The sequence below is a fragment of the Vibrio sp. D404a genome, assembly GCF_030248535.1.
Lineage (GTDB): Bacteria > Pseudomonadota > Gammaproteobacteria > Enterobacterales > Vibrionaceae > Vibrio.
On sequence record NZ_JAHGAJ010000019.1, the window covers coordinates 115344 to 230686 of the forward strand.

The following is a 115343-nucleotide window of genomic DNA, read 5'->3' on the forward strand; positions in this document are numbered from 1 at the left end:
ATCAGCTGGATATTAACAATCAAACATCGTTGGCGTATTCACTGTGGGGCGAATATAACGAAGACAGTGCTCTAGACGCACCGGGCAGTTACACAACATTAGATTTTGATGCCACAGTTAACTCTGCGCGTTCCGATAGCCATAAAGTGACATTTGGCGGTGGCATACGATACATGCATTTGGACTTTTCAAGCAGCCAGTTAAGCGATGTTGATTGGTATGAGCCTGATTATTACCGACGTGCCTACGACATCGAAACCGCCAACGATTACATCATCAATACATTTGCACAGTCGACCAAGTGGTGGGGAGAGCAAGTGTCTTTGACATTGGGTGCAAAAGTGGAACATTTCACCCAAAACAACTCAACCGAATTATCGCCTCAATTACGTCTGCTCTATAAACCTGTTCAAGCACATACACTATGGGGTGGCGTCAGTCGGGCCGTTGTAGCACCATCTTATATGGACTCCAACTCAGCGTACTTTTTTAATAGTTATGCTGGCGACCAATACTACCTCGATATTTACAAGCCCAACCCAGACCTAAAAAATGAAGACGTGGTGACCGCTGAAATTGGCTATCGCTATTCTGGATTCAATGGATTTGAAGTGGATGCGACACTTTATGCGAGTGAGCACAATAATATTAAGTCTCATAGCTATGACGATAGTGACATTCCAGCGCCTCATATTTACGTTGGTAGGCTATCAGATGATTACAGTGCCCAAACCTATGGCTTAGAACTGGGGGCGACGATTCAGATGAATGAGTCACTGACTGGTTACCTAAGTTACGCCTATGCCTCTTTAGAAGGTGAACGAATTGGCGATGATCCGACATCAAGTGAATTAACCGCAAGTTATTACGATATTGATAACGAACACATCGCTACAGCACAACTATTGTGGGATGTAAGCAATGAAATTCAATTTGATGTTTTGGCGAAATACATCAATGTAAATTACCCAGACTATTGGCAAGCCGATAATGGCACCAAATATCCTTGGGCATCTTATGACCACTCTTTGGCTTTCGATGCTCGTTTAGCATGGCAAATGTCGCAGCGTTACCCATTAGTGGAATTGATAGCGGAAAATATAGGCAAACACCATGGATATAGAGCAGAAATGACCAGTAAAAAAGTCGTGAATCAGCAATCTGTGTTTGTGAGGTTATCTCATGAATTCTAGCTATATTGGATCACGACTGCTGTTAATTATGGCTATTTTTAGTATTGGGAGCGTGAACCAAGCAAACGCTAATAGTTATAAGTCACATGAGATTAAAGCTGTTTATATTTACAGAATCGCCAATTTCATTCGATGGGATAATGAAAAGAACTTCAACTCGCTGAAATTCTGTATTCAAGATAATCGTAAAATAGAAAATGCTCTTCAAGTTATAGCGAAGAAACATTCTATTCGAACCTTACCCGTTAAGGTTTCAAGCATTATTGACGAAACCTGTCATGTCGCTTTCGTTAATGGTGTCTCAAACGTTACTAAGTTGAGCAGTCATGTCGTGACCATCAGTGATCACGAGGGTTTTACCGAAAGCGGTGGCGTCATTCAACTAGAGCACATCAATAACAAGATCAAACCGAAGATAAGTCTGAAGAATTCGGCATCTCGCTCATACACAATTGGTTCAAATCTACTGAGAATTTCGACTTTGGAGGGTAAATAATGCGTCGCTCCATAGGAAATTTATCTATACGAAACAAACTGTTTTTGCCAATCGTCCTGTTTATCAGCATGACTTTCATTACCATTCAGTCAATAAATTACACTGTCACGTTTGAGCGCGAGAAAGCGAACCTGATTCAACGTGTAAAAGTGCTGGCTCAAGGTGTGGCTTATAACTTACAGGCTGCTATTGTGTTCGAAGACAAAATGGCGGCAGAGGAGATACTCTCAGCGTTTAGTGCCGATCAGGATATTGTGAGAGTTAAGTTATACAGTGTTGAAGATGAGTTTTTTGCTGGCTATACAACTCAAACGCAAGAGATTCCTCTACTGACCCAAAAAGAAAAAGAGGAGGTTCTCGACCACCAGTTTTCGATCTCTAAAGATTATATTTTCCTTCTTGTGCCCGTTGAGCTTGACGGTAGTGTGATGGCTAATTTGCGCGTAACCATTTCTAAGTCAGGCTTTAAAAAGATCTCGGAAAGTATCATTGAAACGTCTGGTGTCTATTTATTACTTTTACTCGTTCTTGGCGGTATTCTCTATAAAGTCACACAACGGTTCATCATCGAGCCGCTTTTCCAATTGAATGAAGCGATGCAGACGTTTGTCGAAAGCGGAAAGAATCGGGTTTCATTGTCCAATAACTATCAAGATGAAATTGGTGATTTGGTCCGTGGCTTTAACACCATGCAGACTCGTTTGTCCCAGCGAGAGCAGCAGATTAATTTTACTCTAGATAAACTACAGCAAGAGAAGGCGTTTGCGAACGAGGTGGTTGAAACCGTCCAACATGCACTGCTAGTGGTTAACCGTAAGGGCCTGATTGTTCAGTGTAATGCCGCAACGCAGGACATTTTTCGTTGTACAGCTGCTTACCTTGATCAAATGACGATCCAACAACTACTGGGCTCAAATGCCGTTAATTTGATTAACTCAGTCTTGCAATCAAATGTCGATGTCACTGACGAGCTGATCGAAACGACCTCATTATTTCAAGAAAAACAGTGGTTACAGATCAGTGCGCGTTCATTGTCCCAAAGTGATCACGTTTTGTTTGCCATTCAGGATGTGACAGAGATTCAGCTAGCAATGAACCGACAACGCTTGGCAGCAGGAGTATTTGAACACAGTCAAGATGGTTTGATTGTGCTCGACTCTGAACAGTACATCACCATGGTGAATCCAGCGGTTACACGAATGCTCGGTTATCACGCAGATTTACTGGTGGGCAAAACGCCGATACAGGTATTCGAATGGCAGCAGTTCACATCATTGATGCCAACCATTCAAAACTCGTTAAACCATTTTGGCCAATGGCAAGGTGAAGTTTGGGAAAAAAGCTCTTCTGGGGAGTTAGTGCCTATGTTTGTTAAGGTTAACCGCATTGGCTCCAGTCAGGAAGATAATAGCTTTGATATGGTACTGACGCTATCTGACTTATCGAATGTGAAAGAGATGGAACGGTTAGAACACCTTGCTCATCATGACGCGTTAACAGGGTTAGCGAATCGAACCCAATTATACAAATATCTCGATGGTGCAGTTGCAAATAGTCGATACTCCGGCAGTGGCTTCTCCATTATGTACCTTGATCTCGACGGCTTTAAAAAGGTCAACGATACTTATGGCCACGATGCGGGGGACGAGATTCTTAAACAGGTCTCAAACAAACTGCTATCACAAGTTAGAGCAGGGGATTTGGTTGCGAGGTTGTCTGGTGATGAGTTTGTGTTAGTCGTTAAGCAAACAGACCGAGATAAATTATCTAAATTGGCTCAAAGAATACTGGCATTAATCAAAGAGCCTGTAATCTATAAACAGCGACAACTCAAAGTCGGGGCGAGTATTGGTATCACTGTTTCTAATGAATTTGAGAACGATTTGGACTCATTGCTAAAAGTAGCGGATGAAGCAATGTATCAGGCAAAGCGAGAAGGCAAAGGATGCCATGTTTTCGCCTGACTTTTGCCTACACCTTATGAATAACTTGTTGTAACATAAGGCCAATACTATATACATATAAAAACAGGGCTTAAAATGAACGTTTTAGTAACCGGCGGTATGGGCTACATCGGCAGTCATACCAGTATCCAGATGATCAAAGCAGGGATGACTCCATTCATCTTTGACAACTTGTATAACAGTAAGCCAAGCGTTCTTGAACGTATCGAAAAAGTTTCTGGTGTTAAGCCAGTTTTTGTTGAGGGTGACATTCGTGACAAAGAGCTGCTAACTGAGACACTAAAGCAAAACAACATTGAGGCAGTTATCCACTTTGCTGGCCTTAAAGCTGTTGGTGAGTCAGTAGAGAAGCCACTTGAGTACTATGATAACAACGTAAACGGTACTTTGGTTCTTGTAGACGCGATGCGCGAAGCCAATGTGAAAACCCTAGTATTCAGTTCATCAGCAACAGTTTACGGTGATCCAGCGAGCGTGCCAATTACTGAAGACTTCCCAACCAGTGCCACTAACCCTTACGGCCGCAGTAAGCTGATGGTTGAAGAGTGCCTAACAGATTTCCAAAAAGCGAATCCAGATTGGAGTATCACGCTACTTCGTTACTTCAACCCTGTGGGCTCACACCCAAGCGGTGAGCTGGGTGAAGATCCTCAAGGTATTCCAAATAACTTAATGCCTTTCGTCTCTCAAGTTGCAGTAGGGCGTCGTGAGTTCCTATCTGTGTTTGGTAGTGACTACCCAACCAAAGATGGTACCGGCGTTCGTGACTACATCCACGTGATGGATTTATCTGACGGTCATATTGCTGCTTTGGAAAAGGTTGGTAAGAAAGATGGCCTTCATATCTATAACTTGGGTACAGGCAACGGCTCTAGTGTCTTAGAAATGGTTAAAGCATTTGAAGAAGCAAGCGGTAAGGAAGTCCCTTATAAGCTAGTAGAACGTCGTCCGGGTGACATTGCCGAGTGTTGGGCTGACCCAGCGAAAGCAGAGACAGAGCTAGAGTGGAAGGCGACACGCACTCTGTCTGAAATGACCGCTGATACATGGCGTTGGCAGTCGAACAATCCTAACGGTTTTCCTGGTTAATTTAATAAAATCAGGTCGATTTATTTACCAAAAAGGTGCCTTAGGGCGCCTTTTTTGATCTGAATCGGAATAAAAGTAAATTTGTGGTTAAAAAGTATCTTTACGCATTCATTGTGTTACTATACGCGCAAAATATATGTTTAATGTTAATTTTGTTTGGAGTTAATCATGGAATTAGGCCTAATCATTACTTTCATCGTAGCCGCAGCTGTTATGGTTAAGAAAGAAATGGCAGAAAAGTAGTTTCACTTACCCCTTTTTATTACAATTTTAAGTGAAATAAAGAAAAGCCAGCAGATATGCTGGCTTTTTTGTACTTTAGGCTTTGTAAAGCGAATTAGAATTCGTACTTAGCGGTAACAGACCAGTTGCGACCTGGCTGGGTGTAGTCTTTATCTTCTTGAGAGAAACCACGAACATCGTTCCATTCGTAGTACTCTTCATCTGTTACATTGAAGATACCCGCACGTAGTGTCAGATCTTTCATTGGCATATAGTAAGCCGTTAAATCAACTACTGTTGCTGCTGCATTTTCAAGAATTGGAGCTGACAAACCTGAGCTATCAATGTCACTCGATTTCTTCTTAGCCGTGTAATTCACGTCAATAGATGTACCCCAAGGAGAGTTTGGTGCATCGTAATTTAGACTTACCACAGCATTCCACGGGTTAATTGTATTTAGAGGGTTGCCTTTGCCATCTTTACCTTCAGTGTAAGCTGCAGCAACACGGCTACTAACACCTTGTACAGGCATAAAGCCGTTCCACGACATTGTATTAGAAGCTTCGATACCTTTGATCTCTGCTTCATCAATGTTAATACTTTGGTAAACAGTCGGATCCATCGGGCTACCCGAACCGCTAACTGGTTGACTGTCGATAAAGTTATTGTAATCACTGTAGAAGATCGCGATTTCAGAAGATGATAAATCAGTGTTATGACGCCAGCCAAGTTCGTAAGAAATACTGTCTTCAGCTTCCAAGTCTGGATTTGGTGCATTTACATAGCCATGTGCAGGGTTACCAAACGAGTAATACAACTCTTGGAAATCAGGGGCACGGAAGCCTTGGCTGATTTGCGCAAAGATCTTGTTTTCATCATTTAGCGTATATGTAGTACCTAGACGGCCAGTAACTGCAGAATCCGAGTACTTAGTGTAGTCACTCGCTGGATTACTACTTGGGTTTTGACTTGTATCTCCTGGATTCGTTTCAAAGCCATCAAAACGGACGCCCGGAGTAATTAACCAGTTACCAATTGTCATTTCATCTTGGACAAAGAAGCCATATTTCTTCTCAGATGCGGCTGGGATATAGAAGATAGTCTGGTCAGCGCTAATAGAGTTATATTCTTTGTTTACGTTTTCGATGTCTTTATCTGAATAGGCTGCACCATAGATTAAGTAGTGTTCTACATTGCCAGTAGTAAAGAATTTGTCTAGTTGAACATCAAACTGGTAACCCTCATCAGAATAGATGTAGTCTTTCTTCTGTACGTTACCAGCAGGTGGTAAGAATATACTTCCGCCATTTGATGTGCGGTGCGTTACACCATTCTCTTCTTTGGCTAACCAGTCAGCTTGCCAAGTAATCGTATCCGCAAAAGATAGGTTAGAGTTCCAAATGTGCTTAATACCAACTTGCTGCTGACTTGTTGAATCTTCACCGTAGTAGTTTGTGTAGCTTGCACTCTCTAAATCTGTATCACCTGAGTTTTCAATAAAGTTACCAGAGAACTCTAAGCGGTGGTCTTCGTTAAGCTGGTACTGTAGCTTAACTAACAGGTTATTATTTTGAATATCTTGCTCGTCAGGTGAACCAAAGTTATCGACTTGCTCACCATCTCGACGTGTGTAAGCAACAAGTGTTTCTAAATCACCAATTCGGTTTGCTAAAGCTACTGACTCACTGAACGTGTTGTCTGCCGATGAGAAATTAAATTTCGCGTGACCACCAAAATCACGACCTTTCAGGAAGTCACTTGGATCTTTGGTTTCAAAAGCTGCAATGCCACCGATTGCGTCAGAACCGTAAAGAGATGAGGCTGCACCTTTTACGATTTCAACTGATTTCAGCATATCAGTATCGACGTCAACTCTTGATGAATTGATGAAGTTATATTGCTGAGTACCACTTGGTGTAAATTGGTTAGTCTGCGATACACCATCTACGATAACTTTTACACGGTTGCCTTCCATACCACGAATATTGATGCCTTGGATACCTTGGCGAGAGTTCGTAGTTACTGTAACTCCTGGTGTGTAGCGGAATAAATCTTCAACGCTATTTACCATCTTAGATTCGATATCTTTATCGCTGATCACAGCAACAGAAGCGGCTACATCTTCTAATTGTTGATTAGTACGAGTTGAAGAAACAACGACCTCATCAAAAAGAGAATATTCTTCAGCGTGAAGAGCAGGGGAAACAGCTAATATAATGGAAGCTGACAATAGTGATTTTTTATACATTTTTTTGAAACCTTAAAATCCATAGTAGGTTGCTTGGGCGCATGCCATTCTATTGGATCTAAATGAGAATTACTATTGTTATCATTGTTATTTGTTGAGTGTTTTGATGTTTACATCTGCGTACATGTTGACTAAAATTCTTTTTAATCAGTTATTTAAGTGCATTATTGAATGTTAAATAAGTTCAATTAAAGTGCAATTGATGTGATTTAAATCACAAAAAAACATGAAGGAGTAGCTTGTGCAGAGCCCAATAACCTTAGAAGCTTTACACATTTTGGATGCTATCAGTCGCCGTGGTAGTTTTGCTGCTGCCGCTAATGAACTCGATAGAGCACCATCGTCTTTGAGTTATCAGATTCAAAAACTTGAGCAAGATCTAGACATTATGATCTTCGACCGCTCAGGGCACCGAGCTAACTTCACGGAGGCGGGGCAGTTAATATTAGAACAAGGGCGCGTGATATTAGGTGCGACAGAAAGACTCGTGAACGAGGCGAGCATCTTGGCAAATGGCTGGGAACTCGACCTAACGATCGCCTTTGACGGTATTCTGCCCGTGGCCAATTTCTTTCCGCTCGTGGATGAATTGGGGAAGATAAGTAAGACCCGAGTAAAGCTTCAAGAGGAAATTCTAGCTGGTTGCTGGGAGTCATTAATCGACGATCGAGCTGATCTGTTGGTCTGCCCAAAAATGGAAGCAATACCCAATGATATGAAAAGCGAGGTCATTGGTAAGCTTGAAATGATGTGGGTGGCATCAAGTGACCATTATGTCCATAAACGTGTTGGTGAATTCGACCAAAAGGCACGTGAAAGTTACAGGGTAATTGCTATTGCGGATACGGCTCGCGATAAACCTGCTATAAGTATCAATATCTTAGAGAAACAACCTCGTATGACGGTAACCAATTTTGCCGCTAAGGTAGAGGCTCTCACTTCAGGCTTAGGTATCGGTACCTTACCGACGGTTGTGGCACAGCCTTTGATTGAAAGTGGTGTGATTAAGCAGATTGAAGGTTCTGAAAAAGCGAGTATCGACATTGTCATCGCATGGCGACGCAATAAAATGGGAGATGCCAAGTCTTGGTGCATTCAACATTTGAAAAAGACTTGGCCCATTAAGTAACAGACGGTAACGAAAACATTTACGGCTGTAGTGGCAACACCATATCAGCCGTCCCATCTTCAAAGCTTATATCTAGCTTGAAACCCATTTTTTGAGCAAGCATCAACATACCGCGGTTGGTCGGCATCGTCATACCCGACATTTGCTTAGTCTGTTTAGATTGACAGTACTCTATGATTTTTTTCATTAGTACCTTACCCAAACCAACACCTTTAAGATCAGAGCGTATCAGTATCGCGAACTCAGCATCTGTATTTTCAGGATTAATCAAAGCTCTTGATACACCGATGATCGATGGTAGGCCTTGCTCTTCCTTAATCACCACAAAAGCAATTTCTCGGTCGAAATCAATCTGTGTCAGATTCGCTAACGCTTCATGATTAAACTCGCCGACATCACTGAAAAATCGCTTGTAAAGGTCTTCTTTGGACACTCGGCTGATAAAATCAGCATGTATTGGCTCGTCCTCAGGAAGAATCGGTCGTAATAGGGCGGTCGACCCATCTTTTAAGGTAATCGTTTCTTCTAACTCTACTGGATAAGGGCGGATCGCCAACCTTTCCTGTGCGTTACCTTGATAGCGTTCTAGGGTGATATCAGCATCAAGAATGGTAAATTTGTCACCGTTAGCTAATACTGGATGAATATCCAGTTCTTTTATTTCTGGACAATCAACGACCATTTGAGAAATGCGAACCAAAAGCTCAGACAGACCTTCGATATCAATTGGGTTAGGTAACTTTTGCAAGCGTATCTTTTCACTCTTAATGGCGCGAATAATAAGATAACGAGCCAGAGTCATGTTCAAAGGAGGAAAAGCGGCTGCCGCATCTAACGATTCATCCCACTCAGAACCTCCTTGCCCTAATAAGATGATAGGACCAAATGTCTCGTCTGTAGTAACTTTGATACGAAGCTCTTGGCCACCTGCTAGTTTAGCCATCCCTTGAATTAACAAACCATGAATGTTCGCCGTTGGGTAGGAGAGTTGAGTCCGATCGAGAATGGCTTGAGCCGCATTGGCAACTTCGTTGCTGTTTCTGAGGTTAAGCATAACGCCTTGAACGTCGGACTTATGGGGGATGTCTGGCGAACGGAGTTTAACGGCAACGGGATAACCAATAGTTTCGGCGATATGGACGGCTTCACTCGGGTCTGTGGCAATCCACGTAGGCAATACATCCAGATTAAAGTGCTTAAAATATTGGCTATTTTGATGAGTATCTAGAACCACTGTGTTTTTATCCAGCAGCTGGGTGGTTATCCAATTTTTAGCATCTTCGAGGTCATCGATATGCACTTTTTCAGCCGTTGTAGGTGTTTCCATTAGCTGTCTTTGGTTACGTCGGTACTCGACCAAGTGCATGAATGCAACAATTGAACTCTCTGGCGTTCGATATGTCGGAATACCCGCATCGGTAAAGAGCTTTCTGGCTGGTTTTGCGGTGAGTTCGCCCGACCAATTTGTAAGTATATTAAAGTGCTTATGACGAGGGTGCTTTTTGATGGCATCTATGATTTTTTCAGCAGTTCGAGCTGAGTGCGCAATGGCAGAAGGGCTATGCATAATCAAAATAGCATCGGCTTCATCGCCATCTAAAAGTGTGTTTATGGTATCGATATAACGTTGTTCACCGGCATCACCAACAATATCGATTGGGTTACTGTGAGACCAACTCTCTGGTAAACGCTGATTGAGTTTTTGATAGGTAGCCTCTGAAAGATCAGCGAGTTTACCACCTCGCTCAAATAAGGTATCAACGGCCATAATTGCTGGTCCACCACCGTTGGTGACAATCGCAAGCCTTTCACCTCTCAATGGGACTGAGTGTGTTAATGTTTCTACTGCCGCGAACAATTCATGCATGTTTTTTACGCGAAGCATGCCGCTACGTCGTATTGCTGAATCATAAATAATATCGAGTGTATCTGTACCACCAGTGTGCGCCATCGCTGCCGCCCGTCCACGTTCGGTTCTTCCTCCTTTTAGAACCAATATTCGTCGGTTACGCGAGGCTGCCCGAGCAGCAGAAATAAAGCGACGAGCGTCTTTTATGGTATCAATATAAAGAAGGATAGCTTCTGTGTGCGTATCGGTACTGAGGTAATCTAGTAACTCACAAAAATCGATATCACTACCGTTACCGATTGAAATAAAAGCGGAAAATCCGATTTCTTTGTCGTTCGCCCAATCTAAAATAGTGGTACACACGGCCGCAGATTGTGAAACAAAAGCGATTTTTCCAGGAAGCGCTGAAACAGGGGAAAACGACGCATTCAAGTTCAACCACGGCAATATGATCCCAAGGCTGTTTGGACCTAATACCCGGATATTATTTTCTTTGGCGATGGCCAAACACTGAGACTCTATTGTAAGGCCATCTGTCGTCGCTTGATGCATGTCTGAAGACAACACGATAACTGATCGAATCCCTTTCTCGGCAATATCTTCGAAGAGTTGAACGTTGCGTGAAGCGTGTGTGCATAGAATGGCTAAATCAGGAACAATAGGGAGTTGAGATACTGTTTTATAAGAAAGGACTCCAGCAACGGAATCGTACTTTGGCGTAACTGGCATTACCGCGCCTTTAAAATCACCGTGGAGGAGGTTGTTCATAACGATGTAGCCAGCTCTAGACTCTCGTTTTGATGCTCCAATGACGGCTATTGAACGAGGTTTAAGTAACGAGTCGAGTGGGTTCATAATACTTCCTTTCAATAAACACATCGTCATCCTAGCGTACTTTTCATAACCAGGTTGATGGTAATTTCATCGAAATTAGATCATGTGTGCGTTATGCGATTAAGTTTGTGAAATAGGTCACCCACAAATTGTGTATAATATTAAAGTTAACTTGATTCTGTACCGAGCTATCGGCATGATTTATAGTAGTTATTTATTAAGGACGTTGAGCTTTCCATGAAAAAAATTGCAATTGCGACTCTGCCACTGCTGTTGGCTGCGTGTGTATCTGAAAACTACATTACGGATGTGACTTCAGAAAGTTATCAAGAAGAGTACAAGACTGCGCAAGTTGAAGCACCGGTCGTTTCAAAATCGGAACAAATGGGCTCAGGCGTTAGCGAAGAAAATGTCACAGTCAACGTTGTTAAAACAGAACCTGTAAAAAAAGAAGTGACCAAAACAACAACCGTTAAACCTGTAGCAACAGTGAAAGGTCCTTCAAAGAAACAGCAGATGAACCAACGTTTTGGTTACACGGTGCAGGTTGTTGCTGTTGGCAGTCAGAGCAAGGTGGATTCATTCGTAAATCAACTTCCTACTACATCGCAGCCAGTTTGGGAAAACTACAAAGTGGTTAACGGTACAAAGTGGTTCACAGTTTTATACGGCGACTACGCTACACGTTCTGAAGCAAAACAAGCAATCTCAACGTTGCCGAAAACGTTCCAAAACTTAAAGCCATTCGTTAAGAGCATTGATGAAATCAAAAATTCAGCATATCCGACTCTGAACAAGCTTAACTAATCATTAAAAGAGGGAGCCAATGGCTCCTTCTTTTTCTTTGCACATCATATTCGAGCAATAGTTAGACGCTTAATCTCAATATGAGCACTTTCACCTTCAAAGTACTGAAACTCTCTCTCTATTTGTTTATTATTGAGTGAAGTAAACCGAGTTCTCAAGGACCGAAATAAACAATGAACACCACAAATATTCTTCTTTTATGCGGCGGCGGCTCATCAGAGCATGAAGTATCTTTAGTATCAGCTGGCTATCTTTTCGATCAACTTAATAGCATTGAAGACTTCAATGTCGTGAGAGTAGAAATCAAAAGTGAAGGGTGGTGTCTTGATTCGGGCGAGTTAGTGTATTTAGACATTAACAATCAAATGCTTTGCGGTGAGACTCAGCAAACCAAAGTCGATTTTATTGCTCCGTGTATTCACGGTTTCCCTGGTGAAACGGGTGATATCCAATCTTTATTTGAGATGGCTAAAATCCCATATCTAGGTTGTGGCTCGGAAGCCAGTAACAATAGCTTCAACAAAATTACCTCAAAGCTCTGGTACGATGCTATCGGTATTGCGAACACTCCATACTTGTTCCTATCAGATAACAATGAGCAGAGCCACGCTGCAGCAAAAGACGCGTTTAATCAGTGGGGTAAGGTATTTGTTAAAGCGGCAAGACAAGGCTCTTCAGTAGGTTGCTACCAAGTCACTGATATTAATGAGTTAGAAGAAGCAGTGAATAAGGCGTTTACCTTCTCTGACCAAGTATTGGTTGAAAAAGCAGTTGTACCACGTGAGCTTGAAGTTGCAGCCTATGAGCTAGACGGCGAGCTATACATCAGCAAGCCGGGCGAAGTTATCGCACCTAATGGCGCGTTCTACACTTATGAAGAAAAGTACGGCGCAGATAGCCACTCAACGACGGAAGTTGAGGCAACGAATCTAACGCCAGATCAATTAGAGCAGATTGAACGTGATTCAAGAAAAGTGTTTACACAAATGAAGTTACGCCACTTGTCACGAATCGACTTCTTCTTAACTGAAGACAATGAGATTTATCTCAATGAGGTGAACACTTTCCCAGGTATGACACCAATCTCAATGTTCCCTAAAATGGTTGAGCATAATGGTCATGCATTCAGCGCTTTCCTAGAAAACTGTGTGCGCACTAGCCTGAAGTAAACTCTTTAATCCGTGGTGGTCAGTCATGATTGCCACGGAATAATCTCTTTAAACACGACTTTTCCTTCTTCAGATCTCGTAAATTGTCCAAGGTACTGCGCTGGCATAACAGGGCTCATCCAACGGCCAAAGTCTTGAATCTCTCTAATCGCCATTCCTTGCTTTGCTAATTCTTGTGTTGCACCAACACGAATAGAGTTCCCGGAGAAGCTCAAACTTCCTGTCAATTGCAACAGGTCACTCGCACGTCTTACGATTCTATAAATTGAAGAGTCGTCTAGAGGTTGACTATGGATATGACCGTGACGGTCAATTGAACGAAACAGTGGCTGCAGCTCTAATGGGCTACTCATCTCTATCCAGCGTTGTAAATGCTGGCTAGCTGTTTCAGAAAGCTGGTATGACGAATCGGCAACATCGACATGTGCTAGGTTATCTCTGACCGTAATGTGATGCGATTTGAGTTTCTTAAGCTCAGAACGCTTCAACGCACACTCAAACATCACGTTATAAATCGCGATATCACGTAGATCTTTAAGTGAAGCGTCTGGTTTGGATAGTAATGCGTTTAATTGACGTAAGTGTTGATAAGTCATCGCATTAGTTTGCTTTGCGTCACCTGATTTGGAAATTTGTAGTTGAACGAGTGTGTATCGCACTTGTTTATGTTTAATTGGGTTAGGGAAACCTAAAACCGTATGCAACATTGATAGCGTTGCAGTGTAACGTTTTAACGATGCAAACTTTCTCTCATGAGCTTCGATCTCAAGAAAACGACGAATAGCAGTGACAGAAGCAGGTAACGTATTGATATGATATTTATGACAAAATGCTAAATAACGGTTCCAGTCAGATAGAATACCCAACCGTGAATTTCGAGAATATTGATTGTCGGTCAACTCATCTATAATATCTAGCGAAGCTTCGGTGTTAAGCTTTTCGACAAAGGAATTAATTTGTGATTGGTCGGTTAAAACCGGGACTTTTTTTCTCAAATTACCGTACCTGATCAGGTGTTTTTGTCATAATATGCTTGATATCATTAATAGTACACTTATGATTAGCGTAGTGAAAACAGAAAGATGATTCATAGATATGGCTAATTCGATTTATCGAGGAGTTCATCTGCAATCAACAGATGCGACGAATACAGTTTGGCGTGCAAAACTTAAGAACCACGCAATTCAAGGTAACTTGACCGCTTTGAAGAAGAGTATTGATTGGTGGATTGACACCGCATCTATCATCGACCCGAAAGAGTTTACTTCTTTAAACAAACCGCGTGCAGGTGCAGCAGGTCAAACAGAAAACTTTAATGGCTACCAGATTAAAAACGATACTGGTGAACCGAATGCTTGGTATTGCATGTTTAACGGTCGCCTTATCAAAGGCTCGAAAACCGCAATTCAACGCCATATCGAAGCATATCTGGTAGCAAAACAAAAAGCCCAGCAACAAAAGAAGTAAAGATTATGAGCTTAGTGTATTCCACAGAAACAGGTCGTATTAAACCTGAAGAAGAGAAAGTTGAACGTCCTAAAGGCGATGGCATTGTTCGCATTCAACGTGAAACTAAGGGCCGTAAAGGCAAAGGTGTTTCAGTTGTAACGGGTTTAGACCTAGATGACGCACCACTTAAGCTGATGGCAGCAGAACTTAAGAAAGTTTGCGGATGTGGCGGCTCAGTAAAAGACGGTAACATTGAAATTCAAGGCGATGCTCGTGACAAAATCAAAGCACACCTTGAAAAGAAAGGTCTTAAAGTTAAATTAGCCGGTGGTTAATAACGCTAATATTTAAGTTAAGAATCGTAGATTATTATCATTAGATATTAGCTATTTTATGGTAAATAAGGCTTTCGGTTAAATAACAGTGATATTAAGCTAACAGAACATTGAAAGATAAGGCAGGGTATCTGAAAAGAGCTCTGCCTTAGTTATAGCGGATTTAATTTAACATAAGATAGATAATACGCACTTATTTTTGTTATAACAAAGCGAAAATGTCCTAATATTACCAAGTGAAAAGTGTCCTACATTTCCTTGGAGGTTTGAGGATGCTAATCACTATGAACGACCGCGAATTACAAAGACTGACGATAATCCAAGATGTCCTACACCATAACCTAAGTCGACGTGACGCTTTAAAGTTATTAGGTTTAAGTTATCGACAACTCCAGCGGCTCATTACTCGCTTCCTTCAACAAGGCGCAGCTTCTCTCGCGCATGGTAATCGAGGCAAGCCATCTTCAAATCGTGTCAATGAGAGCGTCAAGCTCTGCGACAATGGATGATCGCTGACGGTTTATGTGTACCTCATAGCAAGCGTAAACCTCGAGTATATCAACCTCGTTATCGACGGGACTGTCTCGGTGAACTGATCCAAATCGATGGTTACGCGCCGTAACGATCTAGACAGTTGAAGCGATCGAAAATTATGTACTTTGGACCTAGTCGATAACACGCAGGCTCTCCGTTAAATATCAATTAGGCCAACTATGATGCAGTCGAATCCATCCACAAACTTCAACAGAGCTATTCGTACAACGATACGGTCTGTCTATTTTACAAAACACGTTACGCTGTAATTTTTAGCCATTGTTTATAAATATTAAAAATAGATATTACGATTAATAATCTATGTCAATTATGTGTAAAAGTTCAGTCTGTACGGTATCAGTAAGCTCCCTAGCCTTTTAGAATCCCGGGTTGCGCTGACACCATTGATAAAGCATAATTAATAATTATCCGTACGGAATAAAGTAAATGAACGAGAGAATATTCAGACAGCTTAATGTGTTCCTAGCAGTTTTGTGCCTCGCTTTTACTGTGTTCTCGCTTTTGTCATTTCATTTAGGTATGGATAAAAACTTTACGATCACACCTGAACGTTTCGCCGTGAAAATTAACACTGACGAAGATCATGGTGGCGGTACCCGTGGCTATATTGAATCTAGTGAAGACGATATAACGTTACACTGTAATTTCAAGCGGGATTACCGTTCACCTTTCTGTGAGGTGGAATTCGTTATTTCACAAGTTGGAGATGGCGTTGATCTGTCCAAATATGACTCTGTCACTATCAATATGGACTATCAAGGCCAAAGTGACCCAAGGTTCAGATTCTACGTACGAAATTACGACGAAAAATACAGTGTTCCTAACGATCCCATCTCAAACAAGTTTAACCGCTTTGACTTCTCTCTTGATGATAAAGCAGACATTGACCTTAAGTACTTTAATGTTCCTCTATGGTGGGTCGATTACTACAATCACCCTATAACAAATAGCGGTGTAGACATTACCAATACGGTGTCAGTGGAAGTTGGTCTAGGTTCGAGTACAGTTGAAGGCCTGCATAAACTCACCATCTATAGCATTATTTTCCACGGTAAAGTTATTTCCCACATAACCCTAATCCGAATTCTGATTGGCGTTTGGATCCTGTTCGCTATTTATTATATCTGTGGTTCTGTCTATCTGATTCGTCGAGGACGAAAGCGCTCTGATGAAAAGGCAGTAAGATTAAAGAAAGAGATGGCTGAACTCCGCATAAAAGCCACGACAGATCCATTAACGGGTGCAAGGAATCGTACACAGGCTTTAGATAGCTTTTATGATTTTGAAAGGCTCGCACAACAAAAGAAATTTATCCATGTCGCTTTGTTCGATCTCGACAACTTTAAGCTAGTGAACGATAAACATGGCCATGATGTCGGAGACAAAGTACTGGCTGAGTTTGCTGGTCTATCAGAGTGTACCTTTAGCGACCATTTCTTAATGTACCGCTGGGGTGGTGAGGAGTTTCTATTGGTTTGCTTAGAAGAGAGTACGCTACAGTGTAACGAGCAGATAGAACTGTTTACTAAAGCAATGAGCCAACACTCTTGGCCTAACGATTTAAACGTCACAACATCTGTCGGTTTAACCAAACTTGACCGAAATGAATCTATGCGTAGTGCGATTAAGCGTGCAGACAAGGCTCTATATCAAGCGAAAGAACAAGGCCGCGACCGTATCGTCTATCTATAACCTCTACACCTGTCCAAGATTACCTCCCAAGTTGCCAATCATTACAATCAAACCTTCTTTAGACAGCATATTCAAAGTCTATTCTAAGTAAGTCTCTTCATAACTTAAAATCCCTTAAAAACAATAACTTAAAGAAAGTTAGACAAAAATGAAACACCGCCAACACCACTGTCAGTTATTTTGGCGGCAGTATTGACGGCGAGTTTAGCTAAGTGAAATTGGTTACGTAGTTTTATTACAACTTGAGGTGTACAAGATTTCAAACAGCATAATTCACCACTCTAATGCGTTGATAAATTTGACGTTTTGCTTGGCAGACCACGCTATTCCAGCGCGTAAATATGGTTAAGGTAGGAGTTTTAGATGCAAGAGAGATTTAGTTATAGTGCACTATATGGGTAAAAAAGAAGGGCTTAATGCCCTACTCTTTAGTTTCTGATTCTTCACGAATTTGTTGAGCCACGATCTTAATGGCTTCTGCTGTACTAACACCTTGAGTCATTAGTTCTTGAATTTTTTCTACAGCGGCTTGCTGTTCTGCGTGTGTCAGTGTTGGCAAATCGTTTAGCATGTTCAGCTCCTTTTACTTAGGAGCCGAACTATATAGAGACTATTAGTAACTGGCAAGGAAATTGATTGACGCACCCATAGCGTTTTCATTAGTGTAGTTTGCACTGATATCTAACTGGAACAGGTTCAAAGGAGAGATTCCTACACCTGCTGTTATGGTGCCTTCTGAATCAGAGTAAGCAAGGTTCTTGTAGTACCCTCCTCTCAATTTCAATTGGCGCAAGATATCTACCTCAGTACCTACTCGAATCATCTGCTCGTTGTCATCAAAGCTCGTGAATTTTTCTGCCTCGTTGATATCGTAATCGACGCTTAACGTGAAGTAGTCAGCAACGATACCAGCACCAACGGTGTAGACAGGCTCTAGTTTATAAGAGTACTTTCCACCAACAACTTTATTCGTACCGCCACTAGAGATTGTGCGAGTTGTATCTTTTGTTTCGATATCTCGCGCAATCAGGTTTGTTGCAGAAAAACCTACTCTGAATGGACCAAAGAACCAAAGTGCGCCAGCATCAATGTTAAATGCGGTATTACCTTCACCATTTTCACGCACATCAGAAAGATCATAGTTGTTTATATCAGCGATATAGTTGTACGTATAAATTCTTTGTAATTTTGGGGTAACACCAAACGATAAGTGTTGGCCCATAAAGGTTTGGTATTTGGCAAGAGAGATGCCCGCTTCCGCTACGCCGACCGAAACTGCAGAGACAGTCGACAACTCAAGCTTTTGTTGATCTGTCCCCGTTGTATGAACATCCGGTGTCGCAAAACTCTCGGTGTATACTTTTGCAAATGCGTTAGCGGCGACGAATTGGTTGGGTAAAGCGAAAGCTACAACACCACCCAAATCAAAATTGGCTTGGTTGCCATCGAGTTTGTTTAGTGCGTTATTAATTTCAGTACTGCTTGTAGCATCTAACACAGCGTCGATATTTGATTTCATATCGTCTGGGTCATTATAGCTGCCACCAAAACTTGGCGTGATCATGCCCAAGTCATCGTTACGACGATAAATGGCAACCAGTGCAGGGTTATAAAATGGGGCTGTTAAGAAGTTAGCTGATACAACACCAACGCCACCCATAGCGTCTCCGCGCGCTTCGATGGCATAGTTTGCTGCTGTAGCCGGAAGGCTAGCTAAGGCTATTGACGTTGCGAGTAGTTTTGTCGTTTTGTTCATGCTGATAGTTCTTTGTTAAGTCCTTTATGTCGTTATCGGCATGATTGTAATTTACTTTAACTCTTCCTCGCTAGAAATATCATACGTTTTACTTATCGTTTGGGTCTGTTCGATGCTTATATCACCTTGCCAGCGCGCATGAGCCATAGAAACGGCTAACACATAGCGATCGCTTGGGATATCTTCGCCTTTGAGCTGCATTGGATAATCAGATTCATAGCTTTTACCCCAGACACGCTCATACTTTTCGTCCACGTAATCGTACAGTCCTACTTCCAAGCGTGGTAATGGACAATAAGGATTGAGCAGCTCTTTCTTATCGATACGCCACGAGTCCTTGGATGACCAACGAACCTGTTGCTTAAGTTGAACTTCGCCGAAGATGACCCATGTACTCCATGTTACGCCACCATCGACTTTTACGCTCAGTCGATATAGACCCGATTGTAGTGGAGAAGACAAGTTATAGCGCTTGTTATACAAAAACGCCTCACTATTCTCGACCGTTTTGTCACTCTTCATCATTTGACTGTCGGAAGAGATCGTCTTGTCCACCCACTTATCGAGAACGATATCTTTGATGCTTTCTGTCGACTCTAAGTCAATGACCAGACGAAACGTATCTCGTCCCGGGCTTTGAATCATATGCCTTTTGATAACGACTGAACTAATCCACTCAGGTAAGGTGTTTTTGGTGAGTGTTTTACCGCAGTCCTTATTCAGTGCTTGATCAAACAGTTCATTAAGGTGCTGTTCACGCACCTTAGATGAGTTGCTTTGCCACACTTCCACCAACGAGTCGAACATCAATGTTAAGTCATCGTTCAAAATATGCTTATGGACCTGCGTTAACGCGTTACTGCCAGTGAACCACTCTGTTGCAGAAGTGGGTAAACTGGCTGTTGCCATTAATAACAGTGGAAGTGCTTTTAGTTTCATTGTTACGCTTTCATCTTGTAGCCAACGCCACGTAGAGTTTCAATTTCTAATCCCGGCAGCTTTTGACGAAGCTGTAGTACGTGAGTATCAACCGTACGTGTTGTTGGGAAATGGTTGTAACCCCATACATGGTCAAGCAGTTCATCACGCGTAAATACGCGACCTAAGTTGCTTGCCAAGAATAGAAGCAAGTCAAACTCGGTACGGGTTAACGTTACTTCTTGCTCTTTAAAGAAGACTTCACGTGTCGCTTTATCGATAACTAAGTCTTGAGCGATCACTTTTGAACTGTCCTGCTCTTCTGCATCAGGTAGGCGAAGTTGCGCACGAATACGCGCAAATAACTCAGCTTCTGCAAATGGTTTCGTCAGGTAGTCGTTTGCACCTGAATCCAAACCCGCCACCTTATCTTTTACTGTCACAAGCGCAGTCAAAAGAATAACTGGAATATCTTTTTTCTTCTTCCAACCAGGAAGCGAGTCTACTGAATCGCCATCTGGTAGTTGTCTGTCGAGGATAACCAGATCAGCTTGTTCCCAGTAGCCTTCAACTTCAGAGATGAGTTCTGCATGCAAACATTCATATCCAGCTTGCTCTAGGCTAACTAAAAGACCATCAGCTAAGTTTTTATCATCTTCAACGAGAAGCAATGTCTGTTTCACAAGGTATCTCCAAAATAAATGTTGTTGGGGGCCCGATGAGAGTCATATGTCCACCCATTTTCCCAACCATAGATTCTACTATCGTTAGGCCTAAACCAAGACCGCTCTTACTTACAAACGGTTTGCGTAACTGCCCCCAGTCTTTGCGGGTCAAGTCTCCATTATCTATTACTTTGAATGTCAGCTTCTTGTCAGAAGTCGTGAGATCCAATGTAACTGGTGCAACTCCGTACTTAACCGCATTTCTGATTAAGTTATCAATACAAGTTCCTAACCAATAAACGTTTACTTTCGCAGCGATATCTTGGTTGATAACAAGTTTGATATCAGGGCCAAACTCTTCTTCAATCTTAAACTCCAACCACTCTTGAACACTTGGAACCCATTCTGTTGCTAGGGGTTGGTTGTCAGACTGAAGGTAATCTTTACTCGCCTCAGCAAGTTGTCTCAATCGGCGAGTGTCTTCACAGAGCCTTCTGAATTCGTCATAAACGGTTTCTGGTAAGTGTTCAAATTCACGTCTGAACCCTTCTACAGTGAGTGACAAACTCGCGATCGGAGTACGAAGTTCGTGAGTCAAAATCTGCAATACAAGCATACGACTCTTCATCTCTTGCTTGCGTACATTCCAACGATAAATTGACCAACCAATGACCAATAAAATATTGGCAACAACCAATACGATCATTGCGATTTGTAGCAACTCTGAGTGATCTTCAATCTCCCAACAGATGTTTCCGCGTTGGACAAAACAGCTGTTGTCTTCGTCTGATAAACGATATGAAAGCCCAGCTAATTGCGCGTTCTCTGACCATACGGGTTCTTGATACAAATAATAGCGGTCGCCACGTTTCAACCAAAGCTCGTCAAGCTCCACAAACATACTCGCGCCCGCAAGCAATGAGGTGATAGCTTCACTATTCATATTCTTTAAACGCGTCAAAAGCTCATCATGCTGCTCGTTTGGGCGCTCTTGGATATGCATGTAGCGTTTTAGTGACTCAAACTTCTCTGGATACTGTTCAACATAACGCGCAGCGTAAGAGCCGCCACCAGGGTGAATCAAGCCGCTACGACTAAACCAACGATCCGACAAAACCGTGCCTTTACACATAGCGCGTGTAAACACCAAAGGTTCTGTAATTAAAGGACTCAACGGCAATTTTCCGCTACAAGTCTTAGACAGTTGATAGAGTCTTTGAATATCTTTCAGCGGGTACTTTGCGGTTTGAGGTAACATTGCCGATGGCATGATTAAACTAGTTGGATAGTCAGCCTGCAGTACGCGAATGTCATAAGATTCGACTGCTGTTTCATGATCAAACAGTTTGGTGAAATGATCGATACGCTCAGGCAACGAATCAGCCAGTGCACTTGCCGAAACGAAAAAGCTCAATGTAATAAATGATAATGTTTGTTTAATCGTCACAAGCCAAGCGCTAATTCATACAGATAAATCAAATATATACCATTCGTTATCAAAGATAAATTTTTACCTGACTATTCCGATATCCGGGATAATTTCAATAGTGATAATTGAGATGAATGTAAAAGTCGTGACCAAAAAAAGGGACTCAATCGAGTCCCTTGTAAACTAAGCGTTTCTTATAAGTGCTCTAGAATGCTCAAGCAGCTCTCTTTAGCATCACCAAACAACATTTGCGTGTTGTCTTTAAAGAACAGTGGGTTTTGAACACCGGCATAGCCTGTATTCATTGAACGTTTAAACACGATAACGTTTTGCGCATTCCAAACCTCAAGTACAGGCATGCCTGCGATTGGGCTATTTGGATCTTCTAGTGCTGCAGGATTAACTGTGTCGTTCGCACCGATAACTAGAACAGTGTCTGTCTCTGTAAAGTCATCGTTGATCTCATCCATCTCAAGAACGATATCATACGGTACCTTAGCTTCGGCAAGGAGTACGTTCATGTGACCCGGTAACCTACCCGCCACTGGGTGGATACCAAATCGCACTTCAACACCTTGTGCACGAAGCTTTTCAGTGATCTCATGTACTGGGTATTGTGCTTGTGCTACCGCCATGCCGTATCCCGGAGTAATGATGACAGACTTAGAGCCTTTCAGCATTTCAGCAACGTCTTCAGCAGAAGATTCTCTGTGCTCGCCCTGCTCTTCAGCATCACCTGATACCGATACTTCTTGACCAAAACCACCAGCAATTACGCTAATGAATGAGCGGTTCATCGCCTTACACATGATGTAAGACAGAATCGCACCTGACGAACCAACTAGTGCACCTGTTACGATCAATAGATCGTTTGCTAGCATGAAACCAGCTGCCGCCGCTGCCCAACCTGAGTACGAGTTAAGCATTGAAACTACTACCGGCATATCTGCACCACCGATAGAAGCAACCAGATGGTAACCGAACGCAAATGCGATAAGCGTCATTACGATAAGCGCGAACATGCTGCCATCAGCTTTAACAAACATGATCATAAGCAATGTAGAAACCACAACCGCAGCCAGGTTCCATTTATGCTTGTGAGGAATGTTAAGTGCAGACGAAGAAATCACGCCACGCAGCTTGCCGAACGCTACAATAGAGCCAGTGAACGTCACTGCACCAATGAACACGCCAAGGAAAACCTCCACAAGGTGAATAACGTGCTCTGCGTGCGTTGCAGCTTCTGGTGCATCAATGTAGCTGTTGTAACCAACAAGAACCGCTGCCATACCTACAAAACTGTGTAGAATCGCAACCAATTCTGGCATTTCGGTCATTTCAACTTTCTTCGCGTAGTGGATACCAATACCACCACCGATCACCATTGCAATAATGATCCAAACCAGACCTTCCGAGTAAGGGCCAAAGATCGTTGCAAACAGAGCGATTGCCATACCAGTAATACCGTAGTAGTTACCAGCACGAGCCGATTCTTGCTTAGATAGTCCAGCAAGACTCATGATAAAGAACACAGCAGCGATGATGTATGCTGCTTGTACTAATCCTTCAGACATCCGTTATACTCCTTAGTCTTTACGGAACATTTCAAGCATGCGTTTGGTAACAGTAAAGCCACCAAAGATGTTGATGCTTGCAATTAACACGGCGATAAACGACAAGAAGGTAACAACACCACTGCCTTGACCGATTTGAAGTAACGCACCAACAACGATGATGCCTGAGATTGCATTCGTTACCGACATTAGTGGAGTATGCAAAGAGTGGCTAACGTTCCATACCACGTAGTAACCAACGATACATGCTAGTACGAATACGGTGAAGTGCGATAAAAACGCGGCAGGAGCCACAGATGCAACCCATGCAAATGCACCGACTGCGATCGCCATACCAGCAATCTTTTTCGCTGGGGATTTTGGTTCTTCAACTTTAGGTTCAGCAGGTGCAGCTTGCGGTTTTGCCTGTTGAGGTTGAGCCGAAACTTGAATCGGTGGCGCAGGCCACGTCACTTCACCCTCTTTAACCACAGTCACGCCACGCAGCACAACATCATCAAAATCGATGTTGATATTGCCATCTTTCTCTTTGCAAAGAAGCTTAAGAAGGTTAACTAGGTTGGTAGCGTAGAGTTGAGACGATTGCGTTGGTAGACGACCTACCATATCGGTGTAACCAACAACCTTAACGCCATTTGCTGTTGTGATCACTTGGTCAGCCACTGTGTATTCACAGTTACCGCCGTTCGCAGCAGCTAAGTCAACAATCACACTACCCGGCTTCATGCTATCAACCATCTCTTTGGTGATCAGTTTTGGTGCTGGACGCCCTGGGATAAGAGCTGTTGTGATAATGATATCAACATCTTTAGCTTGTGCAGCATAGAGCTCTTCCGCTTTCTTGTTGAATTCGTCAGACATCTCTTTTGCATAGCCATCGCCTGCGCCGGTATCTTCTTGGAAATCGACTTCCAAGAATTCTGCGCCCATCGATTCGACTTGTTCTTTTACTTCTGGACGAACATCAAACGAACGAACAATGGCACCTAAGCTACCTGCAGCACCGATTGCCGCCAAGCCAGCAACACCCGCACCGGCAACAAGCACTTTAGCCGGCGGAACTTTACCCGCAGCAGTGATTTGACCGGTAAAGAAACGACCAAATTCATGAGCAGCCTCAACCACAGCGCGATAACCTGCGATATTGGCCATTGAACTCAATGCATCCAATGCTTGGGCACGTGAAATACGCGGCACCGAGTCCATTGCCATCACATTGATGTTTTTACTAGAAAGTTGCTCCATCAATTCAGGGTTTTGCGCTGGCCAGATAAAACTGACTAGGCTCGCCCCTTCTTTAATGAGCGCTATCTCATCGAGATTTTCGTCAACAATAGGTGCGTTGACTTTAAGAATAATATCAGAATCCCAAGCTTGTTCTGCAGACACTACTTTAGCACCAGCTTCTTCAAAAGCTGCATCATCAAAACTCGCTAAAGCACCTGCCTGTGTTTCAACACAAACCTCAAATCCTAATTTTAAAAGCTGTTCTACCGATTTTGGAGAAGCAGCGACTCGCGTTTCACCTGCGAGGGTTTCTTTTGGTACACCAATTTGCATAGCTATTCCTTGACTATTGGCACAATGACTTATTCGTTTGTATCTAACGACAACTAATACTTCAAGCGTTTTGTTCAAAGAACAGAAAAAGTTATTACATATAACGGATTGGATGTAATTTCATCGATTTTGAGGGGCTAAAAGACAACCATGGAAGGTTAAGAGGTCAAACCACTTAAAATTAATCCTTTAAATAACAACTATCTAGCTGCTCTTTTTCCTTAAAAACTAAAAAGAGCCTTCAGCATATACACTGAAGGCTCTTAAAATTATGACCAACATCAAATCTAACCCTAATTGGCTAGCTAAAAATGTTATCGCCCATTTGATCGATAAACATCTGAGATTTTTTAAGCATCAATTCGTCGGCGTCATCTTTGTTTGAAACAACATCAGAACGAATAAAGCGATGTGACTTAACTTCGCCATCGATCTCTTTCTCGATGCGCCCAGCCACTCTATATTGCCCCGACTCTGCCAGTGCTTCTTGATAGATATTGAAACCTTTATATTCTACCGGTTCCACAACAGCGGCTTGTTCGGTTTTTTCTTTACTTCCAAATAGCTTTGAAAAAAATCCCACGTTTAAATACTCCTAATTGAACAACCAAGGACTCGTCTAACGTACCACGACTAGTTGTTCTTCAACAGTGGCTTTTCATACCAATCCAACTCCACATCATCGTCAAAATTGTGATGTGAGAAGATAACTGGGACATCCTGAGAGCGATTTTTTCTTCGGTCATCCAAGATCATCGCTTCGGCATTTTTTACCGCGATCTCACTATTTCGTTTATACAGAACCAACTTTTCTTCTGGTAGCGCCGCTAAAAAGTCGATGTCGTAGCGAATATAAATAGGCTTAAGCTGACCAAGAGCCAAACAAGCAAGATCGGCTAAATGCTCTTGAGAATAACTCGATACATACTCTTCAGTGGCAAGCACTTGTCCTACGAGTGTTTCCATATAATTGTGAACGTCGACGCTGATCTGCATATCTCATCTCTCCATGATCTACGATGGGTGATTAGGTTAATCCTACTTAACGTTTAGTTTGTTATACCAATAATATCAACAACAAAGATATCCACTTTGTTGCATTATTCATAACTCATCACTATGTTTTTGTCGAAAATTAGGTAAAAAGCTTGGCAATTAGAATTTAAGCCGTATCCTACATATCCAGTTTAGTTATAGAATCATCAGTTTAGTTAGGCACTCTTCATAAATGTCATCTTCGTTTGTAACGTCGAGTTTGTTTCGTTTCAGCTTCCCACTGCTTTTGCTCAGCATACTGCTTGTCGGTATGAACAGCGTTATTCTCATTACGGAATCAAACCAAGGCTTTGCGAATAATCTTCCTTACATCCTACTCTCTGTAGCAGGCATACTTTGCTTCACCTTTAAGCAGGGTCGAATGACCATGGTTTCAATCACCATGTTAATTGCCTATATCGTGATTCAGATGCGCCTTCAAACTCCACTCAACACCGGAACTACGCTACTAGAGTTGTCGTTGCTTGCGGCGCTGCTACCCGTATCATGCCTATTGGTGTATGCCTTTCCGAATACCGCGTTATCTCTGCGTACAGCAGGGCTATACTTCGCAGCAATCGCGCTATTCGTTACGTGGTCACAACTAATCATCTCACACTTCTACGATGGTGGGTTTGAATCATGGAGTGAAGGTCTACTCTTTACGTTGCCATCACTCTCTAAGATTCCTTTTATTCTTGTTATGTACAGCTTGGGACTATCAGGGCTTACAGCCATTCTTGTGTTGTTGTACAACCGTCCGATAGACGTTGTCGTTTATAGCTCGATAGTCATGGCGAGCGCCACGTTCATCTTCTTTGATGTTCAATACATATCAAGCACCCTCTTTTCTCTGTCGGGTGTTCTGATCATCATCTACATGATGTCTGCAAGCCACGCATTGGCGTTTAACGATCAACTGACTAATATCCCTGGCCGTCACGCGCTAGAAAGCGACATGAAGCATTTGGGGCGTAAATTTTCCCTCGCTATGCTGGATATCGATCACTTTAAATCGTTCAATGATACCTACGGTCACGATATCGGCGATGAAGTTCTTAAGCTAGTCGCCAGCCGTATGAGACTGACTTCTGGTCACCCTAGAATTTATCGATACGGTGGTGAAGAGTTCACGATCATCTATCGTCGCAAGCAGGCAAAGCATGTCGTAACACACCTCAATGAGCTGATTAAAGACATTGAAGCCTACGACATCATAATTCGCGATAACCAAGCTCGACCAAACTGTGACGAAACGGGCAGTAAGAATCGTGGACGTGTTCCAGCCAAGTCAAAGATCGTGAATGTTACCGTGAGTATCGGTTTAGCCGACAGCAAGAGCACTAAAAAGCCAGAAGAAGTGATGAAGCTTGCGGATAATGCGCTTTATAAGGCAAAGAAAGCGGGTCGTAACCGATTGTCTATCAGTAAAGAGTAGTCAACCGGTTTAACAAAAGAAGAGCGTTTCTGATTCAGTAGCTCAATCTTGGTTGAAGAACACAACTAAGCTCCCGCCTTTGAGAGAGCTACCATAGTTAATCGTCAGACCGACCCCAACGTTATCAACCCAATCATTGAGTAAGTCTGGATCCAGCAGCCAACCAATACTGGTTTCGTAGTAAGATTGTGTGCCGAGTGGATCAGACGTATCGCCTCCAAGATCAATGCGTCTAACACTGGAGTACATTGAAGTAATGTTGTCTCCCCATTGAACCAAGTCATAGAAAACTTTTACTTCGTTGGCTAAGTACCAACCTTCAGGTCGTCCGACTTGACCGTTGTTCGCTTCACCCCATCCGTATCCATAAAAGTAATGCCAACTCGAACTCACCTTCAAACGTCCCCAATTCTGTGGCGTTTCATAGGTCAATTTGATGCTAGGTTCAACGATATAAGCCCAAGCGTCAGTGTTCAGGTAGGTATCATCAAGGAACGGACGAAGTGGCGCCAGGTAGTTACTTCGATAAGTATATTCGTTTCGATAGTATGAGATATGTTGGCCAATGGCCGAGTTTACACTCCAGTTTTCATCTAACTGACTAACATTAGCGAATTCGAAGTATCCTGACAGCACCAGCTCTTTTTGTAGGTCAGGCTTAAACCCATCCGCAAGCTTAACATCTTGTTCAATCCCTAAAGCAGAAAGACGAAAAGTAAGCTCCTGATGGTTATCTTCTATGTAGCTTGGTAAGGCATAGGTGTAAGGAAAACTCGCCGCAGCAATGTTCTTACGACGACTTATAGATTCTGCAGAGCCAATGTTCTCGTTATCGATATTGAACACTTGGTTAGGGTCAAAGTTATGGAAGCCGAATGTAAAAACATCCGAGTCACTTAAGACCACGCTGGTCGCAAAACTTTGTTCGAGTTCCTTCTGAAAGGCATCGGATAGGCTTATAGCAAAAGCCGTTGATGGAATAAAAAGAACCAGAGGTAAATACCGAAGATTCAAAAAGATAGTCCTTAAACAACAACCAATAAAAAATGGATGGCGACTTTAACACTAAGGGCTTACGGTTCACCATCAATTTTGCTTATCGACAACATAAACCGCACTGCTCTCATTGCGTCTCTTCGCTACTGGTTCGCAATGAGCGATTAGCTATGAACTCTAAACACTTAATGGTTAACGGTTAACTTCAACAATATCGCGTAGAATATAAGTATTACGACCGCTCTCTTTTGCCAAGTACAACGCACTATCTACCGCTTGATAGCTACCTTCTATTGACTCATCGCCTGTTGGGACAAAAGTTAGCACACCTTGTGACACTGTCACCCTATCTGACACAGCAGAGTGTTCATGCTTGAGATTAATCTTATCTAACGCTTCTTGAATACGCTGCGCTTGTTGTTCGGCAAAGCTCTTATCTGTGTCACCGAGAATTAGAATAAACTCTTCACCACCATAGCGCCCAACATACTCACCCGCACGAACAAACAGCTTTTTAAGCGTACTTGCGAGCGCTTGTAAGCAGTTGTCACCTTGAATATGGCCATAGTTGTCGTTGTATGGTTTAAAGAAGTCGACATCGAGGAGAATGATGGTCATGTGCGCTTTTCTACGTCCGTGCCATGCAATGCTCTCTTCAAGCTTGGTATCCATGTAGCGTCGATTATAGAGTTTGGTTAAACCGTCTTCATTGGCTTGCTGTTTCAACAGTAGATTAAGTTCTTCAAGTTTGGCTGTGCTCTGCTTTAACTCTCGCCTCATTTGAGCAATTCGCTGCATGGCAATGAGCTTGGAGTTCAAGACAACCTTATTTACAGGCTTAATCAGATAGTCATCACCACCAGCATCGATGGCTTTCGCGATCATTTCGGGTTCGTCGTGCCCACTCAAGAAAATGATTGGGATCCAATCTGGAAACTGACGACGGATCTCGCGGGCGACTTCAAAGCCGTCCATATCTGGCATGCTGATATCAAGCAGCACAAGCTCAGGGTCACACTGAGAGTAGATCTCTAGAGCCTCTCTACCGCTACCAACGGCTTCAACTTCGTGACCAATCTGTTTAAGGCGAATGGCAAGTTGCATTCGATCCAACTGCACGTCATCGACGAGCAATATTCGCATTGATGATCCCATTTCTGCCATTACATCACCTTTATATTGTGTTGAACTATGAAAATAGCCTAAAACTGGCGCTAATTCATGCTGTCATATCTATATTATATTGACTTTTTTACAGATCTTTTTAGCATTGTTTCTTTTTAAAGAGAAATACTATGTCAGACGCTACAAACAACGAACAACAAGAAATCGATTTAACCACTATCTCTCCAGAGCTACGTCAAGTTATCGAATTTGACGAAGTGCCAAAAGAGATGCACAACATGGTTACTTCTATTCACGAGGTGTCTGAAGAAGCAGTACGTGAAGCTTGGGATAGCCTTCCAGCAAGCGCACAGAACGTTCTAGACAACTTTGAACAATTCCACGCATTAATCTCAGTAAGCCAATCATTTGCTGGTATTAACGTAATGGAAGAGTTTCCAACTCTTAAGCTGCCTGAAGGCATGACTGACGAAGAGAAAGAAGAGTACCGCGCACAACTTCTTGACCAAGTTCTTCACAACTGTGTGAAAGACATGGTTAAACAGATCAAGAAAGCACGTCGTGATGCTATCTTGAAGCGTGACTTTAAAGAAGTTTTCACTAAGTAGTGAATCCAAGGTTATCTAAGAGTAACCTTTTGTTCTTTATAGAAATTAAAAAGCCGCTTCATATTGAGCGGCTTTTTGCTATCTATCGCAAGCTAAATACTAATATATGGTACTAGTGTCACATCTTAATCGCTAAAATTAAGCAACTTACACTGAACACCAAATGTTAGTCAGTAAACAAGACTGCATTAATGGGTTAAAGCAATATCACGCTGCGCCACACTCACCCCTTTGATTTGAGCAAATACGCGCTGTCCTATCGTCAAACTCAATTCATCAAGCGCCCACAGCGTAATCGTTGCCCATAAGTAGCATCCAGGCTCTAGTTCCAATTCAACAGCAACACTCTGCTTGTTATGGCCGTGTTGTTGAGTCTCTACACGACGGATCACAGCGGGCAAGATATTACGTATCGAGGTGTTTTGAGGCTGTTGTAACGAGAGCGATACATCATTGGCTCGAATCTGGAGCCTCACTGAAGCCTCAACCGGGTTATCGACTTGTTGCACCCAAAGCGATGTATTGTCACCTAAGGCAAGCTTAGAGAGCGCGTAGTCATCATTATGCTCGACAATCTTGGCTTCAAACAAAGAGCTCTGTTCTGAGAACGATTGCCAAGGTCTCATCGCACGCGATGCCCATACCTCTTCAGTTTGCCCCGAAGAGAGTACCTTACCCTGTTCAAGAATCACCAAGTGATTAGAGAGTCTGAGAATCTCATTTAGACTGTGAGTCACATAGATAATTGGGATTTTCACGCTTTCAGAGAGGTTCTCTAAAAACGGCATTACCTCACGCTTGCGCGGCAGATCAAGCGAGGCTAAGGGTTCATCCATCAGTAAAATATTCGGTTTAGAGAGTAGCGCTCGACCGATTGCTACACGCTGCTTCTCACCACCGGACAATTTTGCAGGGTAACGATCGAGTAGAGATCGCAAAGAGAGAAGATCCACCACTTGATCGAAATGATCCCTATCGAAGGTTTTAACACCGTATCTAAGGTTGCTGCTTACCTTCATGTGTGGAAACAGACGCGACTCTTGAAATACATAGCCGACATTGCGCTGGTGGACAGGCAGATTAATACCCTTAGAGCTATCAAACAAGGTTTTACCAGACACCACAATATGACCACTGTCTGGGTTTTTAAGGCCACTGATGGCATTGATCAACGTCGTTTTGCCGGCACCAGAGCGACCAAAGATGGCGGTGATTCCATGGCTAGGTAGATTGAGGTCAACATCAAACTCAGTATCGCCGAGCTTTTGCTGATAATTTAATATCAACTGACTCATTGATTGCCTCCTAATTTACTCGCCGTTTTGCGGTTCAACCACTCGGATAACATCAAAGAGCCAAGTGCAATCGCTATTGATATCGCACATAAGCGCGCCGCTTCCATTTCAGCGCCCGGCGTTTCAATAAAGGTGTACATCGCCAAAGGGATGGTTTGGGTTTCTCCGGGAATATTAGACACGAAACTGATGGTCGCGCCGAATTCGCCCAAGCTGCGAGCAAAGGAGAGCATAGTGCCTGTGATAATACCCGGCACCATTAGAGGGAGTGTGATGGTGAAAAAGACCTTGATTGGAGAAGCGCCTAAAGTCGCCGCAGCTTCTTCGAGTTTGCTATCGACCGTTTCCAAGCTCAATCGAATAGAACGCACCATTAGTGGCAGTGCAACCACAATGCATGCGAGCGACGCTCCTTTCCAGCTGAAGCTAAATACCAAGCCAAATACATCGTTCAGCCAAGAGCCTATGATGCCTTGTCTACCCATCATGACCAATAATAGGTAACCAATCACCACAGGTGGAAGAACCAAGGGTAAATGAACCAAGCTCTCTACAAGCCCTTTACCAATAAACTGCTTTTTTGCGAGTAACCATGCCAAACCGATGCCAATTGGAATCAACCATATGATGGCAAACCCCGCAACTTTGAGGCTTAACAATAAAGCTTGGTATTCGTAGTCAGATAAATAAAACATTAATGCGTATAAAAACCGTAGCGTTCGAGAACTGTCTTAGAAAACTCACCCTGCATGAAACGATAGAACGCTTCAGTAGACGTATTGTCATTAATCTTCGCTACAGGGTAACGTATTTCAGTGTGCGATGACGCAGGAAACGTGTCCACAATAGTCACTTGCTCTGAAAGCATAGCATCGGTCTTATACACAATGCCAAGTCGAGCTTCTTGTCGCTCTACCAGCGCTAGAGCCATACGAACGTTATTACTCGGAGCGAGACGCGTGCGCACACTGTCCCACACGTTAAGCGCTTCTAGAGATTCTTTGGCATAGATGCCTGCAGGCACAGACATAGTATTACCGACCGCTAGACGCTCGCCGGTCAGCGTCGCTTGCCATGCGGATGCGTCGTCGATTTTGAACTGTGAATAATCCGTTTTGTCTGCCATTGAAGTCACTAAAACGAGTTCATTACCTGCCCAGTTAGTGACATTGTCACTTGATACGTAACCCCTATCGAGTAGATGTGTCATCCACTTCTCATTAGCGGCAATAAACAAGTCTGCAGGTGCGCCTCGTTCTATCTGACGCACCAATGACGACGTGCTTGCATACACAGGCGTCACCTCTACGTCGTTATTCTTTTCGAATTCTGTAATCAGTTCATTGACGGCGTTAGTCATTGAGGAGGCAGCGTAGACTTTAATCGAGTCTTGCGCTGATGCTTGAAAGGCCAAAAACGCCATAGCTATCGTCAGCAGTCTTTTTGTCATCACACTCTCTTTAACGTGATTAGTATTTGTTGTCATTATTGGATGTCACGTAACTCAGGCCAAAGAAGATCGAGCTTCATATGTTCTTCAATCGCATCGGCAATTCGATTGATGCCTTCCTCTTTAAGCGCTTGATGGTCAATCGTTGTCACTGCATGAGCTCCCGCCCACTCGCAAATCGATGCCATTGCTTCACTGTTATCAAACAAACCGTGCAGATAAGTGCCAAAGATGGTGTTCTCACCATTAACCGCACCATCCAAGGCTCCAGAGTCTAACTGTATTGGTGCGCCGTTTTCTTTGATTTGAGTCTTACCAACGTGAATCTCGTAGCCGTTGACGATGGATGTCTTCCCGTTAAGTGTCAACTCGCCACGTACATTGGTTAGAGTTTTCTCTTGCGTCAGTATCGTTGTGGTATCCAACAGTCCTAAACCCAAAGAAGAGCCCGGTACACCTTCTACGCCGTTTGGATCATCGATGGATTGACCAAGCATTTGGTAGCCTCCACATATGCCCACCACTTTGCCACCTAAACGTAAATGGCGCTTAATGTCGTTATCCCAGCCCTGCTCACGCACATAGTCGAGATCGGCTCTAACTGACTTAGTACCGGGTAATATAATCAGATCGGCCTTATCTAGGCGTTCGCCTTTTCCAACATAGCGCAAATCGATATCTGGGTTGAGTCGCAGAGTATCGAAGTCAGTGTGATTACTGATACGAGTAATTACAGGTACCACTACCTTGAGTTTCGCATCACCGTTCGATTCCTGCGCTGTGGTAATCGCGTCTTCCGCTTCCAAATTAAAGCCATGTAGATACGGCAGAACCCCAATCACTGGCTTGCCTGTTTTTTCCTCTAGCCAATCTAGACCAGACTCCAATAGTTTGATGTCACCGCGGAAACGGTTAATAACGAATCCCGCCACACGGTTCTGTTCAGATTCAGACAACAAAGCCAAGGTGCCGTATAGATGAGCAAAGACGCCACCTCTATCAATATCGGCAATAATGATCACTGGAACGTCCGCTTTCTCAGCAAAGCCCATGTTAGCGATATCATTCTCACGTAGGTTGATTTCCGCCGGGCTGCCTGCTCCCTCAATCATGACACTCTCGTAGTCCGATTGGAGGCGCTCAAATGAGTCGATCACCGTATCCATCGCGACTTTCTTGTAATCGTGATAACCGGTTGCTTCCATATTAGTTAAGGCACGCCCTTGTAGAATGACTTGAGCACCGGTATCTGAGTTAGGTTTGAGGAGGACTGGGTTCATGTGAACCGTGGGTTTAACATTGCACGCTTGGGCTTGAACCGCTTGAGCACGGCCAATTTCACCACCATCTTCGGTTACCGCACTATTGAGAGCCATATTCTGCGGCTTAAAAGGTGCCACCTTGACGCCACGTCGAGCTAATACGCGGCATAAACCTGCCACTAATACACTTTTTCCGGCATCCGATGTCGTGCCCTGAACCATAAGGGCCTTGAGTGGTGATAACATTAAAACTTCATTCCTTCATTTTTTGTCGCAAAACCGCTGCGCTATTCACCCTATAGTAGCGTTATTGATAATAAGATGCTCATGAAAATGAATGGAAAATGAATGTGTTACTCACGCTGAATTCAAACCCAGTGTTGTTTAATAGCCTCATCGAAACAAAACGTTTCAACTAAACATAACCAATGAGGTATTCATCATGAAAAAAGCAGTCCTAGCAATCGCAGCATCAGTTATCCTTGCTCCAACTATCGCTCTAGCAGGCGGCGACAAAGACCAGAACAGCGGCATCTCATACACTGGCCCTGTAGAGTCGACAACTATTGCAACACTGCTTGAAAACACAAGCATGTTCTCTGAACAAGAAGCTATTGTTGACGGTAAGATTGTTCGCCAGGTACGTAACGACAAATTCATCTTCTCTGACGGCCAGAGCGAAATTCAAATTGAACTAGACGATGATATTAACCTTAGCCAACCGCTAACAGCAGAAACACAGGTTCGCATCTTTGGTGAATACGAAGGTGGCAAAACACCTGAAATCGAAGTCGACCACATCCAGATTCTTTAATATCGACTGACTCTAAATAAAATGGCCTGCATATTGCAGGCTTTTTTGTATATACTGCCCGAAATACAAAAATTTGGAGTCACCATGCAGGGTTACGCAAAAAAATCGCTACTTATCGGATTAACCGCGCTGTGTTCATTCGCTGCGTCGGCAAACAATTTCAACTACAACACTTTTGAGATCCGTATGGGTGCAAGCCCAAGCACTTTTGGTGGTGAATTCACAACCCTATTTACCCAAAACGCCCACCTGGTTGGTCGTATCGATACAGGCTTCGAGAGCGATTGGGATGCTGCAGCAGGTGTCGGTTTTAATGGTCCTATTGGTCAGTTTGCTGATATCTATGGCCAGATGCTTTTGCACAACATTGAACGCAATGACGAAAACAGCATCAAAACCGAAGTAAACGTCGGTCTAAAAGCATGGTTAATGGCAAACATTGAAGTGAATGCTCGACTTGGTCAGCTAATCGACAACGATGGTACTAACTCTATTGTAGGATTTGGTGCGCGCTTCCACTCTACTGAGCAATTGTCTGTAGGTGTTGATATGCGTAACAACGGTACTTACGGCCACCAAATTCTTATGTCGGCACGATTTGGTTTTTAAACCTCGCTGAGTCTTCAATAAACTCGTTAAGTTGATTGAAGTTATACGGCTAGCTACTGACATTAATATAAGCAAAACATATATTTAACCATTTATTGATAAAAGCACTTTACCACAACATGACGTACTGATAATCTCTCACAAATTTTGCTGATAGATGGAGTACCGTAATGGTTGGTAACAGCATGTCGATAAAAAATAAACTGACACTGATCTTTGTCGTGATCATTTTTGTGATGACAATGATTCAAACCTACGTCACTGGCAAACAACTGCTCAATGAGACGTATCGTTCAGTTCAACAATACTCAAACACGTTAACGACTTCTAACGTGTCAGGTATTGAAAAGTGGATTGAAGGCCGAATCAACGTAGTTAACGCTGCAAAAGACGCCTTCAAGTACACAAACTCACCAGAAAGCTACTTTACTCAAAGTACCAATGCTGGACGCTTCCAAATTGCTTACGCCGGTCTTTCCGATGGTCGCTTTCTGCAAGGCGTTGATCTACCTGTACCTGATGGTTACGATCCACGTACAAGAGACTGGTATAAAGCTCCGATGGCTCAAGGCCGCACTGTCGTTACCGAACCTTACCTAGATGTTGCTACCAATGAACTGGTTGTCACCATCGCATCCCCTTTTAATACCAATGGTTACTCAGGTGTTATCGGTGCAGACCTTAACCTCACAACTCTAGTTAACGACATTGTTAATGTTGAACAGCCGGGCGTATACGCATTCCTTGTTGATGGCTCAGGTAACATTGTTGCTCACAAAGATCCTTCTCTAACACTTAAATCTGTCGCGAACATCTCTAGCAACCTTTCTGCACAGAAGATTAAGTCGATCGCGAACAGCCCAGATTTCGAAGAGCTGCTCATTTCTGGCTCTGAGTCATTCCTTTCTGCCCAAAAAGTCCCTCATACCGATTGGTACTTCACGATTGTGATTGATAAGACCAAGTCTTTTGCGTCTTACCGCTCTCTACTTCGCCAGTCTGCGATTTTTGGTATGTTACAGCTGATTGTTATCGCGTTTGTTGCCATGTTTGTAATCAAGAAGGCACTGGCACCGTTAACAACGCTAAGCACAGCGATGGAAGCTTTGTCTAAGGGCAATGGCGACCTTACACAGCGTATTTCAGTCAACAGCAAAGATGAGATTGGGACGCTTGCGGTGCACGTGAATGCGTTTATCGCCAAGCTACAAGAGATTGTTCGTGACATCGCCTACTCTTCTAGCCAACTGAACGAGCAGTCAGAAGTCAGTACCAGTGTTGCACGCCAAACCAGCGATGGACTGAGTGTACAGCTGCATGAGATCTCTCAGATCGCTACCGCAGTACATGAGATGTCTGCGACGGCTGAAGAAGTGGCTAATAACGCGCAGATGACAGCAGACTCAGCTATCAGCTCTACAGAAAACTGCGAGCAAGGCAAACGCGTGATCATTCGCAACCAAGATTCGATCACCAACCTTGCAGAGCAAGTAGAGAACGCCTCTGGCATCATTCAAGAGCTTGAAAAGAACGCGCTGGATATCAATGCGATTCTATCGACGATTTCGGACATTGCAGAGCAAACCAACTTGTTGGCACTTAACGCAGCCATTGAAGCGGCTCGTGCTGGTGAACAAGGGCGTGGTTTTGCCGTAGTTGCAGACGAAGTACGCGTACTGTCTCAGCGTACTCATAGCTCTACCGATGAAATTCGCGAGATGATTGAAACGCTGCAGAAAAACAGCCTATCTGCAGTTGAATCAATGGAACGTAGTCAGAACCTTGCTCAATCGAGCGTTGATGATGCAAACAACGCGACGGAAGCTCTAGAGCAGATCGCAACCTCGATTCAACAGATCTCGGACATGGCTTCTCATATTTCAAACGCAGCGTCTGAGCAGCGCACCGTTACAGGTGAAGTAAGCAAGAACATCCAATTAGTGAATGATGTTTCTGACAAAATGTCGACCGAAGCTGACAATTCTCGTCAATTGTCTGAAGAACTGCGTGGTATTGCTCAACAGCTCAATACGCAAGTTCAGTTGTTCAAATACTAGATTCAGATGTTGATGCCTAGCTCTATATTCAGTGCACTACTGACTAAGTGCTAGGCATATAAGCTTATCTACAGCTGAAAACTCTCTAGAACGAACAGTCACCCAGTACGAACAGTCATCTAGAACGAAAAAATCCCGACAAGACTCACTTATCGGGATTTTTATTTGTATCAAATGACAATGTTAGTTAACTAACTGAAACTCTATTTCGTTACTTTGTCTTGCACGTATTTCTTACTTACATCGACAACAGCTACGTCTCTGAAGAAGCTACGACCTAGCAGCAATGGATACTTCAGGTGTGTACGGTCAGCAAGCGTGAATTCCGTTTTATCTTTAAGATCGCCGATTTGGATATTCGCAACGATCACAGCACGGCGTTGTGTGCCCTCTGCGCTCGACTGCTTTATCTTAACCCAGCGTTCTACTGGCAAGCTCACTTCTTGGCTCTTAATGCCGTCATGCTCAATCTTAAACTTAACCCAATCTTTGCCGTCACGTTCGAATGGAACAATATCTGTCGCGCTGATTGAAGAGGTTGTCGCACCCGTATCGACGCGTGCTTTAAACGCCTCTTTCAGGCCTGGTACAAATACCCACTCTTCTTCACCTAGGATCAGTTTGCCATCCGCTGTTTTCGTCACTTTCTTAGCTGGTGGCTCTTTAGGTGGAACTGGCTTAGCTTCAGGTTCAGCTGGCTTTTCAACCTTCTCAACCTCTTTTTCTGCCTCTTTTGGTGCTTCAGCTTCCTTTTCTTCCGCTTTCGTCGACTCGTCCACAATAGGTTGTTCGATTTGTGGCTTCTGCTCTGGCTCGACAGGAACTTGAGTCGTCGTCGAACAAGCAACAAGGCCACCACTTAACATCAGGGTTATAATTGCTTTCCAATTGTACATTCAGTCACCATTCTATTTTGATACATTAGCGATTGCATTTGCTACGTAAGGAATATGATTTTCTGAAAGGCCTGCAATGTTGATACGTCCATCACCAACACCGTAGATACCATACTCTTCACGTAATTGATTCATTTGGCTTTCTTTAAAGCCTAGTACAGTAAACATACCTTTATGGCTTTCAATGAAGTCAAAATGTGATGTGTTATAAGTATTTCGTAATTCGTTGCATAACGTTTGGCGTAGATTGACTAAACGTCCCTGCATCTCACTCAACTCTTGCTTCCAGATTCGCGTTAGTTCTTGATCTTGAAGAATTGTTTTAACTAGTGCTGCACCATGATCTGGCGGCATAGTGTAAGTAGAGCGCGCCAGTGTTAGCAGCTTACCTTTCGCATTTCCAACTTCTTGGATGTTTTTACCCACTACAATGGCTGCGCCCGTTCTTTCACGGTACAAGCCAAAGTTTTTAGAGCAAGAAGTCGTGATTAACATCTCTTCGACGTTATCTGCCATGAATTGAAGACCTTTCGCGTCTTCTTCTAGTCCATCACCAAAACCTTGGTAAGCAATATCCACAAATGGAAGGAAACCATTCTTTTGTGAAAGTGCTGTAATTTCCTGCCATGCCGCAAAGTCGATGTCCGCACCCGTTGGGTTATGACAACAACCGTGCAGTAGAACTACATCATTTGGACCTGCGTGAGACAGCTCTTCAAGCATTCTGGCTGTATCTACCTGTTTTGTTTCAGGACTAAAGTAAGAATAGTGCTTAACTTTAAGTCCTGCCGCTTCCATTACAGGTTGATGGTTTACATAGCTAGGATTAGAAATCCAAACCGTGGTATCTGGCTGAGCTACCTTCATAAGGTCACCAAGCATGCGCAGCGCACCACTTGCACCTGGAGTTTGAATTGCGGCAACACGATCCATCGCCGATGTGCCCTTAAGAAGCAGATCAACCATGCTTTGGTTAAACTCTTCGCAACCTGCTAGGCCAACATAAGCTTTGGTTTTTTGGTTCTCGACAACAATATCTTGTGCCATCGAGACGGCTTTCATGATCGGCGTTTCACCTTGGTTATTGCGGTAAACACCGATACCTAGGTCGACCTTATCAGGGCGTTCGTCGCCACGGTAAGCCACAGAAAGAGAGAGAATTGGATCTAAAGTTGGTTTTGGTAGATGTGAAAACATGAAAGTCACAACCCTTTGAAATTCAAGTAATGAGTTTTACGTTAACATTATCGTAGTAAAATCAGAAACATTTTTTAATAGAAGCGCTTAGTTACCATAAGTAATCCGATAACCGTCGATTTATCAGGCAATTTCGCTCATCGATTGCACAGCATCAGGCGCAACTGTCTGCTTAGCAATCATGGTTTATGGTGCGCTCTGTTTGAACTGCCTTGGCGTCATCCCAGACCACGCCTTAAAACGAGTGCTAAAGTTAGCCGCATTTGGGTACCCGACTATCTCTCCGATATGTTGAATCGACCAGTCACTTGAGCGTATCAAGCGTGCTGCGTATTCCATTCTCATCCGCATAATATGAGTCATTGGGCTATGAGAATAATACCGCTGACACAAACGATGAAAATGAGGCTCAGAACACGGGAATAGACTCGCTAACTCTTGGACATTCCACTCTTTATGCAGCTGCTTCTGTACATTGTCGAACACACGCCTTAAACGAATTGAGTTTCTTGATTGTTCTTGAGGTACTGGTGCATTTAGCATGAATTCAATTTGAGCCACACTATGAATCGCAATCGCGCCACCCAAATCGATGGGAAGAGAAATACTCCGAAGCAAAGTGTGAATACAAGACGCAACGACTTCGGCAGCAGGTGTTAAGGTGTAACTGATCTCATCGCTGATGTTTGCCCAAGCTTTATCAGGTGAAAGAAATATCCACGCTATCTGCCATGTCTCCTCTTCTATCCCAAATCCGTTTTCAATTCCGGCTGGCACAGTAATACAAGAACCGGGCTCAAGGATATAGCGACAACTTCCACTCTCTAACCAACCTTTACCCCTTACAGTAAATAACAGCATATGCTTCGGCTGATTCTTGCGATAAACGGAAAAGAACTCACGACACGAAGCCGTACCACACTGAACAATTCCAAGTTGCTCAAACGCGAGCACATGGCTTTGGTCGACAAACTCTTGATGGGTACTCTCTGAGATTTCATAGCGTTCTTGCTTATCATTCATAGGTATCGCCGCCCGCCTCGTCAACTGCCCTTACTCCTACCTATATACTGAACTGTTCGCATGACCTTGCAGTACGCCTTTATCGAACGAGAGATTTGGAGAGTTTGGCAAAAGTTTATGATTCAACCGAAAAATACAGCCAAATCAAATGTCGATAAACTTCTCGCATACAAACAACTGAGGAAATGCGATGCGTTCTACATATCGTCATTTAGACAAAGAGTTTTGGAACAAGCTGATTCAGATTGGATTACCTGTATCACTACAGACAATGCTGTTTTCGCTGCTTGGCGTGGTCGATATTTTTATGGTCAATCAGCTTGGCGATGCAGCGACAGCTGCAGTAGGCGTTGGGAACCGTATCTTTTTCTTCAATTTAATCATGGTTTCTGGCATTAGTGGCGCTGTGAGCGTGCTAGCTTCACAATATTTTGGGGCGGGTGATTTCAACGGCATTCGACGTACACTTGCTCAATCATGGGCACTGTCTGTGTTTGCCATCATTCCGTTTGTACTTGTTTATATCTTGGCTCCTGAATCAGTGGTGTCTGTTGTGGCCTCAGACCCTGATTACGTCCAACTGGCAACGGACTACCTTTGGATAACAGGAGCCAGCCTTATCGGCACCGCTATCGTTGTGCCGCTCGAAAGCGCGTTACGGTCAGTGGGTGAAGCAAAATTACCAACCAAAATCAGTATCTTCGCCATTGTGATCAACGCGATACTCAATGCGCTACTTATTTTTGGCTTATTCGGTTTCCCTGAGCTAGGCGTCGTCGGCGCAGCCATCGGCACCACAGTGTCGAGGTTTGTGCAGACCATTGCTTTGCTCCTGTTGGCGAAAAAGCACTACCCACAACTGTTCCCAACCATGGATAACTGGCGTCAGGCGATAATTGCTAAACACAGAAAGAAATACCTCACTATTGCGATGCCCATGCTGATTCATGACACCGCATGGGCAGGCGGAATCCTGATTTATAATGTGATTGTTGGGCAAATGGGCGTGGGTGAGTTGGCAATCATCTCGTTATTATCACCCGTAGAGAGTATTTTGATTTCAGCGTTTATGGGCTTTGCCGTTGCGGCATCAATCATTCTTGGGAACGAAATCGGAGCGAAGAACTACCAAAGAGTAGAGAACACCGCATGGGGCTATGTACTAGTAAGCTGCGGACTTGCGATACTGCTTGCCCTACTGTGCTTTGTGTCTAAGCCTGTGATTGTCTACCTAATAGACCTGACTCACTTAGAGCTAAAAGAGACAGCTGTTAATGTTGCTCTGGTAATTGCGTTAGGCATGATACTTCGAGTATTCAACATGGTCGGAATTGGTGGCGTGCTAAAAAGTGGTGGCGATATTAACTACAGTATTTTTATCGACCTGTTTGGGCAATGGGCGATCGGCATACCACTTGCGTACTACACAGCACTGGTTTTGGGCTGGCCGTTAGAATGGGTGATGTTGATTGTTTTACTTGAAGAGTTGGTCAAAATCGCACTCACAAGCCAACGCATTCAATCGAAGAAATGGATTAACAATCTCATCGAAGAGCAACCAAGGACGACAATGTAGTCGCGGGAATAACTAAAGAACTCACATCTAAGGGCTTCATTTGCAGTTTAAGCTGCGGATAAGCCCTTATTTCTTCGTTTAAGCGAGAAAAATTAAATGTCAGTGAAACGATGAATTATTTGGTTAGAACTACCACGCCAATCCAACATAGGATCGGCTTTATCTTGCTCAAAACGGCCATCTATCAAGGTATCAATATAACTCAACACCTCTTTCTGCTTTTCGTCGAGTTCATCTAACTCATAGCCCGTCCACATCCAAATATCTTTGTTTTGGCATTCGCTTTTAACGCGCTTAACCAGTTTCAGGACATCAGCCACATTTGCTGGATGCAAAGGATCACCACCAGACAGAGAAAGCCCACGACGCTTGATTCGCTCATCGTTAAGATCGGCAATAATGTGATCCTCAAGCTCCTGAGTAAACAGGTGACCAGAGTCTAAGCGCTGTGTCGATTGATTGTAACAGCCGCGACACTGATGAACGCAACCAGACACAAACAGTGTACAGCGTGTACCGGGACCATTTACGACGTCAATTGGATGATATTGATGATAATTCATAGAGTTGCCGATATTTAGGAGAAGACCGCTTGATTCAAATGACTAAACTCCCTCTAACATGAGAGGGAGTCTTCGCTTAACAGATGAGAAGTCGTGTCGAGTTACAGATGCTTAACGCGACGTTTAACTTCTTCCTGCTTACCAAAGTTAAATGGTCGAGCATCTGGACTGCCTAGGTAACCACAAACACGGCGTGTTACTGACACTTTGGTTGAGTCATGGTTACCACATTTAGGACAAGTAAAGCCTTTGCTCGTACAGTCGAACTCACCGTTGTAACCACACTCGTAACACTCATCAATCGGTGTATTTGTACCGTAGTAAGGCACGCGTGAGTAACTGTAATCCCAAACGTTTTCAAGCGCTTCGATATTCTTCTGCATGTTAGGGAATTCGCCGTAGCAGATAAAACCACCACTTGAGATCTCTGGGTAAGGCATCTCAAAATCGATCTTATCGTAAGGGTTAACCTTCTTCTGAACATCTAGGTGGAAGCTGTTGGTGTAGTAACCACGATCCGTTACACCTTCAATTACACCAAACTCTTTAGTATCGATGCTGCAGAAGCGACTACATAGGTTTTCACTTGGCGTGCCGTATAGGCTAAACGCATACCCTGTCTCTTTGGTCCAAGTCTCTACTTCGCGTTTCATGTATTGCACAAGCTCAAGTGCCTTGTTGCGCATTTCTGTGTCATCGTAAAGGTGCGTTTCTGTACCAAATAACGCAGTCATCGCTTCATGAATACCGATATAGCCAAGAGACACCGAAGCACGGCCGTTCTTAAAGATATCTGCAATCGAATCGTCAGCTTTCAAACGAACACCACACGCACCTTCCATATAAAGAATCGGCGCAACACGTGCTTTAACGTTTTCAAGACGGCTGATTCGAGTCTCTAGCGCACGACGAGCCAGTTTTAACTTTTCGTCCAGCAATGCGTAGAACTTGGCCATATCACCTTTCGCATTGATAGCAATACGTGGCAAGTTTAGGCTCACAACACCTAAGTTGTTACGACCTTCATGGATAAGCTCACCGTTTTCTTCGTAAGTATTTAGGAAGCTACGGCAACCCATCGGCGTTTTAAATGAACCTGTCACTTCTACTACTTTGTCGTAGTTAAGAATGTCTGGGTACATGCGCTTAGACGCACACTCAAGCGCTAGCTGTTTGATATCGTAATTCGGATCATCTGACTTGTGGTTTAGGCCATCTTTGATTGCAAAAACCAGTTTTGGGAATACCGCTGTTTTACGGTTCTTACCAAGGCCAGCGATGCGGTTTTTCAAGATCGATTGTTGGATCAATTTCGATCCCCAGCTTTCGCCTAAACCAAAACCAAACGTCACAAATGGTGTTTGGCCATTCGCCGTATGTAGCGTGTTTACTTCGTACTCTAGCGATTGGAATGCGTCGTAACACTCTTTCTCAGTGCGAGCGATAGCAAAGGCTTCAGGGTTATGAATGTCCCACTCTTTCGCAAGCTGAAGGTGCTTTTCGTAGCTCGCCATTACATAAGGTTCTAGTACCTCATCAATACGGTTGATCGTCGTGCCGCCGTAAATGTGGCTCGCCACTTGTGCAATGATCTGGGCTGTTACAGCTGTCGCGGTTGAGATTGATTTTGGTGTATCAATCTCTGCATTACCCATCTTAAAGCCGTGAGTTAACATGCCTTTTAAGTCGATCAGCATGCAGTTAAACATCGGGAAGAATGGTGCGTAATCTAGATCGTGATAGTGAATGTCGCCGCTTTCGTGCGCTTGTACGATATCACGTGGCAAAATGTGTGTTTTCGCATAATGTTTAGCCACGATACCAGCAAGAAGATCACGCTGTGTTGGAATCACTTTACCGTCTTTGTTGGCATTTTCGTTGATTAGGTCAACGTTGCTCTCTTCAATCAGGCCTTCGATTTCGCGTGTCAAAGCACTCTGCTTCTCACGCGCAATATCGCGGTCGTGGCGGTATTCAATGTACGCACGAGCAAGAGACTTATAAGGCCCCTGCATAAGCTCATTCTCAACCATGGTTTGAATTTCAGAGATATGAACTTCATCGTACTCTTCGAGCTTTAATTCCACAGCCAATGCCACATTCAAAGCATAAATGGCAATTTCCTTATCTGACTTTTCTGATGCTGCTTCCACTGCAGCTTGAATGCGATCTCTGCTGAATGGAGCTCTTGAGCCATCACGCTTGATTACGATTGATTTCACCACTTCTCCTTACTCTCTAGGTATTCACAGACTTATCCACAAACACACTATATAGAGCGATTTATCGTTTAACTAACACTAGATATTGTGGCGTATTTAACGAGAACCACCAAACGCGGGTATTGATTTGGATCAATAAAAGAGGAGTGCTGACTAAGATCAATTCAATCTTATGACGTTATCTCTCAAGTCGAAAAAGAAACAATGTAACAATAAAAAAGTGGCTAAAAAGCCTTGAATTTTTGCCAAGTGTTGTAGGATAACGGCTCAGGGAAAATCAATACAAAATTCAGAGAAAAACGCCGTGAATAGACTTCAAAAGTGGGTTATCACCACCTGCCTATTTAGTAGTACCGCTTTAAGTGCACCTCTAAGCATATCAAGTTGGAATATTGAATGGTTATCAACCAATGAGGCTGTGAATAAAATGAGTGAGCTTCGTAAGGAGAAAGATTTCAACCAACTCTCTTACCACTTTAAGCAACTCAATAGCGATGTGATGGCATTCCAAGAGGTCGATAATATTGAGGCTATAAAGCGCGTTGTTGGTCCTGATTTTCGTATCGTGATGTCTGACCGAGCATCTAACCGATACAAAGCGAACCAGTTCTCAGATGTAAACCAATACACAGGCTTCGCTGTTAGGCAAAATATTAATGTCGTTAATAAGCCCGACTTAAAGCTTGAAACACGCTCTGGCAGTAAACTTAGGTTTGCAAGCTACATTGTAGCGGAGCTTCATGATAAACCCATACATTTGCTCTCGGTACACTTAAAAGCGGGATGTAGCGGCGCCTACAAGCGCAATAACAACTGCGATCGACTCAAGCAGCAAGCTAAGGTATTAAATGATTGGATAGTAGAGCGTGAAGAGAAACAGCAGGCCTACGCGGTACTGGGAGACTTCAATCACAACCTATCCTACCGTGGTGATTGGCTTTGGTCTGTACTGAGTGAAAACAACCAAGCACAGTTAGCGACTCGCTCTACGCGTGCTGAGTGTAAAGTGCGTTCTAACCGAAACAAGAACAAAACCCATCAATTCCGCTCACTGATTGATCACATAATCGTGAGTGAGGATCTCAACACGTCATCGACAAAGCAATACGTGTTCCCTTCTCATGATGTGCTCGACTACTTTCTAAGTGATCACTGCCCTGTATCAACACAGATAAAACCTTAGATCTCAACTGTAGGCCTAAAGGCTAAAATAAAGGTAGGTAGGTAACAAAAACGCCCGCAAAGATAGAAATCTCTACGGGCGTTCTAATAGTAAAACGTTTTCTAGTAGCGAAGAACCTGCCTAGATACGTTGGCCTACGTTTCGTGCGATCATCAGCACTTCATCAGCCGAATATAGATTTGAGATAGTCGTCTCTACCTCTGCACCAAGTGTCGACTTATACAGTTGCTGTGCAAAGTTGTCTGCTCTAGTGGTAACGAGTACGTGTTTAAGCGTAGAGCCTTGCTCTGCTAACAGTTCTTTGACCACTTTTAATGAATCAAGAATCAGTGTACGGCCGAGTCCCTTTCCTTGATGCTCAGTCGCAATAGCTAACTGTTCCAGTTCCAAGACCGCTTCAGGACGAAATCCGCTCTTTTGAACCCAGATAATGTAGCCTTGAATCTCGCCATCAAGCTCTAATACCAAGTTAATGAAACGTGGTGAAGCATTTAGGTTACACTGTAACCACTCTTTTGACTTGGTTTGACGCACAAACGCTTGTTGATGAACTCTTGCTGCACCATCAAGATCGGCAGCTTGCATTAACCTCACGTTCATAACATTACATCTCTGAGTTAGGGCGCGTTTTACAGTGTAAAATTGCTTTCTCAAGCAACTCTAGCGCAGTCTGGTCGTTTTCAGGCAGAACCGCATCGGAAGTAGCAAGAGGCTCTACACGATCCCCCCACGTGATATGCCCTGCGCCCCATGTAAGACCTGCACCAAACGCAGCAACCAGAATATTCGCACCCGGCTTAACTGCACCTTGCTCAAGGGCTTCACACATTGCAATTGGAACAGTCGCAGCAGAAGTGTTGCCGTAGTTTTGAATATTGACGAACGCCTTTTCTCTCTCAATACCAGCCATATCACACAATGTTTGAATGATGCGGATATTCGCTTGGTGCGGGATGACGACATCAATGTTTTCCGTTGAGATACCGGTACGGCTCAGAACGGTATGAGCGGCTGCGCCCATGCCTTTCACTGCACGCTTAAAGATCTCTTTTCCAACGAAGTCAAAGTCCCAGTAGCCGTTATCTGCAGCAAAGCGATCCATTGAAGTACCAAACTTAGGTACAGCAAGGATGTCGCGACCTTCCGCGTCACAGCCGATTTGAGCCTCTTGTAGACCTACTGGTTTCTCAGTACGCGATAACACCGCTGCGCCCGCACCATCACCAAACAGTACTGCGGTATCACGCTTTGTCCAGTCGATGAAGAATGAGAGTCTTTCTGCACCAATTACAATCGCGTTTCGGTAGTTACCTGCTTGAATTAAGCGAGTTGCGGTTTCTAAACCATAGATAAAGCCGGTACATGCAGCGTTTAAATCAAATGCTGCAGCGCTTTTGATACCCAGATTTTGTTGAACCTTAGAAGCTGTATTCGGGATAAGGGAGTCTGGAGAGCATGTCGCGACAATGACGATGTCGATATCTTCTGCCGTTAGGCCTGCACACGCCATCGCATGTTGAGCAGCTACGGTAGCTAAATCCGATGTGTTTACATGGCTGATTCTTCTGTTTTCAATCCCTGTTCTTGTACGAATCCACTCGTCAGACGTATCGATAAAAGTACTGAGGTCATCATTGGAGAGCGTCGATGGCGGTAGACACTTTCCCCACCCGGTAATTTCAGCGTAAAACTTTGTCATCATTTACCTATTTATTGTTTGTTTTTATTTGAGTATCGTATTGTTGTTTCAAACAGTATAAGCACACAGTGAGCAATTCGTAAATCGTGTTGGTCAAAGTGAAGCAATAAAAAAGAGAAAGTTATGTCTACATTCAATACTCGTTGCCCTGCCTGTCAGGGTGTTAATCGTGTCCCTTCAGAGCGAGTCTCAGAAAGCCCAACCTGTGGTAAGTGCAAAAGCCCATTATTAGACGGTGCGCCAATAGAAGGGACAAGCGTGAACTTTTCAACACTGCTCGATAGTGACCAGCCTGTGGTGGTCGATTTCTGGGCAACGTGGTGTAACCCTTGCGTGGGGTTCGCGCCAGTATTCAGTGATGTTGCTGCAGAGCGTAACGGAAATGTACGCTTTGTGAAGATCAATACTGAAGACCAACAACAGCTCGCGGCTCAGTATGCGATTCGTAGTATTCCGACCGTGATGGTGTTTAAGCAAGGCAAAGTGGTTGATACCATCAACGGTGCACTGCCAAAAGGTCAATTTGATCAATGGCTTAATCAAGCGTTAACCAAATAAACACTAAGAGTCAGAACAGCCTCACTGTTCTGACTCTTCTTTTAATCCCGTCTAAATTCTCAAACTCTGGTATCAATAATTATGTGATGCCTTGAAGTGCGGTTAGTTAGATTGCTAACTCACTCTCTCCTGTGGTCTCACCCACTTCTGATTTTCGTGATTCACACAAGCCATATTCCTTTTTGATCTGGTCAGAAATCTTTTCCGCAATCATGATTGTCGGTGCATTGGTGTTCGCCCCAACCAAGGTTGGCATGATGGAAGCATCGACCACACGTAAGTGATTCAAACCATATACCTTTAGGTTTTCGTCAACCACGGCATTCGGATCATCTACCACGCCCATTTTACATGTGCCCACAGGGTGGTACTGCGTATCTGCGCGGTTTCGAATGTCCTGTTCTATTGCTTGGTCATCCATTGCATCGACTGGATAAAAGTTGGCTCCCCGTACATCATCAAACGCGGCACTTTCCAACATTTGATGTTGTTTCTTCCACCCTTTTATCATCACTTCCATATCTTCTGGATCACTAAAGAAGGCAGGGTCTATCTTGGGAGGATCATATGGATTACCGCTTGTTAACGTCACCTCACCTCGGCTTTTTGGTCTCAATAAGGTCACATGTGAGCTAAACCCATGACTCATATGAATCTTTCTTGCATGGTCATCGACAACCGCTACCACAAACACAAATTCAAGATCAGGCACCGTTAGGTCATCATCTGAATAAAAGAAGCCAATACCTTCGGCAAAATTACTGGTCATTTTTCCCGTTCGCTGTTTAAGCCATAACGGTAGCGCTTTAGTCATGTCGGCGCTCATTTGCAGCGAAATGCCAAACGTCTCATACTTATCACTGCACTTGTAGCTGTGGATGAGATCGATGTGATCTTGTAGGTTTTGCCCAACGCCCGCGAGTTCATGCACAACAGGTATATCATGCTTTGCCAGTTCCTCACTCGCGCCAACACCCGATAACATAAGAATCTGTGGCGAACCGAATGCACCGGCCGAAAGAATCACTTCTTTGCGTGCACCTATCTGAAATACTTGCCCTTTGGAGCCATATTCAATACCCACTGCTGTTTTTCCTTCAAAAAGGATTTTATGTACAGTCGCATTGGTCACAACAGTTAGGTTAGATCTTGCTAAGTTCGGGGTTAGGTATGCTTTGGCGGCGCTGCATCGCTCTCCGTTGACCTGTGTTACCTGTGTGGCCATTGCACCAAATTGTTCCGCACCATTAATGTCTGTATTTCGTGGTACACCGATAGATTCACAAGCATCTAAATAACGCTCAATCATTCGACTTGGGCTGCGAAGGTTCGCCACATTGAGCGGCCCTCCCTGACCATGATAATCGTCATGATGTTGTTCGTTGTTCTCAGCTTTCTTAAAATACAGCAAACACTCTTGGTAGCTCCAACCTGAGTTACCCAACTCTTGCCATAGGTCGTAATCATATTGATGACCACGTGCGTACATCATGGCATTGATTGAGCTTGATCCACCTAAGGTTTTCCCTCGCGGCTGATAACCTTTACGTCCATTCAAGCCCGGTTGTGGAACCGTCTCAAAGCCCCAATTGTGGATCTTCGTCGGCATAATCGCGGCAACGCCAACTGGAGTATGAATCAGTGGGCTATTGTCCTTACCACCAGCCTCTAGCAGACACACTTCTACGTTCGGATCTTCGGAAAGTCGTGACGCCAACACACAGCCCGCTGAACCACCACCGACAATAATGAAATCATACTGCGTCATTGATGTACTCCTTCCCTTGTGTCGGGCTCAGTTCGCGTTTAAGGATCTTACCCGTTGCCGTCATTGGTAATATTGTGCGTATATACACATGGCGTGGATATTTATAGTCTGCCAATTGGCTTCGGCACCATGTTTGAATCTCTTTGGCATTTACAGAGGCGAGCTCACGAACCACCACGTGTGCGTGAACCTCTTCACCAAGCTTGTCATGCGGCGCCCCAACGACCGCGGCCATTTCGACATCTGGGTGGCACATCAACACCTCTTCAACCTCACGAGGATAGACGTTATAACCGCCACGAATAATCATGTCTTTCACGCGATCAACAATAAACAAGTTACCGTGATCATCCAGCCTACCGATATCACCAGTTAAAAACCATCCGTCTCGAATGCTCTCCTGTGTTGCCTGTGGTCTCTTGTAGTAGCCTTTCATGACACTTGGGCTCTTAATGCAGATTTCGCCCAACTCCCCAATGGCAACTCTGTTTCCTTCAACATCTGTGACCTTAACAAGGTGACCACATAAAGGTTGCCCGACGCTACCCGCCACTCTGTCCCCATCAATATGATTAAAGGTTGCCACAGGTGCGGTCTCTGATAGTCCATAGCCTTCTAAAATGGGTAATTCAAACTGTTTTTCAAATTGGCGAATGGTCTCGACAGGCATCGATGAGCCTCCAGAAACACCAAGCCGTAGGCTATGTTTAACTTTATCAGAGCGTTCCTGACATGCTTGTCCTGCTTTAAGCATAGCCATATACATGGTAGGCACTCCAGCAAACACACTCACTTTATGCTCAATGATCTGTTCAATCACATCCAAAGGATCAAAGCGCTGAATCATTACAATCGTCGCACCCGTTAGAATGCTCGCGTTCATCATTACCGTTTGCCCAAAACTGTGAAACAGTGGCAGTGTTGCGAGTGTGGTATCGCTGTATTCGAGTCTCATTAGATATTGTGACGACATGGCATTAGTCAGCATATTGGTGTGAGACAGTTCTGCGCCCTTTGGCTGACCGGTTGTTCCAGAGGTATAGAGAATGACGGCTGTGTCGTCACCCGCCACAACCTGCGTCTCTTCTACGGATTCACTCGCATCATTTTCTAACCAGAGTTTAAATAGCGTATCGATGTCTGAAGTCACGTCATTCATCAACACAAAGTGCTCACATTTTTCAGCTTGGTCAAAACCCGCTTTACCGAATTCAGCGATAGGCAGAGTTTTATCCCCTTGGTGGCACAGGAAGACCTTAGCGTCTGAATCCTTAAGATGATATTCAACTTCACGAGCTTTAAATAAGATATTGAGAGGGACGACGACGCCACCAGCTTTAAGAATACCGTAATAGGCGATGACAAATTCAGCGGTGTTCGGGCAAGACAGCGCAACTTTATCGCCTTGATTGGTTCCAATCTGTTTTAAGTGAAACGCGACTCTGCCCGCCAGCTTATTAAGCTCTTGATAACTCATTTGTTTATCTTGCCAGCGTAGTGCTGGCTTGGATGGAAAAATGCTTGCGCTTCGCTCTAGATTTACTGCTAGGTTGTGCATCATGCTCTCCTTATTAATAGGTGACAATGTAACTAAGTAAAGCCAAGCTACCGCCACCAGCAAGATCCATTTCAAATTTAATCGCGGTTAACGAATGTTTTTAGGACTCTATGTCTCCTTTGACACTCATCTGACTTTTATGATTACAACATTTTGATAACATTCAACACAGGTTGCATAAAGACAAAAAACGGTGATATTCGGACACATCTATTAGCAGAGTTATCGTTTTAAGGTGAGATTTGGAGGACGACTATGGAGCAATGCGCGGTTTATGAACCCGATATGCAAGCATTTGGTATCTTAGATATTCAACTGTTGCTGCGCTATTTAGACACTCGAGTTGCTATCCCAGAATTGCTCGAAGGTAGCCATATCGCGCCTATACAATTAACTGCGCCGGATGCCCACGTGTCCCTAGCTCAAAAACTGGCCGTCTACAGCAACGCGCTCGCGATCACCGAAGAAAAGGACCTCGGCCTTAATGTAGGACTTCAAGCCCGATTTAGCGACTTTGGCGTGTTGGGTTATGCCGTGTTCAGTAGCAATACCCTGCTCGACTCTCTATTGATGGGATTTAAATACTTGAAGCTAGCTGGGCCTGTATTAAAAAAGACCATGGCCGTGAACGAGAAAACTGGCTATTTCCGTGCAGAGCAGTTAGTCGATATTGAAGGTTTACTGCCCTTTTGCTGTGAATATTGGTTTGCCGCCATTCAAAGTTTGTGTGAAGAAGTGATGCAACACCCTTTTCCTTCCAAGGTGATCCGTTTTCCGTATCCAGAACCAGAGTATGGCCACCGTTATCAAGAGGTATTTCATTGCAAAGTGGAGTTCAACAGCCCACAGTTAGAATGGGAGTTTGACTCTGAATGCCTATACGCGCCGCTACCCACAGCGAACCCTGTGACTCTGAAAATGTGCCTGAACTCCTGTGATGATCTATTAAAGAAAATCAGTTCACCGAGTAACCTTCGTGAACAAGTAACGCAGCGCTTCCTAGAGAACCCGGGTAACTACCCTTCAATCGAAACTCTATCCAAGCAGTTAGGCATGTCGTCTCGGACATTAAGGCGTCATTTAAAGACCAACGGCACCAGCTACCAGCAGATCCTCGATCATGTACGATTTCACTTAGCAAAACACTATCTAAACTCGACACAATTCTCTATTGAGGAGATCTCGGAGCGTATCGGTTTTTCTGACAGCGCTAACTTCCGGCACGCATTTCGTAAATGGAGTGGCGTTGCGCCTAGAGCTTATCGCAAGAGTGTACTTAGTGAATCGCCTATTGAGTAAACCAACTCTTTAATCAAGTTCTTCCACGTTTTCTTTAGAGGAAATCGCGCTCAATATTTTGGAGTATTCACAAACAATTAGTCTTAATTTACGCACAAAAACCCATCTTTCCTGCTCCACTCAGTGCAGTTCTTTTGCACAAATAGAGCGATAAAAATCCTTTATCTTAACGGTCATTTTTATTCGTTTTACCTAAAACCATTTGTGCCCCATAGTCGCGGAAAATTCACTGCTCCACGACTATATAGAGGCTCCCGCATTGGACAACATCCAAACCAACACTCGCATAACCGTTCCAGTTATTGCACTCTCTTTCTACGCGATTGCATCAGGTTACTTGATGAGCTCTTTGCCATTAATGTTATCTGAATACGGTCTAGAGAGCTCATTGTCGAGTTGGTTGGCGAGTGCGTTCTATGCAGGTCTATTAGCGGGCACGTTACTGATTGAGCGTGCGATTGCAAAAGTTGGTCACCAACGTGCATTTGTGCTCTGCCTAAGTGTATTTATTGCCACGATTCTAGTGCTGCCTATGCTTCCTAATGCGGCAGTCTGGTTAGCGGCTCGATTCATTGCCGGTATCTCTGTTGCGGGTATCTTTGTTATCGTTGAATCTTGGCTAATGAGCGGAGAAGAGTCTCAACGTGCAAAACGCTTGGCTATTTACATGTGTTCACTTTACGGTGGCTCTGCTATTGGTCAGTTAGGCATTGGTTACTTAGGTATCACTGGTGGCGTGCCGTTCATCGCGATGTTCACACTGCTGTTTGGCGCAATCATCGTGTTGCTATACGGTCAAGCAACCGCACCACAGATGCACGACGCACAAACATTGTCACTTAAGCAAATCAGCAAACTGAGCCACAGTGCGCTTATCGGCTGCATTGTGTCTGGCTTAACGTTAGGTGCGATCTACGGTCTGATGCCTGTAGAGCTAGAGCAGCGCAACATTGCGCACGAAGACATCGGTGGTTTGATGGCGCTAGTGATCATTGGTGGCATGGCAATACAACCGGTTGTGACTTGGTTGTCTAAGTATGTTGGTCAAGTTCTGCTGATGGCGCTATTTAGCTTGATGGGTGTAGCGAGCATTGCAGTACTGACGCTTAACTCTGGTATTTATGTGTTAGGTATGAGCCTTTTTGCGCTTGGTATGGCGACATTTGCACTATACCCAATTGCAATTAACTTAGGCTGTCGCAACTTAGACCCAAGCTACTTGGTGTCTGTGACGCAAGTGATGCTGCTTTGCTACAGCGTTGGCTCAGTTGCGGGTCCAATCGTTGCGGATAGCTTTATGGATTCTCAAGCAGGTTTGTTTACCTACTTGTTTGCTTCTTTACTGGCAACAACCATCTACATGTTGATCGCAAGTCTGAAGCGCTCTCACCTACAAATCGCAGGCGAGTAGTTTTTACAGAGCAAGCAAGACGACTAAGTTAAGTCGGATTTAACATCAACCTGCTGTATATCTAAAGGCGCTGAACCCTTGGTGATCTCCACACACTAGATTCAGCGCCTTTTCGTTTCAATATTTGGTGGTTAACGATCGCAAGAGTAACTTAACGCCTTATTCCGTTATGTAGTCTTTTACTGGGATCGTATCTTTAACGCGGATGACAACGACGGACGTTGATACATCCTCTGCACTCACTTCCGAGTCAATAGGTTGTACGATCACATCCGATGGGTAGATGCTGGTTTTGCTGATGATGTTCACCAATTCAGCACGACACATAAGACGCTGCTTTTTAATGTTACTGGTATAGAGCCAAGTCGCAACGTCGGGCGTTTCGTGATTAATGTTGCTGGTAAACAGTTCCAACGGCTGACCGATAAGTAAGGCTTCTTCAACATCAAACCATTCGCGAGCGGCAGGGTTTGCGTAACAAATACGACCCTCTTTATCGACCGTAATAATGATGTCGCCAATCGCCCCAACCAACACTTGGCTAAATTGGTTTTGTCGAGACATATTGATGTAAACCTTTTTGAACCGTGAATAGATCAAGCGCATCTCTTCCGGTAGCTCATCTAAGCTGAGCTTGTCTTCTTGCTCGCGACTGTAAGTTGACTCATCGGTAATATAATCAATGAGATGACTCACGGGTTTAACAACGTTTCGACTAAACACAACCCAGAGCGCGAGACTCACTAATGGAATCCCAAAGACCAAACCAAGCAGCAAATAACGAGGATCAACAATTTCGTAATTATCTGAATCAAACGAGATCACGAAATTGGCAGGCTGTACACGCCCATCCGACATCGTGACTCGATACTCTGCGCGAAAGCCATCTTGCTCCTTGATCACGTCATCGACGGAAACACTATAGCCTTGATCATAACTCACCTGAGTTAAACGCATACCCGCAGCAGTATAGTGAAAGCGAAACGGTCTCCCGATCTTAATACTCATTCTTTTGAGCATATCCGCGTTAACTTCTTGAAGTACCGTAAGTAATCCAGCGGGACGCGCCTTCTGCTCATCAAGTACAGATATACACGCGAACATAAAGATACGGCCATCAATAAAGTCGATACCTAGCTTGCTTGATGGTGAAAAGATCATTTGTTGATCCGGTTCATGCAGCTCTCGAAAAGCCTTCACAAACGACTCATTCATTTCACTGTCAAGATGGATGAATTTGCCCATGCGGTCTTGGACAATGATTGTGCTCGCCATACTTGATCTAAGAAACTGTTCACCGTGCTCGATAGCGAGATCTCGATTCTCTCCATCGCGAATAAACTGTTCAATCGCACTGTCGTTTAACAGGCGTTGAGTATCCGCTTCCAGCGACCAAAACTCATTCGAGATATGGGTCATCGCGAGATCTTGGTACTGATCAATTAAGCCGTTTTTCCAGTGTTCTCGCTCAAGTTCAAGGGTAATTGTTGCGACGATACACGCGACCCAGGTCACGACCAGACAATTGATCACCACCGTCAAACGTAGTGAGTGACGTATAGAGGATATTGAATTCACGATGGACTACGCTCGTGACAATACTCTTCAATCTCTTGTCCAAGCAGAGCCAAGCCCTTAGTGATGAAGGCAATACGCTCATCACTATACGTCAGATCTCCTCTAGCGGAGCTCTTCTCTAGTTCTTTGGCAACACCAGACAATGGATCATTGCCAAGGTATAACGCACTGCCCTTAATGCGATGCGCTGTATCTTTAATAAAAGACCCATCTTGAATCGCTCCAGCAGACTCTAACTCGGCAATATCGTTGCGATAGTTTTTAATGAAGGTCGTTAGGATATCGTTGGCTATCTCATGATCATCACCGCTCATCGCTAAGACATGCGAGACATCAAAGGCTTGATAGTCAGGCAGCGTCAACTCTTCCGGTGTACCAGAGATTTCCTGAATGCCTGATGCTTCACTCGATGCCAAACCAAGCTTATTGAGAAAATCTTCATCATCAAATTCTAATCCACTTTGTTGTGCATTATTCTCACCAGAAAAAGGATCAATATTCGAAGTTATGTTGGTCGCAGCATCTCCAGAATCAAACGGTACATTGTCATTCGTTTGGTCAAATAGCGGTTCGTCCCAGAAGGTTTCTACGTTTTGTGATTGTTCGGGTAAAATGCCAAACTGCTCAAAGTCTGAGGCGTTGAACTCTCCAGAGTCGATCTGCGTTTTTTGTACCGCAAGCTCAAACTGTTCCATCTCGCGTTCAAAGCGCTCTATCTCTGAAAGCTCTGCTGAACTGTTTTCTACTTCTGCTTGATCATTTGAGCCGTTAAATTCATTCAACATGGATTGAAACTCTGACTGCTCAGATTCATCGGAACCGACGTCTTTGAATACTCCTGAGCTCTTGGCTTGATCTTCTTGCGCCTCTTCCCCTTGCGACTTAAGCCCAAAGCGCGGTGAATCACTCTCTATGTCGTGGATCGCCGCTTCGATTTCTCTCCAAGGTAGGCTTTCACTCTCCGCTTCTACTGCGTTAAGAGAAAAATCCGGTTGTGCGGAGATAGCGCAAATAGTATCGAGCTCAGACTCTAGTGACTCTGAATCTTGGTTAGATGATGCTTCAAGGTCATCAATCCATGAAAAGTCGGACTCAATCAAAGGATCTTCAGAGGCTGATGATGAATGGTCTGACGCCATATCTTCATTATGGAACGCATCAACAATACTTTGCTCATCGTGCTGATTGTCAGGCTCAAAACTGTTGGCATCTAACCAAGCCACCAGCGAGTTGTCGACATCTGAGAAATCTGATTCCGCCAAAGGTTGCTTACTGGTGACCTGTATCAGTTTGCTTTCTAATACATCTAGCGGGCAAGGTTTGGAGATGTAGTCATCAAAGCCAGCCGCCATACAACGCTTAGCTGCGCCACTGAGGGCATCGGCGGTAATCGCAATCAAATGTGGTTTATTGTCTGAAAACTCAGTCGAGATCTTCGTCGCAAGCGTAAAGCCATCCATTTCAGGCATATGACAATCAGACAGAACCACATCATAGCTCGGATCATCAAGGAACTTGTTATAAGCGATCAACCCGTTTTCAGCAGTATCAAAATTCACACCTAAGCGCTTTAGCTGCCCACCAATCACTTTACGGTTCACTTCATTGTCTTCGGCAAACAGTACTCTAATTTGCTCTAGTTGATTACCTGTCGGCAGGTCGCTAAAGGAGACGCCTTGCTCAACCACTTCCACCGAGCGGTCAACTTGCAGTGGTAATGTGATGCTAAACAAACTGCCATGGCCGATCACAGAGGAAACTCGGATCTCCCCGCCCATCTCAGAGACAATTTCATTACAGATACTTAAGCCTAAGCCTGTACCACCAAAGCGACGAGTGATGTCACCATCGGCTTGAACGAACGGGTCAAACAGCGTGTCTAGCTTCTCTTTGGCGATACCAATGCCACTGTCTCGGACTTGGAAGCCAATCAAATCGTAGCTAGCACCGTTGTCGTCTTGTTTGTAGTCAGCCGCGATCAACTGTGCACTCAGCTCGACAAAGCCATGTTGAGTAAACTTAACGGAGTTTGACACAAGGTTGTTGAGAACCTGCATTAGTCGCGTCGAGTCACACTGATACGCACCACCAATTTGCGCGTCAACACGACTGTTGATCGACAGATCCTTCGCGGTCGCTTTGTGTTTAAAGTTGCCGACGACGCTGGTCATCAAAGAATTGACTTCACAATTAACACTTTCGAGTGTCAGCTTTCCTGCATCCATCTTAGAGAAATCGAGGACATCGTTGAGTAGCGCCATCAAGTTACGCGCCGAACCATTCAATGTGTAAAGAAGGTCCTCTTGCTCTTTATCTAGCTTGGTAAACGACAAGGCTTCAGCCATGCCTAATACCCCATTCATCGGCGTACGAATCTCATGACTCATTCGCGCTAAGAAATCGGATTTAGCAAGAGTTAGTTCTTCCGCTTCACGTTTGGCTTGCTCTGCGTCTTTTAATGCCTGCTCTAGCGTCGCTTGGATCTCTTTACGTCGGCTAAGTTGGTGACGATAGAACATGAAACACATCAGCAAGAAGACGATCAATACGCCACTTGCGATCACGACTTGTTGGTAGAGCGCCTTTACACGCTCCGACTCTTGGCTAAAGACAATGTGCTCTTTCCACTTCTTCTGCAAGTTTTGTTGAAAACCCTCCCCCAAGCTATAGATACCCATATTGAGTAGGCTGACCCACTCGCTCTCCATTTTCGGTAACGCTATACGTGGCCAGAACTCAGTATCAAAGTCTTCAGCTTTGTGAAGGTTTAGAGTAAACAGCTTATGTTTATTCACCAGATAAGCACTATTTAACAGCTTGCCAACGTAAGCGTCAGCGCGCCCTTCAGCAACGGCTCGCATCGCTTCTTCTGCTGTATCTAGGTAGATGATCGGGTTTACCGGAAGTAGCTCAGCTAACAACTCGTTTTCATGCAAGCCACGGACCAGCGCCAAGCGCTTACCCTTGAGTTGACTGATGGCGTAGTAATCTTCTTCACTGGCAATGGCAAGGTGGGTGCGATCGATATCCATGGTGAAATCGAGGCTCGCTGAACGTTGGTCGGTTTTATAAACACCGGGGAACATATCCACTTCGCGATTCCTCACCGCATCCATCGCCTCTTGAAAAGAGTGGTACGGCTTGGCAACAAAGGTAATACCTAGGCTTTGACTGATGCTTCTCATCACATCGACAATGTAACCTTCAATAAAGAACTCTTCGGCGATAAAGTAAGGCTCTTCACCATCGACGATGTACGCATATTCCAGCACTGGTCGCTCAACCAACTTACGCTCTTGGCTCTCGTTGATATCTTTGATGTATGAACCCACTAAAATATCGAATGATTCGTTACCATTACCGGTAATTTGGAACCACATCTCATGGGTCAATTCTTCAGATAGGTTACGTATCCCTTGATTCACGAGCAGCATCAACTCGCTGTCTTCGAAGCGAGTCATAGAACGAATGGAGATGCGGTTGTTGGTGTCGATACGGGAAAACTGATCACTCAACCCACGATCTTGTAGCGCGACATCCACTTCTTTTGGAACCCAACTGTAGATGTAATTCAGCGCTTCTGCTCGCTCGACAACTTTTTCGGTAGAGTTGGTATGAATCTCGACGCCATATCCGACATTAAAATCCGTCGGCTTAATTGAGCTTGGGAGAACAAAACCAACTTTACCTTGTTCTCTTTGCTCACCGACGCGTTTCCAAAGTGCGGTTTGCACTTGGATATAAGGTAGGCTGAACTTAACCCACTTGGTTAGGTTTGTGTTGTACGTGCTTGTCGTCAGAACATCAACATGACCTTCCAGCAGGTCGGAATAGAGGCTCTGATAAGATGCATAACGAAATTCAATGTCGTAGCCAAACTCTTGACCCCACATCTGCCAGTACGACTTCATAAAAGCACGCAGCTGATCAACATCTTCCCCTGCACGATGGTAGGCCTGAGAGACATCAACCTTAGGTATGCCGACAGTAATAACTGGGTTTAAATGCGTTGTACCTTGTACCGAACGCGCGCTCTGGGCAAGAAAATCTTCGTCCGCTTTCAGTGGCATAGAGACACAAGCAAACAAAGCAATCAATGGAAATAACCATTGTCTCACACCAAAAAGAATACAGTTCTTCAGCATTTATTAGGTACAACCCTATCAAGATGGAATTGCGTACAGTATAAATGCAACTTTTGATTAGTTCTGTTCTTTAGGGAACAGACTTCCGTATAAAAATTCTAAATAATAAAGAGGATGTAACTACCTGTGATCTCTCTATGCCATTCAACATCCTAAATCACTCGCGCCCCGTACTTATCGTTGACGATAGCTCTATGTACCGCACTGCCGCTAAAGGCATGCTTCAAAAGCTGGGGTACCAGTCAGAGCAACTTCATTTCGCACAAGACGCTACAGAAGCGATCCAGCGTTGCAGAAGCAATCATTACGGTTTGATCTTCTTTGATTACAACTTAGGAGACAAAGCAAACGGGTTTCAATTGATTGACGAGTTACAAACGAAAGGACTACTCGCGGCGGACTGTGTGACGATTATCGTAACTGGCGATGCAACAGCGGAGGTCGTGCGTGGGTTTATGGAGCTCAATCCAGATGGTTATCTACTTAAGCCGTTAAATTACGACACCCTAAAAGAGCGCTTGCCGGGCTTCATGCGTAAGAAACACGAACTTGCAGACCCAATGATCGAGTTCGCTAAAGGTAATTACGACAATGTGATTACCATGGTAGACGAGACCTTCTATCAAGAGGACGACATTATCGTTATCTCCCAGCGCCTAAAAGCAGAATCTCTCCTAGCTCTAGGCCAGTACGACGATGCACGCAATGTTTTGATCAACCTACAAGGCAGTGGTGAGAATGGAAAAGTTGTCCTTAATCTCGCCGACATCGCCCTTAAGCAGCGTCAATACAAACAGGGGCTGTTTTTGCTTAAGCCGCTACAAAAAGACCCTTTTCACGCTGCTGCCGCGGCGCAGTTAAGCGCAGAATTGAATGTCGCACAGATTCAGTTCGAGCCTGCACGTGAAGATATTGACCGCGCTATTGCTATCTCCCCCAAGGTCATCGAGCGCCATAAGATCCGGGTACACCTTGATATGGCGATGTTTAACTTGTCAGGCGCTATTGCTAGCACTAAGGCAATGATCTTGGAGTCTCGACACTCGTTTCGCGAGTCTGTCGAGATGTATCACCTTGCCGCACAACTGATACTGGATCAGGCACAGTTCTCACCTCGCGACAAACGCCTTGCGCATCTAAGCTCGCTAGGAAAATGGGCGGAAGGCTGGCGTTCTAAATTCCCTCGCACTGTGTACAAGCCTATGGAGTTATTGTTGTTCGCACGTGGCAACGTATTAAAAAGCGATACCATGAAAGCACGTCAGCTTCTGGCGGAATACCATGAATACCTCAAAGAAAATGAAGCCCATAAGCCGACCCTTGTTGAGAAGATTGAGTTATCTCGCGTCCACCTATTAGTAGGAAATATTAAACCTTACCAACAGCTTAGCGAGCAAATTAATATCGAGTTAAAAAGCGACCCATTCACGACCATTGATAAAACGCTACTCGCCTATTTGTCACAATGGCGCAGCAAAGTACAACGAATGCGCGATGCATCACTCAAGCTAAAGCGTGACGCCGTCACTCTAATTGAACAAAAAAGCTACGAAAAGGCATCAACCATGCTCACGCGTGCGCTTGACACACAGTTTACTGATCATGAAATCCCACAGCTTCTATTCGGTGTCCTCACACGCGCATGGCCGCATAATTGGAGCAAGAATGACGTTATTCACCTTGCCATACGATGTCGCGATCAACTGCACGACACCCCTTTTATCAAGAGCAAAGAGTTTGCGGCACAAAGCCGTGTGCTTGCACAACAACTGGACTACAAGGACCTAGCTGTTTCATCAGCTAAAGAGACTGCATAATGGATATATGTAACATACTCATCATTGAAGATGACGCTTTTCAGTGCAAGATTTTAAACACCATGCTCTCTTCAATGTCGAACGCAAAAGTGGTCACCGCGAGCAATGGTAAGGAAGGCATAGCGGCGGTTGAAAAACAGAAACCAGACGTTATTTTTTGCGACCTCTACATGCCTGAGATGGACGGTGTCGAGTTTGTCCGTGTGATGTCTGAAATGAACATTCAAACCACCGTCGTTTTCACTAGCAGTGCTGCCAGTGATGTACAAGCGGCTGTCATTGAGATGTCTCGCTCATATGGGCTTAAAAAGGTCGCAAACCTCATCAAGCCACTTAAACGAGATCAGGTGTCGCAGTTACTCGACTGGGTGGCCAAAGACACACTGCCTGCTCATAATAAGCAGCAGCCTACCTTCAACATCAGTGATGACGACCTTAAGCAAGCTTTGCGTGGTGATCAGTTTGAACCCTATTACCAAGCCCACTTTGAGGCGAAAACTGGCAAACTGATTGGTGCCGAAGCCTTGATCCGCTGGAATCATCCGCAATTTGGTTTGCTGACACCGATTCACTTCCTTGATCAGCTGTTTAGCATGGGGTTGAGCTACCAGTTGACCTGCCACATGTTAAGAAAGTCTGTTGAGACGGCAATGACATGGCATAATCGAGGCTGGCCACTCAACGTCTCTGTCAATGTCACCCCTACAGACTTAGTTCAGCCCGACTTTGCTAATCGTATCCTGCAGATTGTCGATGAAGTGCGATTTCCTCCGCATAGGTTAACCCTTGAAGTCACCGAAACGGAGCTTGCGACTGATCTTGCCAAATCCTTGGAAAACACCAGTCGCCTGCGCATTCGCGGCGTTAACATCTCAATTGATGATTTTGGTACCGGGCACTCTTCATTAAGCCAACTGATTTCAAGCCCATTTACGGAGCTTAAGATCGATCAGACCTTTGTTAGCCAGATGATGCAGAACAACAAACATTTAGCGGCAGTGAGATGCGTTATTGCACTGAGCAAGAGCTTGGACCTACGTGTCGTGGCTGAAGGTGTAGAGAGTCAGTCTCAGGCGCGAAGACTCGCTCAATTAGGCTGTGATGTTTTGCAGGGTTACTACTTAGCCAAACCCAAAAGCAGTAATGAGTTTATTCAGTTCTGTTCGAGGCATTTTAGTAAATCACAGAAAACACAAAGCAACCAAGCTGTTACTTAGCCAGAAAAACAGGGGATCGCTTCACAAAACTCATCATCAAGCCAGATTGATTGGATGAACAAGCAGCATATCTCGGCTTGTTGTATGTACCGTGGTTATCAGTCGGGCTACACTGTTTGGAAGCTTATTAAGTTACCACCGTTATTTAGAGTACCGTTTTGAAACACTTCCCTTTACAGATAGATTGGCCCTGCTCCCTTAGCGACTCACTTAAACAGGAGCTACTTTCTAGCGCGACCATCATGAGCGGCTTGAGTGAATACAGCCAATACTCACGAGCCAATGAGGGAGGCGTTTACTATGTAAGCCAAGGGATCATTTCGGTAAGCTTTACCTCGGAAAACACCAATTCGATGAACGCTACGCTGATTAGCGGTAATACGTGGATGGGCGGCGGTATCTTGAACAGCAATCTACTGCTGAAGGCGACCGTTGATGAGATCTATCCGACGATCATCATCTGCTTCCCAAAAGAGAAGATCGATCGCTTAGCGGCCACCAGCGACGAAGTGTATAAATGGTTGTATCACTGCACTTTAGACGTTCAGAAATGCTGGCTAAAATCCCAACTCTGCTCACTGTACGACAGAGAATGCCGTATCGTTTTTTCACTGCTCGATATTTCTAGGCGCTTGCCATCAGTGAAGGGAAGCTTAGTAAAGATAGATATTTCTCAAAAACAGCTCAGCCAAATTACTGGCATCTCGCGCCCAAGATTGAACGAAGTTCTAAAACAGTTAGAGTCTGTGGGTGAGATAAGCCTTGAGCGTGGCAGTATTCACCTACTCGACATTCCTGCACTCGCAGAACGAACGCACAAGCTCGACAACGCATATAAGAGTTTAGATAGCTAGAATCTCGATAACTAAAGTCTCGACAGCTAGGTTCCCCGTGCGCTTGCTGGCTCTGTCTATACAGTTTCTAACCTTTCGACTTTTCAGCATTGCTCTTACGGTACTGACTTGGCGAGAGACCAAAGTGCTTTTTAAATCGATGAGAAAAGTTATACGGATCTTTGTAACCCAAACGATGTGAGATCATCGAAATAGACCACTCTTGCTGCTTCAATAAACTCGCGGCCTTTTCCATACGCAATTGAATCAACTTACTTCGCGGTGACACATTAAACAGAGATTTGGTCACCCTGTTAAGCTGCTCTTCACTGACAAACACTTGCTCAGCCATCCCAGCCACAGTCCAAGGTAGATGCAGACTACTCTCAATTTCGTTATAGAGTGCTTGAACTCGCGCCGTGGTGCTGGTGGATTTAGGTTCAAACCCAGTTAGCATTCTTACTATCTCGCTCATCAACAGCTTCTGATAGCTGGCTCGTCCTCCAATCTCAAAATAGACCAGATTCATCAGCGACCACATCTGTTCACACTCACTGAATGGCACAATCGACTGACCTAAGTCTGCAATGTGCTGCCACTGCTCACTGTCTGGCACCAACATCCACGCCATCTTCCAGTAGTTGTGTTGCGGGTCGAGCTCAAAACGAAATGGTTGGCCTGCGGGCAGTACCACTAGTGTGTATGGATTTATCGCTTGTACGAAGTCTGACGTTGTTAATATGCCGCCGCCTTCTTGGGTGAAAATCAGCGTATGAACATGAACCGATTCGCGTTCTACCTGATATTGATCGTACAGCTTAGCCAACCCGCCCATAAACACCCCACTTCGTTTCATTTCAGGGATGTCTTCTACGGTCAAAAAACGCTCTTTGCACGATTCAGCCAGGAACACTTCATCTTGCCATACCGATTTGGGCTTCATTTGTTCAATGACGGATTTGCACAGGTTTTGTTGTTTTTTAAACATGTTTATACTTCTCTCAAATCACTATAGTTCTGCCATCAATTGGAGAGCTTATGACCACGAACATTAACCCTAACTCAAATACCAACCACAAGCCAGAAAGCCTTTTATCTAGAATAATCAAGCTTGGCTTGCCTGTCGCGTTACAAAGCGCGTTGGTTGCTATTCTCGCCCTAGCCGACGTGCTTATGGTGAGTGATTTTGGTATGGAAGCCGCTGCCGCTGTGGGAATCGCATCAAAATGGCACTTTGTCGCTATCATGATTATGGCTGGACTAGCCTCTGCCAACGGAACACTTGTCGCTCAGTATTGGGGCAAAAGTGACCGTAAGAGCGCTCGTACTGTTACTTCGATTGCGATGACGTTTGGCCTGAAAGTACTGGTACCCGTTACCTTGGTGATTACGTTGGGCGCAAAGTTACTGATGACGCTGCAAACCAGTGATCAATCAGTGATCGATTTAGGCGCGACCTACCTTTGGTATGGTTTCCCTGTGCTGTTGCTGACTCATATTGTGATTGTGACAGAAGCGAGCATGCGATCTTCGGGCGATACGGTAACTCCATTAATTCTTGGCGCCGTAACGATTGCTCTGAATATCGCATTGAACTTTGTACTGATCCAAGGTGCGTTTGGCCTACCAGCCATGGGCGTGGCAGGTGCAGCCTTAGCAACCACCTTAGCTCGTCTGATTCAAGTTGGCATGATGTACCTATACATGAGATATAAGCAGCATTGGCTTTTAACTACCGAAAGCTCAATGCAGCGACCATCATTGTGGCTCTCTTATCGTCGCCTCGCACTGCCATTGACGCTCAATGCGGTTCTTTGGGCGATCGGCACGATGGCTTATCAAATGATTTTCGGCCACATGGGCACCACTGAGCTTGCAGTATTCTCAATGCTAGCGCCATTTGAATCACTTTGTTACTCAGTGTTCTTCGGTATCTCTGTTGCTTGCTCTGTGTTGCTGGGCCATTCACTGGGTCGTGATGAGTTTGACCAAGCGATGCGCATGGGGCTTACATTTATCAAAACCGTCGTGGGTTTTGGTGCGCTAGTCGGCTTTATGCTGTTCATGGGCAAAGAGCATGTTCTAACTTGGTTGAATCTAGACGAGGCGGCACTCTACCCGCTCGCTTCGCCTGCAATGACCATCATGTGTTTTGCGGTCGTGATTCGTATGCTGAACATGGTAATCATCAACGGTATTATTCGTGCTGGTGGTGACAACCGTTTCTGCTTACGCATGGACTTTATCGCGATGTGGATGGTTGGTATTCCAGTCTGTTTTTACGGTGCATTCATCGCAGGTTGGGATTTCAAGTACATCTACGGCTTGATGCTAGTAGAAGAAGTGGTGAAATTGGCTATCTGCTCACATCGCTACATGAGCCGCCGCTGGATCAACAACTTGACCATCAGCACAGAAGAACCACAAGCGGCTTAAAACCATAGTGCTACACGTTTAGACAACTTCATTGAAAAAGGCCTGATTATCAGGCCTTTATTATTTGTTCTTATTCATTCTTAAATGACGATTTGACGAATTGGGTTCTGGCTTAATGGGTGCCACGCGCTTTTCGTGCAGCAAATGGCGAATCGCCAATATAGGATGCTTAAGCAGCATACGCGGACCAGAATAGCGCATCACCAATCGCATCTGCTCTTTGGGATCTGGCTTATAACAGTGTATTGGGCACTTATTGCAGGTCGGCTTCGCTTCACCATATGGACATCGATCAAGGCGTGTTTCTGCGTACTCCAGCAGCTCAGTACACTCCTGACACAAACCCTTGGTTTTATGATGATCTTTACAATAGATCTCGACCATGGCGACAACCGTTTTAAACTCTGTTGCCAACCCACCTTTTAGAATATCTTTGCTTTGGTACATGAACTCTCACTTGCCAATTACTGAGCGACAAAAGCCACGCTCCACTGTGCCGAGAAACAAACAGGTTTATTTCTCACTCATGTCCCTATCTCATTGCGTTAAATCGCCACTCAAGCATTGAGTTATTTATCTAAAATGATTATCCTCCAACGCCTTAACAAATTACAAGGTTATGCAGCCATGAATCGCAAGAAAAAGATCAACGATATTTTAAAAAAGAAACAGAAGAAGGCAAATGCCAAGCTGCATAAGAGCAACAAACCGCGCTACATCTCAAAAGCAGAACGCGCGAAAATGGAAGAAGAGGAGCGTGCACAGCAAGCCGCTTCAGCTGAAGCTACTATAGAAGAAACTGCAGAAACCAAAGCTTCAGACTCTGATGAGAATACAGAGAGCGAAGCTAAATAAGCCCACTCGCGTATTCGCTAAATATCAAAAAAAGCAGCCTCAATGGGCTGCTTTTTTAGTAGATGAGTTTTGTAGATGTTGAGCTTTGTTGAGATAGTTAAGTATTACCCTTTCATCGGGTGCAGTTCCCAACGCTTTAGTGGCGCTTTTGAGTCAATCCCTGCTCTGCCCCAACGGTCCAGTGAATCCACGACTAGAATACGCTCTGCAGGAACAAGAGATTTAAGTAGCGATGTTGGTTTTCTTGAGGTCACCAACCACAAAGACTCATCATCTTCAAACAAGGCTTTTAGATCCTGCTTGTCTTGTTCTGTCCATTCAAGTTCAGCTTTAAACTGTCTCTCTTCAACGAACAGCTGACTACCAGAAACAAAGTCTTCTAGGCTTTCTGTTAACAGCACTACAGAATCCACTTCATTATCCAGTAACACCGCTTGTTGCTGATTAATCAGCTCACGCACATCCAGCATGATGCGCTGTAAGTTACCATCAATCTGCTCTGCACGTTGCGGCCATAGCTTTTTAAAATCATCGGCCACAATCGCAGCCATACGTGTCAAATTAGTTGGGTTCAACCAAGCATACTTGGATACTTGCCCATCAGACAATGTAAGCGCTGCGACACCCTGAGCACGCGGCGTGATCGCTTGAGCGGCGTCGACTTCCACTAAACGGATGTTGGCTTGTCGCGCATGAACAAACGTAGGATCTCCCGGCCACACTGAGTTTAACGTCACCGCTACGGTTGCGTCAGCCCCATATTTCATCACTTTTGCTTGGCCTTTAGTGGAGAACCAATTCGGCAATCGCTCAATACCATAACGCTTGGGTGGAAGGTATTCAGTTGTAAGGTCAGTCCCTTTGGTCAGTTCAGTTGCCAGTGCATAGGTCACCGGCGTGCTCACTAAAATATCCTCTGCGTTACTTACCGCCGAGAAAAGGCTGACAGTCAATAAACTAGAGGCTAAGCCCGCTTTCTTTAAAGTTCGATTCAACATTACGCTTTTCTCACTATTCGATACAGTGTCGCCATCAGGAAGAAGCTCGCAGACACAATAATAATGGATGCACCAGAAGGAACAGGCAATTTCAATTCCATTGGCAATATGGTTCCAACCAGACAGGCGATCGTCGCTAACAACGCAGACAGCAGAACAAAGCTGCCCATACGTTTAGTCAGTAGGCGTGCAGTCGCGCCTGGGATCAACAACAAGGCGCCTACTAATACCGCACCGACAATTTTCACCGCCGCAATGGTCACCAAAGTAATCATCATCACAAACAAGTAGTCGTAAAAACTGGTGTTGTAGCCACGTACCTTAGCAATATCAGGGCTGATACACGTCAGCAGAATGCGGTTAAAAGTCGGAATAAGGAGAATAATAATCAGCGCGCAACTCGCCGCTAAGATCGCCAGATCACGATCGGTCACAGTTAAAATCGAACCAAACAATACGTTCTCTAGCATGTGGATATTGATCTTACGTGCCACGTACATCAGGAGCGCAGCACCAACCGCTAAAGCAAGTGCTAAGAACACCCCAACTAATGTGTCATAAGGCACATTGGTTCGGTTGCGTACAAAATGCAGAAGCAACGCGAAGATCATGCAAAAACTGAACAGACCGATAAACGGGTTTTCAGGTGGCTCACCAAGCAATACGCCAATAGCGATGCCCGTCAACGCAGCGTGACCAACCGCTTCAGAAAAGAAAGCTAAGCGCTTGGCAATCACCAAGGTACCTAAGCCGCCAAGCAGAGGTCCTAGTAATAATGCCGCGACTAGCGCATTCACCATGAAGGCATACATAAAGCTCTCAGACAGGAGCCCTGCCTCTACGCCAGATACGGCTAACTCTCGTAACCAATCCATTACGCAACCTCCGACTGTTTATTATGATTTGCGCCGCTGCTGTAGTGTTGGAATAAGCTTTCGATCTTACTAGGATGCAACACGTCGTGATGAGAGCCGCTGTCGACCAAACAGCGATTCACCACATGAACGTTCGCTTCTAGACGACGAACTGCAGCCACATCATGGTGAACAGCGAGAATCGTGCGCCCTTCATCAACACATTCACGAATCAAGGACTCAAGATAACGGACACCTTGCTCGTCCATACCCGTGGTCGGCTCGTCCAAAACAAGTAAGCTTGGGTTATCCAATAAGGCTTGAGCAAACAGCACGCGCTGTTGCTCACCGCCCGACAACTGCCCCATTCGGCGGTCACTGCGCGTTGCCATTCCAACGCGATCCAATTGTGCGAGCGCGGTTTCAAGTTGCTTGGATTTACGACGCCAAAACAGCGGTGTGCGGCTTTGGTTGAGCAGAACGAAATCCATAACCGTTAACGGTAAGCTGGATTCAAATGTCGCTTTTTGTGGCACATACCCAATGCTTGGCTTTTCAGGCCAATGGATATCGATGTCACCGCTAAATGGTGTTAAGCCCAGAACAGAACGTAACAGAGAGGTTTTACCGCCGCCATTAGGTCCCATGATCACGTGACACTCACCCGAGTTTAACTCCAGTGAGATGTCTTCTAAGATCACATTGTTGTCGTACTCAAGACCAAGGTGATTAATTGAAATTGAAGGGCCTTGCATTACGCATTCCCTTTTTGTGTTTGGTTTTTCGCGGCAAACTTCATCGCTTCGATCAAGGTTTCTAAATTCTGTTTCATTTCCACTTCAACCTTGTCTTCTTCGTATTCGCCATGCGTCATATGTGAAAAGCGATACAGTTGAACACCAGTCTCTGCTTCAATGGTGTCGACAAAACGGTTTGGCATATTCAGCTCGTAAAACAATACATCGATGCCTGATTGACGGATCTTCTCAATCGTTTCTTGAAGCTGACTCGCGCTTGGCTCAACACCGTGTGCTGGCTCAATGACCGCGGCAACATCGACACCAAACTCTTGCAGGATGTAACCATAAGCATTGTGCGTTGTCGCAACCTTCATGCCGAATGTGTCTAACTCACCAAGAGAAAGCATGGCGTCGCGCTTCATGTAACGGAACTGCTTAGCGTATTTTCGCGCATTCTTGCGGTAAAACTTGGCGTTTTCAGGATCAAGCTTTGAGAGCTCACTGGCGATGGTGTAAACCTTTTGGATCGTGGTAGAAAGACCAACAAAGGTATGCGGGTTCACTGCACCTTGGCCAACGGATTGACCCAAAGCAGGCAGTAATGGGACTTCTTTATTCGCCTCAATAACCACTAAATCGTTACGTTGTGACGCCGCGATCACCTTTAGTGCAAAATCATCGTGACCAATGCCGTTCACAACGATCGCATCCATCTGACTTAGGCGCTTCAAATCGTTTGGTTGTGGTAAATAGTTGTGAGGGTTAAAGCCAGCATCAACCAATGGCAGGATGTTTACTTTGTCACCCACCACAGCCTTAACGTAGCTGTAGTAAGGTTGAAGTGTAATCCCAACCGTCAGTTTATTTTCATCAAGCTTGTAGTCCGCTGCGTGAGCAAACATAGAGCTCAATGACGCCAAAAGCAGGACAAATAGTGTATTAATTCGCATACGCTCTCTCATATTTTTTAATGTGCACCATCTTCGTGGTGTTGATTTGCAGTGGCTTCTGACTCTGTCACCACTTGCTTCCAGCCTGCACCCGCCAACGATTTAATATCGCATTCAGAGGGCGCTAAGACCTTACCTTGTAAGTTGATCCAAATTTCTGGGGAAACGGAGTTCGCGTTCATTAAGAATGAGTCAGCAAAGCCCTTTTTAGCCGGTGCGGAGAAGTAGAATCCAGAATCAAGCAAAACCCAGTTGTGTTCGCCTTTTCTTTTCCAGCTTTGATCGCGTGTAAAAGGTGCAACCCACTCTTCTTCAAGTGAATCAACACTTGGCCATTGATTAGCGTTGTCGAGATAAAGATCTCGAATCTCTTCGTGGGCGAGTCGCAGCTCCGCGAGCATCGCAAGGTTTTCTTGCTCGACATCAGTAACCAGAATCTGATGCTCGTAAGCAGTAGTGACATGAATTTCAGCTTGGTGATATGGGATAGCTAGGGTCGCAAACCCGAGAATTGCCACAATGATGAGTGCAACCCACTTACCCTCTCGGCCACCCGTATCCGCTCTAACGGATTGAATGATCATTTTTCGCTGATCTCAACAACATCAACTTCAACAGGGAATTCGTGCCCAGAGTCAAATACAATATAGAAATCTGATTCCGGCTTTTTAAATTCAGCAATAGAGCGCTTATCTGTCATTACTTTAGCAATCAGGTTGTCTTCGTAATCATACATTTCTACTGAATAATCAATCGCTTTGCTGCCATCAGAGTAGCCTGCTTCACACGCAACCATATTGCTTTCAAACCAGCAGTTCATTAGCGGGAAATGGGCTTGTGCTGGTAACGCAAAAACACCCACACTCAGAGCCAAACATGGCTTAACTAAACCTTTTAATTTTGTTTTTATTCTCATAACTCTTTACCTAGCAAGTGACGAAAACTCAGTATCTTTACTGAGCAACAAAGGGCTCAAGTGAGCCCTAAATAAAAATCAGTGTTCTATGTGACGACTATTGAAGAAGCGCTTCAAACGTCAGGTGGACATTCGCGCTTGCTTTGTCTGCTAGCGGGTTGTCTTTCAGTTCACCTTTGTAGTTTGCCTTCATCACATAACGACCAGCGACATCAGGAGTAAACGTGATTTCACCTTTTTCGTTACTCACTACATCGATTTGCTCTTGATGGTTGCGGTAAAGCGTACCTTCGCGAGTGATTTCCGCTTTAACACCTTTTTGAATCTCACCGTTGTAGAAGAATTGGAACGTCACTGGTTCACCTTCGATGATATCGGCAGGGTGAGTGATCGGTTTCATTTCAAGCAACTTACCTTCAATCTCAAACGCTTTGTCAGTTGGTTTACCGACAGTGATGTAGCTTTCAGCGCGGGTGTAGCTGATTTGTGTTACTACGTCGCGTGCCTTTTCAGGAAGTAATGAATCACGCTCAGCTTTGTTTGCGCGCATCCACTTAACCGTGTCACGACGGCCTGCTTTGTATTGCGTGTAGTATGACGGTACGTTATTAACCGCAACTTTATGCGTACCTTCTTCTTCGAAGTAAAAATCGAAGCTTGAACGACGCTTACCACGGATAACAAAGTTAGGACGCTCTTTACGGCCATCAGGCATTGTTACCTGAGCGCTTTCGCTGCCAGCAGGTTTATCGAATACAAATGTGCCGTGAGATGCTGTTACGTCGAATGTTAGCCAGTCACCCCCCTCTTTAGAAACGGTGAAGTGAGAAGGTAAAATCCAACGAGGGTGAGCTTGAGCCGTTGTCGTCGCAGCAAGTCCAAACGCCATCACACCAGCAAGTGCTAACGCTTTCATCTTTGTTTGTTTCATCATGAATAAGTCCATTCTTTCTGTATAAATCGTTTATCTGAACAGGTGGTCAACTCTACTTAACTAGGTAGTTAAGCGAGATTTCACCCGTCTCTTCGGTCGGTTTTAGTTGGTAGCTTGAGTTTTCACTGCCTAGCATGACCTTCTGGCGCAAGTAGTTACGGCCACCATGTTCACGTACCACTTCAATATGTACTGTGTATTCGCCTTGCTCTAGCGTCTCGCCGTCATCGCTCTTACCGTCCCAAACAAAGCGGTATTGGCCTGCAGGGCGCGTTGCTGATGTCACCGCATCAACTAGTTCTCGGTCGTAGCGTCCAACCTTTCGCCACCAACTGCGAAGATCCTTAAGCCATTCGTCTTTTCCGACCCAAAGCTCTATCGTCTTTACTGATTGACGAGAACTGTCTTCCACCCATACCGCAACGTAAGGCCTTGCGTACATTGACGTATCGATTTTTGGCAATTCAAACTGAACATCGAGCTTCGCAGTTTCTGGAAGTGAATCAGCCATGCTGAACGTAGGAAGCAGAGAAAGCGCGATAAGAGCTTTGCTCCAAGTGAATTTTTTCATTATTAAACCTTTAAAAGTCCGTTTAACTTTCTCTTGGCACCAACAAATGGCGCTAAGGAACAGCAACAAAATAGATAAACCAAGAGAGCGTTGAGCCAAACAGCATCCACTTGATAGAAGTGTTGAGTGTTTTCTTTTTAGGAAGTAGTAGACACACGCCTGTGATGACAAAGAAGATCATTAGAAGCGCTGTGATATCGATAAACCACTTCCAAACGTCACCACTGTTGCGACCTTTATGCAGGTCATTGAGCAAAGCGATCACGCCATAGTCTGTGGTTTCGACTTCAACGGTTTCCATAACCAGATCAGCAAACACTGAAGCGTTGTAACCCGGTCCCTTGAAGTCCATTGAGACTTCGCCCACCACTAACTCACCGTCTTCAATTTCTGCATAGACGTCTAAACCAGAAGGTTTTCCTGACACACCCGCTTGTTCAACTAAGAACGACTGAAAAGCAGCAGCGTCTGGTTCAAGTCGATCATTTTGGATAGAAAATAGGTGACTAGGTAAGGTCAGGTTATGACTTTGGATATTTGGCTTCGAGGCTTCAAAAAGCTCAGGCCTATTGAGGGTGATGCCCGTCACTGAAAAGAACAGCACCACTAGCAGAAGTGCCATTGAGATATACACATGAAGGCGGCGAGCCCACATTTGAACCGCCCTACTTTTTAACCACATACCAACCGTACCTATAATATTTATGGGCGACAATTTAGTTGATAATCATTCTTATTGGCATTCAATTTACATTGTTTACGTTTGTAAGGGTTTTACACACCTTTACCGTTCATTATTGATTCAAAATTTATAAAAAAAGCGCCATCAACTGAGTTGATGGCGCTTCATATAATGGGAGAAATCTCGACTAAACGTTGTCGTTACTGCTTACTGTACGTAGTTGAGATAGGTACTTAATCCAGCCTTGAGCTGTTTTAGATGACTCTAAGTTTTCTGCTTTCTTGGCATGAATCAGAGCTTTCTCAAGATCTTTCAACTTGTACCAAGAACGAACCTTCGCAAGAGCCACATCGGCTTGCCTGTTCTTCTCTTTAACTTTATCCAGTTCAACCAATGCTTTGTTGTAGTAACCTTGCTGAACCATAAGCTGAGCAACATTCCAGTGGTATTTAGGTTTGTGCTTTGCAGCCAGTGTCCATACCTTGATAGCCTGATCCCACTCTCGTGCTAGCTGCCAGTATGTCGCTTGCTCTGCTAACAATTGAGCATCAGAATTAGCATTACTTAATTTACTGATCTCTTTCGCTGCTCGCTCCGGAATACCACGCTTTGCATACAGCTGTGCCATCAAGCGTCGATCTGAGTCAGTAATCTCAACACCTTGTAGCTCAGCAAGCGCTAGGGTATTCAGTGCATCACGATTACGATCAAGTCTAAGTTGAATGCCCACCAATTGACGCCACCAGTTCGTTTTGTCTGGCTGAAGAGCAATTAAGCTCTCTAGTGTTGGAATTGATTGCTTCCACTGTTTCAATTGCAGCTGAGCACCAAGCTTGAGTGACAAAGGCGCTAGATCAGGCGTTTTGTTGAACTTGTCATGCTCGGCAATCGCTGGGAGTACTTTCTTCCAATTCTGAAGTTGATACTCGGCTTGAGCAATACGCAGCCAAAGTTGATCTTTCTTTTCAGTTTCCGGCGCTGTTTTTACCAGTTCATAATAATGAGGCAGAGCTTTCTTGAACTCTTGCTCATTCAGCAATAAATCAGCCAGCATTCGCTTGGTGATCCACGCCTGTTCGTCAAGCAAAAGACCTGTATCCACTGCATAAGTTAGCTGTTTGATTGCTGCTGATGGTTTTCCATCTTGCCAATAAAACACGCCTAGCATGCGAGCGACATAAGCTTTATCGTAAGCGCGAGAAGATTCTATTGATATCAAAGCTTCAATAGCTTCTTTTACCTTCTCTTCTTGCGAAAGTTGATGAGCCTTTTGTACACGGATCGCCGTGTACTGACTCAACTCTTTTGCCTGCATCGTGAAGGGCATTAATATTAGCCCAACTAATATCCATACTTTTTTCATCATTTAGCCAATTTGAATTCAAGCTTCACGGTTTGCCCTACTTGAGCAATCGCTTTGCCATCAATCACCTTAGGTTGATACTTCCACTTTTTAAGTGCACGCATCGCTTCACGCTCGAACATACGACGAGGGTTAGCTTCCGTCACTTGGATATCGGTCGGACGCCCTGTTTCATCGATAGTAAAGCTCATCACAACAAAGCCTTCCGCGCCGCGCTTCAGTGCTTTAGCTGGGTATCTCGGCTCAACACGATACAGCGGCATAGCCTGTTGATTGCTTCCAAAATCAGAGAATGTTGGCGCATTGATAGCCAAACCATCGATTGAGGTGTTGAGGTCTAACGCTGGTAACGAAGACATAGTGTTCAGTGGCGTTACGCTCGCTTGAGACGTTGATGCCTGAGCTTCTGGTGGTGGCTCTGGCATCTCTGGCTGCTCTGGAACGGCGCGCTGTCTTCTCTGAACTTCTTGTTCTTGCTCCATCATCACCATGTTGAAGGTTAGGCTCTCACTTTTCTCAGGGGCACGTTGGTGACCATTGTCCACCATCCAAGCCATAAATGAGAATAGAGCCAAACCTAAAGCACCAGCGATAGGTAGAGCGAGAAATAAGCGAATCATCGGCGAACTCCCCTACGCTATCGCTGTTCAGCGGCAAGCGCTATGTTTTTAACGCCAGCACCTTTCGCAGCATCCATCACCTTAACCACAGTACCGTTATAAGCGTGCTCATCGGCTTGTATCACAAGCGACGCTTCTGGTTGCTCTAGTAGTAAGTGTTCGAGTGTCGCTTGCACACGTTCAACATCAATCAAACGCTTATCAATGTAGATATCGTTCGCTGATGTAATCGCAACAAAGATACCCGCATCTTTTTGACTTACAACGTTAGATGCTTGAGGACGATTTACTTCTACGCCTGACTCACGCACAAATGAGCTAGTCACGATAAAGAAGATAAGCATGATAAATACAATATCAAGCATCGAAGTCAGGTCGATTTGAGCCTCTTCGTTTTTGGAATGACGTCTTCCGAGTCTCATCGTTGACTCCTTAATGATTTTTCTAATTTTATTTCTAAGCGACTACACACTTTCGCTAAACGCGCATGAACAAACATACCCGCCAACGCAGCAACCATGCCTGCCATTGTCGGCAATGTTGCAAGAGAGATCCCTGAAGCCATCAGCTTTGGATCGCTACTGCCTTGTGTCGCCATTACATCAAATACCGAGATCATACCTGTCACGGTGCCGAGAAGACCCAACATTGGACAGATAGCAACTAGCAGTTTGATGAAGTTTAAATTCTGATTAAGTAATAGGCTTGCTTGACCTAACCAGCCCTCTCGAATCGCTTTCGCGTGCCAAGAAGATTGGTCATGTCGTTCATTCCATTGTTCAATCCAGGTTTTACGCTGCTTAGGGAAGTAGAGCGTGAGGTAAAGAATACGCTCTACCACCAATACCCAATATACGAGTACGACAGCAGCCAACCACCACAGGACGAAGCCGCCCTGCTCCATGAAATCAGACAAGGATAGCAGCCAGTCACTGGAAAATAGTGAACTAGACAACAAGATATCCATTACGCCGCAGTCCCCATTGGCTCTACGTCCGCTTTTGGTTGAGTGGCATTTTCAGCTTGCTCAGCAACTAAACCAATACCCTGTTTTTCAAGGATGTTACGGATGTTTTCTGCTTGTGTACTCAATAGGTTGTGAGCCAGTAGCAATGGCATCGCAGCAACAAGACCAAGAACCGTCGTTACCAACGCCATAGAGATACCGCCAGCCATAACTTTAGGATCGCCGTTACCGAACTGGGTAATCACTTGGAATGTTTCAATCATACCTGTCACTGTACCAAGCAGACCCAGCATAGGTGCTAGTGCCGCAAGCAGTTTCAGCATTGATAGGCCTTTCTCTAAGTGAGTTTGCTCATCCACAACCGCTTCAAGTAGACGCAGTTCCAATGCTTCAACAGATTGAGTTTGCTCTTTGTTGTAAACAGCAAGAATACGACCTAGAGGGTTATTACCTGGTTGTTCAGGCTTCTTAAGTTGAGAACGAATCTTCTGGCGTGCAACTGCAAGTGCGATACCACGAACAAGTGCAATGATAAGACCAATCGCAAGTAGACCAAGAATCACTTTACCGACTACACCACCCGCTTCTAGGCGGTCTTGAAGGCTTGGAGTCAGAGCCAGTTGCTCTAGCATGAAACCACGTGACGGGTCGACAACGATGTTAGATGGAGTACCAGACGCCAGTGTGCTCAGTGATGTAAGCGTTGGACCGTTATCCGGCTGCTTAAAATAAGCGATAGCATCGCCACGCTGTGTGTTCCAGTTAACGTAGCCTTGCTCTGTCACTAGGCCTAATGAACCGATACGGTAAGCATCAACTTGACTCGTTGTACCCTCACCATCAATGAATGCGATCTGATTCTTCGAAAGCTCGCTACTCGCTTGAATCTGCTCAGACATGCTTAACCACAGTGCTGTCAGTTGTGGCATCGAAGGAAGAGATTTCGCGTCGATGATTTCATCAACAGTTTTAGTGTGCTCAGCACGGTCAACACTGTTTACTGTGTTGTGAAGCTCAACTTCAAGCTCTTTGGCATTTTGACGAACAACACCAAACAGTTCACCAAGGCTACCTGTCTCTAGGCGCAGCTTCTCTTCAAGGCGTGCTAGCGTGTTTTCATTGTCGCTAAACGTCTTTGTCAAAACATCTGTCTGTTCTTGGATCTGCTTACGCTTTGCTTCAAGTTCAGCACGAAGTGCTTTTAGTTCTTTCTCTGTCTGTTTAAAGCCAGATTCACGAGCAACGTTATGCGATGCTTGAGCTTTGTTTTCAGTCGCTGCTTTACCAACAAGTTCATTAGTGTTTGCGTTAGCAAAGCCAGAAAGAGTCAGTGTAGAGATACAAAGTAAGGTCGCTAAAGGTTTCAGTTTCATTATTTAGCCTCCGCAACAGTCAGAGATACAGGAAGAGTGATCAGGCTTGGTGCCGCCTGTTGGCTTGCGATATCAAAAGCCTTATCTAACTCAGATTTCATTGAAGCATCTTGAGCTTGCCATTGATTTGCCACTTGGTTCCAAGACCAGTACTGAGTGCCATTCAGATTACGAGCAACAAGAGAAGCACGACCTAAATGAAGTACATCTGCTTCAATTACTTTGTTGTCGCTCAGTTCGATACGGCCTTGGTAAACACCCAGCTTGATGCCGTAGTCCATTTCAATTTGGTACGCTTCTAGAATACGACGGTATTTTTCTGCGTCGCTTACATCGGCACGCGTCATCATCGCTTTCAGCTTTTCAACACGTTCTAGGCGTTGTTCTTTCTTAATTGGTACATCTTTCTCTACCAATACGTGAAGGCCATCAATCATCTGATACATCAGTGGCACAACACCCTGACGAGTGTATTTGATCTCGTCGATTTGAGCATTGATGCTCTCAGCTTCTTTATTTTGGCTTTCAACCAAGGCTGCTAGGTGATCGTGATAAATTTCTAGGTTTTTCACTTCTTCCTGTAAGCGCTCAACTTCCGCTTTGAGGGCTAAGCTCGCTTCAGAGCTTTTATCGATAACCTTTTGGCTTGCAGCCGAGGCGTTGTTGGTCTTGTTTTGGATAGCTTGCGCTTGGTCTAAGCTGCTTGCTATTGAAGACGTTGCCATCATGCTGATCGCTAGGGCAAGACTGGTTTTTAGAAGATTCATAGTCGTAGTCAATTACTTTAGAAGAAGTTCAAAATGAATTTTATTGATAAGCGCTCTCATTATCATTAAAAGTCACTCTCTTTGCTAGGGGTATATTGTAAAAAAATAACGAAAAAAGGGGAAAGCCAAAACTCTCCCCCTATTCGTTAACTTAACGTTCGGTATTTACTAACAAATTAGTACTTAACTTGCAGTGTAGCCATGTAGTTGCGGCCTTCGCCGATAACAACACCATCTGCATAAACTTGACCGTTGATAACGTCAGTTGAACCACCACCTGCTAGGTAATCAGTATCAAACAAGTTTTCTACGTTAAAGCGTACAATCATGTCTAGATCGGCATCATAGTTCAACGTGTAAGCAACACCCATGTCTACGCGAGTATAACCGTCTTTCTTAAACGTATTCGCATCATCGCCGTAGCGTGAACCTTCGTAAATCACGCCTAGGTTAACATCTGTCGCTGCTGTAACTGCATAAGTAGACCAAAGACTTGCAGAGAACTCTGGAACATCAGCAGGACGATTGCCTGAGTATGTTTCATGGTTAACAATTTCCGCGTCTAGGTACATAGTAGAACCGCTCAAAGACAATTGTTCAGTTACGAAGCCTTGAGCCGAAAGCTCTGCACCACGGTGATGCTGTTCGCCTGATTGTGTCTTAGTGTAATCGCCGCTCGACTGTTTAACATCAAGCGCAATATTATCTTGAGTGATATCGAAAACAGCACCCGTTACAAACAGACGGTTGTCCATAAGTTCCCATTTAGTACCAGCTTCGTATGATTTACCGACTTTAGCGTCTAGAAGCTCACCATCGTTCGTGTAAGTTCTACGACCACTTGAAACCATACCTTGAGGCTCAAAGCTCTCTGAGTACATTACATAGACACTACCATTGTCCGCAGGGTGGTAGATTGCACCTAGCTTAGGTGATACATGTTCTTCTGCTACACCGTTTGCTACCTTACGATCAAAACGAACACCTGCTAATACCTGCCATTGTTCAGTAATAGATACAAGATCCTGAGCGTAGAAGCCCCAAGTGTCATATTTACTAAATGTATGACGGTCGTTACCACTCAACGTTGGTACACCCACGCTGTCACCAGGTGCTACATCCACAGAGTTGTAACCTAGTTGGTCACGCTTATAGCTGTAACCTAGCCAGTTTGAACCAACTAATACTTTATGGTCCATGCCTGCTAGTTCGAAATCAGTTGTAAGATCAAGATAAGCAGTGCGGAAACGCCAGTTATCCTGACGATGACTACCACCGTGAGACACTGTACCAGTACCATCAGGGTTTAGATTGTCGAAACCCGGGAAACTTTCAACATCTGTACGTTCAAAGTCTTGGTAGTTAAATCCAGTGCTTAGGCGTAGAGAGTCAGTTAAGTTAGCATTAACATCAATACCGATATTCTCAACGTCGTTCTCGATCTCAGACCACTGAGCATCCCAAATATGCTTATCGCTACCGACACGCTTACCATCAACGAATAGAGCACCTGAATCTACGCTTCCATCGTCATTCGTGCGGTCATAGTGTAATGAAACTAATACATCTTCAGTAACGTCGTAATCGACAAACAGTCCACCGACAACACGTTCAGTTTGAGGTTTTGAACCGTCGCCATATGTGCGCCAAGAGCTGTAGCTTTCTTTTGCAATAACAGTACGTGCTCTCAATGTTTGAGCATCGTTTAAGCTACCACTTACATCAACAACTGTACGAGAATGGTCGTTAGAACCGATATCTTGGCTAACGTTTACTTGCGTCTCGTAAGTTGGCTTTTTTGCCACCATATTAACTAGACCACCCGGTGCCGATTGGCCGTAAAGCAAGCCTGAAGGGCCTTTTACAACTTCTACGCGGTCAAGTAGCTCGATTGGCTGACGGTAGTGAGACCAGTGTTGTTTGCCATCTCTTAGGAAGCCAGATGAACTTTCTAGATCAAAACCACGTAGAGAAAAACGCTCACGATTTCGACCTGTTGCACCAGCGCTAACACTTGCATCGTTCTTTAGTACTTCACCTAGCGTGCTAGCACGTTGCTCATCGATGATTTGCTCATCAATGATTGAAACTTGTCCTGGAGTCTCTAGCTGAGTTGCCTCCATGCGCATTGCTGTTGTGTTGGTGTCCGCTTTATAACCGTAGTCGCGACCTTCAACAACCATATGCTCGTCTGTTTTTGCTGTTTCTGCTAGTACAGCTGGTGACGCTAATACTGCGCCAATCACCAAAGCCAATGGGCTTTTTGAAAACATGTCCTTTTCTCCGACTCTTTTTTATTATTCAAACACCTGCCCTTTCGGTGCGATGTCTGATCTACCGTTTCCGGTACCACTGAATATTTCGGAGAGGAATATAAGTGATAACCATTACCATTTGCATTAAATTTACATTCTTTGCATTTGTAAAGTTATGTAAAGAGCCCTTCATTAAGGTTCGATTTTATTTGAATTTCGCTCAGTAAGACCTGTAAATCAGCGGCATTTAACATCTCCATTTTGCTTAGCTTGTCGGTACTGTCGCAATCATCGGCTAAATAGCGTTAGTTCGCTGAGAAGTAGCCTCTTCATATGTAACTCGATCCATTTCACTTTAAGTGTCTAATAACATTACAATTTGGTGATAGATGTTAAATTTTATAAATCAGTATTGTTTTTATTTTGTTTAAACGCGTAAAAATCAGGTGACTTTGATCACACCTATAATTCTGCTTAAGATTTTTGTTTTTTGATTTAATCGGTCTACTGCTAATCTCCGGCTCACTTTGAAAGGTCTCAAAGTTATAATTAAAAGGAGTGTTCTACATGAATACCAAGAAACCTATGTCTCTAACCGGCCGCGTTATTCTCGGCATGGTAGTGGGTATCTTAGTGGGATTTGCCATTCAATCCCTGTTTGCAGAAAGTGGATTTGTTAACACATACATCGTTAACGGACTTTTTGAAGTTGGTGGACAGATTTTCGTTGCTAGCTTAAAAATGCTTGTTGTTCCTCTAGTTTTTGTATCACTGGTTTGTGGTACCAGCTCTCTAAAGGATCTCTCTACACTTGGTCGTATGGGCGGTAAAACACTGGCCCTATATATCGGTACCACAGCTGTAGCAATTACACTTGCTCTTACCATCGGTAACCTATTCCAACCGGGTGCAGGTGCGGACCTAACGGCTGCGAGCTCGTTCCAATCAGCTGAAGCGCCATCTCTTGGCCAAGTTATCATCGACATGTTCCCAACAAACCCGATTCAAGCGATGGCTGAAGGTAAAACACTTCAAGTAATCGTATTTGCGGTATTGTTCGGTATTGCTATTAGCGCCGCGGGTAAACCGGGTGAGCGTATTGCAGCTGTGTTCCAAGATCTAAACGAAGTAATCATGAAGCTGGTTGCGCTACTAATGAACCTTGCGCCTTACGGTGTGTTCTTCTTGATGGCGAAACTGTTCTCTGGTCTTGGTCTGGGAGCAATTTGGAACCTAGCTGAATACTTCCTTGTTCTAGCTGGTACGCTAGTGTTGCACGGCCTAGTTACTTACAGCTTAATGCTAAAAGGTTTCACTGGTCTAAGCCCGATTGCGTTCCTACGTAAGATGGAAGACGCGATCATGTTTGCTTTCTCTACAGCATCTTCAAACGCGACTATTCCGGTAACGATGGAAACCGCGAAGAACCGCATGGGTGTAGATAACAAAGTTGCGTCGTTTACTGTACCACTAGGTGCAACAGTAAACATGGACGGTACGGCTATCATGCAAGGTGTTGCGACTGCGTTCATCGCACAAGCATACAACATTGACCTTTCAATGACAGATTACCTAATGGTTATCCTAACGGCGACACTGGCGTCTGTTGGTACAGCGGGTGTTCCAGGTGTTGGTCTTGTCATGCTTGCGATGGTACTGAACCAAGTTGGTCTACCGCTAGAAGGCATTGCCCTAATCATGGGTGTTGACCGTCTACTTGATATGATCCGTACAGCGGTGAACATCACAGGTGACAGCGCAGTATCTATCATTGTTGCTAAGTCGGAAGGCGCTCTAGATGAGTCTCGCTTTAACGACCCAGCAGCTGGTGAGAAAGAAGAGCAAGTACACTTGGCTCGCCAAGCATAAGCACTCTTTCTACCAAACACTTAACGCCGCCTCTTTTGATGCGGCGTTTTTTTATTTTTAAATTATCGGCTTTAAGCTTCTATTTACTTTCTTACCTTCTTATCTTCTAAATTCTTTTGTGTTCTATTAAAAAAGAATGTATTGGCTACAGCACATTCAATTCGTCTCAAATATGAAATTAATTGCTTTATATTTACATTAATCCATAGCGCGTACGGAATTTATTGGTACAATGACCGATAAATAGTCTTGTCATAAAGTGCTCATATGGCTCAAGAGCTTGTCACTAGAAGAAAACAATTCACACCCAAAGTAAAACTAATTGTAGCCAATCAAATGCTGGCTATTCGTGAAGGGTTACTTTGGATTCTTCCATGTTTGATGATCTCATCCCTGATATTGTTTGGTGCGTCACTCGGTGAGTTTACCGTTGGTAAAGATAGATACTGGGTAGAGACGCTCTACAATGCTTATTATCAGCTGAATAAAATATTTCCTATCCTACTCACCGCCGCACTCTCTTACATTCTGGCGATGCAGTGGAGGCTTCCAAGACCACCTATTGCACTGATCTCTATCGTCTACCTTGCGCTTTTTCATCAGTCATTCTCGGACGTTAAGGTGACGTTCGAATTGATCATCTCGGTAGTTACCCCACTCTACAGCATCCCACTGATCGCTTTCTTCTATCGAAAGAAGCGACTAAAAATCGTCAAAAGTGACCACATAGGAAAGACGGTCAAAGACTCTCTTAACCTTATCGTGCCATCGATCGTGACAGCCATCATCATGCTCTGTGTTAGCTGGTTATTGGTGTCTACACTGAGCTTTTTCTTAGACTTTGGTGGGCTCGATAACCTCTTCGAGCACTCCTCCTTTACCTTTGGCGTTATCTATTCCGTCTTAAACTCTTTCCTATGGTTTATCGGTATCCACGGTTACTACGCATTAATGCCTTGGATAGATATATTGATGGCGGCCGTGCCGGAGCAGGTAGTCGTTTCTGACAATGCTCAAGTGGTTAATCACTCGATGATGGCGATCTTTGTATTTGTTGGTGGTTGTGGCGGTACACTTGGCTTGGTGATCTCACTGCTTCTATTTACTAAAGACAGAGCCTCAAAGTTGATTGCCATTGCTGCGTTCCCGCTGGTACTACTCAACATCAACGAAGTGCTGCTCTTTGGCTTGCCTATCATCTTTAATCCAAGATTGTTTTTACCGTTTCTTATCGTTCCAATTGTTAACTTGGTTATCTCACACGGTGTCCTTTCTGCGGGGCTTGTCGCGATACCATCAGTCGTCGTTCCATTCAGTAGTCCAGTGCTCTTTAATGGCTGGCTAGCAACGCAAGGGGATTTCAACGCGGTACTGTTGCAATGCGTCCTAGTATTGGTAGACCTTGCCATCTATACGCCGTTTGTTCTGCGCATGAGTAAGCTCAATATCTCCGATCGCATTGCGTTTCCTTTTTTCGAATCGAGCTACTCGAGACGCCGTGAAGAAGCTGACACCTTAAGTGCTGATAAGGTCTCTGAGAAAGTAAGCCAACAAAGAGCGACCGTTGAACTGGAACAAGGTTTAAGGCGCTATGCACAAATCGACTTCTGTATGGAGTATCAACCACAGATTCAAGCATCGACAGGCAAGGTCATCTCTTGTGAGGCTTTGATTCGAGCCAAAGATCCAATCTCTGGCGAAATACTCTATCCCGGTGCTTTCCTGCCCTACTTCGAACAGGCAAACATGATGCCCGATATTGATTTATGGACAGTGAAGAAAGTGGTCTCAGACCTAAAGCTGGCTCAGTTGAATCAATGCTTAGTACCCACCAGCATCAACATCACACCAGAGACATTATTGGATAAAGAAGTGATGAACCGCATCTACAGAACCATTGAGCCTATTGCCGATTGGATCAGCATTGAGATCACTGAAGAGAGCCTAGTGATGAATACCGCCAGAGTGCTCGAATCATTGCAAAGGTTGAAGGAACTCGGGTGTAAAATCTCACTTGATGACTTTGGTGTTGGATACTCTTCTCTGAGCTATCTAAACCAATTTGATGTCGACTGCATCAAGATCGATAGAAGCTTTGTATTATCGCTAGATAACAAGAAAGGTCAGCGCGTCTTCTATGCGATGTTAAAAGTTGCGCAAGAGTTAGATCTGAGCTGTGTTGTCGAAGGTGTTGAAACACAGCAACAATTAGATTTTATTCCGAATGAGTCATCAATTTCGATACAGGGTTGGTACTACTCAAAATCTTTACCGTTCAACCAACTCCAGCAGTACATCAATCAAAATAATGCCTCTGCAGCGTGACAATCGCTTGTCTATAAAATCTGCTCTCTATAAAAGACCATGCCTTTAAGAGCGATATTAGCAGCTATCACCTACAAATACGGCTCCCTACATTTGGGAACCGTCGTTGTTTTACTGGTTGATAAGCGCTGAATAGATTAACGATCAATTAGATTCAGAGGCAACTGGGAACATCAGGTTGACCCTCAGGCCTCCTTCCGATTTATTCTCTGCCAACACGTGGCCATTCATCACAGCCATTGACTCTTTGACTATCGCCAAGCCTAAACCATAACCGCCCGACTTCTTATCTCGCGCCGACTCTAACCTCGTGAAGGGGCTGAATACACTCGAAATTTGTTGAGTTGGAATACCCGGACCGTTATCTTCGATAGAAATGACAGTGTAACGCTTGGTGGGTGTCTCTTCATAGTAGTAGGCATTCACAGTGATCTGAGCGTCACTGCCCGCATACTTGATTGCGTTACCAACGATGTTTCGAACTACGCGCAGAATCAGTCTTTCATCAAGCTCAACACTCGGTGTTTGGTTTGATAAGTTCGCCACCAGCATTTGCCCGCCTTTAAGGTCACGCTGCATTTCAGAAACCAACATCGAACAGTAGTGTTCAACGTTCATCGACACCATGTCCGCATCATAACGAGAGTTTTCTAGGCGACTGTACTCGAGTATCTCGCCCACCAGATCATTCATCTCATTGGTTTCGTTCTCAAGTCGGTCGATAAGACGCATTGATTTGTCTTCAACGCTATTACGCAGTAAGTGCATAACTAGATTTTGTCTTGCCAAAGGCGTTCTTAGTTCATGGGAAACATCACGAATTAATCGGCGCTGCTTCTCACCGAGCGATTTTATCTCTTGAGTCATATGATCAAAGTCTCTCGCCAATTCATTGAATTCACGCGTCTTTGATTGAAGCTCAGAGACAACCTCAACCGAAAAGTCCCCTTGAGAAAGGCGGCGGCTCGCCTCTCGCAATCTATCTAAAGGCTGTTGCAAGCGACGTGACAAAATCAGCGAAAACAACAGAAGAATAATAAATGCAATAACCACCTTCATCAGTGATGAATAGAGAGCAAAAGAGTGCGCTGGGTGGAAAGACCGAGGGAATTGAATCACCAAGAGATTACCTTTTTTCAAAGGGATCCCGACAATAGGCTGATTAACTTGATTATCTAATTGATGATCTAAGGTTCTCAAAAATCTCAGTTTAAACTCAAAATGCGGATGCATATGGCGATGAGTGATCGGGTGCTTGTCTTTGTCCAATACAAACAGATAGTACTTCTGCGCGTTAGCCCAATCTGCCAACTCGTCCATATCCCCTTCATCGATCAACACATCGGCTTGATAAGCAAGATCAAGCATGTCTGTCTTAACGGACTCCGGTACTTTCAACAACGCCTTCATCAGCGCCTTTTCTGACACGCCCTGAAAGATAAAGATACTGACGATAATGATGGTCAAATAGGTAAATAACTGGAACGTCAGGCCGTCCTTACGTTTCTCAATGAAAGAAGGACAGCGAAAGTAACTTGAACTCATGCTCCGACAGACTCTAGGTAGCTATAACCTTTGCCGCGCACAGTTTTGATGTGCTGTTTAGACATGCCCGCCTGAACCAATTTACGGCGGATGTTACTGATATGCATATCGAGATTGCGATCGAACGGACACAATTCACGTTTAAGAACGTGCACCTGAAGATCGGATTTAGACACAACAATACCGTCATGCTTAATCAAATAATCGAGAAGGTCTTTCTCTGTCCCTGTAAGAGGGATACGAGCAAGCTGTTCGCACAAGCCTTCATTAGCTTTAGCGACCGATTGACGTTGACGCTCAAAGCCCACACGACGCAGAATTACTTTAATTCTTGTAAGAAGCTCTGGCACATTGAACGGCTTCGCGATGTATTGATCAGCCCCTGCTTGGTAACCATCTAGCATCGACGCTTCATCGTTAAGTGCCGTCAGCATTAGGATAGGTGTTGCAAATCGCTGACAGATACGTCTCGCGACTTGTAAGCCATTGAGGTTCGGTAACATCACGTCCAATAGCACTAAGTCGACTGGATTTTGCTGAATAAACTCCAATGCACTCTCACCACAGTGCACCTTATCAACATGATAGCCCTCAGTTTCTAAGACTTCACTGAGCAACTCACACAACTGAATATCATCGTCTACAACTAAAATGCGAGACATTACCACCACCTATTAAATAATAATAGTTTGCATTTTAATTATCATAAAATTGATTTCAATTATAAAAGTGCACTATTTAGCTACATTAAGAGATCTTTCTCAATTGGAACAAATTTTGAGGCTGAATCGATGAGATTTTGAGCGGTTAAGCCAGGTACGCCGTACACTTCAACCTTAGTATTGAATCGTGATTTCATACGTTCGACTAGAATTTCAAAGTCACCATCACCCGATACTAGAATGATGGTATCAACGTTTTCCGCCAATTCGATAGCGTCTAGCGCGATGCCCACATCCCAATCGCCTTTAGCGCTGCCGTCACGGCGCTGAATAAAAGGCTTAAGCTTCACATCAAAACCGACGCCACGCAGTATATGGTGGAACTGTCGCTGCTTAGGATCTTGGCTTGAAATTGCGTACGCGTTTGCCGATACGACGTTGCGCCCGGTTGTCGCCACATACCAAAATTGGTTGTAATCGAAGTTGCTACGATACTTATCTCTTGTTGTGTAATACACGTTTTGAACGTCGACCAGAATTGCAATGTTTTCCATATTTGGTGCCTGTGGCTCAGTGCCTTGATTAGTCTCTTTGAAATTAGCCCATACCCTATTCGATCTGCTTAACAAATGCGAGTTGCTTATCGTTGATTTTGAACCTATCAACTATGCTTTACGTATCGGCCTTAGATGTTTGATTGATTTATGTACCAAGTTTGTCGCGCCCAATAGCTACCGCGCCCGATAATTACCACGCCAGATAGTTGCCGCGCCCAAAGTTGCTTGAGCTGCTGTAAACGCGTTGTTTGAAAGGAGTCATAGGATGTTAGGAAGAATATTTGCACTCACTGCTATGGTCATGTGCACCCAAAACGCACTCGCCTACCCGGCTTATGAACACTCCCACAGCTTGTCGCACCGCAGCGTCATCTTATTTGCACCTGATGAGCAAGACAAAAAGGTGAAAGAGTTTATGAACGGCGTGTTGGTGAATAACTGCCAAATTGATGAGCGCGACATCGTTGTAATGGTGATTGCGGAAAACGGCTACACCAACCCGAGTTGGCTAAAAGAAGAGTTTAACTTAGAAGCGGTGAAAGAGATCTATGAAATACCAAAAGGCAAACACACCGGTATTTTGATTGGTAAAGATGGTAAAGAGAAGCACCGCTGGAGTGGAGCAACAGATTGGGGATTTCTAGCGAGCTTCATCGACGAGATGCCGATGCGTCGACAAGAGATGCAGCGACAATCTAGCCGCTGCAGCATATAAGGAAATCGGCTGAATAATTGAGGCAATTTACTTGTTAAACCAAGCCAGTTTTTCATGAAGCTGTGCAACACTACCAACCACAATCAGTGCTGGGCTTTTTGCTTGTGATGCTAGTCCAGCCAAATCGCTCAAGCCACCTCGGAACACTTTCTGCTCTTGGCGAGTGCCATTTTCGATGATCGCCACCGGCATATCTGCGCGCATACCGTTGTTTAACAAGTTTTTCTGGATATTCGGGCTCTCTTTCAGGCCCATGTAGAACACAATGGTGTGATTGTGTTGAGCCAAAGATTTCCAATCGATATCTTCGCCATCTTTCTTAAGGTGACCAGTGATAAATTGAACACTTTGGGCGTGGTCACGGTGAGTGAGTGGAATACCCGCGTAAGCTGTTGCTCCAGCTGCGGCTGTGATACCCGGGACCACTTCGAATGCCACATCGTTTTCTGCTAGCGTTTCACACTCTTCGCCACCACGGCCAAAAATGAATGAATCACCACCTTTCAAACGTACAACGCGCTTGTTCTCTTGAGCTTTAGCCACAAGTAGATCGTTGATTTGATCTTGCGGTACACAGTGATGGTCTAGCTTCTTGCCCACATAAAGCATCTCTGCTTCTGGGTTTGCCATCGCTAGAATTGCCTTAGACACCAAACGGTCATACACCACTACTTCTGCTTGTTGAATAACACGCGCTGCTTTAACGGTTAATAGATCTGGGTCGCCGGGACCTGCACCAACCAAAGACACGAAACCACTTTCTACTACTTGCTGCTCACTCATTGCTTACGCCTATTTTAATTATTCTGCTGTAATTCACTGTATCAACAAGAAAACATCTAGTCGATCACAGTTTTTGCATATTTCATAACTAATTGAATTAACGTTTTTGGTTATTCTCGTTGCAATTCTTTATCACTGGTTATCGTACTATTAAAAGCATAGTGAATATTGATGCGCAGCACTAAGCAAAGTAAAGAAGCTAAAGAAAACAAAGAAGATAAAAAGGCCCCACAGTACACTGCAGGGCCTTGATGTTAATTCATTACGCTTAATTGCTCAGGTCAGGATTATTTAATCGCTGGCGCTGTTTTAGCGTGAGTTAGGTACAGTGGGATACAAGTCATAACAAGACCACCAACGATGTTACCTAGGATTGTTGGGATAAGGTTGAAGTTCAACCAAGTCGCGATACCGAAATCAGCACCAAGAATCATACCCAGTGGGAATAGGAACATGTTTACTACTGTGTGCTCAAATACTAGTGCGAAGAAGATGAAGATTGGGAACCACATCATTGCTACACGGCCAGACACAGAGCGCGCAGTCATGTTGCCGATAACACCTAGACAAACCATAAGGTTACAGAAGATACCGCGAACGAAACATGTGATCCATCCGTCCATACCCATGTTCTCAAAACCTAGGCTACGAGCAGTTGAAACCGCAATGAACTTTTGAACAACTGCGTTTGGATCTAGAGAGAAGTTACCTGTTAGCGAAACCGCAACTAGAAAAGCAACAAGCAGAGAACCGATAAGGTTACCTAGACCTACGATACCCCAACAACGCAGGATACGACCCCATGTAATACCTGGGCGGTTATCGAATTTTGCTAAAGGAGCAAGGCCAAATACACCGGTTACTAGGTCGTAACCCATCACACTTAAGATGACAAAACCTACAGGGAACACAAGTGCGCCAACGATGCCGATGCCCGTTTGAACCATTGTTGTAATCGCGACAACAACCGCAAGTGAAAGGATCACACCCGCCATTGTGCTTCGGATTAGGAGATCGCGAGTACTTGTTTTCGTTTTCGCTTCGCCCACATCGATCATAGTTTGAACGAATTCTACAGGTTTAAAATCAGAAGACATAAAATTGTCCTTAAAAAGTTAAATTTAAAAAGTAAAAATTGGATAGGAAAAGGCTCTAGATGTCGTCATGACAATCATCACTCACTAGAGCCCTTGAACTATCGAATCTTAACGATTAAGCCGCGATTTCTACCGCACCTTTCACAACGCGAGCTTTGTAAGATTTCACGCTCATGCGGTCATCTTCCATACAAAGGCCAGTCGCTAGGTTGAAGCGTTGCTTCTTAAGCGGGCTTGCAACCCATAGCTCGTCTTGATGCTCACAGATAAGGCCACGAGACAGAACGTTAGCTTGGAAGAATGGGTCCATATTGTTGATTGCGAACACTTCTTCAGTCGCACGTGGACGGAAGATAGCTACTTGCTCACCGTTTAGTAGTGCAACAACACCAGTACCTGGGATGATGTCTTCGATTTTACAAACTTTTGTAAATGCCATGATGTTGTCTCCCAATTACACTAGTTCTACGTGAAGGATATCGCCCTTCGCGTCTGGGTGTTTTTCAGTAAATGTCGCTGGACGGTGCTGTTCACGACCATCAGTTACGAACACTACGTTGTCATCACGCTCGTCAGAGTTAACGAAGTGAGAGAAACGCTTAAGTTGTGATTCGTCGTTGATAGTGTCAGTCCACTCACAGCTGAACTCTTCAATCAGCTTCGCTACGTCTGCTTCAAGTTGGTCGTTGATACCAAGCTTGTCTTCGATGATCACTTCACGTAGGTAGTCGATACCGCCTTCTAAGTTGTCGAACCATACAGAAGTACGTTGTAGCGGAGCAGCCGTACGTACGTAGAACATCATGTAGCGGTCGATGTACTTGATTAGCGTCTCTTGGTCTAGGTCGCTTGCAAGTAGTGTTGCGTGACGAGGTTTCATACCACCGTTACCGGCTACGTACATGTTCCAACCTGCGTCAGTTGCGATAATACCAAGGTCTTTACCTTGCGCTTCCGCACACTCACGAGTACAGCCAGACACACCGAACTTCATCTTATGAGGAGCACGGATGCCTTTGTAGCGGTTCTCAAGCATCACACCAAGACCTACAGAGTCTTGAACGCCGTAACGACACCAAGTTGAACCCACACAAGTCTTAACCATACGTAGAGACTTACCGTAAGCTTGACCTGTTTCGTAGCCCGCTTCGATTAGCTTCTTCCAGATTGCAGGAAGGTCATCTTTTTGAGCACCGAACAGACCGATACGTTGTGCACCAGTGATCTTGGTGTACAGGTTGTACTCTGCTGCAACGTTTGCAAGAACAGAAAGTGCTTGAGGCGTTACTTCACCACCCGCCATACGCGGGATTACAGAGTAAGTACCGTCTTTCTGCATGTTACCTAGGAAGTTATCGTTGGTATCGTGCAGCTTAACTAGAGACGGCTTAAGGATGTGGTCACCCCAGTTTGAAGCAAGGATAGAACCTGCTAGAGGCTTACATACTTCACAACCGTAACCAGTACCGTGCTTCTCAAGCAGCTCTTCGAACGACTTGATTTCACCGATGCGTACTAGGTGGAACAGCTCTTGACGAGAGTAAGCAAAGTGCTCACATACGTCGTTCTTCACTTCAACACCTGCTTTTTCAAGCTCAGCGTTTAGAACAGAAGTGACTAGAGGGATACAACCACCACAGCCTGTACCTGCGCCAGTTACTGCTTTGATATCACCGATAGTGTGGTGACCTTCAGCAACTGCTTCTGCGATCTTGCCTTTTGTTACATCAAAACAAGAACAGATAACGGCAGATTCAGGTAGTGCGTCAGCGCCTAGTGTTGGCTTCTCAGCACCTGCGTGTGCAGGCAGGATAAGCGCATCTGGGTGCTCTGGAAGGTCGATTTCGTTCAGCATAAGCTGTAAAAGATCGCCGTAGTCAGATGTATCACCCACCATTACTGCACCAAGAAGCTTCTTGTTGTCTTCAGAAACGATTAGGCGCTTGTAAACTTCTTGCTCTTCGTTTTGGTAAACGTAGCTCTTACAGCCAGGAGTACGACCGTTCGCATCACCGATTGAACCTACTTTCACGCCTAGAAGCTTAAGCTTCGCAGACATGTCAGCACCTTCAAATTTGCTGTCATTACCCACTACGTGGTCAACCGCAACCGTAGCCATCTTGTAACCAGGAGCCACAAGACCGTAGAACATTTCGTTCCAAGATGCACACTCACCGATAGCGTAGATGCTGTCATCAGAAGTCTGACAGAAATCATTGATGGCGATACCGCCGCGTGGTGCAACGTCTAACTTCATGTCACGAGCAAGCTTATCTTGAGGGCGAATACCCGCAGAGAATACGATGAAGTCAGTTTCTAATTCTGTACCGTCTGCAAAACGCATAACGTTACGTGCTTCTTTACCTTCAGGAGCAATCTCAAGCGTGTTTTTGCTAGTGTGAACTTTCACACCCATGCTTTCGATCTTTTGACGAAGTTGGTTACCACCCGCTTGGTCTAGCTGTTCAGCCATTAGCTTAGGAGCAAACTCAACTACGTGAGTCTCTACACCTAGCGCTTTCAAAGCACCAGCTGCTTCAAGACCTAATAGACCACCACCGATAACAACACCGACTTTGCTCTTCTTCGCACACGCTTCGATCGCTTTTAGATCTTCGATAGTACGGTACACAAAGCAGTCTTTGCTTTCGCGGCCTTTAATAGGTGGAACGAATGGGAAAGAACCCGTCGCCATAACTAGCTTGTCGTATTGAATTTCACGACCAGAGCTTGAGTAAACAATCTTCTTCTCACGGTTTACTGTGATAGCGCGCTCGCCGATCAACATGTTGATGCCATGTTTCTCGTAGAAGCCCTCTTTAACTAAAGAAAGTTCATCTGCTGTGTGGTGTGAAAAGTAAGAAGAAAGGTGTACACGGTCATACGCTACACGTGGCTCTTCACAGAACACTGTAATGTCCATGTTTGCTACGTCTGTCTTCTCTACTAAATCTTCGATATAGCGATGGCCGACCATCCCGTTACCGATTACGACTAGCTTCATCTTGCTCATAAGAATTCCTGAAAGGTTATAATTTTCTTAACTGAGCGAATAATGAATTATGAAAGAAAATGAAAATATGATGTAAATCAATTACGAAAATGAACTACCCTAAAGGGGTAGAACAAAAGAGGTATAACGGATTAAAAATCGGCCAAAGCAAACGTATAACCTGACTTTATATATGGGTAATAGCGGAGTGCATGAACAACTTGAAGCATATTGAGGTGTAGTAAAGTTTCACTAAGAGTAACTCAAAAAGAAATTAAATGACAATCATTTTCATTTAGTGGCAAAACACTGACACAATATTTTAAATTTGAGCATTGCCGTGACAGAGTATTTGCCAATATGAAAGGTTCCGCTAAAACATCCGTAGCTCTATCACTATCAAGCCCTTCTCTACTGACTAAATCTTTTCCCAATCCATAAGCTTGTGTTTCTTAACTACGTAGCGGTGATAAGAACTGATGATAATGGCAAAAATCGAACTGGTCAGCAGCGCGTTAACTAAAGTAGCGGCAAGTGTTAAACCCACACCAACCAGGCTAAACAGATAAATAAACGAGAAATAGAACACAAAGAACTCGACAAACTTTAGGGTAAAGTTTTTATAAAAAGGTTCCCAATACATCGGCTTCAACTCAAAGCCACGGCGTCTAAGAAAACGATAAAAATATGACTTATCTGACTTACATGACAGCCCAAGGGTTTGTAGATATTCGTCAGCTCTTGCTAACTTTTCCTGATGACTCATAAACCTGTTTAATACTCCCTCAATTACAAACATCTTCAAACTTTAAAACCGAACCGCCTAGCCACTGCAACCTGCCGTCATTAGCTCAAACGTACAGTTTGTGAAATTACTTATTCTCGCCAATGCGCCACAGCACACCGCTTGGGTCTGTCATACAAAATTCAAGCATTCCCCATGGTTGCTCGATAAGGTCGGTCACTCTGACACCAAACTTCTCAACCACATCCAACTTATTAACGTGATCAAACCAACTTTGTGCATCCTCTACCAAAAGGTGCATCATAAAATTATTGCTATGAGCGGGTTCATAAAAGTCTTGAAGTAAAAAAGCGCATGAGCCTGATTTGAAATAAGCGATGCCTTCAAATTCAGAAGCCATTTCAAAGCCTATTGATTGATAGAAGCGCTTGGAAGATTCAAAGTCTTTAGCGGGCACAAACGACTTTATCTCGACGGTATTTAGGTTTTCCATTTCCAACTCCGGTTTTAGATGTGTCTAGGTCATTCTCGCACTTTATCAAGACAGCTTAACGGCTGTACCGAACACTAAGATTTCAGAGGCACCATCTGTTACTGAGCTTGTGGTAAATCGAATCCCAACAACGGCGTCAGCGCCTAGCCCTTGAGCTTCTTCGACCAAGCGCTCAATGGCGATGTTTCGAGCCTCGGTTAGCATCTCGGTATAACCTTTGAGTTCACCACCAACGATGCCTTTTAAACCCGCCATAAAGTCTCTGCCAACGTGTTTTGATTGAACAACGTTGCCGTTCACGATACCAAGTACTGTTTCAATTTCCCTACCAGGAACCGTTTCTGTTGTTGTGTAAATCATAACTTACCTATTCATCCTGCTTGGGGTTTAATCCAGTGATAAAACACGCTCGATAAAAGCCGACTTCTTAAGACGATAAGCGTCTTGAGGCCAGCCTGAGCATGACACTTTAAGATCATTGTATTCATAAACTAACAAAGGGTTACTTCGAAGTTTGTCTCGAAACGTTACAAACATATCAAACTCCGAGCCAAGCGCGACGAGTTGGAAAGCGACATCGTCTTCCGATTCACTTTCCAGCATGCACAGTTCTGGCGTTCGTAACGTATCCAGCTTTTCATTGAAGCCCAACGTTTTCAACGACGTCACCGCACTCTCTAACTCAGTAGCATCAACACCAACGAGTATGTCTAAGTCACCCTTAGACACAGCATTATCAATCGACGACGCGCCAATGTGCTCAATCAGCGCACTGGGTAATAACGCCTGTATTTTAGCTTGATAGCGTCGATATAAATCGTCGCAAATTGGCTGATACTCTTCAGCGCTATAAAACTTCATCCCTGTTCTCCAAAGCCTTAGATCCTTTAAGCTCCATGTCGTGTTAAGGCTTCATATTCGAACACCTTACTCTAACTCCCTGACTACAATAACAAATTTATTAAATATATGCATAATTGTGTAGAGATTAATAAAATCATGAATGCAAATAAGGCTAACGGTCTACGCGATTGCTCGACTTCGAACGACTTGGATCAGATAAATACCACCACTTAGGGAAGCAACGGTGAACATCACCCAATACGCACCAGACATACCTAGATAAGTAGCCGACAGCCCAGCAGCTAGATAAGTTAATAACCACCAAAAGTGCGTTAACGAAAAATGTGCAGCGAAATATTGTCCAGCATCATCACTTCCAGCCGCATCGTTAATCACAATGCCTGAAGTGGTCTGGATACAAGACATGCCGATACCCAAAGAGAAACAAAGAACGATAAATCCAAACCAATCTGGGAGCCATGTTCCGGCATAAAACGCTAACCATATTAGGATCAGTCCTCTGATGTGATAACGCTGCGGACTATAACGATTTAAAAGCTTGGGTAAGAATATCGCCGCTAACATCGAGCCGATCCCAACAGCCAGCATGGCTAATGCCGTTTCACTGTCGCCACCATGCAGAATATCGTGCACGTAGACAACCGTATTCACTATCACCATGGCACTTGCCGCTGCTGCCGCTAAGTACGCATACCACAATGAACGCAGAGAAGAGTGCGCCAGATAGGCGGTGATACCGCTAAAAATGGTTTTCCAGCACAGCTTACTCGTCTGTTCTTGTTGCCCTTTGTCTGAAGGGATAAAGCACAGTAACACCAACACCGCTGAGATAATAAATGTCACGGCATCAGCCCAAAACAGATGACGAAAGCTCACAACGGTCAAGAGTACCGCGCTTAATACAGGGCTAAGCACTTGCTCCAAATCGTAGGCAATTCGACTATAAGAGAGCGCTTTAGTGTAGTGCTCTCGAATCGGGACGATTTGCGGCAGTGTTGCCTGAAACAGTGGTGTGAAGGCAGCCGAGCAAGCATTGATAGCAAACATCAGTACATAAACTTGCCACACCTGATCCACGAACGGTAACGCCATGAAAAGCAGAGCTCTGAGCAAATCTAAGATGATCAAGGTTCGCTTTTTAGGCCACCTTCTGCTCAACACGGCAAATATTGGCGCGAGGCCGATATACGCGAGCATCTTAAGTGCAAATGCAATGCTCAATACTGTGCTCGCCTCACTCTCAGCGAGTTCATACGCCAACAGAGCTAAGCAGACTGAACTTATCCCAGTCCCAATGAGCGACACGACCTGAGCGAGCAAAAGCCTCACATAATCTCGATTGCTCCACAAAGAAGCGTTGACGACGGGTAGATTCATAGCGCGTCTCCAAACAGGCTTTTCACATCATCAATCAAAGATCTAAACCAGAGCAGAAAGGTATCTTTGAGACGTTTCAACATCGAACCTTGCTTCACCTCTTGTGCACTCACCACTGAAGCAGTTTTCACCGTTTTTCCATCTAGACTCCAAACAACCTGACCCAGTACCTCACCTTTGGTAATTGGCGCGGTTAGCGTGTCATTTAACTCTAGCTCTTTCTGGAGCTTGGCTGTTTGATTGCTCGGCAATGTTAGGAAAATATCGTCTTCAACAACCACATCGACCTGTTCACTTTCTCCCTGCCAGATTCTGGCTTCATAAATCACCTCACCACTTGTTGCCGCTTGCAAGGTATCGAAAAAACGGAATCCGTAGTTCAACAGCTGACGCGATTCATTAACTCGTGCTTGAGGGCTCGCTGCGCCCATCACCACTGCGATCAGACGCATCCTCCCCTGCACAGCTGAAGATACCAAGCTGTATCCAGCACTCTCTGTGAATCCTGTCTTACCGCCATCAACTTCTAAGGTTCTATCCCACAACAGCTTATTACGGTTGTATTGCTCAATGCCTGCCCATGTAAATCGACGCTCTTTGTACAGGGCATACACTTCAGGCACTTGTTGAATGATAGCCCGCAATAAGATGCCCATATCTTTTGGCGTGGTGGCAATACCTTCTCCATCTAGCCCGTGAGCATTAACAAAATTAGTGTTCGACATACCCAGAGACTGCGCCCAACCATTCATCAAGCTGACAAAGGCACCTTCACTCCCAGCAACGTGTTCAGCCAAAGCAACCGCTGCATCATTCCCTGATTGGATGATTAACCCACGCATCAGATCTTTAATGGTGACGCTGTCGCCCGGTTTGATGAACATTTTGGAAGAATCAGGAAACTTCACTGACCAAGCATTCGGGCTTACCTCAACTTGAGTCTCCCAAGTTAATCGGTCATTCGCTATCTCCTGCCCTACCACATAAGCCGTCATCAACTTGGTCAAGCTGGCGGGTGCGAGTAACGCTTGCGAATTATTTTCTGCTAACACCTCACCAGAATTGAAATCCATCAGCAGATACCCCTTGGCACCCAGCGATGGCGGATCAGGTACGACAACCGCTAATGTGTTCGCGCTATACAATAAAATTAAGGCAAAAAAGCTCGTTAGTTTCATCTTCATAGCGCCTCCGCTATCTGGAGCGCAGCGAGATCGCCGATATAACTCTGTTTTTGATCTTTGCCATCCGACAAATATTGAAAGGTCTCACTTCCTTTGCCGCACACCACAACAAGATCACCGCCCTCACTCATCTTCTTAGCCAGCTTAATCGCTTCTCTGCGATCGCTGATTTCAAAATGGGGCGTACTACCTACCTGAGAGCGCAGTGCTTGGAAGATCTCCCCTTGAATCACCCCCATTGGGTTGTCTGATGTGAACACGATTAAATCGGCATACTTAGCACAAATCTCCCCTATTTCGCTCGCCTGCTGTAAGCGGTCGCCTGTCACTCCAACCACTACAATTAAGCGCCGTTCCACGTAATCTTGAACCGCTTCAAGCAAAGCCTTGAGCCCATCACTGTTATGGGCATAGTCGACTAACCCCTTACAATCATTAGGTAACTCTACAAATTGAGCACGCCCTTCCGGCATTTCAATACGTTCTATTCCTTGTGTGATCTTCTCTAGAGACCAACCCAACGCATAAAGCGTACTGGCAATCGCTAACGCATTTTCAACGTTATACAAAAATGGCATTGGCGAGCGCACATCAACACTTTTTTCTGTCGCTGTTAGCGTGAATCGCATCCCACGCTCGAACGACTGTATGTTTGAAGCGACAACATCGGCCTTCTGCCCTGCCTTTGAGAAGGTCACGACCTTGATTCCTTGAGATGCCCTTTCAATCGCGGCCAAAGCATGTGGGTCATCTAAATTAACCACTAAGGTTCCTTTTGACTGGATGCGGTCAACCAATTGCAATTTAGCGTGGATATAACTGTCTTTGGTGCGGTGAAAATCAAGGTGGTCCTCACCGATATTGGTGATCACCCCGACTTCAAGCGAGACAAAACCAGCGCGATCTTGTGCAAGTGCATGGCTGCTCAACTCCATCACATTGAACTCGGTATCTTGCATTCGCATCTGTTGGAAAATATTAAGTAAAGTGACACCATCTGGAGTAGTGTTGGTCAGCGGTACTTGTTCCTCAACCAGTTTTGCCCCTAGCGTCCCGATATAAGCACTTCTGCTTTCAAAGTTAAGGATCTGATTCAAGCAGTGAGAAACCGTCGTTTTACCGTTGGTTCCTGTCACACCAATATGACTTACCGCTTTATGTGGATGTTGGTAGTAGGCTTTAATAAGCGCCAAACTTTGATAGTAGCTATCGGTGACAATCACAGGCACGCTAGCTTGCAGCGGCCTATTGGCGATGATGGCACAAGCACCTTGATTTACAGCTCGCACTACAAAGTCATGCCCATCTAATGAAATGCCTTGGCGACAGACAAAAACATCGCCTGATTCTACCTCTGCACTATTGGTCTTAAATTGCCTTACGGGCAAGGATTGCAAGACCGCTCTCTGTTGTGAAATCGCACTGCTTTGCATTTACGCGCTCCTTAATTCGTTAATGAGTGGAGTATAAGAAGCGCAATTAAATTAATGAAATCGAATGATTCTATTAACTGTATCGAATAGACTAATAACCTTATCTCGTCAGAAACAGACATACCCAAAAAATTGGCAAGCAAAGAGGTCACCGTGAGTGAAATAAATTGGCAACGCGTAGATATGAATTTACTGCTGACTTTTGATGCGCTTTTTCGCCACAGAAGTGTTTCGAAAGCCGCTGAGTCACTGCATCTCGGGCAACCGGCCACCAGCTATAACCTCAAGAGACTGCGTGAATTGTTAGGCGACCCGCTATTTGAGAGAGATGGCAATAGCATGCGCCCTACCGTTCGAGCCCACGAGATTGAACCCAAGGTACGCCAAATCATGACCATATTCAGTCAAGAGATCATGCAAGCGAACCAATTTGATCCGCTAGGGTTTGATGGTGTATTCACAGTGGGACTAAGTGATTATGCGGAACAGATTTTTGCACCAAAACTGTTCGACCAACTTCAAACCTTAGCGCCGGCCGCCAAGGTATTGTTTAAGCCTGTTGATGGTAACAACTGTGTTGATGCACTTGAATCACGCGAGGTTGACCTGTGCATTGGCGTCTTTTCGGACTTACCCAATAAAGTCGCAAGTACCTTTCTCTATCGAGAGCGCCACCTCTGCACCTTTGATAACCAAGTGCTGCAAAGTGAATTACCTATCTCGTTAGATACTTACCTTAATACCCCGCAGATGATCGTCACAGCCAACCAAACCTTGGCAACACGGGTCGATAAAACACTCGCTCAGATGAATATCCAACGTAATGTTGTAATGGGCACAACGCGATTCTTAACGATTCGAAGAATGCTAACGGGAAGAAATGTACTGGCGGTGATGGCTGAAATGGTCGGAAAGTCAGATCTAATTGAAGATTCATTGACGCTCTGCGAACCCCCTATCGACATCCCTGACTTTGATATTGAAATGGTCACACTACGCGGCGACAGCCATCACCCAAGAATCGTATGGCTAACAGAGCTGGTCAAGCAAGTGGTCACCGATAAAGTGAACTACCTACGTTCTAACTAGTTGAGTTATTGGGGTTGTTTGAGTAGATGTGTTTAGGAATTGAATAGGCGCGGTGAGATGGAGCGCGCCTTTTGCTTTCTGATTTGGTTATTGCGTGTGTTAAGCACTTCTCGGCGCAAACATAATGATGGCCATACCCAGCATGGCCACAGACACCCCAACAATATCCCACATGCTCGGGCGAATGCCATCAACCACCCACAGCCATAAGATCGCGACAAAAATATAAACGCCACCATAAGCTGCATAAACCCTACCTGCTGCAGTTGGGTGTAACGACAGCAACCAAGCAAACAAGGCAAGACAGAATGCCGCTGGTACCAGCAACCAAACCGATTTATCTTCTTTTAACCAAAGGTAAGGCAAGTAACAGCCCAATATCTCCGCAATAGCCGTAACAAAGAACAGCCCCAATGTCTTAAGTTCTAGCACCTGAAATTCCTATTTTGACCGCTCTTACACAAAACCATGTCTATTAGTGTCAATGCTACAACCTAATCCGTCGTGCCGTAAACACAAAACGAGAATGGGATTGGCGATGTCAGGGGTTAGGGGTTAGGGGTTGTGTCTTAAACGTTTGCTATAAAACACTTAGCCTAATGCACGTTCTACAAGACTTTTGGCTTCTTCGATGATGGGTTTATGAAATCTTGCATTTAATCGCTCACCAGAAGGACATGCTATTTGTCGCTTTGAATACTTAAAAGATAGGTTTTCACACCAACACACGATATCTAGCTCTTTTTCGGCCGACAGTGACTGGTTAACTTGATCAAACCATTGACGAACAGTCAGGATAAACTTGTTATCAGAATCTTCCTCTTCAAGTTTCGAAACTCGTGCTTCGACACTAGATACTTCATTTTTTACGCTAGAAAATTCCAAGCGGATCTTTTCTTGCTCCATGATGGTGTCTGCAAGCATTCTTGAATTTTGAGCCACAATCTCTGCCATCTGTGCAAGAGCAGAGCCTTGCGCGGTCTGTGGTGGTGGATAAACACCGTGCTTTTGCAGAGATGGGATAACCTCATGATAAAGCCAACGTTGAAATTTTTTCCCTGCTTTGGACTTATCAGTCCCCATAACACGATTTAGACCAGGTTGAGTGACGAAGACTTCCTTTTCATTTTCAAATCGAGGGTTGGCAACAGGTACATGGATATATTCGTCTGAATCGAGGTCTTGCAGCTGTGATTTGATCAGATTAGGAATATATTTAGATGGAAACCGTTCATCTAACGATCTGTTTTCTTTTGTCAATGTAACAAAAATATCTGTTAATGATATGTGCAATATACCATCGTAATAGCAAGTCCTAATATCACTAGATCCAGCATCACCGTCGTAGCATACATTAATCAATTCATTTTCCATTAAGGTCCAACCTTGTCGTTAATATTATTAGGTAACTATTATATTGAATATTTAATCGAACCTAATTCTACTTTCTCACTTTTGAGATGTTAGACGTATTTCGTAACACCCTGTTAAGGTGAGCAAAGCAATACCGATGCTTCCGCATACCACCTTAAACACAAAACGCAATGCATAGAAAAATACCAAGCGTTGCCAATAACTCTTAAGCAGGTGTTATATTTTATTCCACGACACCGGTAATTCTATTTGAACGCAAGAGGTACATAGCCAAGTGTCTGTTTTCTTTTGGTAGTCAAATGGTAATTTTCTATCAATTGAATTGCCTACAGGCTCTAAAACGAACGCCTTACCTGACAATTTGACTTCCTTTACCTTCATTTTATATTCAGTACCTGATAGCGTTACTACCGCATTTCCTTTTGATACTGATACGCTTTCTTTTCCACTTGATGATTCTAAGTTTATTTCAAATGTGTCTTTATCTGTACAGCCAACTAGAGCCATCAATAATGTTATAGATAATATATATTTCATACTTTTCCTTTAAAACCTAACGCCGCGTTAAGTGGTGAGCAACGCTACCACCTAACTTAAACCATTGCACCGTAAACACAAAACCCAACGATGAAATGAAAAATGCCATGCGTTGGGAATCTGTCTTAGACGCTTTTTATGCTTAGTGGTACTCGGACATATAACGGTCAGAATATCGACGCCACAAAACATGTAAGTTGTCGAATTTCAAGATGTCATTTGGCGTAAGCATGTCAAAGCCACCAAACTTTTCTTTGTCATATGCTGTTGATTCAATGTTTTTCGTATGCTGCTGAAACTGTGATGATTTCTTAGGGATTGGGTAGCGTCCATCCCAAACGATATAAGCGCTAAGCACACTCATTACCTTATTGTCTTCTTTGCTTAGTTTAAAACCTGCGATTCTTGCTATTTCGGCGAGTTCATGAGTATTTTTCAGACGTTCATCTTCAATACCTTGCGCTACACAATGAGCTTTAAAGAGAACTTCAAAAGACATCCCCATGAGCATTAGATATGTCGAATGGCTTGTAATTCTAGCTTGGCTATCATCTTCCATAGCATCCCATAGGATTTTCGCTGAAGCCCACAGATCACACGCCTTATTGTGCCAATATCTTGATAAGGTTGATTTTCGTTCATACGCATCAAGCAACGTACTCATTTAACTACTCCTAATTTTCAAACTAAGCATAACAGTTCTTCGACAGAAAAATTCTGTACTTAAATACTCAATATTTCTGTCTAGTTTCTGTCTAGTTCCCTATGCTATCAATTGTACAAACATTAGTTAATTGATAACAATGACTTATGTGATCTCGTTAGTAATCAAAATTACAAATATAGAAGTTTTCTATCTAGTCCGGTTGCAAGCAAAATCAATCCGTTACGCTGATTTTTTGGAGTTTGAAACTGCGCTGGATAAGCTTTTCGGTAGCTTAGATTGAAGCCTTTAGAACCAATGCTTGACCGTGTACGGTAAGGTGTTTATATTGTCGCCGCCCAACGGGCACACCCTAAAATGCACACCCGCCATCCTGCCATCATTGGTGCATTTATATTGGTGTTTCTTAACTCCATGTTGAATAAACTTCGTCCTTTTACTCGTGAATCGGGTGCATTAATGCAACTCTCGGTTCCTATCATTTTGACCCAGATCGCAACCCAAGCTATGGGCTTTGTCGATACAACAATGGCTGGCCAAGTGAGCCCTGCCGACCTTGCTGCTATCGCACTTGGTACTAGCTTGTGGATTCCGGTGCTGCTTTTGTTGCGCGGCGTCATTATGGCTCTCACTCCCGTTGTCGCTTTTCACCGTGGTGCGAGAGACTTTAAAAGCGTTTCTGTAGAGTTCTTCCAAATGGTATGGCTGGCGCTGATTGCCAGTGTGTTGCTTATTGCTTACCTCGTCAGTGCTCAGCCTATTTTAGAGTGGATTGGTGTGGCATCAGAGATCATTCCAATTGGTAGCGACTATGCGTTTGCTCTGGCTTTTGGTGTACCGGGCATTGCGCTGTTCTATACCCTGAATGGCTTCTGTGAAGGTATGAACAATACCAAGGTGCCGATGATCATTTCTGTGATCGGTCTTTTGGTGAATATCCCTGTTAACTATGTACTGATTTACGGTAAGTTCGGCTTCCCTGAAATGGGCGCTGTAGGTTGTGGTTGGGCGACTAGCTTAGTCTACTGGATGATGTCGGGTATGTTGTATTCGTACATTAAAGGCCACCATCACTACAAAACCATTATTAACTTTGCTGACGCGGCGCCAAAAGCTAAAGAGATGCTACACCTACTCAAGCTTGGCCTGCCTATCGGAATGAACATTGCGGTGTGTGGCAGTATCTTTGCTGTCATCGCGTTGATGATTGGACGTATCGGTGCCGAGAACGTGGCTGCAGCACAAATCGCGCTTAATATATCTAGCCTGACTTACGTGATCCCTATGAGTATTTCATTTGGTATTACTATTCGTGTTGGACACGCACTTGGCGAGAAAGATGAACTTGGTGCAATTGAGCGCAGTAAAGTCGGTATCTTGGTAGCGGCGTTAATTTCTCTACTTTCTGTGGCTATGTTCTTGCTGTTCCCTGAGTGGATCATTCGCCTGTACACCACCGACCCTGCTATTAGCGCAACGGCTGCGACTCTGCTTGTGTTTACTGCGATGTATCAGTTCAGCGATGCACTGCAAACATCAGCTAATGGTGCTTTGCGTGGTTACAAAGACACCAAGATCCCGATGTTCTTAGCGATTGCCTCATACTGGGGTTTAGCACTGCCGATGGGTATGGTTTTAGGCTTAACCGACTATGTTGTCCCAGCTATGGGTGAGACCGGCTTCTGGGTAGGAATTTTAACGGGTTTGACCGTTGCTGCCGCGTTAATGCTGTTTAGACTACGCTACGTGATCAAGATCCGTAATAGCCAAGCTGTTAATGCTGTGTAATGACCTAGTCGGTACCTATTGGCTATCCTGTTGTGAGCAATATATCTAACTAAATAAAAAGGCGAACCCATTGATTAGGTTCGCCTTTTTTGATCCAACAAGTGGCAGTTATCGATTAATTGCAAGGTAAGAGCCTGCTGCGATCATAATTCCACCAGCGCTTTGGTTAAGTCTTTTATGAGCACGCGGCGTTTTCAACAAGGTCACCATACGACCTGCCCCTAAGGCTATCAGCATTAAGCCCGCCATCAAAGCCACTGCGGCTAGCACAGACACTAATACGATATCTTGTGAGCGTAGAACTGTGAGGTCGATGAAAGTCGGTAAAAATGAGATATAAAATAGAATGACTTTCGGGTTAGAGGCTGAGATCAAAAAGCCTTGTGCGAAACTCGCCAATGCGGATTTTTGACTCTGCTTAGCCACTTGTTCAGCCGAACCCTGTACTTCAGGAAGACTTTTAAACATTTTATAGCCAAGGTATATCAAATAAGCAGCGCCGACATAGCGAATGACTTCAAACGCGATTGACCAGTTCTCTGCAACCGTCGCAAGACCAAAACAAGCCAGCACAAGATAGATGAGGTCGCTGCATGTCATCCCTAGAGACAGAGTGATGCATTGTCGCCACCCATCAACCATACCACGCGCCAAGATAGCGAATACACCCGGGCCCGGTGTGATACTGAATATAAACATGGCTATAAAAAATGTGACCGCGCTTTCGAATGACATTACTTTTCCTCCCTCACTCATCCGCACCAAGAATTCGAACGTAACACGGAGTTTACTTCCGAGTAAAGATCACCGTTGGTGCGAATGTTTGAGCTTTCAACCAACCCTACTTCGTTTACATCTCACAGAGATCTAAGATCCTCGCTCGCATGGCTTGATTGATACGGAAATGAGTATTCAGAAACGACAGCTGCGCCGTTGTAGACTCAGGCGTTCGCTCATACCCTTGGGTGAATGATGGCAGTAAGCGAGCAAATTCAGGGAAACGGACCTCTAATCTTCTATCCGACATAAACTGATCGGCTAATTCAGGTGACGGCGTTTCGATGCGCTCTGCTAGCTCAATTAAACGATCAAGCGCGAACGATTGTACAAATCGCATTCCAGATAGCTTTTCACCTCGTTTATATCGGCACATTCCTACATATAGGTTGGTCAAGGCTTCACCTATGATCCATTCCAAGTCACTGTTTTGGTTTGCTTGATGCGGTTTTGGTATACAAGATTGAGAATTGAAATCTGCTTGCTGCCAAACGATTCGCCCTTCTGCGAACGGGATTCCCGTTAATTCTTGTGGCTCAAAAACGGCAAACTCACAGAACACACCATCCTTGTATAACACTTTGTATCCATCGACGGTGTTTCTCACGGCATAATCAATCTGATTGATGTCTGACAGCCAATTTAGGTTGTCTAGAAAATCCTGCTTATACCCCTCCTGTACGATGGCAAAGAAGTCTAGGTCAGAATACTCGTCCAGCTTTCCCAACTCCAAGCCAACAGAGCCAAGTCCTAACAGCGCATATGCCTTACCCGTTCTTTCTAATGACGCTCCAATCTCGTTTAGGCGCTCCAGTAATAATGTTGGTCTATCCATAATTTGTCTCTCGCTTGTTGAGTGACATCAACCTAACGAAAATGCAGTTATTGAATAAGCCAATTTTATAAATTTCGCGTATGGGATAACCGTTTGTATGGGAAAACTTGTCCAAGTTACTGTACGGATTGAGGAAATTGAGTGGGAAGGCTTAGATATAGAAACAAAAAACGCGTCACTACCTGTGGCAATAACGCGCTTGTCTATTGATTGGCTTGTCTATCGAATGATAGGTGGTCACCGTTGAGATTTGAATGCTAGCGGTTGAGTGTTTTCCTAACGCTAGAATTTTTTCGCTAGCAGTCGTCGTTCACAACACGAACTGTACATTCGCAACCTTCTGCTGGACATTCACTGCCATTCACTCGACCAAATGAGTCATAAATAACGTAGCAACCAGAAGGAAGGTCTGCATCCAAAATGTTGCTACTATCAAGCTGAGCTTGCGTAAAAGAATGTTTATAACCAACCACCGTATGTCGATTACCAAACTCGGACGTTAAGCTATCGTCATCAGACAGGGTTAAGAAATCCACCATGTTCAACTTATCGCCTGATTCCCCCTCGCTCTCTGGGCATAGCGTTCCCCAGTCGACTTCCACACTACCGATACCAAAATCGATCACGTAGTTACTCTGATCATTCGGATTTGATGCACTTGGGTCTAAGCCTTCAATTATGGCTTTTGATACGACTTGTGCATTCACACTCTCCATTGCGCTTGCGACGCCGTCTAAAACAGCCTCGCGTGCTGATTCTTGAATCCCTAAAAACCTTGGTGCTGCTGTTACAGCGAGGATGCCAAGTATAATAATGACAACGACCAGCTCTATGAGCGTAAATCCATTTTTCTTCATATCATCCCTACCAATAAACGCTATTCCAATTCACTATCTGAATAGGTGTAAAGAAACTATACACTCTCAACCTTGAGTTAAACATCCTTCCTCGATAGCAATTTGACCGCTGTCTTACTCTGGAGTGACTTACCGCGCAGGAATTAACCGCCTTTCATCCCACATTGCACACTATGGCGTGTTTCGAAACTCCCTTGGACTAAGTCCAGTTTTCGCTTTAAACAGCTTGGAGAAATGTTGTGGATACTCAAATCCTAACTCATAAGCGATTTGGGTGATGCTGTGTTCTGTCTCTTTCATTAACGTCTTCGCACGTTCAATCACAAACAGATGAATGTGCTCTAACGCGTTTTTGCCTGTCTCTTTCTTTAACAGATCGCTTAAATAATACGGCGAAAGCCCAAGCTCTTTGCCACAATATTGAACGGTCGGAACACCCAATTCAAACGGCTTATCCTCTTGATAATAGTCTACGAGTAAGCGACTTAAACGATGAATGTGGTCATGATTCAGATCAGAACGAACTATGAACTGACGATCATAAAAACGATTACAGTATTTCAGCAGTAATTCGATATTCGAGCAGATTAATGACTGAGTGTGCTTGTCGATACTCGCTTCTGTTTCATTGCCGATATTGAGGGTAATGTCTGTCACCATCGCGCGTTCACGTTCAGACAGATGCAGAGCTTCATTACTCTCGTACTCAAAGAAAGTGTAGTCGAGCATTTTTCCGTAGAGATCGGATTTCGCTATCAATTGTGGGTGAAACGCCAAAGTCCAACCTATCGAATCTTCTACATGCTCACTAGGCTCTATGCTCACTTCTTGCCCCGGAGCGAAGAATGTCATAGTACCTGTGTCGAAATCATAGGTTGTCTGCCCATAACCGATACTACAGTGAGCGCCGTCTTTCAGAGAGATAAAGTACAAATCAAATCCGAGAGTAAGATGCTCGTTGAACTCGTGGGTTACCTTGGTTTGATCAATCAGTGTCACTAAAGGGTGCGTCGGTTTCGGCAAGCCTAAAAACTGATGTAGTTCAGAGATAGTATTTATCTGCACTTTCTTCGTCATAATCATTCTCCAACCGCTCTAATCAAACACTGCAAACCTTATTGAACGACGGCTTTCATCGTGGACTCTAATTCCGAATAGTATGGGTTCCACGTTAAACGCGCATGGATGCGGCCTTTTTCAGTATAACCCCAAGCAGAGAACCATGTTGATTCGCCGTTTTCGCACGCTTCTGTATTGGCACTTCGTAAACTGTTCTCACAGATGATCTTCTCACCGTGTTGACCATAGTAACTATTTTCTGGTGCGAAGAGTGGGCTCATGTGCGAAGCGGTACTGATTTTAAGGTCATCACGATGCATTGAATAGACTTGTGTGTTGGTTGTCTCATCAAATTGGCTACCCTCGCCATACCAAACTAACTGGCTGTTTGGGTGGGTAAAATGATTTTCAAAATAGTCACGGAGCGCTTCAGCGTCGATAACACTGTCAGCCTCTGCCGTCACTAACAGAGTTGGAATATCTAACTTACGACCAGCCACTTTGTCTCGAAACACCTTGGCACTCTCTGAATAAGCCAATGCACTGTTAATCGGGGCTGAGCTGTATTTGGCAAAGTTGGTCTCTTCCGCTGTCCAACCGTCTGTAAACATTGCGACTAAAGGTGTGAGTCGCTCTAAAAACGGCGTCACAGTTTGAAAGCCCGGAGAGAATAGCATCAAGCCATCAATGCCACTGTTATCCAGCGCATGAATCGCAACTAAGTTACCGCCTGTCGAGAATCCGCCTAGCCATACTTGGTCGTGGTCCTGCTTGAGTAGATTCGCATAGTGGTCAATAAGCGTTTGCCAATCTTGGTAGTTAACAAGGCTCATGTGTTGTGGGTTGCTTCCGTGACCCGGTAACAATACCACTTGTACGTAAAAGCCTTGTTCAGCCAGAGAGTTAGAGATGTCACTAAAACTGAATGGCGAATCCCCTAGCCCATGAGCGAGCAAAATGGCTTTATCTGAGTTTGGATCGCCTTTGCTGTAAGGCGCGTTCATTGCCAACTCTTTTTGATGGTCTTCGGTGATAAAGGCGCGGTTTTCTTCTAACCAGTCCGTTGCGGTTTCAACATACTGGTCAAACGATGGCTGGATGTAGTTGTAGTACTCTGCAGAAGTATGTAGAGGTTGGCGCTGTTCCGCGACATTCGAACACCCCATTAACGCCAGTGTAGCTAGAGAAATAACAAGTAATGGCTTAACGATCTTCATGGGGCCCTCAACATCTTTCATTTTTGGCAGCAGATACGTGCTGCGGGTTCAATAAGTAGATGTCTATTTTAAAGATTCCCGCAGTTCGTGACTTATACAATTCTCAAAACCCGTTTTGTTATATCAACTTAAGCCACCAATTTAAGCTATTGATTAATTGTAACTTATTACAAGAATCAGCGTTTAAACCGAAATCCTAAAAATGTATAAGTCGGGATTTGGGCACTGTGTAATGATTAAAGCGCGCTATCTCTATATGAGTGCAACAACCGTACAAAGACGTGGAAGGAAGGATTAGGACTAACCTAGGGTGTAAGCTAAGAAGGTAGTCGAGCTATTCATGTATTTGAGATTAAAAGGCTCACGCTCTAGAGAAAAGCGTGAGCCAACATAGGGCAAGTCAGAGCTCGCCTATGATTAGTAACCGTGGCTATTCAATCAAGCGTGTTTCTACTTAATCAAACGCACGACTAATGAGCCGGGTGCTCGCAGTGTCTCAAGGTTGTGGCTCAACACAGTGCCAGATTCAGGTGCAGTGTAACGCAGTAATTCGTTACCCAACGCGTCGTATTGGATTGCCAGTAGATCGCCCTGAGCTACCTTCTGCATTAATGATACCTGTGGCTCTACAAAGCCGCCTTGCTGTGCTTTTACGCTGATGATCTTGTCGCCTTCTAACGCAGGGATCATCGTTTCAATCTCACCCTCAATCACGCTCTCAGCTTTTAAGATGTTCATTACGCCTTGAGTCGCACGTTCCACCAGCTCACGTTCAAAGTAACGGCCCGAACCAACTTCAACCGTAATGCTAGGTACGCCATGAGTGTTCCACGCGGTCTCTAATACGCCTTTTTCACCCGGATCATTTAGGATCACGTCGGCATTCATTAAGGTTGCCATCTGCTTCGCCTTCTCGATTCGACAATCTGCAAATATGTAGAGCGGATAGCAAGTGCCCGTGGTTTGCGTGTGAAGGTCAATCGCGATGTCTGCGTTTGGCAATAGTAGATGATTCCACAAAGTGCCCAAATAACGCTCAACTTCGTTTCCTGCAACATTACCCGGGAAGAATCGGTTCAGGTTGGATGGTGATGTATCTGGATCAACAGGGAAAAAGTTACGGCTGTGATTCAGAATACCACTCATATTGATTGTCGGCACAATTGTCACGCAACCAGCAATATCTTGGTCAACAAGACGTTGAGCAACTTTCATCGCTGTCATAATGCCGTTTTGCTCGTCACCATGAACACCTGCGGTGATCACAACCTTTTTACCTGTACTCTTCCCTTTAAAAACGCGAACAGGCAAATGCTGCCACTGACCAATTGCGTTGGTCGCCACAGCAAAGTTCAAGCTATGATCGCCAACAGGCAATGCATCGACATTAAGTGAGTGAAGATATTCCAAAGTCTGAGCTTGAGTATGTGTCGTCATTTCTGACATATCGAATTCCATAATAGTGATAAAACAACAAAGGCGAGTCTCAGCTCGCCTTTGGTCGTAGTGTAATATAAGTCGTTAAGTGAATTCGGGATCGCGAATTACTTTTCCTGATTAAGCAAAGCCCATTAGGTGTGCTGCAATCACAACCACACTTGCTAGTACAAACAGCAAGCCAATAAAGCGGCCACAGAACTTAACCCATACACCCCAATCAATGCGACATACGCCTAGCGTTGCCATCAGTGATGCCGATGTCGGTACAATGATGTTTGTGAAGCCGTCACCCAACTGGAATGCCAATACCGCTACTTGACGTGTTACACCTGCAATATCAGCCAGCGGCGATAAAAGAGGCATGGTCAGTGCCGCTTGGCCTGAGCCTGACGTCACAAAGAAGTTAAATACAGATTGGAAGACAAACATTAGCCAAGCTGCCATTACATCTGGTAAGCCGCTAATGAATGAACCTGCGCTGTTTAGAATCGAGTTTAATACGCTCGCTTCGCTACCAGAGCCGCCACCAAGGATCAGAAGTACACCTTTCGCACAACCAACAAGTAGCGCTGGTGCTAGCATCATTCCTGCACCCTCTTTAAACGCGTCAGCGGCGTCATTAAGCGTCATGCCATTGAGACGGAAAATCGCGCCAATGATTGCAACAATGAAGCCCATGGTGAAGAACTGAGAAGCGATCTCTGGAATGTACCATGCGTGAGCAACTACACCGTAGATAACCCAAGCCGTTGTACCAATTACCGTCAGCATGACCAATGAGTCTGCAAATGACCATTTCGCTACAACTTGATCGTCAGCTTCTTGCTTACGGAAATGTTTATCTGTCGCGTAAGTAAATGAGGATTCTGGGTTAGCCTTAATGCGTGTCGCGTAAAGCATTGTGAAACCAATACCAATCACGGTGAAACATGCCCACATCACCATACGGAAAGTCATACCAGAAAGAACTGGGATGCCCGCAATACCTTGTGCGATCGCTACAGAGAATGGGTTCATCCAAGACGTTGCAAAACCAATCTGTGTCGCGACATACGTCACCATTACCGTTGTAATACTGTCGTAGCCAAGGCGAACCATGAGTGGCGCGATGATAATGGCGAAGGCCACTGCCTCTTCACCCATCCCAAATACGGCACCACCTAACGAGAACAGTAGGAACAACACTGGAATAAACAGTGCTTCGCTGCCTTTGGTTTTGTTGATCAGGTGAAGAATACCGTTATCGATAGTACCTGTACGAATCACGACGCCGAATGAACCACCGATGATCAGTATGAACATGATAACGCCAATCGCACTGCCCCATTTCGAACCTGACACCAAGCCCTCAAACGGGAAGTTCATTAGACCGATGCCACCACCAGACTCAAAGAAACCCACGGTGTTGTAAACCAACTCACCATTTTCGTCAGTCGCATAGCTGAACGATGCAGGGTCTATAACGCTGCGTGTTTTTTCAGCCCCGTCGACCATAAAGGTGACATCTTGGCTTTCAAATGTGCCCGCCGGAATAAAGTACGTTGCTGCGGCTGCGAAGATACCAATAAGGAAAATGAGAATGAGGGTATCTGGCAATTGCCATGATTTGGATTTCTCCAAAGAAGAGATAGAAGAAGCTTGAGACATAACCAAATATTTTTATTCAAAAAAGATGCATGAATTATCAAGAAATTAATAAGTAACTTCAACCTTTGCGGCCTATTTTTACAAATTTATATTCCATTCATTGATCGAAATCTAATTACATCACCCGTTAATGTTCATTTTATAAGCATTAACATCTATGTATACATTCATAACAAGTATCAATCCAAAAACAACATTCACCAACCACCATGCAAAGGTTTTAATTTGAACAATACTATTTAAGTACACGCATATACTCGTTAACAGGAAGCAACTATGAATAAAATGATCACATTGCTCTCACTCGGACTGATGTCAGTGAGCTTTCCACTATTTGCCGCTGGTCACTATCAAGTCAATGAAGAGCTCTCTACGGTTAACTTTGCTTCAATCAAAAAGCAGTACATTGTTGAGCCTGCGGTTATTACAGGTGTCAGCGGAAAGGTTGATGATAAAGGAATGCTGTCGATTGCGATTCCTTTAAACCGACTCGATACAGGGGTTTCAATTCGCAACGACAGACTAAGAGCACTCTTCTTTAACGAAGATAAGTTCCCGTCAGTAAAAGTGAGTGCATCAGTGCCTGAACAACTTCTCGATGAAGGCGATATGGCAATGCAGAAGATGCTCCCTGCGACCGTGATGCTTTATGGGCAGTCTAAAGAGCTCATTTTTACGGTGAATATCGTTAAATCAGGTGACCATTTAATGGTGTCTACCGCCAAACCGACGGTTATATCAGGTTTTGATTTTGGCATACCGCAAGAGAGCCTAAGCAGTATCTCTAACACCGTTGGCGATATTGCCATTTCACCTAGTGTACCTGTTAACTTTTCTTTGATCCTAGAGAAGAGATAGGGAGAGAAGAAATAAGAGTGAAACGATAAGTTTCCAAAACAACAGAAAGGCTCGCAGGTAAGAGCATGGTAATGAATACCAAAACCTTACCTACGAGCCTATGATTTGTTAAACAACGACTTAGCCGTCATCGCTTTTATGCGAACAACTAACGCCCACCAGCGATATCGATAAAAGTACCTGTAACGTAGGAAGCCTCATCAGACAACAACCACGCGATAGATTCTGCGACTTCAAGTGGTGTACCGCCACGTTTAAGCGGAATGTTCGGAGCCAGACGCTCGACACGTCCCGGCTCTCCACCGTCAGCGTGCATATCGGTATGAATAAAGCCCGGTCGGACGCCATTTACACGAATACCCTGCTCTGCGAGTTCAAGAGACAAGCCTTTTGTTAAAGAGTCCATCGCGCCCTTGGACGCAGCATAATCGATGTACTCAAACGGAGCACCAATACGAGACGCCGCAGACGATACATTGACGATAGCCCCCGGGCCATCGAATTGATTAATGAAAGCCTTGCAACACAAAAAACAGCTGCCGATGTTGGCTGCCATAACCCTGTTGAAACGATCATAATCAATGTCTGCTAAGCGAGATTGCGTGAACAATACTCCAGCGTTATTAACGAGATGAGTCACTTGACCAAGCTGCTGATTAACCGCTGTAAACATCGCGTCCACTTCTGCTTCAACCGACGCATCCGCTTGAAATGCCATTGCACTACCACCATTTGCGATTATTTCAGCCACAACAGATTCGGCTGCAGCGTGATCTTTACGGTAGTTAACGCATACTCGATATCCTTTGCTTGCCAATAGAATAGAAGTTGAAGCACCAATACCTCGTCCACCGCCAGTCACTATCACCACTTTCTGCATTGTCTTTCCTTCTCTTTATTCTTGTGAGTGCCTTATTCGACACCTAGACGTTTTATCTCTTTTGTCTTTTATCTCTTTATTCACTGTTATCTCTTTTGACGCTATGCATTTTGATTTGTCTTTCCTAACCTGATTAGTATCGAGGCAAAGAAAGATAAATCAGGCTAGGAAACGCCACTCATCACCTTGTAATACACCAAGCCAAACAAGCCTGCGAACACCAAAACAGTAACC

The 115343-nt window shown here is 44.4% G+C and carries 105 protein-coding genes (1 of these 105 only partly in view); 32 read left to right on the forward strand and 73 right to left on the reverse strand.

The genetic code is table 11. The features are described 5' to 3' along the window. The 4 genes from KI655_RS12195 to galE form a co-directional block, all read left to right on the forward strand. On the forward strand, window positions 1-1193 hold the 3' portion of the coding sequence (locus tag KI655_RS12195; RefSeq protein WP_285405274.1) for a TonB-dependent siderophore receptor. The gene continues 862 nt to the left of window position 1, outside the view; only the last 1193 of its 2055 coding nucleotides appear in the window; its start codon lies beyond the left edge, outside the window; the stop codon is at window positions 1191-1193. Beyond that, complete coding sequence (locus tag KI655_RS12200) at window positions 1183-1689, forward strand: YfiR family protein (RefSeq protein WP_285405275.1); 507 nt, start codon at window positions 1183-1185, stop codon at window positions 1687-1689. The genes KI655_RS12195 and KI655_RS12200 overlap by 11 nt, the downstream gene beginning before the upstream one ends. Then, entirely contained in the window at window positions 1689-3653 is a 1965-nt protein-coding gene (locus tag KI655_RS12205) for a diguanylate cyclase domain-containing protein (RefSeq protein ID WP_285405276.1), read from the forward strand. The genes KI655_RS12200 and KI655_RS12205 overlap by 1 nt, the downstream gene beginning before the upstream one ends. Before the next feature lie 75 nt (window positions 3654-3728). Then, window positions 3729-4742: a UDP-glucose 4-epimerase GalE gene (gene galE / locus KI655_RS12210; protein WP_285405278.1), complete on the forward strand. Its 1014-nt coding sequence runs from the start codon at window positions 3729-3731 to the stop codon at window positions 4740-4742. Between the two features lie 337 nt (window positions 4743-5079). Here galE and KI655_RS12215 read toward each other — a convergent pair whose 3' ends face one another. Next, window positions 5080-7212: a TonB-dependent hemoglobin/transferrin/lactoferrin family receptor gene (locus tag KI655_RS12215; protein ID WP_285405280.1), complete on the reverse strand. Its 2133-nt coding sequence runs from the start codon at window positions 7210-7212 to the stop codon at window positions 5080-5082. Between the two features lie 241 nt (window positions 7213-7453). Between KI655_RS12215 and KI655_RS12220 the strand changes: the two genes are divergently transcribed. Beyond that, the gene (locus KI655_RS12220; protein ID WP_285405282.1) at window positions 7454-8341 is read left to right on the forward strand and encodes a LysR family transcriptional regulator; all 888 of its coding nucleotides are present in this window, start codon (window positions 7454-7456) and stop codon (window positions 8339-8341) included. A 19-nt stretch (window positions 8342-8360) separates the two neighbouring features. On the opposite strand, the gene KI655_RS12225 is transcribed toward KI655_RS12220, so the two are convergent. Then, complete coding sequence (locus tag KI655_RS12225; RefSeq protein ID WP_285405284.1) at window positions 8361-11045, reverse strand: bifunctional acetate--CoA ligase family protein/GNAT family N-acetyltransferase; 2685 nt, start codon at window positions 11043-11045, stop codon at window positions 8361-8363. A 216-nt stretch (window positions 11046-11261) separates the two neighbouring features. Between KI655_RS12225 and KI655_RS12230 the strand changes: the two genes are divergently transcribed. After that, the gene (locus tag KI655_RS12230) at window positions 11262-11831 is read left to right on the forward strand and encodes an SPOR domain-containing protein (protein ID WP_285405286.1); all 570 of its coding nucleotides are present in this window, start codon (window positions 11262-11264) and stop codon (window positions 11829-11831) included. Window positions 11832-12004: 173 nt separating this feature from the next. Further along, entirely contained in the window at window positions 12005-13000 is a 996-nt protein-coding gene (locus tag KI655_RS12235) for a D-alanine--D-alanine ligase (protein WP_285405288.1), read from the forward strand. Window positions 13001-13023: 23 nt separating this feature from the next. On the opposite strand, the gene KI655_RS12240 is transcribed toward KI655_RS12235, so the two are convergent. After that, window positions 13024-13995: a tyrosine-type recombinase/integrase gene (locus KI655_RS12240; RefSeq protein ID WP_285405290.1), complete on the reverse strand. Its 972-nt coding sequence runs from the start codon at window positions 13993-13995 to the stop codon at window positions 13024-13026. A 100-nt stretch (window positions 13996-14095) separates the two neighbouring features. Here KI655_RS12240 and KI655_RS12245 point away from each other — a divergent pair, with 100 nt between their 5' ends. From KI655_RS12245 to KI655_RS12260, 4 genes are all read left to right on the forward strand, one after another. Then, window positions 14096-14467 carry a DUF3319 domain-containing protein gene (locus KI655_RS12245; protein ID WP_285405292.1) on the forward strand — a complete coding sequence of 124 codons (372 nt, stop codon included), beginning with the start codon at window positions 14096-14098 and terminating at the stop codon, window positions 14465-14467. 5 nt (window positions 14468-14472) lie between these two features. Continuing rightward, on the forward strand, window positions 14473-14784 hold the full coding sequence (yciH, locus tag KI655_RS12250) for a stress response translation initiation inhibitor YciH (RefSeq protein WP_032552543.1): 312 nt from the start codon (window positions 14473-14475) through the stop codon (window positions 14782-14784). Window positions 14785-15068: 284 nt separating this feature from the next. Then, complete coding sequence (locus tag KI655_RS12255) at window positions 15069-15293, forward strand: helix-turn-helix domain-containing protein (RefSeq protein ID WP_285405689.1); 225 nt, start codon at window positions 15069-15071, stop codon at window positions 15291-15293. Window positions 15294-15765: 472 nt separating this feature from the next. Further along, window positions 15766-17031, forward strand: coding sequence for a GGDEF domain-containing protein (locus tag KI655_RS12260; protein ID WP_285405295.1), 1266 nt, complete (start codon window positions 15766-15768; stop codon window positions 17029-17031). Between the two features lie 421 nt (window positions 17032-17452). On the opposite strand, the gene KI655_RS12265 is transcribed toward KI655_RS12260, so the two are convergent. From KI655_RS12265 to KI655_RS12305, 9 genes are all read right to left on the reverse strand, one after another. Next, the gene (locus tag KI655_RS12265; protein ID WP_285405296.1) at window positions 17453-17602 is read right to left on the reverse strand and encodes a YoaH family protein; all 150 of its coding nucleotides are present in this window, start codon (window positions 17600-17602) and stop codon (window positions 17453-17455) included. 42 nt (window positions 17603-17644) lie between these two features. Beyond that, entirely contained in the window at window positions 17645-18787 is a 1143-nt protein-coding gene (locus KI655_RS12270; protein WP_285405298.1) for a conjugal transfer protein TraF, read from the reverse strand. Window positions 18788-18838: 51 nt separating this feature from the next. Further along, complete coding sequence (locus tag KI655_RS12275) at window positions 18839-19726, reverse strand: DUF2861 family protein (RefSeq protein ID WP_285405300.1); 888 nt, start codon at window positions 19724-19726, stop codon at window positions 18839-18841. Between the two features lie 2 nt (window positions 19727-19728). Continuing rightward, window positions 19729-20388, reverse strand: coding sequence for a response regulator transcription factor VxrB (gene vxrB / locus KI655_RS12280; protein WP_285405302.1), 660 nt, complete (start codon window positions 20386-20388; stop codon window positions 19729-19731). Further along, window positions 20363-21832 carry a sensor histidine kinase VxrA gene (gene vxrA, locus KI655_RS12285; RefSeq protein WP_373417264.1) on the reverse strand — a complete coding sequence of 490 codons (1470 nt, stop codon included), beginning with the start codon at window positions 21830-21832 and terminating at the stop codon, window positions 20363-20365. Before vxrA ends, vxrB begins: the two co-directional genes overlap by 26 nt. 161 nt (window positions 21833-21993) lie before the next feature. Then, window positions 21994-23373: a Re/Si-specific NAD(P)(+) transhydrogenase subunit beta gene (gene pntB / locus KI655_RS12290; RefSeq protein WP_285405305.1), complete on the reverse strand. Its 1380-nt coding sequence runs from the start codon at window positions 23371-23373 to the stop codon at window positions 21994-21996. Between the two features lie 12 nt (window positions 23374-23385). Then, window positions 23386-24933, reverse strand: coding sequence for a Re/Si-specific NAD(P)(+) transhydrogenase subunit alpha (pntA, locus tag KI655_RS12295; protein ID WP_285405306.1), 1548 nt, complete (start codon window positions 24931-24933; stop codon window positions 23386-23388). 301 nt (window positions 24934-25234) lie between these two features. Further along, window positions 25235-25516: an HlyU family transcriptional regulator gene (locus KI655_RS12300; protein ID WP_285405308.1), complete on the reverse strand. Its 282-nt coding sequence runs from the start codon at window positions 25514-25516 to the stop codon at window positions 25235-25237. A gap of 50 nt (window positions 25517-25566) precedes the next feature. After that, window positions 25567-25929 (reverse strand): late competence development ComFB family protein, encoded by a 363-nt coding sequence (locus KI655_RS12305; protein WP_285405310.1) that lies wholly within the window; start codon window positions 25927-25929, stop codon window positions 25567-25569. Window positions 25930-26161: 232 nt separating this feature from the next. Here KI655_RS12305 and KI655_RS12310 point away from each other — a divergent pair, with 232 nt between their 5' ends. Further along, complete coding sequence (locus tag KI655_RS12310; RefSeq protein WP_285405312.1) at window positions 26162-27406, forward strand: GGDEF domain-containing protein; 1245 nt, start codon at window positions 26162-26164, stop codon at window positions 27404-27406. Window positions 27407-27448: 42 nt separating this feature from the next. On the opposite strand, the gene KI655_RS12315 is transcribed toward KI655_RS12310, so the two are convergent. Both KI655_RS12315 and KI655_RS12320 read right to left on the reverse strand, forming a co-directional pair. Further along, entirely contained in the window at window positions 27449-28420 is a 972-nt protein-coding gene (locus KI655_RS12315; RefSeq protein ID WP_285405314.1) for a Solitary outer membrane autotransporter beta-barrel domain, read from the reverse strand. A gap of 174 nt (window positions 28421-28594) precedes the next feature. Further along, complete coding sequence (locus KI655_RS12320; RefSeq protein ID WP_285405315.1) at window positions 28595-29566, reverse strand: diguanylate cyclase; 972 nt, start codon at window positions 29564-29566, stop codon at window positions 28595-28597. 131 nt (window positions 29567-29697) lie between these two features. Between KI655_RS12320 and KI655_RS12325 the strand changes: the two genes are divergently transcribed. Further along, window positions 29698-30135: a DUF3069 domain-containing protein gene (locus tag KI655_RS12325; protein WP_150869563.1), complete on the forward strand. Its 438-nt coding sequence runs from the start codon at window positions 29698-29700 to the stop codon at window positions 30133-30135. Window positions 30136-30323: 188 nt separating this feature from the next. Here the strand turns inward: KI655_RS12325 and modC are convergent, their stop codons facing one another. From modC to KI655_RS12345, 4 genes are read right to left on the reverse strand one after another with little or no spacing between them, the layout of a single operon-like run. Continuing rightward, window positions 30324-31430, reverse strand: a complete 1107-nt coding sequence (gene modC / locus KI655_RS12330; RefSeq protein WP_285405317.1) for a molybdenum ABC transporter ATP-binding protein ModC — start codon at window positions 31428-31430, stop codon at window positions 30324-30326. Then, window positions 31427-32125, reverse strand: a complete 699-nt coding sequence (gene modB, locus KI655_RS12335) for a molybdate ABC transporter permease subunit (protein ID WP_285405319.1) — start codon at window positions 32123-32125, stop codon at window positions 31427-31429. The genes modC and modB overlap by 4 nt, the downstream gene beginning before the upstream one ends. Continuing rightward, window positions 32125-32880 carry a molybdate ABC transporter substrate-binding protein gene (gene modA / locus KI655_RS12340; RefSeq protein ID WP_285405321.1) on the reverse strand — a complete coding sequence of 252 codons (756 nt, stop codon included), beginning with the start codon at window positions 32878-32880 and terminating at the stop codon, window positions 32125-32127. Before modA ends, modB begins: the two co-directional genes overlap by 1 nt. A gap of 35 nt (window positions 32881-32915) precedes the next feature. Continuing rightward, a complete protein-coding gene (locus KI655_RS12345) occupies window positions 32916-34388 on the reverse strand; it encodes a cobyric acid synthase (protein ID WP_285405323.1) in 1473 nt (490 codons plus the stop codon). Between the two features lie 196 nt (window positions 34389-34584). Between KI655_RS12345 and KI655_RS12350 the strand changes: the two genes are divergently transcribed. The 3 genes from KI655_RS12350 to KI655_RS12360 all read left to right on the forward strand — a co-directional run bounded on the left by KI655_RS12350 (window position 34585) and on the right by KI655_RS12360 (window position 37622). Then, window positions 34585-34956, forward strand: coding sequence for a YgiW/YdeI family stress tolerance OB fold protein (locus KI655_RS12350; protein WP_285405324.1), 372 nt, complete (start codon window positions 34585-34587; stop codon window positions 34954-34956). Between the two features lie 84 nt (window positions 34957-35040). Beyond that, complete coding sequence (locus tag KI655_RS12355; RefSeq protein ID WP_285354122.1) at window positions 35041-35565, forward strand: hypothetical protein; 525 nt, start codon at window positions 35041-35043, stop codon at window positions 35563-35565. A gap of 185 nt (window positions 35566-35750) precedes the next feature. Next, window positions 35751-37622: a methyl-accepting chemotaxis protein gene (locus tag KI655_RS12360; RefSeq protein WP_285405326.1), complete on the forward strand. Its 1872-nt coding sequence runs from the start codon at window positions 35751-35753 to the stop codon at window positions 37620-37622. A gap of 203 nt (window positions 37623-37825) precedes the next feature. Here the strand turns inward: KI655_RS12360 and KI655_RS12365 are convergent, their stop codons facing one another. From KI655_RS12365 to KI655_RS12375, 3 genes are all read right to left on the reverse strand, one after another. Beyond that, entirely contained in the window at window positions 37826-38518 is a 693-nt protein-coding gene (locus KI655_RS12365; RefSeq protein WP_285405328.1) for an ATP-dependent zinc protease, read from the reverse strand. 12 nt (window positions 38519-38530) lie between these two features. After that, on the reverse strand, window positions 38531-39715 hold the full coding sequence (locus KI655_RS12370) for an amino acid aminotransferase (protein WP_285405330.1): 1185 nt from the start codon (window positions 39713-39715) through the stop codon (window positions 38531-38533). A gap of 186 nt (window positions 39716-39901) precedes the next feature. Next, on the reverse strand, window positions 39902-40738 hold the full coding sequence (locus KI655_RS12375; RefSeq protein ID WP_285405331.1) for an AraC family transcriptional regulator: 837 nt from the start codon (window positions 40736-40738) through the stop codon (window positions 39902-39904). A gap of 190 nt (window positions 40739-40928) precedes the next feature. On the opposite strand from KI655_RS12375, the gene KI655_RS12380 reads away from it, so the two are divergent. Continuing rightward, on the forward strand, window positions 40929-42314 hold the full coding sequence (locus KI655_RS12380; RefSeq protein WP_285405333.1) for an MATE family efflux transporter: 1386 nt from the start codon (window positions 40929-40931) through the stop codon (window positions 42312-42314). Between the two features lie 92 nt (window positions 42315-42406). Here KI655_RS12380 and nrdG read toward each other — a convergent pair whose 3' ends face one another. Continuing rightward, on the reverse strand, window positions 42407-42877 hold the full coding sequence (nrdG, locus tag KI655_RS12385) for an anaerobic ribonucleoside-triphosphate reductase-activating protein (protein ID WP_032552507.1): 471 nt from the start codon (window positions 42875-42877) through the stop codon (window positions 42407-42409). A 101-nt stretch (window positions 42878-42978) separates the two neighbouring features. Beyond that, window positions 42979-45099 (reverse strand): anaerobic ribonucleoside-triphosphate reductase, encoded by a 2121-nt coding sequence (gene nrdD / locus KI655_RS12390; protein WP_285405336.1) that lies wholly within the window; start codon window positions 45097-45099, stop codon window positions 42979-42981. 304 nt (window positions 45100-45403) lie between these two features. Here nrdD and KI655_RS12395 point away from each other — a divergent pair, with 304 nt between their 5' ends. Beyond that, the gene (locus tag KI655_RS12395; protein ID WP_285405338.1) at window positions 45404-46282 is read left to right on the forward strand and encodes an endonuclease/exonuclease/phosphatase family protein; all 879 of its coding nucleotides are present in this window, start codon (window positions 45404-45406) and stop codon (window positions 46280-46282) included. A gap of 120 nt (window positions 46283-46402) precedes the next feature. Here the strand turns inward: KI655_RS12395 and KI655_RS12400 are convergent, their stop codons facing one another. Beyond that, entirely contained in the window at window positions 46403-46867 is a 465-nt protein-coding gene (locus KI655_RS12400) for a GNAT family N-acetyltransferase (protein WP_285405691.1), read from the reverse strand. A gap of 19 nt (window positions 46868-46886) precedes the next feature. Further along, window positions 46887-47981 carry a ketoacyl-ACP synthase III gene (locus KI655_RS12405; RefSeq protein ID WP_285405340.1) on the reverse strand — a complete coding sequence of 365 codons (1095 nt, stop codon included), beginning with the start codon at window positions 47979-47981 and terminating at the stop codon, window positions 46887-46889. A gap of 123 nt (window positions 47982-48104) precedes the next feature. On the opposite strand from KI655_RS12405, the gene trxC reads away from it, so the two are divergent. Then, entirely contained in the window at window positions 48105-48539 is a 435-nt protein-coding gene (gene trxC, locus KI655_RS12410; RefSeq protein ID WP_285405342.1) for a thioredoxin TrxC, read from the forward strand. 106 nt (window positions 48540-48645) lie between these two features. On the opposite strand, the gene KI655_RS12415 is transcribed toward trxC, so the two are convergent. Then, on the reverse strand, window positions 48646-50307 hold the full coding sequence (locus KI655_RS12415) for a GMC family oxidoreductase (RefSeq protein ID WP_285405344.1): 1662 nt from the start codon (window positions 50305-50307) through the stop codon (window positions 48646-48648). After that, the gene (locus tag KI655_RS12420; protein WP_285405346.1) at window positions 50294-51865 is read right to left on the reverse strand and encodes a long-chain fatty acid--CoA ligase; all 1572 of its coding nucleotides are present in this window, start codon (window positions 51863-51865) and stop codon (window positions 50294-50296) included. The genes KI655_RS12415 and KI655_RS12420 overlap by 14 nt, the downstream gene beginning before the upstream one ends. 255 nt (window positions 51866-52120) lie before the next feature. Between KI655_RS12420 and KI655_RS12425 the strand changes: the two genes are divergently transcribed. Together KI655_RS12425 and KI655_RS12430 are read left to right on the forward strand one after the other, a co-directional pair. Further along, window positions 52121-53164, forward strand: a complete 1044-nt coding sequence (locus KI655_RS12425) for an AraC family transcriptional regulator (RefSeq protein ID WP_285405348.1) — start codon at window positions 52121-52123, stop codon at window positions 53162-53164. A gap of 259 nt (window positions 53165-53423) precedes the next feature. Further along, window positions 53424-54575, forward strand: a complete 1152-nt coding sequence (locus KI655_RS12430; protein WP_285405349.1) for an MFS transporter — start codon at window positions 53424-53426, stop codon at window positions 54573-54575. 159 nt (window positions 54576-54734) lie between these two features. Here the strand turns inward: KI655_RS12430 and KI655_RS12435 are convergent, their stop codons facing one another. Continuing rightward, complete coding sequence (locus tag KI655_RS12435) at window positions 54735-56153, reverse strand: PAS domain-containing protein (protein WP_285405351.1); 1419 nt, start codon at window positions 56151-56153, stop codon at window positions 54735-54737. Then, window positions 56150-60298 (reverse strand): ATP-binding protein, encoded by a 4149-nt coding sequence (locus KI655_RS12440; RefSeq protein WP_285405354.1) that lies wholly within the window; start codon window positions 60296-60298, stop codon window positions 56150-56152. The genes KI655_RS12435 and KI655_RS12440 overlap by 4 nt, the downstream gene beginning before the upstream one ends. Window positions 60299-60435: 137 nt before the next feature. On the opposite strand from KI655_RS12440, the gene KI655_RS12445 reads away from it, so the two are divergent. The 3 genes from KI655_RS12445 to KI655_RS12455 all read left to right on the forward strand — a co-directional run bounded on the left by KI655_RS12445 (window position 60436) and on the right by KI655_RS12455 (window position 64186). Continuing rightward, window positions 60436-62115 carry a response regulator gene (locus KI655_RS12445; protein ID WP_285405355.1) on the forward strand — a complete coding sequence of 560 codons (1680 nt, stop codon included), beginning with the start codon at window positions 60436-60438 and terminating at the stop codon, window positions 62113-62115. Next, window positions 62115-63332 (forward strand): EAL domain-containing protein, encoded by a 1218-nt coding sequence (locus KI655_RS12450; protein ID WP_285405357.1) that lies wholly within the window; start codon window positions 62115-62117, stop codon window positions 63330-63332. Before KI655_RS12445 ends, KI655_RS12450 begins: the two co-directional genes overlap by 1 nt. A 158-nt stretch (window positions 63333-63490) precedes the next feature. Continuing rightward, window positions 63491-64186: a Crp/Fnr family transcriptional regulator gene (locus KI655_RS12455; RefSeq protein WP_285405359.1), complete on the forward strand. Its 696-nt coding sequence runs from the start codon at window positions 63491-63493 to the stop codon at window positions 64184-64186. A 67-nt stretch (window positions 64187-64253) separates the two neighbouring features. Here KI655_RS12455 and KI655_RS12460 read toward each other — a convergent pair whose 3' ends face one another. Then, window positions 64254-65153: an AraC family transcriptional regulator gene (locus tag KI655_RS12460; RefSeq protein ID WP_285405361.1), complete on the reverse strand. Its 900-nt coding sequence runs from the start codon at window positions 65151-65153 to the stop codon at window positions 64254-64256. Window positions 65154-65203: 50 nt separating this feature from the next. Between KI655_RS12460 and KI655_RS12465 the strand changes: the two genes are divergently transcribed. Further along, window positions 65204-66601 (forward strand): MATE family efflux transporter, encoded by a 1398-nt coding sequence (locus tag KI655_RS12465; protein WP_285405363.1) that lies wholly within the window; start codon window positions 65204-65206, stop codon window positions 66599-66601. 60 nt (window positions 66602-66661) lie between these two features. Here the strand turns inward: KI655_RS12465 and KI655_RS12470 are convergent, their stop codons facing one another. Then, entirely contained in the window at window positions 66662-67048 is a 387-nt protein-coding gene (locus tag KI655_RS12470) for a nitrous oxide-stimulated promoter family protein (protein ID WP_285405365.1), read from the reverse strand. Between the two features lie 180 nt (window positions 67049-67228). On the opposite strand from KI655_RS12470, the gene KI655_RS12475 reads away from it, so the two are divergent. Continuing rightward, window positions 67229-67456, forward strand: a complete 228-nt coding sequence (locus KI655_RS12475) for a DUF2986 domain-containing protein (RefSeq protein WP_285405366.1) — start codon at window positions 67229-67231, stop codon at window positions 67454-67456. A gap of 104 nt (window positions 67457-67560) precedes the next feature. Here KI655_RS12475 and KI655_RS12480 read toward each other — a convergent pair whose 3' ends face one another. The 16 genes from KI655_RS12480 to KI655_RS12555 form a co-directional block, all read right to left on the reverse strand. Next, window positions 67561-68454: an ABC transporter substrate-binding protein gene (locus KI655_RS12480; protein ID WP_285405368.1), complete on the reverse strand. Its 894-nt coding sequence runs from the start codon at window positions 68452-68454 to the stop codon at window positions 67561-67563. Then, window positions 68454-69329 (reverse strand): metal ABC transporter permease, encoded by an 876-nt coding sequence (locus KI655_RS12485; RefSeq protein WP_285405370.1) that lies wholly within the window; start codon window positions 69327-69329, stop codon window positions 68454-68456. Before KI655_RS12485 ends, KI655_RS12480 begins: the two co-directional genes overlap by 1 nt. Further along, the gene (locus tag KI655_RS12490) at window positions 69329-70063 is read right to left on the reverse strand and encodes a metal ABC transporter ATP-binding protein (protein ID WP_285405372.1); all 735 of its coding nucleotides are present in this window, start codon (window positions 70061-70063) and stop codon (window positions 69329-69331) included. Before KI655_RS12490 ends, KI655_RS12485 begins: the two co-directional genes overlap by 1 nt. After that, window positions 70063-70998 (reverse strand): metal ABC transporter solute-binding protein, Zn/Mn family, encoded by a 936-nt coding sequence (locus tag KI655_RS12495; RefSeq protein WP_285405374.1) that lies wholly within the window; start codon window positions 70996-70998, stop codon window positions 70063-70065. Before KI655_RS12495 ends, KI655_RS12490 begins: the two co-directional genes overlap by 1 nt. Before the next feature lie 17 nt (window positions 70999-71015). Then, window positions 71016-71582 carry a DUF6162 family protein gene (locus KI655_RS12500; RefSeq protein WP_285405376.1) on the reverse strand — a complete coding sequence of 189 codons (567 nt, stop codon included), beginning with the start codon at window positions 71580-71582 and terminating at the stop codon, window positions 71016-71018. Next, entirely contained in the window at window positions 71579-71914 is a 336-nt protein-coding gene (locus tag KI655_RS12505) for a hypothetical protein (RefSeq protein ID WP_285405378.1), read from the reverse strand. The genes KI655_RS12500 and KI655_RS12505 overlap by 4 nt, the downstream gene beginning before the upstream one ends. Window positions 71915-72011: 97 nt before the next feature. Next, a complete protein-coding gene (locus KI655_RS12510) occupies window positions 72012-72848 on the reverse strand; it encodes a DUF4198 domain-containing protein (protein ID WP_285405380.1) in 837 nt (278 codons plus the stop codon). A 52-nt stretch (window positions 72849-72900) separates the two neighbouring features. Next, window positions 72901-73419: a DUF2271 domain-containing protein gene (locus KI655_RS12515; RefSeq protein WP_285405382.1), complete on the reverse strand. Its 519-nt coding sequence runs from the start codon at window positions 73417-73419 to the stop codon at window positions 72901-72903. Window positions 73420-73471: 52 nt separating this feature from the next. Beyond that, window positions 73472-74101, reverse strand: a complete 630-nt coding sequence (locus KI655_RS12520; protein ID WP_285405383.1) for a PepSY-associated TM helix domain-containing protein — start codon at window positions 74099-74101, stop codon at window positions 73472-73474. Window positions 74102-74288: 187 nt separating this feature from the next. Then, window positions 74289-75467, reverse strand: coding sequence for a lipopolysaccharide assembly protein LapB (locus tag KI655_RS12525; RefSeq protein ID WP_285405385.1), 1179 nt, complete (start codon window positions 75465-75467; stop codon window positions 74289-74291). After that, window positions 75464-76084 carry an energy transducer TonB gene (locus KI655_RS12530; protein WP_285405387.1) on the reverse strand — a complete coding sequence of 207 codons (621 nt, stop codon included), beginning with the start codon at window positions 76082-76084 and terminating at the stop codon, window positions 75464-75466. Before KI655_RS12530 ends, KI655_RS12525 begins: the two co-directional genes overlap by 4 nt. Before the next feature lie 17 nt (window positions 76085-76101). After that, a complete protein-coding gene (locus tag KI655_RS12535) occupies window positions 76102-76506 on the reverse strand; it encodes a biopolymer transporter ExbD (RefSeq protein ID WP_032552484.1) in 405 nt (134 codons plus the stop codon). Next, window positions 76503-77051 carry a MotA/TolQ/ExbB proton channel family protein gene (locus tag KI655_RS12540; RefSeq protein ID WP_285405390.1) on the reverse strand — a complete coding sequence of 183 codons (549 nt, stop codon included), beginning with the start codon at window positions 77049-77051 and terminating at the stop codon, window positions 76503-76505. The genes KI655_RS12535 and KI655_RS12540 overlap by 4 nt, the downstream gene beginning before the upstream one ends. Beyond that, complete coding sequence (locus KI655_RS12545) at window positions 77051-78424, reverse strand: MotA/TolQ/ExbB proton channel family protein (RefSeq protein WP_285405392.1); 1374 nt, start codon at window positions 78422-78424, stop codon at window positions 77051-77053. Before KI655_RS12545 ends, KI655_RS12540 begins: the two co-directional genes overlap by 1 nt. Then, window positions 78424-79191 carry a DUF3450 domain-containing protein gene (locus KI655_RS12550; protein WP_285405417.1) on the reverse strand — a complete coding sequence of 256 codons (768 nt, stop codon included), beginning with the start codon at window positions 79189-79191 and terminating at the stop codon, window positions 78424-78426. The genes KI655_RS12545 and KI655_RS12550 overlap by 1 nt, the downstream gene beginning before the upstream one ends. Window positions 79192-79367: 176 nt before the next feature. Continuing rightward, complete coding sequence (locus KI655_RS12555) at window positions 79368-81464, reverse strand: TonB-dependent siderophore receptor (RefSeq protein ID WP_285405419.1); 2097 nt, start codon at window positions 81462-81464, stop codon at window positions 79368-79370. A 549-nt stretch (window positions 81465-82013) separates the two neighbouring features. Between KI655_RS12555 and KI655_RS12560 the strand changes: the two genes are divergently transcribed. Continuing rightward, window positions 82014-83315 carry a dicarboxylate/amino acid:cation symporter gene (locus tag KI655_RS12560; RefSeq protein WP_285405421.1) on the forward strand — a complete coding sequence of 434 codons (1302 nt, stop codon included), beginning with the start codon at window positions 82014-82016 and terminating at the stop codon, window positions 83313-83315. Window positions 83316-83582: 267 nt separating this feature from the next. After that, window positions 83583-85640 carry an EAL domain-containing protein gene (locus KI655_RS12565; RefSeq protein ID WP_285405423.1) on the forward strand — a complete coding sequence of 686 codons (2058 nt, stop codon included), beginning with the start codon at window positions 83583-83585 and terminating at the stop codon, window positions 85638-85640. Window positions 85641-85784: 144 nt separating this feature from the next. On the opposite strand, the gene KI655_RS12570 is transcribed toward KI655_RS12565, so the two are convergent. From KI655_RS12570 to KI655_RS12580, 3 genes are all read right to left on the reverse strand, one after another. Then, window positions 85785-87185: a sensor histidine kinase gene (locus KI655_RS12570; protein ID WP_285405425.1), complete on the reverse strand. Its 1401-nt coding sequence runs from the start codon at window positions 87183-87185 to the stop codon at window positions 85785-85787. After that, window positions 87182-87847 (reverse strand): response regulator transcription factor, encoded by a 666-nt coding sequence (locus tag KI655_RS12575; RefSeq protein ID WP_285405427.1) that lies wholly within the window; start codon window positions 87845-87847, stop codon window positions 87182-87184. Before KI655_RS12575 ends, KI655_RS12570 begins: the two co-directional genes overlap by 4 nt. Before the next feature lie 80 nt (window positions 87848-87927). Further along, entirely contained in the window at window positions 87928-88401 is a 474-nt protein-coding gene (locus KI655_RS12580; RefSeq protein WP_285405429.1) for an NYN domain-containing protein, read from the reverse strand. Between the two features lie 268 nt (window positions 88402-88669). Between KI655_RS12580 and KI655_RS12585 the strand changes: the two genes are divergently transcribed. After that, window positions 88670-89119 carry a DUF4174 domain-containing protein gene (locus tag KI655_RS12585; RefSeq protein ID WP_285405431.1) on the forward strand — a complete coding sequence of 150 codons (450 nt, stop codon included), beginning with the start codon at window positions 88670-88672 and terminating at the stop codon, window positions 89117-89119. Between the two features lie 27 nt (window positions 89120-89146). Here the strand turns inward: KI655_RS12585 and cobA are convergent, their stop codons facing one another. The 11 genes from cobA to KI655_RS12640 form a co-directional block, all read right to left on the reverse strand. Continuing rightward, window positions 89147-89902, reverse strand: a complete 756-nt coding sequence (cobA, locus tag KI655_RS12590) for a uroporphyrinogen-III C-methyltransferase (protein WP_285405433.1) — start codon at window positions 89900-89902, stop codon at window positions 89147-89149. A 287-nt stretch (window positions 89903-90189) separates the two neighbouring features. Continuing rightward, a complete protein-coding gene (locus tag KI655_RS12595; protein WP_285405435.1) occupies window positions 90190-90999 on the reverse strand; it encodes a formate/nitrite transporter family protein in 810 nt (269 codons plus the stop codon). Window positions 91000-91114: 115 nt separating this feature from the next. After that, window positions 91115-91438: a nitrite reductase small subunit NirD gene (gene nirD, locus KI655_RS12600; RefSeq protein WP_285405438.1), complete on the reverse strand. Its 324-nt coding sequence runs from the start codon at window positions 91436-91438 to the stop codon at window positions 91115-91117. A gap of 15 nt (window positions 91439-91453) precedes the next feature. After that, window positions 91454-94012, reverse strand: coding sequence for a nitrite reductase large subunit NirB (gene nirB / locus KI655_RS12605; RefSeq protein WP_285405440.1), 2559 nt, complete (start codon window positions 94010-94012; stop codon window positions 91454-91456). Between the two features lie 397 nt (window positions 94013-94409). Further along, complete coding sequence (locus KI655_RS12610; RefSeq protein WP_285405441.1) at window positions 94410-94790, reverse strand: DUF6404 family protein; 381 nt, start codon at window positions 94788-94790, stop codon at window positions 94410-94412. Between the two features lie 73 nt (window positions 94791-94863). Next, entirely contained in the window at window positions 94864-95229 is a 366-nt protein-coding gene (locus tag KI655_RS12615) for a VOC family protein (RefSeq protein WP_285405442.1), read from the reverse strand. A gap of 45 nt (window positions 95230-95274) precedes the next feature. Continuing rightward, the gene (locus KI655_RS12620) at window positions 95275-95589 is read right to left on the reverse strand and encodes a heavy metal-binding domain-containing protein (RefSeq protein WP_285405444.1); all 315 of its coding nucleotides are present in this window, start codon (window positions 95587-95589) and stop codon (window positions 95275-95277) included. Window positions 95590-95616: 27 nt separating this feature from the next. Then, on the reverse strand, window positions 95617-96090 hold the full coding sequence (locus tag KI655_RS12625) for a GrpB family protein (RefSeq protein WP_285405446.1): 474 nt from the start codon (window positions 96088-96090) through the stop codon (window positions 95617-95619). Between the two features lie 162 nt (window positions 96091-96252). Then, window positions 96253-97470: an MFS transporter gene (locus KI655_RS12630; RefSeq protein ID WP_285405448.1), complete on the reverse strand. Its 1218-nt coding sequence runs from the start codon at window positions 97468-97470 to the stop codon at window positions 96253-96255. Continuing rightward, window positions 97467-98654, reverse strand: a complete 1188-nt coding sequence (locus KI655_RS12635; RefSeq protein WP_285405450.1) for a D-alanyl-D-alanine carboxypeptidase family protein — start codon at window positions 98652-98654, stop codon at window positions 97467-97469. Before KI655_RS12635 ends, KI655_RS12630 begins: the two co-directional genes overlap by 4 nt. Next, window positions 98651-100087: a UDP-N-acetylmuramoyl-L-alanyl-D-glutamate--2,6-diaminopimelate ligase gene (locus KI655_RS12640; protein WP_285405452.1), complete on the reverse strand. Its 1437-nt coding sequence runs from the start codon at window positions 100085-100087 to the stop codon at window positions 98651-98653. The genes KI655_RS12635 and KI655_RS12640 overlap by 4 nt, the downstream gene beginning before the upstream one ends. Before the next feature lie 153 nt (window positions 100088-100240). Here KI655_RS12640 and KI655_RS12645 point away from each other — a divergent pair, with 153 nt between their 5' ends. After that, window positions 100241-101176, forward strand: a complete 936-nt coding sequence (locus KI655_RS12645; RefSeq protein ID WP_285405454.1) for a LysR substrate-binding domain-containing protein — start codon at window positions 100241-100243, stop codon at window positions 101174-101176. A gap of 99 nt (window positions 101177-101275) precedes the next feature. Here KI655_RS12645 and KI655_RS12650 read toward each other — a convergent pair whose 3' ends face one another. The 4 genes from KI655_RS12650 to KI655_RS12670 all read right to left on the reverse strand — a co-directional run bounded on the left by KI655_RS12650 (window position 101276) and on the right by KI655_RS12670 (window position 103751). Beyond that, the gene (locus tag KI655_RS12650) at window positions 101276-101608 is read right to left on the reverse strand and encodes a YnfA family protein (protein ID WP_285405456.1); all 333 of its coding nucleotides are present in this window, start codon (window positions 101606-101608) and stop codon (window positions 101276-101278) included. 159 nt (window positions 101609-101767) lie between these two features. Beyond that, window positions 101768-102550, reverse strand: a complete 783-nt coding sequence (locus tag KI655_RS12655) for a BRO-like protein (RefSeq protein ID WP_285405458.1) — start codon at window positions 102548-102550, stop codon at window positions 101768-101770. Between the two features lie 216 nt (window positions 102551-102766). Next, on the reverse strand, window positions 102767-103087 hold the full coding sequence (locus KI655_RS12665) for a hypothetical protein (protein ID WP_285405460.1): 321 nt from the start codon (window positions 103085-103087) through the stop codon (window positions 102767-102769). A 142-nt stretch (window positions 103088-103229) separates the two neighbouring features. Further along, entirely contained in the window at window positions 103230-103751 is a 522-nt protein-coding gene (locus tag KI655_RS12670) for a hypothetical protein (protein ID WP_285405462.1), read from the reverse strand. 414 nt (window positions 103752-104165) lie between these two features. On the opposite strand from KI655_RS12670, the gene KI655_RS12675 reads away from it, so the two are divergent. Continuing rightward, window positions 104166-105539, forward strand: a complete 1374-nt coding sequence (locus tag KI655_RS12675; protein ID WP_285405693.1) for an MATE family efflux transporter — start codon at window positions 104166-104168, stop codon at window positions 105537-105539. 108 nt (window positions 105540-105647) lie between these two features. Here KI655_RS12675 and KI655_RS12680 read toward each other — a convergent pair whose 3' ends face one another. From KI655_RS12680 to yfcC, 7 genes are all read right to left on the reverse strand, one after another. Then, window positions 105648-106274, reverse strand: a complete 627-nt coding sequence (locus KI655_RS12680) for a LysE family translocator (protein WP_285405464.1) — start codon at window positions 106272-106274, stop codon at window positions 105648-105650. A 115-nt stretch (window positions 106275-106389) separates the two neighbouring features. After that, window positions 106390-107151 (reverse strand): hypothetical protein, encoded by a 762-nt coding sequence (locus tag KI655_RS12685; RefSeq protein ID WP_285405466.1) that lies wholly within the window; start codon window positions 107149-107151, stop codon window positions 106390-106392. Window positions 107152-107447: 296 nt separating this feature from the next. Next, window positions 107448-108008 (reverse strand): type II secretion system protein, encoded by a 561-nt coding sequence (locus tag KI655_RS12690; RefSeq protein ID WP_285405468.1) that lies wholly within the window; start codon window positions 108006-108008, stop codon window positions 107448-107450. Between the two features lie 171 nt (window positions 108009-108179). Further along, entirely contained in the window at window positions 108180-109085 is a 906-nt protein-coding gene (locus KI655_RS12695) for an AraC family transcriptional regulator (protein ID WP_285405471.1), read from the reverse strand. A 38-nt stretch (window positions 109086-109123) separates the two neighbouring features. Continuing rightward, window positions 109124-110284 (reverse strand): carboxylesterase, encoded by a 1161-nt coding sequence (locus KI655_RS12700; RefSeq protein ID WP_285405473.1) that lies wholly within the window; start codon window positions 110282-110284, stop codon window positions 109124-109126. A gap of 450 nt (window positions 110285-110734) precedes the next feature. Then, a complete protein-coding gene (locus tag KI655_RS12705) occupies window positions 110735-111721 on the reverse strand; it encodes a succinylglutamate desuccinylase/aspartoacylase family protein (protein WP_285405695.1) in 987 nt (328 codons plus the stop codon). 120 nt (window positions 111722-111841) lie between these two features. Next, complete coding sequence (gene yfcC, locus KI655_RS12710; protein WP_285405475.1) at window positions 111842-113371, reverse strand: putative basic amino acid antiporter YfcC; 1530 nt, start codon at window positions 113369-113371, stop codon at window positions 111842-111844. A 276-nt stretch (window positions 113372-113647) separates the two neighbouring features. Here yfcC and KI655_RS12715 point away from each other — a divergent pair, with 276 nt between their 5' ends. Continuing rightward, entirely contained in the window at window positions 113648-114229 is a 582-nt protein-coding gene (locus KI655_RS12715; protein WP_285405477.1) for a YceI family protein, read from the forward strand. A 148-nt stretch (window positions 114230-114377) separates the two neighbouring features. Here the strand turns inward: KI655_RS12715 and KI655_RS12720 are convergent, their stop codons facing one another. Next, on the reverse strand, window positions 114378-115109 hold the full coding sequence (locus KI655_RS12720) for an SDR family oxidoreductase (protein WP_285405479.1): 732 nt from the start codon (window positions 115107-115109) through the stop codon (window positions 114378-114380). Window positions 115110-115343 lie beyond the last annotated feature (234 nt).

Bases quoted from the DNA above. Each gene is read 5' to 3' on its own strand.
- KI655_RS12200 (WP_285405275.1), top strand. From the start codon at position 1,183: ATGAATTCTAGCTATATTGGATCACGACTGCTGTTAATTATGGCTATT.
- KI655_RS12205 (WP_285405276.1), top strand. From the start codon at position 1,689: ATGCGTCGCTCCATAGGAAATTTATCTATACGAAACAAACTGTTTTTG.
- galE (WP_285405278.1), top strand. From the start codon at position 3,729: ATGAACGTTTTAGTAACCGGCGGTATGGGCTACATCGGCAGTCATACC.
- KI655_RS12215 (WP_285405280.1), bottom strand. From the start codon at position 7,212: ATGTATAAAAAATCACTATTGTCAGCTTCCATTATATTAGCTGTTTCC.
- KI655_RS12225 (WP_285405284.1), bottom strand. From the start codon at position 11,045: ATGAACCCACTCGACTCGTTACTTAAACCTCGTTCAATAGCCGTCATT.
- KI655_RS12230 (WP_285405286.1), top strand. From the start codon at position 11,262: ATGAAAAAAATTGCAATTGCGACTCTGCCACTGCTGTTGGCTGCGTGT.
- KI655_RS12235 (WP_285405288.1), top strand. From the start codon at position 12,005: ATGAACACCACAAATATTCTTCTTTTATGCGGCGGCGGCTCATCAGAG.
- KI655_RS12245 (WP_285405292.1), top strand. From the start codon at position 14,096: ATGGCTAATTCGATTTATCGAGGAGTTCATCTGCAATCAACAGATGCG.
- yciH (WP_032552543.1), top strand. From the start codon at position 14,473: ATGAGCTTAGTGTATTCCACAGAAACAGGTCGTATTAAACCTGAAGAA.
- KI655_RS12255 (WP_285405689.1), top strand. From the start codon at position 15,069: ATGAACGACCGCGAATTACAAAGACTGACGATAATCCAAGATGTCCTA.
- KI655_RS12260 (WP_285405295.1), top strand. From the start codon at position 15,766: ATGAACGAGAGAATATTCAGACAGCTTAATGTGTTCCTAGCAGTTTTG.
- KI655_RS12265 (WP_285405296.1), bottom strand. From the start codon at position 17,602: ATGCTAAACGATTTGCCAACACTGACACACGCAGAACAGCAAGCCGCT.
- KI655_RS12270 (WP_285405298.1), bottom strand. From the start codon at position 18,787: ATGAACAAAACGACAAAACTACTCGCAACGTCAATAGCCTTAGCTAGC.
- KI655_RS12275 (WP_285405300.1), bottom strand. From the start codon at position 19,726: ATGAAACTAAAAGCACTTCCACTGTTATTAATGGCAACAGCCAGTTTA.
- pntB (WP_285405305.1), bottom strand. From the start codon at position 23,373: ATGTCTGAAGGATTAGTACAAGCAGCATACATCATCGCTGCTGTGTTC.
- pntA (WP_285405306.1), bottom strand. From the start codon at position 24,933: ATGCAAATTGGTGTACCAAAAGAAACCCTCGCAGGTGAAACGCGAGTC.
- KI655_RS12305 (WP_285405310.1), bottom strand. From the start codon at position 25,929: ATGCAGATCAGCGTCGACGTTCACAATTATATGGAAACACTCGTAGGA.
- KI655_RS12310 (WP_285405312.1), top strand. From the start codon at position 26,162: ATGTCATCTTCGTTTGTAACGTCGAGTTTGTTTCGTTTCAGCTTCCCA.
- KI655_RS12320 (WP_285405315.1), bottom strand. From the start codon at position 29,566: ATGGCAGAAATGGGATCATCAATGCGAATATTGCTCGTCGATGACGTG.
- KI655_RS12325 (WP_150869563.1), top strand. From the start codon at position 29,698: ATGTCAGACGCTACAAACAACGAACAACAAGAAATCGATTTAACCACT.
- modC (WP_285405317.1), bottom strand. From the start codon at position 31,430: ATGAGTCAGTTGATATTAAATTATCAGCAAAAGCTCGGCGATACTGAG.
- modB (WP_285405319.1), bottom strand. From the start codon at position 32,125: ATGTTTTATTTATCTGACTACGAATACCAAGCTTTATTGTTAAGCCTC.
- modA (WP_285405321.1), bottom strand. From the start codon at position 32,880: ATGACAAAAAGACTGCTGACGATAGCTATGGCGTTTTTGGCCTTTCAA.
- KI655_RS12345 (WP_285405323.1), bottom strand. From the start codon at position 34,388: ATGTTATCACCACTCAAGGCCCTTATGGTTCAGGGCACGACATCGGAT.
- KI655_RS12350 (WP_285405324.1), top strand. From the start codon at position 34,585: ATGAAAAAAGCAGTCCTAGCAATCGCAGCATCAGTTATCCTTGCTCCA.
- KI655_RS12355 (WP_285354122.1), top strand. From the start codon at position 35,041: ATGCAGGGTTACGCAAAAAAATCGCTACTTATCGGATTAACCGCGCTG.
- KI655_RS12360 (WP_285405326.1), top strand. From the start codon at position 35,751: ATGTCGATAAAAAATAAACTGACACTGATCTTTGTCGTGATCATTTTT.
- KI655_RS12365 (WP_285405328.1), bottom strand. From the start codon at position 38,518: ATGTACAATTGGAAAGCAATTATAACCCTGATGTTAAGTGGTGGCCTT.
- KI655_RS12370 (WP_285405330.1), bottom strand. From the start codon at position 39,715: ATGTTTTCACATCTACCAAAACCAACTTTAGATCCAATTCTCTCTCTT.
- KI655_RS12375 (WP_285405331.1), bottom strand. From the start codon at position 40,738: ATGAATGATAAGCAAGAACGCTATGAAATCTCAGAGAGTACCCATCAA.
- KI655_RS12380 (WP_285405333.1), top strand. From the start codon at position 40,929: ATGCGTTCTACATATCGTCATTTAGACAAAGAGTTTTGGAACAAGCTG.
- nrdG (WP_032552507.1), bottom strand. From the start codon at position 42,877: ATGAATTATCATCAATATCATCCAATTGACGTCGTAAATGGTCCCGGT.
- KI655_RS12400 (WP_285405691.1), bottom strand. From the start codon at position 46,867: ATGCAAGCTGCCGATCTTGATGGTGCAGCAAGAGTTCATCAACAAGCG.
- KI655_RS12405 (WP_285405340.1), bottom strand. From the start codon at position 47,981: ATGACAAAGTTTTACGCTGAAATTACCGGGTGGGGAAAGTGTCTACCG.
- trxC (WP_285405342.1), top strand. From the start codon at position 48,105: ATGTCTACATTCAATACTCGTTGCCCTGCCTGTCAGGGTGTTAATCGT.
- KI655_RS12415 (WP_285405344.1), bottom strand. From the start codon at position 50,307: ATGACGCAGTATGATTTCATTATTGTCGGTGGTGGTTCAGCGGGCTGT.
- KI655_RS12420 (WP_285405346.1), bottom strand. From the start codon at position 51,865: ATGCACAACCTAGCAGTAAATCTAGAGCGAAGCGCAAGCATTTTTCCA.
- KI655_RS12425 (WP_285405348.1), top strand. From the start codon at position 52,121: ATGGAGCAATGCGCGGTTTATGAACCCGATATGCAAGCATTTGGTATC.
- KI655_RS12440 (WP_285405354.1), bottom strand. From the start codon at position 60,298: ATGCTGAAGAACTGTATTCTTTTTGGTGTGAGACAATGGTTATTTCCA.
- KI655_RS12445 (WP_285405355.1), top strand. From the start codon at position 60,436: ATGCCATTCAACATCCTAAATCACTCGCGCCCCGTACTTATCGTTGAC.
- KI655_RS12450 (WP_285405357.1), top strand. From the start codon at position 62,115: ATGGATATATGTAACATACTCATCATTGAAGATGACGCTTTTCAGTGC.
- KI655_RS12460 (WP_285405361.1), bottom strand. From the start codon at position 65,153: ATGTTTAAAAAACAACAAAACCTGTGCAAATCCGTCATTGAACAAATG.
- KI655_RS12465 (WP_285405363.1), top strand. From the start codon at position 65,204: ATGACCACGAACATTAACCCTAACTCAAATACCAACCACAAGCCAGAA.
- KI655_RS12470 (WP_285405365.1), bottom strand. From the start codon at position 67,048: ATGTACCAAAGCAAAGATATTCTAAAAGGTGGGTTGGCAACAGAGTTT.
- KI655_RS12475 (WP_285405366.1), top strand. From the start codon at position 67,229: ATGAATCGCAAGAAAAAGATCAACGATATTTTAAAAAAGAAACAGAAG.
- KI655_RS12480 (WP_285405368.1), bottom strand. From the start codon at position 68,454: ATGTTGAATCGAACTTTAAAGAAAGCGGGCTTAGCCTCTAGTTTATTG.
- KI655_RS12485 (WP_285405370.1), bottom strand. From the start codon at position 69,329: ATGGATTGGTTACGAGAGTTAGCCGTATCTGGCGTAGAGGCAGGGCTC.
- KI655_RS12490 (WP_285405372.1), bottom strand. From the start codon at position 70,063: ATGCAAGGCCCTTCAATTTCAATTAATCACCTTGGTCTTGAGTACGAC.
- KI655_RS12495 (WP_285405374.1), bottom strand. From the start codon at position 70,998: ATGCGAATTAATACACTATTTGTCCTGCTTTTGGCGTCATTGAGCTCT.
- KI655_RS12500 (WP_285405376.1), bottom strand. From the start codon at position 71,582: ATGATCATTCAATCCGTTAGAGCGGATACGGGTGGCCGAGAGGGTAAG.
- KI655_RS12505 (WP_285405378.1), bottom strand. From the start codon at position 71,914: ATGAGAATAAAAACAAAATTAAAAGGTTTAGTTAAGCCATGTTTGGCT.
- KI655_RS12510 (WP_285405380.1), bottom strand. From the start codon at position 72,848: ATGATGAAACAAACAAAGATGAAAGCGTTAGCACTTGCTGGTGTGATG.
- KI655_RS12515 (WP_285405382.1), bottom strand. From the start codon at position 73,419: ATGAAAAAATTCACTTGGAGCAAAGCTCTTATCGCGCTTTCTCTGCTT.
- KI655_RS12520 (WP_285405383.1), bottom strand. From the start codon at position 74,101: ATGTGGTTAAAAAGTAGGGCGGTTCAAATGTGGGCTCGCCGCCTTCAT.
- KI655_RS12525 (WP_285405385.1), bottom strand. From the start codon at position 75,467: ATGATGAAAAAAGTATGGATATTAGTTGGGCTAATATTAATGCCCTTC.
- KI655_RS12530 (WP_285405387.1), bottom strand. From the start codon at position 76,084: ATGATTCGCTTATTTCTCGCTCTACCTATCGCTGGTGCTTTAGGTTTG.
- KI655_RS12535 (WP_032552484.1), bottom strand. From the start codon at position 76,506: ATGAGACTCGGAAGACGTCATTCCAAAAACGAAGAGGCTCAAATCGAC.
- KI655_RS12540 (WP_285405390.1), bottom strand. From the start codon at position 77,051: ATGGATATCTTGTTGTCTAGTTCACTATTTTCCAGTGACTGGCTGCTA.
- KI655_RS12545 (WP_285405392.1), bottom strand. From the start codon at position 78,424: ATGAAACTGAAACCTTTAGCGACCTTACTTTGTATCTCTACACTGACT.
- KI655_RS12550 (WP_285405417.1), bottom strand. From the start codon at position 79,191: ATGAATCTTCTAAAAACCAGTCTTGCCCTAGCGATCAGCATGATGGCA.
- KI655_RS12555 (WP_285405419.1), bottom strand. From the start codon at position 81,464: ATGTTTTCAAAAAGCCCATTGGCTTTGGTGATTGGCGCAGTATTAGCG.
- KI655_RS12560 (WP_285405421.1), top strand. From the start codon at position 82,014: ATGAATACCAAGAAACCTATGTCTCTAACCGGCCGCGTTATTCTCGGC.
- KI655_RS12565 (WP_285405423.1), top strand. From the start codon at position 83,583: ATGGCTCAAGAGCTTGTCACTAGAAGAAAACAATTCACACCCAAAGTA.
- KI655_RS12570 (WP_285405425.1), bottom strand. From the start codon at position 87,185: ATGAGTTCAAGTTACTTTCGCTGTCCTTCTTTCATTGAGAAACGTAAG.
- KI655_RS12575 (WP_285405427.1), bottom strand. From the start codon at position 87,847: ATGTCTCGCATTTTAGTTGTAGACGATGATATTCAGTTGTGTGAGTTG.
- KI655_RS12580 (WP_285405429.1), bottom strand. From the start codon at position 88,401: ATGGAAAACATTGCAATTCTGGTCGACGTTCAAAACGTGTATTACACA.
- KI655_RS12585 (WP_285405431.1), top strand. From the start codon at position 88,670: ATGTTAGGAAGAATATTTGCACTCACTGCTATGGTCATGTGCACCCAA.
- cobA (WP_285405433.1), bottom strand. From the start codon at position 89,902: ATGAGTGAGCAGCAAGTAGTAGAAAGTGGTTTCGTGTCTTTGGTTGGT.
- KI655_RS12595 (WP_285405435.1), bottom strand. From the start codon at position 90,999: ATGTCTTCTGATTTTAAACCTGTAGAATTCGTTCAAACTATGATCGAT.
- nirD (WP_285405438.1), bottom strand. From the start codon at position 91,438: ATGGCATTTACAAAAGTTTGTAAAATCGAAGACATCATCCCAGGTACT.
- nirB (WP_285405440.1), bottom strand. From the start codon at position 94,012: ATGAGCAAGATGAAGCTAGTCGTAATCGGTAACGGGATGGTCGGCCAT.
- KI655_RS12610 (WP_285405441.1), bottom strand. From the start codon at position 94,790: ATGTTTGTAATTGAGGGAGTATTAAACAGGTTTATGAGTCATCAGGAA.
- KI655_RS12615 (WP_285405442.1), bottom strand. From the start codon at position 95,229: ATGGAAAACCTAAATACCGTCGAGATAAAGTCGTTTGTGCCCGCTAAA.
- KI655_RS12620 (WP_285405444.1), bottom strand. From the start codon at position 95,589: ATGATTTACACAACAACAGAAACGGTTCCTGGTAGGGAAATTGAAACA.
- KI655_RS12625 (WP_285405446.1), bottom strand. From the start codon at position 96,090: ATGAAGTTTTATAGCGCTGAAGAGTATCAGCCAATTTGCGACGATTTA.
- KI655_RS12630 (WP_285405448.1), bottom strand. From the start codon at position 97,470: ATGAATCTACCCGTCGTCAACGCTTCTTTGTGGAGCAATCGAGATTAT.
- KI655_RS12635 (WP_285405450.1), bottom strand. From the start codon at position 98,654: ATGAAGATGAAACTAACGAGCTTTTTTGCCTTAATTTTATTGTATAGC.
- KI655_RS12640 (WP_285405452.1), bottom strand. From the start codon at position 100,087: ATGCAAAGCAGTGCGATTTCACAACAGAGAGCGGTCTTGCAATCCTTG.
- KI655_RS12655 (WP_285405458.1), bottom strand. From the start codon at position 102,550: ATGGAAAATGAATTGATTAATGTATGCTACGACGGTGATGCTGGATCT.
- KI655_RS12665 (WP_285405460.1), bottom strand. From the start codon at position 103,087: ATGAAATATATATTATCTATAACATTATTGATGGCTCTAGTTGGCTGT.
- KI655_RS12670 (WP_285405462.1), bottom strand. From the start codon at position 103,751: ATGAGTACGTTGCTTGATGCGTATGAACGAAAATCAACCTTATCAAGA.
- KI655_RS12675 (WP_285405693.1), top strand. From the start codon at position 104,166: ATGTTGAATAAACTTCGTCCTTTTACTCGTGAATCGGGTGCATTAATG.
- KI655_RS12680 (WP_285405464.1), bottom strand. From the start codon at position 106,274: ATGTCATTCGAAAGCGCGGTCACATTTTTTATAGCCATGTTTATATTC.
- KI655_RS12685 (WP_285405466.1), bottom strand. From the start codon at position 107,151: ATGGATAGACCAACATTATTACTGGAGCGCCTAAACGAGATTGGAGCG.
- KI655_RS12690 (WP_285405468.1), bottom strand. From the start codon at position 108,008: ATGAAGAAAAATGGATTTACGCTCATAGAGCTGGTCGTTGTCATTATT.
- KI655_RS12695 (WP_285405471.1), bottom strand. From the start codon at position 109,085: ATGACGAAGAAAGTGCAGATAAATACTATCTCTGAACTACATCAGTTT.
- KI655_RS12700 (WP_285405473.1), bottom strand. From the start codon at position 110,284: ATGAAGATCGTTAAGCCATTACTTGTTATTTCTCTAGCTACACTGGCG.
- KI655_RS12705 (WP_285405695.1), bottom strand. From the start codon at position 111,721: ATGACGACACATACTCAAGCTCAGACTTTGGAATATCTTCACTCACTT.
- yfcC (WP_285405475.1), bottom strand. From the start codon at position 113,371: ATGTCTCAAGCTTCTTCTATCTCTTCTTTGGAGAAATCCAAATCATGG.
- KI655_RS12715 (WP_285405477.1), top strand. From the start codon at position 113,648: ATGAATAAAATGATCACATTGCTCTCACTCGGACTGATGTCAGTGAGC.
- KI655_RS12720 (WP_285405479.1), bottom strand. From the start codon at position 115,109: ATGCAGAAAGTGGTGATAGTGACTGGCGGTGGACGAGGTATTGGTGCT.